The organism is Streptosporangium sp. NPDC087985, assembly GCF_044741965.1.
Classification (GTDB): Bacteria; Actinomycetota; Actinomycetes; order Streptosporangiales; family Streptosporangiaceae; genus Streptosporangium.
Genome location: NZ_JBIUTQ010000006.1, coordinates 150,469 through 262,389, shown reverse-complemented (window position 1 = coordinate 262,389; position 111,921 = coordinate 150,469). Strand labels below are relative to the sequence as shown.

109 protein-coding genes, 2 tRNA genes and 3 pseudogenes (1 of these 114 only partly in view) are annotated in these 111,921 nt (G+C 69.5%); 57 read left to right on the top strand and 57 right to left on the bottom strand.

Features of this window, described 5'->3' with window-relative positions:
• Positions 1–108: 108 nt before the first annotated feature.
• The gene (locus ACIN94_RS15970) at positions 109–399 is read right to left on the bottom strand and encodes a phosphodiester glycosidase family protein (RefSeq protein WP_400705752.1); all 291 of its coding nucleotides are present in this window, start codon (positions 397–399) and stop codon (positions 109–111) included.
• On the opposite strand from ACIN94_RS15970, the gene ACIN94_RS15965 reads away from it, so the two are divergent.
• Entirely contained in the window at positions 343–561 is a 219-nt protein-coding gene (locus ACIN94_RS15965) for a hypothetical protein (RefSeq protein WP_400705883.1), read from the top strand. The two genes, ACIN94_RS15970 and ACIN94_RS15965, sit on opposite strands and share 57 nt — an antisense overlap.
• A gap of 141 nt (positions 562–702) precedes the next feature.
• Here the strand turns inward: ACIN94_RS15965 and ACIN94_RS15960 are convergent.
• Positions 703–776, bottom strand: a tRNA-Ile gene (locus ACIN94_RS15960).
• 158 nt (positions 777–934) lie between these two features.
• Here ACIN94_RS15960 and galK point away from each other — a divergent pair.
• A complete protein-coding gene (galK, locus tag ACIN94_RS15955; protein ID WP_400705749.1) occupies positions 935–2,053 on the top strand; it encodes a galactokinase in 1,119 nt (372 codons plus the stop codon).
• A 43-nt stretch (positions 2,054–2,096) separates the two neighbouring features.
• Here galK and ACIN94_RS15950 read toward each other — a convergent pair whose 3' ends face one another.
• Complete coding sequence (locus ACIN94_RS15950; protein ID WP_400705746.1) at positions 2,097–2,651, bottom strand: MarR family winged helix-turn-helix transcriptional regulator; 555 nt, start codon at positions 2,649–2,651, stop codon at positions 2,097–2,099.
• A 66-nt stretch (positions 2,652–2,717) separates the two neighbouring features.
• On the opposite strand from ACIN94_RS15950, the gene ACIN94_RS15945 reads away from it, so the two are divergent.
• Together ACIN94_RS15945 and ACIN94_RS15940 are read left to right on the top strand one after the other, a co-directional pair.
• Positions 2,718–3,941 carry an MFS transporter gene (locus ACIN94_RS15945; protein WP_400705743.1) on the top strand — a complete coding sequence of 408 codons (1,224 nt, stop codon included), beginning with the start codon at positions 2,718–2,720 and terminating at the stop codon, positions 3,939–3,941.
• A gap of 34 nt (positions 3,942–3,975) precedes the next feature.
• Positions 3,976–4,476 carry a DUF402 domain-containing protein gene (locus ACIN94_RS15940; RefSeq protein ID WP_400705740.1) on the top strand — a complete coding sequence of 167 codons (501 nt, stop codon included), beginning with the start codon at positions 3,976–3,978 and terminating at the stop codon, positions 4,474–4,476.
• Between the two features lie 87 nt (positions 4,477–4,563).
• Here the strand turns inward: ACIN94_RS15940 and ACIN94_RS15935 are convergent, their stop codons facing one another.
• Together ACIN94_RS15935 and ACIN94_RS15930 are read right to left on the bottom strand one after the other, a co-directional pair.
• Positions 4,564–5,652, bottom strand: a complete 1,089-nt coding sequence (locus ACIN94_RS15935; protein WP_400705737.1) for a nitric oxide synthase oxygenase — start codon at positions 5,650–5,652, stop codon at positions 4,564–4,566.
• Between the two features lie 374 nt (positions 5,653–6,026).
• Positions 6,027–6,099: transfer RNA gene (locus tag ACIN94_RS15930), tRNA-Asn, on the bottom strand.
• A 166-nt stretch (positions 6,100–6,265) separates the two neighbouring features.
• Between ACIN94_RS15930 and ACIN94_RS15925 the strand changes: the two genes are divergently transcribed.
• On the top strand, positions 6,266–6,580 hold the full coding sequence (locus tag ACIN94_RS15925; RefSeq protein WP_400705734.1) for a YtxH domain-containing protein: 315 nt from the start codon (positions 6,266–6,268) through the stop codon (positions 6,578–6,580).
• 48 nt (positions 6,581–6,628) lie between these two features.
• Here the strand turns inward: ACIN94_RS15925 and ACIN94_RS15920 are convergent, their stop codons facing one another.
• Both ACIN94_RS15920 and ACIN94_RS15915 read right to left on the bottom strand, forming a co-directional pair.
• Positions 6,629–7,090 carry a hypothetical protein gene (locus ACIN94_RS15920; protein ID WP_400705731.1) on the bottom strand — a complete coding sequence of 154 codons (462 nt, stop codon included), beginning with the start codon at positions 7,088–7,090 and terminating at the stop codon, positions 6,629–6,631.
• On the bottom strand, positions 7,087–8,385 hold the full coding sequence (locus ACIN94_RS15915) for an MGH1-like glycoside hydrolase domain-containing protein (RefSeq protein ID WP_400705728.1): 1,299 nt from the start codon (positions 8,383–8,385) through the stop codon (positions 7,087–7,089). The genes ACIN94_RS15920 and ACIN94_RS15915 overlap by 4 nt, the downstream gene beginning before the upstream one ends.
• A 175-nt stretch (positions 8,386–8,560) precedes the next feature.
• Here ACIN94_RS15915 and ACIN94_RS15910 point away from each other — a divergent pair, with 175 nt between their 5' ends.
• Positions 8,561–8,950 carry a hypothetical protein gene (locus tag ACIN94_RS15910; RefSeq protein WP_400705725.1) on the top strand — a complete coding sequence of 130 codons (390 nt, stop codon included), beginning with the start codon at positions 8,561–8,563 and terminating at the stop codon, positions 8,948–8,950.
• 117 nt (positions 8,951–9,067) lie between these two features.
• Here the strand turns inward: ACIN94_RS15910 and ACIN94_RS15905 are convergent, their stop codons facing one another.
• The 5 genes from ACIN94_RS15905 to dnaG all read right to left on the bottom strand — a co-directional run bounded on the left by ACIN94_RS15905 (position 9,068) and on the right by dnaG (position 15,846).
• Positions 9,068–10,360, bottom strand: a complete 1,293-nt coding sequence (locus ACIN94_RS15905) for a sensor histidine kinase (RefSeq protein ID WP_400705722.1) — start codon at positions 10,358–10,360, stop codon at positions 9,068–9,070.
• Between the two features lie 50 nt (positions 10,361–10,410).
• Positions 10,411–11,091, bottom strand: a complete 681-nt coding sequence (locus ACIN94_RS15900) for a response regulator transcription factor (RefSeq protein ID WP_400705719.1) — start codon at positions 11,089–11,091, stop codon at positions 10,411–10,413.
• An 86-nt stretch (positions 11,092–11,177) separates the two neighbouring features.
• Positions 11,178–12,386, bottom strand: coding sequence for an iron uptake transporter deferrochelatase/peroxidase subunit (gene efeB, locus ACIN94_RS15895; protein ID WP_400705716.1), 1,209 nt, complete (start codon positions 12,384–12,386; stop codon positions 11,178–11,180).
• Between the two features lie 320 nt (positions 12,387–12,706).
• Entirely contained in the window at positions 12,707–13,810 is a 1,104-nt protein-coding gene (rpoD, locus tag ACIN94_RS15890; protein ID WP_400705713.1) for an RNA polymerase sigma factor RpoD, read from the bottom strand.
• Positions 13,811–13,995: 185 nt separating this feature from the next.
• Complete coding sequence (gene dnaG, locus ACIN94_RS15885) at positions 13,996–15,846, bottom strand: DNA primase (protein ID WP_400705710.1); 1,851 nt, start codon at positions 15,844–15,846, stop codon at positions 13,996–13,998.
• A 171-nt stretch (positions 15,847–16,017) separates the two neighbouring features.
• Between dnaG and ACIN94_RS15880 the strand changes: the two genes are divergently transcribed.
• Complete coding sequence (locus tag ACIN94_RS15880; protein ID WP_400705707.1) at positions 16,018–16,872, top strand: M23 family metallopeptidase; 855 nt, start codon at positions 16,018–16,020, stop codon at positions 16,870–16,872.
• A 38-nt stretch (positions 16,873–16,910) separates the two neighbouring features.
• Here ACIN94_RS15880 and ACIN94_RS15875 read toward each other — a convergent pair whose 3' ends face one another.
• The 4 genes from ACIN94_RS15875 to ACIN94_RS15860 all read right to left on the bottom strand — a co-directional run bounded on the left by ACIN94_RS15875 (position 16,911) and on the right by ACIN94_RS15860 (position 23,049).
• Positions 16,911–18,143 (bottom strand): deoxyguanosinetriphosphate triphosphohydrolase, encoded by a 1,233-nt coding sequence (locus ACIN94_RS15875; protein WP_400705874.1) that lies wholly within the window; start codon positions 18,141–18,143, stop codon positions 16,911–16,913.
• Between the two features lie 159 nt (positions 18,144–18,302).
• Entirely contained in the window at positions 18,303–20,936 is a 2,634-nt protein-coding gene (gene ppdK / locus ACIN94_RS15870) for a pyruvate, phosphate dikinase (RefSeq protein WP_400705704.1), read from the bottom strand.
• Between the two features lie 327 nt (positions 20,937–21,263).
• Complete coding sequence (locus ACIN94_RS15865) at positions 21,264–22,649, bottom strand: glycine--tRNA ligase (protein ID WP_400705701.1); 1,386 nt, start codon at positions 22,647–22,649, stop codon at positions 21,264–21,266.
• Between the two features lie 121 nt (positions 22,650–22,770).
• A complete protein-coding gene (locus ACIN94_RS15860; RefSeq protein WP_400705698.1) occupies positions 22,771–23,049 on the bottom strand; it encodes an antibiotic biosynthesis monooxygenase family protein in 279 nt (92 codons plus the stop codon).
• A 68-nt stretch (positions 23,050–23,117) separates the two neighbouring features.
• Here ACIN94_RS15860 and ACIN94_RS15855 point away from each other — a divergent pair, with 68 nt between their 5' ends.
• The 6 genes from ACIN94_RS15855 (at position 23,118) to ACIN94_RS15830 (ending at position 27,337) form a co-directional block, all read left to right on the top strand.
• The gene (locus ACIN94_RS15855) at positions 23,118–23,507 is read left to right on the top strand and encodes a DUF6703 family protein (protein ID WP_400705696.1); all 390 of its coding nucleotides are present in this window, start codon (positions 23,118–23,120) and stop codon (positions 23,505–23,507) included.
• A 144-nt stretch (positions 23,508–23,651) separates the two neighbouring features.
• Entirely contained in the window at positions 23,652–24,569 is a 918-nt protein-coding gene (locus ACIN94_RS15850; protein WP_400705694.1) for a metal ABC transporter substrate-binding protein, read from the top strand.
• 36 nt (positions 24,570–24,605) lie between these two features.
• Positions 24,606–25,358, top strand: coding sequence for a metal ABC transporter ATP-binding protein (locus ACIN94_RS15845; RefSeq protein ID WP_400705871.1), 753 nt, complete (start codon positions 24,606–24,608; stop codon positions 25,356–25,358).
• Positions 25,355–26,188, top strand: coding sequence for a metal ABC transporter permease (locus tag ACIN94_RS15840; protein WP_400705691.1), 834 nt, complete (start codon positions 25,355–25,357; stop codon positions 26,186–26,188). Before ACIN94_RS15845 ends, ACIN94_RS15840 begins: the two co-directional genes overlap by 4 nt.
• Entirely contained in the window at positions 26,185–26,592 is a 408-nt protein-coding gene (locus ACIN94_RS15835; protein WP_400705688.1) for a Fur family transcriptional regulator, read from the top strand. The genes ACIN94_RS15840 and ACIN94_RS15835 overlap by 4 nt, the downstream gene beginning before the upstream one ends.
• Before the next feature lie 196 nt (positions 26,593–26,788).
• The gene (locus ACIN94_RS15830) at positions 26,789–27,337 is read left to right on the top strand and encodes a CGNR zinc finger domain-containing protein (RefSeq protein WP_400705685.1); all 549 of its coding nucleotides are present in this window, start codon (positions 26,789–26,791) and stop codon (positions 27,335–27,337) included.
• 54 nt (positions 27,338–27,391) lie between these two features.
• Here ACIN94_RS15830 and ACIN94_RS15825 read toward each other — a convergent pair whose 3' ends face one another.
• Entirely contained in the window at positions 27,392–28,171 is a 780-nt protein-coding gene (locus ACIN94_RS15825) for an isoprenyl transferase (protein ID WP_400705682.1), read from the bottom strand.
• The gene (gene recO, locus ACIN94_RS15820) at positions 28,168–28,905 is read right to left on the bottom strand and encodes a DNA repair protein RecO (protein WP_400705679.1); all 738 of its coding nucleotides are present in this window, start codon (positions 28,903–28,905) and stop codon (positions 28,168–28,170) included. The genes ACIN94_RS15825 and recO overlap by 4 nt, the downstream gene beginning before the upstream one ends.
• Positions 28,906–29,067: 162 nt before the next feature.
• On the opposite strand from recO, the gene ACIN94_RS15815 reads away from it, so the two are divergent.
• The 6 genes from ACIN94_RS15815 (at position 29,068) to ACIN94_RS15790 (ending at position 36,058) form a co-directional block, all read left to right on the top strand.
• The gene (locus ACIN94_RS15815; protein WP_400705676.1) at positions 29,068–30,645 is read left to right on the top strand and encodes a CDP-alcohol phosphatidyltransferase family protein; all 1,578 of its coding nucleotides are present in this window, start codon (positions 29,068–29,070) and stop codon (positions 30,643–30,645) included.
• Positions 30,642–31,349, top strand: coding sequence for a DUF5941 domain-containing protein (locus ACIN94_RS15810; RefSeq protein WP_400705673.1), 708 nt, complete (start codon positions 30,642–30,644; stop codon positions 31,347–31,349). The genes ACIN94_RS15815 and ACIN94_RS15810 overlap by 4 nt, the downstream gene beginning before the upstream one ends.
• 212 nt (positions 31,350–31,561) lie before the next feature.
• Positions 31,562–32,035, top strand: a complete 474-nt coding sequence (locus ACIN94_RS15805; RefSeq protein ID WP_400705670.1) for an Lrp/AsnC family transcriptional regulator — start codon at positions 31,562–31,564, stop codon at positions 32,033–32,035.
• A gap of 109 nt (positions 32,036–32,144) precedes the next feature.
• Positions 32,145–32,939 (top strand): dimethylargininase, encoded by a 795-nt coding sequence (gene ddaH / locus ACIN94_RS15800; RefSeq protein WP_400705667.1) that lies wholly within the window; start codon positions 32,145–32,147, stop codon positions 32,937–32,939.
• A 43-nt stretch (positions 32,940–32,982) separates the two neighbouring features.
• The gene (gene rocD / locus ACIN94_RS15795) at positions 32,983–34,194 is read left to right on the top strand and encodes an ornithine--oxo-acid transaminase (protein ID WP_400705664.1); all 1,212 of its coding nucleotides are present in this window, start codon (positions 32,983–32,985) and stop codon (positions 34,192–34,194) included.
• Between the two features lie 577 nt (positions 34,195–34,771).
• The gene (locus ACIN94_RS15790; RefSeq protein WP_400705661.1) at positions 34,772–36,058 is read left to right on the top strand and encodes a Glu/Leu/Phe/Val dehydrogenase; all 1,287 of its coding nucleotides are present in this window, start codon (positions 34,772–34,774) and stop codon (positions 36,056–36,058) included.
• A gap of 43 nt (positions 36,059–36,101) precedes the next feature.
• Here the strand turns inward: ACIN94_RS15790 and ACIN94_RS15785 are convergent, their stop codons facing one another.
• Positions 36,102–36,578 (bottom strand): MarR family winged helix-turn-helix transcriptional regulator, encoded by a 477-nt coding sequence (locus tag ACIN94_RS15785; RefSeq protein WP_400705659.1) that lies wholly within the window; start codon positions 36,576–36,578, stop codon positions 36,102–36,104.
• 72 nt (positions 36,579–36,650) lie between these two features.
• On the opposite strand from ACIN94_RS15785, the gene ACIN94_RS15780 reads away from it, so the two are divergent.
• From ACIN94_RS15780 to ACIN94_RS15770, 3 genes and pseudogenes are all read left to right on the top strand, one after another.
• Positions 36,651–37,739 (top strand): substrate-binding domain-containing protein, encoded by a 1,089-nt coding sequence (locus ACIN94_RS15780; RefSeq protein WP_400705657.1) that lies wholly within the window; start codon positions 36,651–36,653, stop codon positions 37,737–37,739.
• A gap of 104 nt (positions 37,740–37,843) precedes the next feature.
• Positions 37,844–39,244: pseudogene (locus tag ACIN94_RS15775) on the top strand (APC family permease).
• A 133-nt stretch (positions 39,245–39,377) separates the two neighbouring features.
• A complete protein-coding gene (locus ACIN94_RS15770) occupies positions 39,378–40,388 on the top strand; it encodes an acetamidase/formamidase family protein (RefSeq protein WP_400705655.1) in 1,011 nt (336 codons plus the stop codon).
• A gap of 70 nt (positions 40,389–40,458) precedes the next feature.
• Here the strand turns inward: ACIN94_RS15770 and ACIN94_RS15765 are convergent, their stop codons facing one another.
• From ACIN94_RS15765 to ACIN94_RS15755, 3 genes are read right to left on the bottom strand one after another with little or no spacing between them, the layout of a single operon-like run.
• Positions 40,459–41,346, bottom strand: coding sequence for a Gfo/Idh/MocA family protein (locus ACIN94_RS15765; protein ID WP_400705653.1), 888 nt, complete (start codon positions 41,344–41,346; stop codon positions 40,459–40,461).
• Positions 41,347–41,362: 16 nt separating this feature from the next.
• The gene (locus ACIN94_RS15760; protein ID WP_400705651.1) at positions 41,363–42,307 is read right to left on the bottom strand and encodes an NAD-dependent epimerase/dehydratase family protein; all 945 of its coding nucleotides are present in this window, start codon (positions 42,305–42,307) and stop codon (positions 41,363–41,365) included.
• Between the two features lie 50 nt (positions 42,308–42,357).
• Positions 42,358–42,702: a YrdB family protein gene (locus ACIN94_RS15755; protein ID WP_400705649.1), complete on the bottom strand. Its 345-nt coding sequence runs from the start codon at positions 42,700–42,702 to the stop codon at positions 42,358–42,360.
• A 115-nt stretch (positions 42,703–42,817) separates the two neighbouring features.
• On the opposite strand from ACIN94_RS15755, the gene ACIN94_RS15750 reads away from it, so the two are divergent.
• The 3 genes from ACIN94_RS15750 to ACIN94_RS15740 all read left to right on the top strand — a co-directional run bounded on the left by ACIN94_RS15750 (position 42,818) and on the right by ACIN94_RS15740 (position 46,494).
• The gene (locus ACIN94_RS15750) at positions 42,818–43,516 is read left to right on the top strand and encodes a TetR/AcrR family transcriptional regulator (RefSeq protein WP_400705647.1); all 699 of its coding nucleotides are present in this window, start codon (positions 42,818–42,820) and stop codon (positions 43,514–43,516) included.
• A gap of 161 nt (positions 43,517–43,677) precedes the next feature.
• On the top strand, positions 43,678–45,879 hold the full coding sequence (locus tag ACIN94_RS15745; RefSeq protein WP_400705645.1) for a DUF262 domain-containing protein: 2,202 nt from the start codon (positions 43,678–43,680) through the stop codon (positions 45,877–45,879).
• A 165-nt stretch (positions 45,880–46,044) separates the two neighbouring features.
• Positions 46,045–46,494 (top strand): hypothetical protein, encoded by a 450-nt coding sequence (locus tag ACIN94_RS15740; protein ID WP_400705880.1) that lies wholly within the window; start codon positions 46,045–46,047, stop codon positions 46,492–46,494.
• 228 nt (positions 46,495–46,722) lie between these two features.
• Here ACIN94_RS15740 and ACIN94_RS15735 read toward each other — a convergent pair.
• Positions 46,723–46,995 (bottom strand): annotated as a pseudogene (locus ACIN94_RS15735) (transposase); the annotation flags it as partial.
• A 237-nt stretch (positions 46,996–47,232) separates the two neighbouring features.
• Here ACIN94_RS15735 and ACIN94_RS15730 point away from each other — a divergent pair.
• Together ACIN94_RS15730 and ACIN94_RS15725 are read left to right on the top strand one after the other, a co-directional pair.
• Positions 47,233–47,538, top strand: a pseudogene (locus tag ACIN94_RS15730) (hypothetical protein); the annotation flags it as partial.
• 97 nt (positions 47,539–47,635) lie between these two features.
• Entirely contained in the window at positions 47,636–48,535 is a 900-nt protein-coding gene (locus ACIN94_RS15725) for a hypothetical protein (RefSeq protein WP_400705642.1), read from the top strand.
• 192 nt (positions 48,536–48,727) lie between these two features.
• Here ACIN94_RS15725 and ACIN94_RS15720 read toward each other — a convergent pair whose 3' ends face one another.
• On the bottom strand, positions 48,728–50,359 hold the full coding sequence (locus ACIN94_RS15720) for a serine/threonine-protein kinase (RefSeq protein WP_400705639.1): 1,632 nt from the start codon (positions 50,357–50,359) through the stop codon (positions 48,728–48,730).
• A 144-nt stretch (positions 50,360–50,503) separates the two neighbouring features.
• On the opposite strand from ACIN94_RS15720, the gene ACIN94_RS15715 reads away from it, so the two are divergent.
• Positions 50,504–50,785, top strand: coding sequence for a hypothetical protein (locus tag ACIN94_RS15715; protein ID WP_400705636.1), 282 nt, complete (start codon positions 50,504–50,506; stop codon positions 50,783–50,785).
• Between the two features lie 41 nt (positions 50,786–50,826).
• Here the strand turns inward: ACIN94_RS15715 and ACIN94_RS15710 are convergent, their stop codons facing one another.
• A complete protein-coding gene (locus ACIN94_RS15710; protein WP_400705634.1) occupies positions 50,827–51,153 on the bottom strand; it encodes a hypothetical protein in 327 nt (108 codons plus the stop codon).
• Between ACIN94_RS15710 and ACIN94_RS15705 the strand changes: the two genes are divergently transcribed.
• Both ACIN94_RS15705 and ACIN94_RS15700 read left to right on the top strand, forming a co-directional pair.
• Positions 51,152–51,754 (top strand): tol-pal system YbgF family protein, encoded by a 603-nt coding sequence (locus ACIN94_RS15705; RefSeq protein ID WP_400705631.1) that lies wholly within the window; start codon positions 51,152–51,154, stop codon positions 51,752–51,754. The genes ACIN94_RS15710 and ACIN94_RS15705 overlap by 2 nt on opposite strands.
• On the top strand, positions 51,751–52,098 hold the full coding sequence (locus ACIN94_RS15700) for a hypothetical protein (protein ID WP_400705628.1): 348 nt from the start codon (positions 51,751–51,753) through the stop codon (positions 52,096–52,098). Before ACIN94_RS15705 ends, ACIN94_RS15700 begins: the two co-directional genes overlap by 4 nt.
• 149 nt (positions 52,099–52,247) lie before the next feature.
• On the opposite strand, the gene ACIN94_RS15695 is transcribed toward ACIN94_RS15700, so the two are convergent.
• From ACIN94_RS15695 to ACIN94_RS15680, 4 genes are all read right to left on the bottom strand, one after another.
• The gene (locus tag ACIN94_RS15695; RefSeq protein WP_400705625.1) at positions 52,248–52,388 is read right to left on the bottom strand and encodes a hypothetical protein; all 141 of its coding nucleotides are present in this window, start codon (positions 52,386–52,388) and stop codon (positions 52,248–52,250) included.
• A 91-nt stretch (positions 52,389–52,479) separates the two neighbouring features.
• On the bottom strand, positions 52,480–53,388 hold the full coding sequence (locus ACIN94_RS15690) for a type II CAAX prenyl endopeptidase Rce1 family protein (RefSeq protein ID WP_400705622.1): 909 nt from the start codon (positions 53,386–53,388) through the stop codon (positions 52,480–52,482).
• Between the two features lie 98 nt (positions 53,389–53,486).
• The gene (locus ACIN94_RS15685) at positions 53,487–53,684 is read right to left on the bottom strand and encodes a hypothetical protein (protein WP_400705619.1); all 198 of its coding nucleotides are present in this window, start codon (positions 53,682–53,684) and stop codon (positions 53,487–53,489) included.
• Positions 53,685–53,795: 111 nt separating this feature from the next.
• Positions 53,796–54,185 carry a TraR/DksA family transcriptional regulator gene (locus ACIN94_RS15680; RefSeq protein WP_400705616.1) on the bottom strand — a complete coding sequence of 130 codons (390 nt, stop codon included), beginning with the start codon at positions 54,183–54,185 and terminating at the stop codon, positions 53,796–53,798.
• A gap of 261 nt (positions 54,186–54,446) precedes the next feature.
• Between ACIN94_RS15680 and ACIN94_RS15675 the strand changes: the two genes are divergently transcribed.
• The 3 genes from ACIN94_RS15675 to ACIN94_RS15665 all read left to right on the top strand — a co-directional run bounded on the left by ACIN94_RS15675 (position 54,447) and on the right by ACIN94_RS15665 (position 57,995).
• Positions 54,447–54,755, top strand: coding sequence for a MiAMP1 family antimicrobial peptide (locus ACIN94_RS15675; RefSeq protein WP_343970830.1), 309 nt, complete (start codon positions 54,447–54,449; stop codon positions 54,753–54,755).
• Positions 54,756–55,467: 712 nt separating this feature from the next.
• Entirely contained in the window at positions 55,468–55,932 is a 465-nt protein-coding gene (locus ACIN94_RS15670) for a DUF6220 domain-containing protein (RefSeq protein WP_400705613.1), read from the top strand.
• Positions 55,929–57,995 carry a multicopper oxidase family protein gene (locus ACIN94_RS15665; RefSeq protein ID WP_400705610.1) on the top strand — a complete coding sequence of 689 codons (2,067 nt, stop codon included), beginning with the start codon at positions 55,929–55,931 and terminating at the stop codon, positions 57,993–57,995. The genes ACIN94_RS15670 and ACIN94_RS15665 overlap by 4 nt, the downstream gene beginning before the upstream one ends.
• Positions 57,996–58,055: 60 nt before the next feature.
• On the opposite strand, the gene ACIN94_RS15660 is transcribed toward ACIN94_RS15665, so the two are convergent.
• From ACIN94_RS15660 to leuA, 4 genes are all read right to left on the bottom strand, one after another.
• A complete protein-coding gene (locus ACIN94_RS15660; protein WP_400705607.1) occupies positions 58,056–59,336 on the bottom strand; it encodes an FAD-binding protein in 1,281 nt (426 codons plus the stop codon).
• Between the two features lie 80 nt (positions 59,337–59,416).
• Entirely contained in the window at positions 59,417–59,920 is a 504-nt protein-coding gene (locus ACIN94_RS15655; protein WP_400705604.1) for a MarR family winged helix-turn-helix transcriptional regulator, read from the bottom strand.
• A 13-nt stretch (positions 59,921–59,933) separates the two neighbouring features.
• A complete protein-coding gene (locus ACIN94_RS15650) occupies positions 59,934–61,589 on the bottom strand; it encodes an FUSC family protein (RefSeq protein ID WP_400705601.1) in 1,656 nt (551 codons plus the stop codon).
• A 216-nt stretch (positions 61,590–61,805) separates the two neighbouring features.
• Positions 61,806–63,515, bottom strand: a complete 1,710-nt coding sequence (leuA, locus tag ACIN94_RS15645; RefSeq protein WP_400705598.1) for a 2-isopropylmalate synthase — start codon at positions 63,513–63,515, stop codon at positions 61,806–61,808.
• Positions 63,516–63,849: 334 nt separating this feature from the next.
• On the opposite strand from leuA, the gene ACIN94_RS15640 reads away from it, so the two are divergent.
• The gene (locus ACIN94_RS15640; protein ID WP_400705595.1) at positions 63,850–64,095 is read left to right on the top strand and encodes a DUF2630 family protein; all 246 of its coding nucleotides are present in this window, start codon (positions 63,850–63,852) and stop codon (positions 64,093–64,095) included.
• Between the two features lie 9 nt (positions 64,096–64,104).
• Here the strand turns inward: ACIN94_RS15640 and ACIN94_RS15635 are convergent, their stop codons facing one another.
• Both ACIN94_RS15635 and ACIN94_RS15630 read right to left on the bottom strand, forming a co-directional pair.
• Positions 64,105–65,196 carry a hypothetical protein gene (locus ACIN94_RS15635; protein WP_400705592.1) on the bottom strand — a complete coding sequence of 364 codons (1,092 nt, stop codon included), beginning with the start codon at positions 65,194–65,196 and terminating at the stop codon, positions 64,105–64,107.
• Entirely contained in the window at positions 65,181–66,275 is a 1,095-nt protein-coding gene (locus ACIN94_RS15630) for a transporter substrate-binding domain-containing protein (RefSeq protein ID WP_400705589.1), read from the bottom strand. Before ACIN94_RS15630 ends, ACIN94_RS15635 begins: the two co-directional genes overlap by 16 nt.
• Before the next feature lie 324 nt (positions 66,276–66,599).
• Here ACIN94_RS15630 and ACIN94_RS15625 point away from each other — a divergent pair, with 324 nt between their 5' ends.
• The 6 genes from ACIN94_RS15625 (at position 66,600) to ACIN94_RS15600 (ending at position 71,260) form a co-directional block, all read left to right on the top strand.
• Positions 66,600–66,902, top strand: coding sequence for an urease subunit gamma (locus tag ACIN94_RS15625; RefSeq protein ID WP_400705586.1), 303 nt, complete (start codon positions 66,600–66,602; stop codon positions 66,900–66,902).
• A gap of 135 nt (positions 66,903–67,037) precedes the next feature.
• A complete protein-coding gene (locus tag ACIN94_RS15620; protein ID WP_400705583.1) occupies positions 67,038–67,367 on the top strand; it encodes an urease subunit beta in 330 nt (109 codons plus the stop codon).
• Positions 67,357–69,072: an urease subunit alpha gene (locus tag ACIN94_RS15615; protein WP_400705580.1), complete on the top strand. Its 1,716-nt coding sequence runs from the start codon at positions 67,357–67,359 to the stop codon at positions 69,070–69,072. The genes ACIN94_RS15620 and ACIN94_RS15615 overlap by 11 nt, the downstream gene beginning before the upstream one ends.
• A complete protein-coding gene (locus ACIN94_RS15610; protein ID WP_400705577.1) occupies positions 69,072–69,758 on the top strand; it encodes an urease accessory protein UreF in 687 nt (228 codons plus the stop codon). The genes ACIN94_RS15615 and ACIN94_RS15610 overlap by 1 nt, the downstream gene beginning before the upstream one ends.
• 61 nt (positions 69,759–69,819) lie before the next feature.
• Positions 69,820–70,488 (top strand): urease accessory protein UreG, encoded by a 669-nt coding sequence (ureG, locus tag ACIN94_RS15605; RefSeq protein ID WP_400705574.1) that lies wholly within the window; start codon positions 69,820–69,822, stop codon positions 70,486–70,488.
• Between the two features lie 4 nt (positions 70,489–70,492).
• Positions 70,493–71,260, top strand: a complete 768-nt coding sequence (locus ACIN94_RS15600) for an urease accessory protein UreD (RefSeq protein WP_400705571.1) — start codon at positions 70,493–70,495, stop codon at positions 71,258–71,260.
• Between the two features lie 109 nt (positions 71,261–71,369).
• Here ACIN94_RS15600 and era read toward each other — a convergent pair whose 3' ends face one another.
• The 7 genes from era to ACIN94_RS15565 all read right to left on the bottom strand — a co-directional run bounded on the left by era (position 71,370) and on the right by ACIN94_RS15565 (position 77,156).
• Complete coding sequence (gene era / locus ACIN94_RS15595; protein ID WP_400705568.1) at positions 71,370–72,290, bottom strand: GTPase Era; 921 nt, start codon at positions 72,288–72,290, stop codon at positions 71,370–71,372.
• Between the two features lie 17 nt (positions 72,291–72,307).
• Entirely contained in the window at positions 72,308–72,640 is a 333-nt protein-coding gene (locus tag ACIN94_RS15590) for a cytidine deaminase (RefSeq protein ID WP_400705565.1), read from the bottom strand.
• A 128-nt stretch (positions 72,641–72,768) separates the two neighbouring features.
• The gene (locus tag ACIN94_RS15585; protein ID WP_400705562.1) at positions 72,769–73,200 is read right to left on the bottom strand and encodes a hypothetical protein; all 432 of its coding nucleotides are present in this window, start codon (positions 73,198–73,200) and stop codon (positions 72,769–72,771) included.
• A 607-nt stretch (positions 73,201–73,807) separates the two neighbouring features.
• On the bottom strand, positions 73,808–75,124 hold the full coding sequence (locus tag ACIN94_RS15580; protein WP_400705559.1) for a hemolysin family protein: 1,317 nt from the start codon (positions 75,122–75,124) through the stop codon (positions 73,808–73,810).
• The gene (gene ybeY, locus ACIN94_RS15575; protein WP_400705556.1) at positions 75,121–75,603 is read right to left on the bottom strand and encodes an rRNA maturation RNase YbeY; all 483 of its coding nucleotides are present in this window, start codon (positions 75,601–75,603) and stop codon (positions 75,121–75,123) included. Before ybeY ends, ACIN94_RS15580 begins: the two co-directional genes overlap by 4 nt.
• Before the next feature lie 43 nt (positions 75,604–75,646).
• Positions 75,647–76,705 (bottom strand): PhoH family protein, encoded by a 1,059-nt coding sequence (locus ACIN94_RS15570; protein WP_400705553.1) that lies wholly within the window; start codon positions 76,703–76,705, stop codon positions 75,647–75,649.
• A 100-nt stretch (positions 76,706–76,805) separates the two neighbouring features.
• Entirely contained in the window at positions 76,806–77,156 is a 351-nt protein-coding gene (locus ACIN94_RS15565) for a histidine triad nucleotide-binding protein (RefSeq protein ID WP_400705868.1), read from the bottom strand.
• Positions 77,157–77,440: 284 nt separating this feature from the next.
• On the opposite strand from ACIN94_RS15565, the gene ACIN94_RS15560 reads away from it, so the two are divergent.
• Together ACIN94_RS15560 and ACIN94_RS15555 are read left to right on the top strand one after the other, a co-directional pair.
• On the top strand, positions 77,441–77,920 hold the full coding sequence (locus tag ACIN94_RS15560) for a SigE family RNA polymerase sigma factor (protein WP_043655278.1): 480 nt from the start codon (positions 77,441–77,443) through the stop codon (positions 77,918–77,920).
• Entirely contained in the window at positions 77,917–78,564 is a 648-nt protein-coding gene (locus ACIN94_RS15555) for a hypothetical protein (RefSeq protein ID WP_400705550.1), read from the top strand. Before ACIN94_RS15560 ends, ACIN94_RS15555 begins: the two co-directional genes overlap by 4 nt.
• Before the next feature lie 4 nt (positions 78,565–78,568).
• On the opposite strand, the gene ACIN94_RS15550 is transcribed toward ACIN94_RS15555, so the two are convergent.
• The 3 genes from ACIN94_RS15550 to hrcA are packed head-to-tail and all read right to left on the bottom strand — an operon-like array spanning position 78,569 to position 81,511.
• Complete coding sequence (locus ACIN94_RS15550; protein ID WP_400705547.1) at positions 78,569–79,300, bottom strand: 16S rRNA (uracil(1498)-N(3))-methyltransferase; 732 nt, start codon at positions 79,298–79,300, stop codon at positions 78,569–78,571.
• A 42-nt stretch (positions 79,301–79,342) separates the two neighbouring features.
• Positions 79,343–80,485, bottom strand: coding sequence for a molecular chaperone DnaJ (dnaJ, locus tag ACIN94_RS15545; RefSeq protein ID WP_400705544.1), 1,143 nt, complete (start codon positions 80,483–80,485; stop codon positions 79,343–79,345).
• A gap of 12 nt (positions 80,486–80,497) precedes the next feature.
• A complete protein-coding gene (gene hrcA, locus ACIN94_RS15540; protein ID WP_400705541.1) occupies positions 80,498–81,511 on the bottom strand; it encodes a heat-inducible transcriptional repressor HrcA in 1,014 nt (337 codons plus the stop codon).
• 242 nt (positions 81,512–81,753) lie between these two features.
• On the opposite strand from hrcA, the gene ACIN94_RS15535 reads away from it, so the two are divergent.
• Together ACIN94_RS15535 and ACIN94_RS15530 are read left to right on the top strand one after the other, a co-directional pair.
• The gene (locus ACIN94_RS15535; protein WP_400705538.1) at positions 81,754–82,599 is read left to right on the top strand and encodes a DUF3097 domain-containing protein; all 846 of its coding nucleotides are present in this window, start codon (positions 81,754–81,756) and stop codon (positions 82,597–82,599) included.
• Positions 82,596–83,150, top strand: a complete 555-nt coding sequence (locus tag ACIN94_RS15530; protein ID WP_400705535.1) for a DUF4870 domain-containing protein — start codon at positions 82,596–82,598, stop codon at positions 83,148–83,150. The genes ACIN94_RS15535 and ACIN94_RS15530 overlap by 4 nt, the downstream gene beginning before the upstream one ends.
• A 12-nt stretch (positions 83,151–83,162) precedes the next feature.
• Here ACIN94_RS15530 and hemW read toward each other — a convergent pair whose 3' ends face one another.
• Entirely contained in the window at positions 83,163–84,374 is a 1,212-nt protein-coding gene (gene hemW / locus ACIN94_RS15525; protein WP_400705531.1) for a radical SAM family heme chaperone HemW, read from the bottom strand.
• A gap of 192 nt (positions 84,375–84,566) precedes the next feature.
• Between hemW and ACIN94_RS15520 the strand changes: the two genes are divergently transcribed.
• Entirely contained in the window at positions 84,567–85,844 is a 1,278-nt protein-coding gene (locus ACIN94_RS15520; RefSeq protein ID WP_400705528.1) for a glycoside hydrolase family 18 protein, read from the top strand.
• A 58-nt stretch (positions 85,845–85,902) separates the two neighbouring features.
• On the opposite strand, the gene lepA is transcribed toward ACIN94_RS15520, so the two are convergent.
• A complete protein-coding gene (gene lepA / locus ACIN94_RS15515; RefSeq protein WP_400705525.1) occupies positions 85,903–87,741 on the bottom strand; it encodes a translation elongation factor 4 in 1,839 nt (612 codons plus the stop codon).
• Positions 87,742–87,815: 74 nt separating this feature from the next.
• Here lepA and ACIN94_RS15510 point away from each other — a divergent pair, with 74 nt between their 5' ends.
• Entirely contained in the window at positions 87,816–88,820 is a 1,005-nt protein-coding gene (locus tag ACIN94_RS15510; RefSeq protein WP_400705522.1) for a hypothetical protein, read from the top strand.
• A gap of 148 nt (positions 88,821–88,968) precedes the next feature.
• Positions 88,969–89,241 carry a 30S ribosomal protein S20 gene (gene rpsT / locus ACIN94_RS15505; RefSeq protein ID WP_400705519.1) on the top strand — a complete coding sequence of 91 codons (273 nt, stop codon included), beginning with the start codon at positions 88,969–88,971 and terminating at the stop codon, positions 89,239–89,241.
• A 148-nt stretch (positions 89,242–89,389) separates the two neighbouring features.
• On the opposite strand, the gene ACIN94_RS15500 is transcribed toward rpsT, so the two are convergent.
• Positions 89,390–89,878 carry a MarR family winged helix-turn-helix transcriptional regulator gene (locus tag ACIN94_RS15500; RefSeq protein WP_400705516.1) on the bottom strand — a complete coding sequence of 163 codons (489 nt, stop codon included), beginning with the start codon at positions 89,876–89,878 and terminating at the stop codon, positions 89,390–89,392.
• Between the two features lie 74 nt (positions 89,879–89,952).
• Between ACIN94_RS15500 and ACIN94_RS15495 the strand changes: the two genes are divergently transcribed.
• On the top strand, positions 89,953–90,840 hold the full coding sequence (locus ACIN94_RS15495) for an EamA family transporter (RefSeq protein WP_400705513.1): 888 nt from the start codon (positions 89,953–89,955) through the stop codon (positions 90,838–90,840).
• On the opposite strand, the gene holA is transcribed toward ACIN94_RS15495, so the two are convergent.
• From holA to ACIN94_RS15465, 6 genes are all read right to left on the bottom strand, one after another.
• The gene (gene holA, locus ACIN94_RS15490; protein ID WP_400705510.1) at positions 90,837–91,808 is read right to left on the bottom strand and encodes a DNA polymerase III subunit delta; all 972 of its coding nucleotides are present in this window, start codon (positions 91,806–91,808) and stop codon (positions 90,837–90,839) included. The two genes, ACIN94_RS15495 and holA, sit on opposite strands and share 4 nt — an antisense overlap.
• 99 nt (positions 91,809–91,907) lie before the next feature.
• Entirely contained in the window at positions 91,908–94,415 is a 2,508-nt protein-coding gene (locus ACIN94_RS15485) for a ComEC/Rec2 family competence protein (protein ID WP_400705507.1), read from the bottom strand.
• Positions 94,412–95,371, bottom strand: a complete 960-nt coding sequence (locus ACIN94_RS15480; protein WP_400705504.1) for a helix-hairpin-helix domain-containing protein — start codon at positions 95,369–95,371, stop codon at positions 94,412–94,414. The genes ACIN94_RS15485 and ACIN94_RS15480 overlap by 4 nt, the downstream gene beginning before the upstream one ends.
• A 128-nt stretch (positions 95,372–95,499) precedes the next feature.
• Complete coding sequence (gene hutI / locus ACIN94_RS15475; RefSeq protein WP_400705501.1) at positions 95,500–96,708, bottom strand: imidazolonepropionase; 1,209 nt, start codon at positions 96,706–96,708, stop codon at positions 95,500–95,502.
• 647 nt (positions 96,709–97,355) lie between these two features.
• On the bottom strand, positions 97,356–98,813 hold the full coding sequence (gene hflX / locus ACIN94_RS15470) for a GTPase HflX (RefSeq protein WP_400705498.1): 1,458 nt from the start codon (positions 98,811–98,813) through the stop codon (positions 97,356–97,358).
• Between the two features lie 186 nt (positions 98,814–98,999).
• Positions 99,000–99,689, bottom strand: coding sequence for a DUF4097 family beta strand repeat-containing protein (locus tag ACIN94_RS15465; protein ID WP_400705495.1), 690 nt, complete (start codon positions 99,687–99,689; stop codon positions 99,000–99,002).
• Positions 99,690–99,985: 296 nt separating this feature from the next.
• On the opposite strand from ACIN94_RS15465, the gene aceB reads away from it, so the two are divergent.
• From aceB to ACIN94_RS15440, 5 genes are all read left to right on the top strand, one after another.
• Positions 99,986–101,572 carry a malate synthase A gene (aceB, locus tag ACIN94_RS15460; protein ID WP_400705492.1) on the top strand — a complete coding sequence of 529 codons (1,587 nt, stop codon included), beginning with the start codon at positions 99,986–99,988 and terminating at the stop codon, positions 101,570–101,572.
• Positions 101,573–101,613: 41 nt separating this feature from the next.
• Positions 101,614–103,071: an FAD-binding oxidoreductase gene (locus ACIN94_RS15455; RefSeq protein ID WP_400705489.1), complete on the top strand. Its 1,458-nt coding sequence runs from the start codon at positions 101,614–101,616 to the stop codon at positions 103,069–103,071.
• A complete protein-coding gene (locus tag ACIN94_RS15450; protein ID WP_400705486.1) occupies positions 103,071–104,396 on the top strand; it encodes an FAD-binding oxidoreductase in 1,326 nt (441 codons plus the stop codon). The genes ACIN94_RS15455 and ACIN94_RS15450 overlap by 1 nt, the downstream gene beginning before the upstream one ends.
• A complete protein-coding gene (locus ACIN94_RS15445) occupies positions 104,397–105,683 on the top strand; it encodes a (Fe-S)-binding protein (RefSeq protein WP_400705483.1) in 1,287 nt (428 codons plus the stop codon).
• Between the two features lie 76 nt (positions 105,684–105,759).
• Positions 105,760–106,608, top strand: coding sequence for an IclR family transcriptional regulator (locus ACIN94_RS15440; protein ID WP_400705480.1), 849 nt, complete (start codon positions 105,760–105,762; stop codon positions 106,606–106,608).
• Between the two features lie 14 nt (positions 106,609–106,622).
• Here the strand turns inward: ACIN94_RS15440 and ACIN94_RS15435 are convergent, their stop codons facing one another.
• Positions 106,623–107,546: an SPFH domain-containing protein gene (locus ACIN94_RS15435; RefSeq protein WP_400705477.1), complete on the bottom strand. Its 924-nt coding sequence runs from the start codon at positions 107,544–107,546 to the stop codon at positions 106,623–106,625.
• Positions 107,547–107,708: 162 nt separating this feature from the next.
• On the opposite strand from ACIN94_RS15435, the gene ACIN94_RS15430 reads away from it, so the two are divergent.
• Positions 107,709–108,641 carry a pirin family protein gene (locus ACIN94_RS15430; RefSeq protein WP_400705474.1) on the top strand — a complete coding sequence of 311 codons (933 nt, stop codon included), beginning with the start codon at positions 107,709–107,711 and terminating at the stop codon, positions 108,639–108,641.
• Between the two features lie 90 nt (positions 108,642–108,731).
• On the opposite strand, the gene ACIN94_RS15425 is transcribed toward ACIN94_RS15430, so the two are convergent.
• On the bottom strand, positions 108,732–109,220 hold the full coding sequence (locus ACIN94_RS15425; RefSeq protein ID WP_400705471.1) for a hypothetical protein: 489 nt from the start codon (positions 109,218–109,220) through the stop codon (positions 108,732–108,734).
• Positions 109,221–109,313: 93 nt separating this feature from the next.
• Here ACIN94_RS15425 and ACIN94_RS15420 point away from each other — a divergent pair, with 93 nt between their 5' ends.
• Genes ACIN94_RS15420 through ACIN94_RS15410 form a run of 3 tightly spaced genes read left to right on the top strand, consistent with a single transcriptional unit; the run spans position 109,314 to position 111,627 of the window.
• A complete protein-coding gene (locus tag ACIN94_RS15420) occupies positions 109,314–109,994 on the top strand; it encodes a response regulator transcription factor (protein WP_400705468.1) in 681 nt (226 codons plus the stop codon).
• The gene (locus tag ACIN94_RS15415; protein WP_400705465.1) at positions 109,991–111,244 is read left to right on the top strand and encodes an ATP-binding protein; all 1,254 of its coding nucleotides are present in this window, start codon (positions 109,991–109,993) and stop codon (positions 111,242–111,244) included. Before ACIN94_RS15420 ends, ACIN94_RS15415 begins: the two co-directional genes overlap by 4 nt.
• Positions 111,245–111,279: 35 nt before the next feature.
• Entirely contained in the window at positions 111,280–111,627 is a 348-nt protein-coding gene (locus ACIN94_RS15410) for a PepSY domain-containing protein (protein WP_400705462.1), read from the top strand.
• Here the strand turns inward: ACIN94_RS15410 and ACIN94_RS15405 are convergent, their stop codons facing one another.
• Positions 111,628–111,921, bottom strand: the final stretch of a protein-coding gene (locus tag ACIN94_RS15405; RefSeq protein WP_400705459.1) for an HNH endonuclease family protein. Its footprint extends 396 nt past the window's final position; only the last 294 of its 690 coding nucleotides appear in the window; the start codon falls outside the window, past its right edge; it ends in the stop codon at positions 111,628–111,630.

Below are 111,921 nucleotides of genomic sequence, written 5' to 3'. Positions count from 1 at the left end.
AGCCATCTGGCGACAGCGGGCTGGATGCCTGCCGCTCTCCCGCCGTTCACAAGGGCGGGGTCATCGAACGGCCCGGACGTCCACCATGGTTCGTCCTCTTTATGAAGATCAGCGCGTACCCCGCAGGACCTGAATCGTGTCGCCGACGGCACGCTCACCGGCCGCGTCCGACGGGCGATTGACCAGCTCGCCGTTCACGGCCATCGCCGTGGAGCCGCCGCCGTCTACGCGCTCGCGCCGCAGGTTCCGGTCATCGACGGCATCTTCGGCACCGGAGTCAACGGCGGAAGCCTCCCGGCCATCACCTACCGGCGGGCGTGGGACAAGGCCCGCGCCGAGGTAATGACCAGGGCCGAGTACGCCTCCCCGCTCGGTAAGCGCATCTATGACCTCCGGCACGCCTGCCTGTCCACCTGGCTCAACGCCGGGGTACCTCCTACCCAGGTGGCCGCGTGGGCGGGGCACAGCGTGGACGTGCTGTTGAAGATCTACGCGAAGTGCATCGTCGGCCAGGACGAGACCGCCAAGCGCCGGATCTCTGAAGCCTTCGGCGAGGGCTGACGATCTCCCTGAAACCTCGGCACGTATTCGGCACAGTCAGCCACAAACGATCAGTGACAGCCGTGGACAGCCGGACATGACGAAAGCGCCCGTGACCGCAGACACGCAGGTCAGGAGCGCTTTCTTCATGGTCGACGAGGGTAGGGCGGGCGGGACTCGAACCCGCGACCCAGGGATTATGAGTCCCCTGCTCTAACCGGCTGAGCTACCGCCCCTCGCGCGTATGCCGTACTGCGGCATTCAACCAAAGGTCCGCCCCGTTCGCACATCCGCCGGGCGGTACGCGTTCAAGATGTGACCTTGGACGGCGGGACCGGGGAGTTCCGGGTACTCGCTAATCTACCGGGAGAACGCTGTTGAGGGGTGTTGGATCATGCGCGTTGTTGAAGCTTTCCGTGAGTCGTTCGGTGAGGAGCCGCGGGGGGTGTGGCACGCTCCGGGGCGGGTCAACCTGATCGGAGAGCACACCGACTACAACGACGGGTTCGTGCTCCCGTTCGCGGTGCCGTGGGGGATCACCGCGGCGGTCACGCCGCGCGAGGACGACGTCGTCCGGCTGCGGTCACTCCAGGCGGGCGGGCCGCTGACCATCGAGACCCCTGATCGGGCCGAGGGCTGGGCGCGCTATGTCGCCGGCGTGTTCTGGGTGCTGCGCGAGGCCGGGCACCCGGTCAGGGGCGCGGATCTGGTGATCGACGGGGACGTGCCGCAGGGGGCGGGGCTGTCGTCGAGCGCGGCGCTGGAGGTGGTCGTCGCAACGGCCCTCAACGAGCTGTACGGCCTGGGCCTGACCAGGATGGAGATCGCCCTCGCGGCGCAGAGGGCCGAGAACGACTTCGTCGGCATGCCGTGCGGGATCATGGATCAGGCCGCCTCGGCCCTCGGGGAGCAGGGCAAGGCCCTGTTCATGGACTGCCGGAGCCTCGGCACCAGGAACATCCCGTTCGACTTGGCCCAGCACGGCCTCCAACTGCTGATCATCAACACCGGGGTCCACCACGAGCTCGCCGACGGGCAGTACGCCCGGCGCCGCCAGGACTGTGAGAACGCCGCCAAGCGTCTGGGGGTGGACGCGCTGCGTGACGTCACCGACCTGGCGGGCGCCCTGGGCAGGCTCAGCGGCGACGAGCGCAGGCGCACCCAGCACGTGGTGACCGAGAACCACCGGGTCGAGGCGCTGATCGGGCTGCTCCGGGCCGGGGCCGTGCGGGAGATCGGGGCCCTGCTGAACGCCTCCCACCTGTCGCTGCGCGACCAGTTCGAGGTGTCCTGCCCCGAGCTGGACGTGGCTGTGGAGTCGGCGGTCCGGGGCGGGGCCAGGGGCGCGCGGATGACCGGCGGCGGGTTCGGCGGATCGGCGATCGCACTGGTCGAGGACGGCCGGGTGGGATCCGTACGGGAGTCGGTGACCCGTGCCTACGCCGAACGGGGCTGGGCCGCCCCGGAGATCTACCCCGCCACCCCGGCCGCCGGAGCCCGCCGGCTGGCCTGACCGGAAACAGGCCGGGGTCCCTGGTAGGCCACAGCGGCCCGTCTCATGAAACGGCGGGCGGTTTCGGGTCGCCGGACGGCCATTCCGGCATCAGCGGCGACCCGTCCTCCTCCACGCCCCGGACCAGCCGGCGCAACAGGCCGTCGAGCAGTTCGCGCTCACCGTCGTCGAGGAAGCCGAGCAATACCCTTTCCGACCGGTCGCCTTCCTCCATCCGCTCCTCCCACACCGCGCGCCCCTCGGGGGTCAGCGCGACGAGCAGGCGGCGGCGGTCGCCGGCGTCGTGCACGCGGGTGATGTATCCGGTCTGCTCCAGCCGGTCGAGCCGGTTGGTCAGCGTGGCCGGATGGGTGTCCAGCCACTCGGCCAGCAGCGACGGCGGCACCCGGTAGGGCGGCCCGGCCGCGACCAGGTGGTGGAGCACCTCGAACTCCCAGGACTTGAACCCGGATGAGGCCAGCCACGACTCCTTGTTGCGCCTGAGCAGCCGTACGAGCATCTGCATGCGCGTCACGATCCCCTCGACCTGCGGGTCGAGGTCGGACAGCTCGCGTGACCAGTGCGCGATGTGCCGATCGACGGAGTCCGGCTCTGCCATGCCCACAGGGTAACGGTCACCGCTTATACGAAAACATATATTTTGATTTCATAGTAAATTTCTCCCATGACCCCCTTGCGAGATCCGCGCTTCCGCCTGCTCTGGACCGGCCGGACCCTGTCGCACATCGGCGACGCCGTCACCCCCATCGCCCTCGCCCTGGCGATCGTCACCACGACGGGCTCGGCCATCGATCTCGGCCTGGTCCTGGCCGCCCAGTCGACGGCCACGGTGGCGCTGATGCTGCCCGGCGGCGTCTGGGCCGACCGGCTTCCCCGCCAGCGCGTGATGCTGATCGCCGACCTGGTCCGCGGGTTCGCCCACGCCGTCATGGGCGCCGAGCTGATCACCGGCACGGTCGACACCGTCCACCTGGCGGCGCTCGCCGCGCTCTCCGGCGCCGCGTCGGCGTTCTTCCTGCCCGCCGCCACCGGCCTGGTGCCCGCCACCGTGGACGCCGAGCATCTCCCCCGGGCCAACGCGCTCATGGCGATCGCCGGCCGTGGGGCCATGCTGCTGGGCCCCGGGATCGCCACCGCGCTCGCGCTGACCGCCGGGCCGGGCTGGGCGCTGGTCCTCGACGCCGTGACGTTCGGGGTCAGCGCGGTACTGCTGGGCCGGCTGCGGCTCGCACCGATCCCGCCCGCGCCGCGCGAGCGGTTCGGCAGGCAGCTCGCCGAGGGCTGGACCGAGCTGCGCCGCCACCGGTGGTACTGGACGAACCTCGTCGGACACTCCCTGTGGAATCTGGGCCGCTGCGCCCTGATCACGATCGGCCCGCTGATCGCTGTCACCGGTCTCGGCGGCGAGCTCGCCTGGGGGACGATCGTGCAGGGCGGCACGGTCGGCGCCCTCTGCGGGGCCCTGCTGGCGCTGCGGGCGAGGCCGCGCAGGCCTCTCGTGGCGGCCAACCTCGCGCTGGCGCTCGGCGCGCTGCCCTTCGTCGCGCTCGCCGCCGGGGCGTCCGCCCTGGCCGTGGCGGCGGCCTACGGGCTGATGACCGGCGGCCTGGCGTTCATGGCGCCCTTCTGGGAGACCGCCGTGCAGGAGCACATCCCGGCCGAGGCGATCTCCCGGGTGTCCGCCTACGACTGGATGCTCTCCCTCGGCCTGATGCCGCTCGGCATGGCCTTGGCCGGACCGCTGGCCGCCGCCGCGGGGACGGCCCCCACCCTGTACAGCGCGGCGGCCCTGATCGCGATCTCCTGCCTCGGAGTCCTGGCCCTGCCCGACGTCCGCCGGCTCGGCGTGGAAGACGTTGGACAGGTAGACGCTCTGGACCTTCGGTAATACATGAATCCGTGTCAAGCTTTATCGTCGAGGGATGTCACACGCGACCGTGAATGTGGTCTACCGCAAGTACGACGGCTCGCTGCACTGGAACCACCGGGCCATGCTCCTCGGCGAGGACGAGCACGGCGTCTGGACGGGCTGTGTCGCCGGCTCCAGCGGCAGTAAGGGTGACGGGCCCCTGGTCACCTGGCCCCACCCGTTCGTGATCCTCTTCCCCCGCGACGCCTGGTGGACGGCGACCTTCAACGCCGCACCGCACAAGGCCGAGATCTACTGCGACATCTCCACGGTGCCCCAGTGGGGTGACGGCCAGGTGACCATGGTCGATCTCGACCTCGACGTGATCCGCATGCGCGACGGCCGGATCATCCTCGACGACGAGGACGAGTTCGCGGAGCACCAGCTCCGCTACGCCTATCCCCCCGACGTCATCGAGAACGCCCGCGCCACGGCCGACCGGCTCATGGAGGCCGTCACCACCGGCGCCGCCCCCTTCGGGACCGTTCCCCGCTGGCTGTCCCGGGTGACCTGACCCAGGGTCTCTCCGAGTAGGCCGCCCGGTACCCGTACCGAGCGGCCTCCGCCGGCTGTCCCGGATGACTGACCTACGGGGGCCGCCTCACGTCACCGTCCCCTGGCCGAGTCCCCGCTCCAGGGAGTCGGGGTGGTGGGCGAAGTTCGGTGAGAGCTCGGCCTCGTCGTAGTAGCGGTGGAAGACCGGCGTGGTGGAGCCCGACATCGGCGGCACGATCCAGCTCCAGTCGGCAGGGCAGACCCGGCCCGCCTTCTCCTCGCGCTTCAGATGGGCCAGGAACCGCCCGGACTCGGTGTGGTGGTCGGTCATCGTCACCCCCGCCTGTTCGAAGGAGTGCAGGACCGCCACGTTGATCTCCAGCAGGGCCTGGTCGCGCCAGAGCGAGCGGTCGCTGCGGGTGTCCAGGCCCAGGTGGTGGGCGACGACCGGCATCAGGTCGTAGCGGTCGGTGTCGGCGAAGTTGCGCGCGCCGATCTCGGTGCCCATGTACCAGCCGTTGAACGGCGCCGCCCGGTAGTGGATCCCGCCGATCTCCAGGCACATGTTGGAGATCGCCGGTACGGCGTGCCAGCGGAGCCCGAGCTCCTCGAACCACGGGTGGGTCGGATGGGAGAGCGGTACCTCCAGCACGGCGTCGCCGGGCATCGTGAACATCTGCGGCTGCCCGTCCCCCGCCGAGACGAGCAGCGGCAGCACGTCGAAGGGTGTGCCCGGGCCTCCGAGCCAGCCGAGCTTGCGCACCATCGTGGTGAAGTTCACATACCGGGGGTCGCCGACGACGGATCCGTCGTCCATCGCGTATCCGGCATACCGGATCAGCTGCTCGTTCCAGATCCTCGGCCCCGGCAGGCCCGGCCGGTCCGGGGCGAACACCGTGATCGTCGGCCGGATCCTCCGCCTGGGCGCCGCCTCCCTGAGGTGGTTCACGCACTCCGCAGCCACGCCCTCGGCCGTGTTCACCCACCGCCGGTCACGCACCCGCAGCGAGTGCCAGTACAGCCGCCCGATGCAGCGGGAGCTGTTGCGCCAGGCCACCTGGGCGCCGAAGGCGAGTTCCCCGGGGGTGTGCGTGTAGGTCCCCGTCCGGTGGATCTCGTCCCGCACCTCGTGCACGCGGGGTTCCACCGGCCCGGCGATCGGGTTCTCGGCATGGAACAATCTCACAAAGTCCATGGCCGCCGCGATGTCGATCTCTTGCGCGACCGGGACCGCTTCCTCCGTCTTCGGGAACCTGTAGACCGATCGTTGGACACCGTGGACCGGACCCGGTGTAGGGCGCCGGAACTTCCGCCAGGTCAGCACAGAACAACCACCAATGCGTGGCTCACGGGCACGGACGGCCGTTCCGGGCGGCGCGGTGCCCTTGTGCAGTGACCCTTACCCCACTGCGATCGCTGTGTTCCGCGGCAACCGCGTCATCCTCGCCGACCGGCGTTACATGACGCGGCGCCTGTCATCTTCTAGTACCGAAGATGATTTGTCTTCCAAATCAGGACACAAAACGCGGAAGGCCCCGGGAGTTTGACTCCCGGGGCCTTCCGATGTTGCTCCCGCGATAGGACTCGAACCTATAACCTGCCGGTTAACAGCCGGCTGCTCTGCCGATTGAGCTACACGGGATCGTGCTTTGCGCTGCTCGGCCGGGAAGTTTTTCCCCGCTCCTTGCGGCGCAGGAATAGATTAGCGCACTCTGCGCGTGTGTGTCGCATCGATGCACCGGGGTAGGTCCGAAACGACACGCGATCCGTGGGTAGGGGCCTGGCGGAGCACGGCTGTGGAGGTGGAGATGCGTTATCGAATGATGTTCGGGGTGGGTGTCGCGGTGGGCTACATCCTGGGGAGCCGCGCAGGCCGGGAGCGTTACGAGGAGATCAAACGGCTCGCCCAGCGGGTCGCCGACAATCCCTCGGTGCAGGAGGCCGCCGGGCTGGTGGGCGCACGGATCTCGAAGGTCACCGAGATGGCCAGGACGAAGGTGACCCACGTGGCCAGGGACCGGCTGCCGTTCCTTCAGTCGGAGGACGACTGGCAGACCCAGAAGCACGACGAGACGGGAGTCGGCTGGCCGCGAGACGAGAGAGCCCCCGCCCCTCACCCCTGAGCGACCAGCGGCGGAAGGCTCCCCCGGGGGTCTTCCGCGTGTCCGAGATCAGATGCCGAAGCTGCGGCGTGTCTCCTCGAGCGCCTGCTCGGCGAGGGCCCGCAGGCCGGGGTCTGCGGGGTCCAGCTCCGCGTCGAAGACGAACTCCCAGATCATCCGGTCGTCGTCGGTCTTCCTGGCCACCAGCCGGACTCCCCCGCGCACGTCCAGCGGGACATACTGGTTCACCACGATCGAGGCGGTCACCCGCTCCCGCACGGCCTCGGGGATCCGTCCCGGCTCGGGCAGCAGCGCGTGGTACGACTCCCCCGCCGTGGTGACGACCGTCAGCCCCTTCTCGTCCCACACCCCGCGATCCACCTGGAACCAGGGCAGCCGGGTGCCGCCCAGGTAGAGCGCCCGGTCCGTGGCGATCACGTAGCCGTCCGGCCCTTCGGCGTAGGTGAGCACCCGGTCGGTCGGCGCGACGACGGTGCGGACCTTGGCGGGCACGCGGTTGAAGAGCTTCATGGACCTACGTTATCCGTGAGCAGGTCGAGGGTGAGCGCGGCCGACCAGGAGAAGTCCCGGCCGCCTCGCCCGCTGCCGTCGAAGGGATCGAAGCACTCCCGGAACCCGGCCTGCCGGACCATGCGCAGGGTGGCCGCGCCGAGCAGTCGCACCGTCTCCGTCAGACCGTGTACGGCCAGCGCCTGCCGTAGCAGCCAGTTGGTGCTCACCCAGGAAGGCCCCCGCCAGTAGCGGGACCGGTCGAACTGCACCGCGCGGATCTCGCAGCTCGGCACCGGATACCCGGCGGCCCCCATGAACCGGGGGGACTCCAGCACGCCCACCAGTTTCTCCACCCGGTCGGCGGGCAGGCCGGGATCGAGCATCGGCCCGAAGGACCCCACCGTGCACACGGGGCTGAACCGCCCACTGCGCAGGTCTCGGGCGCGGAAGGCGCCGTCGGCCCAGAGCCGCTCCAGCAGCCCCGCACGGATCCGCTCGGCCGCCTCCCGGTACGGGCCGGGGTCGGCGCCCGCCAGCGGGGCCATCTCGGCGAGCATCTGGCAGGAGGCCAGCCAGATCCCGTTGAACATCGGATCCTCAACCGCGAACGGATGGTCGTCGCGCAGGTAGCCGCCGTCGTAGCCGGAGTCACGGTAGCGCGTGGCCAGCCAGATGTAGCGGTCCTGGTAGGTGTCGAGAAGGTGGTCGGGGGGCTCGCCACGCCGGTACGCGTGGCGGACCGGGGGCAGTGCGCCCATCGGGGCGTCCCACGCCGGGCTGTCGTCCATCCCCGACTCCCACGGGTGCACGATCGCGGCCAGCCCTCCCCCGCCCAGGTCTCTGGTCCGGGCGAGATAGTCGTGCTGGGCCACCAGCATCGGGTAGAGCCGGCGGACGAGGGCGGCGGCCTCGTCGCGGTCAGCCGCGTACCGCCACACCCGCCAGACGGCCAGGGCGTGCAGCGGCGGCTGGGTCAGGCCGGAGGTGGCCACCCGGTTGGGAGACGCCGGATGGTCCTGCGAGCGCCAGACGGAGGGGCCGGGGAAGTAGCTCTCGGTGCGGGTCGGCTGGAAGACGATGTGCGGCACCATGCCGGTGCGCCACTGCCCCGCCATCAGGCTGAGCAGTTCGGTCCCCGCCCTCCGAGGGGCGCAGCGGGCCAGGCCGACCGCGACCAAGGTCGCGTCCCAGTTCCACTGGTGGGGGTAGAGGCTGGGGGCGGGGACGGTGGCGGACCCCGTCCAGTTCGCGTCGAGCACGGACCACGCCTCGCGTCCGAGAGCGGCGTCGTCTACCGCCGACCGCACCTCCATTGGTCCAGTCTGCGCCTGTATTAACCCAGATAACAGGGTTTATCCGCTCAGTGTTCCTGAAGCTTCACAAATGGCTTAAAGCCTCCTGAGAGGCGTTGTCACTCCGTCCAGCTCCGCATGCAACCTGAGGGCTCCGGTGACGGCCACCGGAGAAGACGTCCAGCAAGAGGTACTCGTGAACATCAAGAAGAAGATCGCGGTCGGCGTGCTCTCCCTCGTCACCCTGGCGGGGGCGGCGGCCACCATGTCCGCAGCCAACGCCGACACCCCTCCGGCCCCGAGCACCGGCACCACCACCCCGGTGAATCCCGACCAGCACAACCAGCAGAGCCAGAGCGAGAACGAGCAGAGCGAGACCTCCGAGCAGAACGGACAGGACCAGCAGAGCGAAGCCTCCGAGCAGAACGGACAGAACGAGGAGAGCGAGACCTCCGAGCAGAACGACCACAACGAGAAGAGCGAAGCCTCCGAGCAGAACGACCACAACGAGAAGAGCGAAGCCTCCGAGCAGAACGAGAAGAGCGGACAGAGCGGTCAGGACCAGCAGGGCGGTCAGGACCAGTAGCCGCCCGTCCGCAGCGGAGCGGAACCGACGGCGCCGCCTGGCCCTCCATGGCGGAACCAGGCGGTTCCGGCGCCCGTCCTCCGGTGGTCGTCTCGGACGGTCCTCGGAGGACGGGCGTCACCCGGCACGTCGGGGGAGCCTGACGCGGAACAGCGCACCGCCGCCCGGCGAGTCCGCCACCTCCACCTCTGCGCGGTGCCTGCGAGCGATCTCCGCCACGATGGCGAGGCCGAGTCCCGCCCCTCCCGCCTCGCGGTCCCTGGCCATGTCCACCCGGACGAACCGATCGAAGATGCGCTCCCGATCCGCCTCCGGCACGCCGGGGCCGTCATCGGCCACCTCCACGACCGCCGTGTCCCCGTCGGGCCGCACGACCAGCGTGACCATGGTGCGAGTGTGCCGGACGGCGTTGTCCACCAGGTTGCGGACCATCCGGACGAGCGCCTTACGGTCTCCGGTGACCTTGACCGGTTCCAGGCGGGCCCGCACCAGGAGCGTGCTCGTACGGCGGAGCCTCGCCCGCTCCTCGGCGACGACGTCGTCCAGATCGACCTCCTCGTGTGGCGTCCCGGGCCTCCGCTCGTCCGCGCGGGCGAGCAGCAGCAGGTCGTCCACCAGCTCGCGCAGCCGTACCGCCTCGATCTGCATCATCCGGAGGGTCTCCGGTTCGATGTGCCAGCCGTCCTGCTCAGCGATTTCGAGGCCGCCCAGAACGCTGGTCAAGGGGCTGCGCAGCTCGTGGCTGGCGTCGGCGACGAACCGCCGCTGAACGGCCTGGGCCGATTCCAGCCTGGCCAGCATCTGATTCATCGTGATGGCCAGGCCGGCGACCTCGTCCCGTGTCCCGGGGACCGGTACCCGGGCGGACAGATCTCCGTCCCCGATCGAGGCAACCTGCCGCCGGATTCCCTCGACGGGTGCCAGCGCCCGGCCCGACAGCCGGTAGGTGAGCCCACCGACGAACAGCAGTGACACCGGCACGGCCAGGGCCAGCAGGCCGACGGCGGTCCAGGTGCTGAGGTCGACGGGCCGGAGCGAATCGGCGACGATCACCGTGTAGGAGGTGCCGGCGACGTCGACGCGCTCGACCGCCACGAGCATGTCTCCGGTCTGCTCGACGACGGTCCGTCCCTCGGCTGCGGGGCGCAGCCGGGTGAAGGGCACCTTGTCGGGGAATCCCCAGATGACCTTGCCTTGCGCGTCGACGATCTGCGCGACGCCCGCGCTCCGGCGCAGCGTCCACGTCGCCTCTCTGAGATCCCCCTCGTCGGACTGGCGCGTCCTGCCCGCGAGATCCCTCACCCCAGTGGTCAGGGTGTCGGCCGTCGAATCCACCAGCATCCGCCGTAGGACGAACACCCCGCCGATCGCCTCCAGCACCAGGACCACGGCGGTGACCAGCACAGCCACCCGCGTCGTCCGTCGGCGCACCCCTGCGCCGCCCCCGATCCAGGACACGGTCACCCGCCGGCCGGGTCGAGCGCGTATCCCACCGTACGGACGGTCCGGATGGCACACCTGCCGAAAGGTTCGTCGAGCTTCCTGCGCAGGTAGCGCACGTAGACCTCGACCACGTTGTCACCGCCCTCATAGTCGGCGTCCCAGACTCCGGCCAGGATGTCGCTCTTGGCGACGGCCTCCCCCTTGCGCCGCATGAGGAACTCCAGCACCTCGTACTCCCTCGGGGTGAGACCGATCTCCACGCCTCCTCGGGCGACTCGACGCAGGGCGGGATCGACCGTCAGATCCCCCGCGGTCATGACGACGGGCCGTTCGTGGCCGCCGCGCCGTGCCAGCGCTCGTAGCCGGGCCACCAGCACCACGAAGGAGAAGGGCTTGGTCAGGTAGTCGTCGGCGCCGAGATCGAAGGCGTCGGCCTCGTCGTACTCCCCGTCCTTCGCGGTGAGCATCAGCACCGGTGTCCAGACTCTCCGTTCCCGCATACCCCGGACCACGTTGTAACCGCTGAGCCCCGGCAGCATGATGTCAAGGATGATCACGTCGTAGTAGTCGTTCTCGACCGCCGCACGCAGTCCCTGAATTCCGTCAGCCCGTACGTCCACGGCGACGTGGTGAGCGGCGAGCCCCCTGCTTACGATGTCGACGATCCTGGGTTCGTCCTCGACCAGCAGAACCCGCATCCCATTTCCCCCCTAATATCCTTTTTAGGATGCTAGGGGGGATGTAAGGGCTCGCTAAGGCCGTCCTGGCCGCCGACTACCGCAGGTCAGGCCAGGAGAGCCTCGCCCCAGAACGAGCCCGGCCGTACGCCGCCCGGGCAGGCGAAGATGCCGGACCCCACATGCTGGATGTACTCGTTGAGCATGTCCTTGGCCGCCAGAGCGCGCTGGATGGGGATGAAGCCCTTCTCGGGGTCGCGCTGGTAGGCCAGGAAGAACAGACCGGCGTCCAGCCTCCCCAGGCCGTCGCTGCCGTCGGCGAAGGAGTAGCCCCGGCGCAGGATCGTCACCCCGTTCAGGGCGGTCGGGTGGGCCAGCCGCACGTGGGAGCCGGCCGGCAGCCTGTCCAGGACCACCGGATCGTGCTCGCGCGCGCCTCCGTACGGAGCGCCCTCGCGCTTGGTCCGACCGAAGATGTCCTCCTGCTCCTTCAACGAGGTACGGTCCCAGGTCTCGATGTGCATCCGGATCCGCCTGGCCACCAGGTAGGAACCTCCGCGCATCCACTCGGGCCCCTCGTCGCCCACCCAGACGTGCTCGTCCAGCTTCCTGCCGTCGGTGCCGGCGATGTTGTTGGTGCCGTCCTTGAAGCCCATCAGGTTGCGTGGAGTCTGCGTGTCCGGCGTGGTCGAGGACGTCTTGCCGAAGCCCAGCTGGGACCAGCGGATGGACACCGTTCCGAAGCCGATGCGCGCCAGGTTCCGTACGGCGTGCACCGCCACCTGGGGGTCGTCGGCGCACACCTGCACGCAGAGGTCACCGCCGCTGCGGGCCGGGTCGAGCTTGTCGGCGGGAAAGTGCGGCAGTTCCTTGAGCCGGTCCGGCCCGGGCAGCTTGAGCCTGTCGAAGAAGGACGGGCCGAAGCCCACCGTCAGCGTGAGCCGCGAGGCGGGCAGGCCGATGGCCTCGCCGGTGTCGTCCGGCGGGGCGAGCTCCGCACCCGTGGCCCCGCCGCCGATCTCCTGCGCCCCGGTCATCTGGACGGCCGCCGCGGTCCAGGCCTTCAACATCGCCGCCACCTCCTCGCGTGAGCCGGTGCCCAGGTCGAAGGCGGCGAAGTGCAGCCGGTCCTGGACCGGGGTGGCGATCCCGGCCTGGTGGGTGCCGTGAAAAGGGATCACACCACCGGCGGGGTCGGGCCGGACCGGCTCCGGCTGCGCCGGCCGTATCAGACCGGCTCCCGCGACCGCGACGGCACCGGCACCCACGGCGAGACCCGCTCCGGTAAGGAGGCTGCGTCGGCTGAGATCAGGCATGTCTCCCCCTTCGGAAAGGATCAGCTCGCGGCGACGGCGGCAGGACCGTCACCGGCCGGACCGCAGGCGGTGAGTACGGGGGTGAGAAGGCCACGGACGGCGGCAGAACGGCAGACGGGGGGCATAAAGGCTCCTGGTAGTCAGTTAGGCGTCCCTAACTTAGCTTCCCCTTACCAGGATCTGCCAATCCAAATACCTGCAGCTCAGTGTGACAAGCGCCACCACCGGCCGCCGGAGGGCCGGAAATTCGGGAGACCGGAAACCCGGAAACGGCGAAGGCCCCCGGGAAACGGACCTGGGGGCCTTCGCCGTACGGACTCTCAGTCGAGATAGTCGCGGAGCATCTGCGCTCGGGTCGGATGGCGGAGTTTGGCCAGGGTCTTGGACTCGATCTGCCGGATGCGCTCCCGCGTCACGCCGAACTCCCGGCCAACCTCCTCCAGCGTCCGGGGGTGGCCGTCGGCGAGGCCGAAGCGGAGCTGGATGATCCGCTGCTCCCGCTCGGACAGCGTCGCGAGGATGTCGTCGAGCTGGTCCTGCAGCATGATGAAGGCCGCGGCCTCCATCGGCACGACCGCGTCCGCGTCTTCGATGAAGTCGCCGAGGTCGGAGTCCTCCTCCCCGATCGGCGACTGCAGCGAGACGGGCTCCTGGGCGATGCGCTGAATCTCGATCACCCGGTCGATCGGGAGATCCATCTCCAGTGCGATCTCCTCGGGCGCCGGCTCACGGCCGAGATCCTGGTGGAGCTGGCGCTGCACCCGGACCAGCTTATTGATCGTCTCAACCATGTGCACCGGAATGCGAATGGTGCGCGCCTGGTCGGCGATGGCCCGCGTGATCGCCTGACGGATCCACCACGTGGCATATGTGGAGAACTTGTATCCCTTGGTGTAGTCGAATTTCTCAACCGCCCGGATGAGCCCGAGGTTGCCCTCCTGGATCAGATCCAGGAACAGCATCCCGCGTCCCACATATCTTTTGGCGATCGATACGACGAGCCGCAGATTGGCCTCGATCAGCCGCTGCTTGGCCCGCGTGCCCTGCCAGACCAGCTCCTTGAACTCCGGAAAGGCCAGCCGGGAAACGACGCTTGTCAGCTTGTCCTCGGCGAACAGGCCCGCCTCGATGGACTTGGCGAGCTCCACCTCCTCCTCGGCCGTGAGCAGGGGCACCCGTCCGATCTCCCGCAGGTAGATGCGGACCAGATCGCTCGTCGGGGCCCTTTTACCGACATCCTCCTCATCGGAGCGGGTGGTCTCCTCATCGCCCTGGGGCTCGAGAACCTCCACTCCGTGCTCGGCGAGCATGCGGACGACGCGTTCGAGCGCGTCGGACGGCAGCTCGGATCTGTCGAGAGCGGCGGCCACGTCATCTACCGTGACGCTTCCGCGCTCCCTTCCCTTCGCAACGAGGTCGGCCACCTGGTCTACCGATGGCGGCCCACTTGGCAGCACCGATGCACCCACGGGACACAGTCTGCTGTATTAGGCACTCAAAATGGCAGACCTATTTTTGTCACCGAAGGTAAGGCTCCAATCATTATCGAAACGAGACCTTATTAGGGTTTGGTGGAATCGCCGTATGGAAATTAACGTCAATTACGCGATCAACTTCCGGCGGTGCGTTCCTTCAGCACGCGGCGCTGCTGCTCCAGCGCGACCAGCTCGCCGAACAGCCGGTTGTACTCCTGCTGCTCGTCGACCGGGTTGGTCCGCTGCATGCGCGACTTCAGCTGTTCGATCGCCCGGGTCACCGAGACGAGTTCCAGCGCGGCCAGCATGGCCGAGGCATAGCGCTCCTCGCTCGCCACGTCCGCGCGCAGCTCCTCCACCGCGAACCGGGTGACCACCCCGCGCAACGCGTCGGTCACCCCGCCCAGCAGCCGGTCGACCCACTCGCGGCCGCCGGGCCCGGCCGCCGAGGTGCCCCCGGCCTCCATGACCAGCTGGTAGAGCGCGACGTGCTCGGGCAGTGTGAACGCCTCGGAGCCGATGGCGTCGAAGCCGGGTCCGATCAGCGCGGGACGCTGCACGGCCAGCTTCAGCACCTCGGCCTCGATCCGCACGCTGGGATCGGTGAGGTCGGCGACCTTCCGCGGCCCTGCGGGGCGCCGCGGGCTCGGCTGGGCCGTGGCGGAGATCTCAGCGATCCGGTCCATGACGAACCGCTCGTTGTTGAAGCCCAGCCACCGGTCGAGGTCCACGCCGTACAGCTGGCGGAGGGCCCGGTCCTTGATCGCGGCCACGATCGGCGCGGCGGCGTCCAGCGCGGACAGCCGGCCCTCGTTGGTGCTCACGTCATAGCGGGAGATCACGCTGCGGATCGCGAAGGCGAACAGCGGCTCCCGGCTGGCGATCAGGTCCCGCACGGCGGCTTCGCCCTGCTTCATGCGCAGGTCGCACGGGTCGAGCCCGTCGGGCTGGACGGCCACGAAGGTCTGGGTGACGAACTTCTGCTCGTCGGCGAAGGCCCGCAGCGCCGCCTTCTGCCCCGCCGCGTCGCCGTCGAAGGTGAAGATCACCTCGCCGTGGGACCCCGACTGGTCCAGCAGCAGCCGCCGCAGCACCTTGATGTGCTCCTCGCCGAACGCGGTGCCGCAGGTGGCCACCGCCGTCGGCAGACCCGACAGGTGGCAGGCCATCACGTCGGTGTAACCCTCGACGATCACCGCCTGGGCGCGCTTGGAGATCTCCCGCTTGGCCAGGTCGATGCCGTAGAGGACCTCGCTCTTCTTGTAGAGCGGGCTCTCGGGGGTGTTGAGGTATTTGGGACCGTCTTCGGCGTCGTTCAGCTTCCGCGCGCCGAACCCGATCACGTCACCGGTGATGTCACGGATCGGCCAGACCAGCCGTCCCCGGAACCGGTCGATCGGGCCCCGCCGTCCCTCCTTGGCCAGGCCGCCCTTGATCAGCTCCGCGCTGGTGAACCCCCGGGCCATCAGGTGCCGCGAGAGCGCCTCCCACTCGGCGGGAGCGTAACCCACCCCGAAGTGCTCGGCGTCGACCCGCTCGAACCCGCGCTCCGACAGGAACCTGCGCCCGGGCGCGGCGTCCGGCCCGGTCAGCTTCGAGGCGTAGAACTCCGCCGCCGCCCGGTGCGCCTCGATCAGCCGGCTCCGCTCGCCCTGCTCGCGGCCGGGGACGTAACCGCCCTGCTCGTAACGGAGCTGGATGCCGGCCCGGTTCGCCAGGCGTTCCACGGCCTCGCCGAACGACAGGTGCTCCAGCCGCCGGACGAAGGTGATGACGTCGCCGCCCTCGGCACAGCCGAAGCAGTACCAGTATCCGCGGGTGGGGGTGACGTTGAAGGACGGGCTCTTCTCGTCATGGAAGGGACACAACCCCTTCAGGTTTCCGCCACCCGCGTTGCGGAGCTGGATGTGCTCACCCACGATGTCGGCGATCGGTGAGCGCTCCCGCACGAGCGCGATGTCCTCGTCACTGATCCGGCCTGCCACGCCGCGAGTCTAGTGGGGCCCCCTGACAGCTCGGAGCCGGATAGGAGCCTGACGACGGAGATGACTTTCCCGAACGGGTCATGACCAATCGGAAGGTCCGTTACAAAGGTAAAGGCTGATTCTCGATAAGTTACACGGGTGGAGATCATGCGATCGGGGCACATAGCGCGATTGACCGCCGTTACCGGCGCGGTGCTCGTCACGGGGGCCTGCGCGTCGCCGGGCGGCGTGGCGGGCATCAGCACCCTGCCTCCGGCCCCTGCGGCCGGAGCGGTCGCCGCGACGCCTGACGCGGTGACCGCGATGCTTCCGTCGCCGACGGCGACGTACGTCCCCAAGGTCAGGCCCCCGGTGAAATGGCCCGAGGCCGATGAACCGGTGCAGGTACCGCCGCCGAAGGTGTCCGACTACACCTACGCCTTCCCCGTGAAGGACTGCAGGACGACCTACGAGAGCAGGCTGCTCGTCCTGCCCAAGACGACGATCTGGTCGGCCAGGGGATGCTCGTTCGTCTCGCCGGTGAACGGCGTGGTCGACGAGGTCAACATCAAGAACCGGTGGAAGCGCTCCACCGACCGGGGGGCCGACCGTGAGGGCCGGTTCGTCACCGTCATCGGGGACGACGGCGTGCGCTACCTCGGCGGGCACCTGGACCGGGTCGCCCCGGGGATCACGCCGGGCACCCGGGTCAGCGTGGGCCAGGTCCTCGGCCAGGTCGGCAACTCGGGCAACGCCCGCTACACCGCCAGCAACCTCTATTTCGCGATCTCCTGGAAGACCGATCCCTCGCTCTGGTGGGTACGGCGGGGCATGGTCAATCCGTGGGACTACCTGGACGCCTGGATGAACGGCAACCCCACGCTGTCACCCAGGGACGAGATGCGGGCCGTGATGAACCAGACCGGGGCGGCGCCCAGGTGCGTGACCCTGTGCGCGTCCAAGCCGGTGGTCAAGCCCACGCCCAAGCCCAAGTCCACCCAGAAGCCTCCGAAGCCGGAGGACGAGAACATCACGGTGGGCGGTTAGCGCTCACCCCGGGGGCGGCGAGGTAGGCGTCCCCGGGGTCAGCGTCCGGACAGGCGCCTCTGCCAGGTGACCGCGGAGGTGTCGGTGAGCGAGGCGATCTGGTCGACGACCACGCGCAGCCGGCCACCGTCGCTCCCGGCCTTGACGAAGGCGGGCCGGAGGGCGGGCTCCAGCGTGCCGGGCGCGCCCAGCATGATCAGATGGGCCAGGTCGTGGATGAGCTCGCGCTGCCTGGCCTGGTTGGCACTGTGCGCGTCCCGGCTCATCACGTAGTGGGCGGTGAGCCCCTTCAGCAGGGCGCACTCCAGCCGTGTGGCCCTGGGCACGATCAGGTCGGCGCTGTAGCGGTCGGCCGCCTGGCCGTAGGCCTCCTGGGTGGCCAGCTGCGCGGACCGGCAGAGATCGCCGATGAGCGAGCTGGTGAGGCCCTTGAGCGCGGCGAGGTCGGTGAGCGAGCCGTCGAAGTGGCGGGGCCAGAGCGGCTGGGCGACCAGGCGGCCGAAGATGTCCTCCAGCTCGGCGGGGTCGGCCTCCGGGGCGTACCAGGCTCGGGTGGTCGCGCAGACCTCCCGGCGTTCGGCGGGGTCGCGCAGGGCCTCCGGCAGGACGGCGCCCGAGTGGACGGCGTCTTCCAGGTCGTGCACCGAGTAGGCGACGTCGTCGGCCCAGTCCATGATCTGGGCCTCGAAGCTGACCCGCCCCTCCGGGGCGCCCTGCCTGATCCACGCGAAGACGGCCAGATCCTCGTCGTAGGCGCAGTACTTGGGGCTCGTCTCGCGGGTCCACGGATATTTGACCGCGGCGTCCAGGGAGGCGCGGGTGAGGTTGAGCCCGGCACTGCGGCCGTCCTCGGTGAGGACCTTGGCCTCCAGCCGGGTCAGCAGACGCAGGCTCTGCGCGTTGCCCTCGAACCCGCCGCATCCGGCGGCGAGCTCGTTGAGTGCGGTCTCCCCGTTGTGCCCGAACGGCGGATGCCCGAGGTCGTGGGCCAGACAGGCGGTCTCCATCAGATCGGGGTTCCGGCCGAGCGACTGGCCCATCTCCCTGCCGATCTGGGCGCACTCCAGCGAATGGGTCAACCGGGTGCGCGGCATGTGCTGCCCGCTGCCGAGGGTCTCCCCCGGCCCGACCACCTGGGTCTTGGCGGCGAGCCGCCGCAGCCCCGTGCTGTGCAGCACCCGCGCCCGGTCGCGCTCGAACGGCCCTCTCTCCGGATTACCGGGGGGTTCCGGTACCCATCTCGCCTGGTCGTGCTCGCCATAACCGTGCATAAGTGCAGTGATTTTATCCATGAAAGTGGCACCCCATGCCTAACGGCAAGGAAACACCTGATGACCTCTGACCTGCGGCCATCGGTCACGTCCGGCTCCGTGACACCTGCGGGTGCTCTCCGTTCCCGGACGGAGAGCACCCGCGTGCGGGGGGATGGGTCAACGGGTGCCGGCCGCCAGTGCCGCGCGTCCGGCCTCCAGCCGGGCGACGGGGACGCGGAACGGCGAGCAGGACACGTAGTCCAGACCGACCTGGTGGCAGAAGTGGATGGAGTCGGGGTCGCCGCCGTGCTCGCCGCAGATGCCGAGCTTGAGGCCGGGGCGGGTCCGGCGCCCCTCCTCGGCGGCGATCCGCACGAGCCGGCCGACGCCGTCGCGGTCCAGCGACTCGAACGGGGAGACCCCGAAGACGCCCAGCTCCAGGTATCGGGAGAAGAACGCGGCCTCGACGTCGTCCCGGGAGAATCCCCAGGTCATCTGGGTCAGGTCGTTGGTGCCGAAGGAGAAGAACTCGGCGGCCTCGGCGATCTGCCCGGCGGTCAGTGCCGCGCGTGGCACCTCGATCATGGTGCCGACCAGCGCCTCGACGCCGGCCTCGGCCAGGATCGCCCGCGCCTCGTCCCTGACGATCTCCAGCTCCTGGACGGCGGCGACGAGCGGGATCATGATCTCCGCGCGGGCCCCCGGGACGGCTCTGGCCGCCTCGGCGATCGCCCGGACCTGCATGGCGAACAGGCCGGGGATGACCAGGCCGAGCCGTACCCCGCGGAGGCCCAGCATCGGGTTCTGCTCGTGCAGGCGCTTGACCGCGGCGAGCAGCCTGCGGTCCTTGTCGTCCGCCTGCTCACCGGCGAGGGCGACCTTCACCGACAGCTCGGTGTAGTCGGGCAGGAACTCGTGCAGCGGCGGGTCGATCAGGCGGATGGTGACGGGCAGTCCCTCCATCGCCTGGAAGATCTCGGTGAAGTCCGCCTTCTGCAGCGGCTCCAGCGCGGCCAGCGCCCGCTCCCGCTCCTCGGGTGAGGTGGCCAGGACGAGGTCCTCGACGAGCCGGCGGCGGTCTCCGAGGAACATGTGCTCGGTACGGCAGAGCCCGATCCCCTGGGCGCCGAACCGGCGGGCGCGGGCGGCGTCCTCGGCATTGTCGGCGTTGGCCCGCACGTCCAGCCGCCGGGACGCGTCGGCGTGGCCCATGATGCGGTGCACCGCCTGGACGAGCTCGTCACCGGTGTCGCCCGCGCCCTCGAAGTACTCCACGACCGGGGAGGCGACCACTGGCACCTCGCCGAGGTAGACGGCGCCGCTGGAGCCGTCGATGGAGATGACGTCTCCCTCGGAGACCACGACGCCCCCGGGGGCGGTGAACGTGCGCTTCTCGGCGGAGACCACCAGCTCCTCGGCGCCGCAGACGCAGGTCTTGCCCATGCCGCGGGCGACCACGGCCGCGTGCGAGGTCTTGCCGCCGCGGCTCGTCAGGACGCCCCGGGCGGCGATCATGCCGGCCAGGTCGTCCGGGTTGGTCTCGTGCCGGACCAGGATGACGGCCTCCCCCCGCCCCGCGAGCTCGACGGCCCGTTCGGAGGAGAAGACGGCCTTGCCGACGGCCGCGCCCGGGGAGGCGTTCATCCCCGTGGTGATCCGCGTACGCTCGGCGTCGTTGGCGAACCGCGGGAACATGAGCTGGGCGAGCTGGGCTCCGGTGACCCGGCTCACGGCCTCGTCGAGGTCGATCAGGCCCTGGTCGGCGAGCTGTACGGCGATGCGGAACGCGGCACCCGCGGTCCGCTTGCCCACGCGGGTCTGAAGCATCCAGAGTCTGCCGTGCTCGACGGTGAACTCGATGTCACACAGGTCGCGGTAGTGGTTCTCCAGCTTCTCCATGATCTGCATCAGCTCGTCGTAGACGGGCTTGTCGATGCCTTCCAGCTCCTGCAGCGCCATGGTGTTGCGGATGCCCGCGACCACGTCCTCCCCCTGGGCGTTCTGCAGGTAGTCGCCGTAGACGCCCTGCTGACCGGTACCGGGGTCGCGGGTGAAGGCGACGCCGGTGCCGGAGTCCATGCCGCAGTTGCCGAAGACCATCGAGCAGATGTTGACCGCCGTGCCGAGATCGGCCGGAATGCGCTCCTGACGGCGGTAGAGGACGGCACGCGGAGCGTTCCAGGAGTCGAAGACCGCCTTGACCGCCATGCTCATCTGCCGGTGTGGGTCGGCGGGGAAGTCCTGTCCGGTCTGGGTCCGGACGATGTCCTTGTAGGTCTCGACGAGCCGCTGGAAGTCGTCCGCCTCCAGATCCAGGTCGTCGCGGCCGTTCTTGAGCTCCTCAAGGGCGTTGTCGAACAGCGCTCCGTCGATGTGCTGGACGGTCTTGCCGAACATCTGGATGAGACGCCGGTAGGAGTCCCAGGCGAAGCGCTCGTTGCCGCCGGCCTGCTTGGCCAGGCCGTGCACCGACTCGTCGTTCAGCCCGATGTTGAGAACGGTCTCCATCATGCCGGGCATGGAGAACTTCGATCCGGAGCGCACGCTGACCAGCAGCGGGTCGTCGGCCTGGCCGAGGCGACGTCCCATCCGCCCCTCCAGCGCGGCCAGGTGGCCGGAGATCTCCTCCTCCAGGCCTTCGGGGAGCGCGCCGTCCTCCAGAAACCGGCGGCACGCATCGGTGGTGATGGTGAAGCCGGGGGGCACCGGCAGCCCGAGATTGGTCATCTCCGCCAAGTTGGCACCCTTACCGCCGAGCAGATCTTTGAGATCTTTGTTGCCCTCGGTGAAGTCGTAAACGTACTTGGGCACGGTTGCTCCTTCTGCGACTTCAAACGACGCGTGGTTCCGCCTCCCCTCGGACTCTACCGATGAAAAACACAATGAAACGTCACCTACCGGGCGACAAGGTGTTTCCCAAGGTCAACACCTATAGAGCGGTCTAATCCAATTGAAATACGATCAAATTTAACGAGGGTCTGATCCGTCCCAAGAATTGGTATAAACCAATTGGTATAAACCAATTGTCTCAGTATTCAAACGCGTTCACACACGTTCCAGGCCTCACCGTCCGGGCGGTCCGGAAAACAGATACGGCTCCCGCCTGCCTGGCGGGAGCCGTATCCGATGGGGTGAAGGTCAGTCGTTGAGGTGCTGCAGGAAGTAGGACTCGACCTGGTCGAGGGCCACGCGCTGCTGGGCCATCGAGTCGCGCTCGCGGATGGTCACCGCGTGGTCGTCGAGGGTGTCGAAGTCGACGGTGACGCAGAACGGCGTGCCGATCTCGTCCTGGCGGCGGTACCGGCGGCCGATCGCGCCCGCGTCGTCGAACTCGACGTTCCACCGGCGGCGGAGCTGGGCGGCCAGATCCTTGGCCTTCGGCGACAGGTCGGCGTTGCGCGACAGCGGGAGCACCGCGACCTTGACCGGCGCGAGGCGGTGGTCAAGGCGCATGACCGTGCGCTTCTCCAGGACGCCCTTGGCGTTGGGCGCCTCGTCCTCGGTGTAGGCGTCGATCAGGAAGGTGAGCGTGGCGCGGTCGACACCGGCGGCGGGCTCGATCACGTACGGGACGTAGCGCTCGCCGGTGTCCTGCTCGAAGAAGCTGAGGTCGGTGCCGGAGGCCTTGCCGTGCGCGGTCAGGTCGAAGTCGGTGCGGTTGGCGACACCCTCAAGCTCGCCCCACTCGCTGCCGGTGAAGTTGAAGCGGTACTCGATGTCGACGGTCCGCTTGGAGTAGTGGGACAGCTTCTCCTGCGGGTGCTCGTAGATACGGAGGTTGTCGGGGTTGATGCCCAGCTCGGTGTACCAGCGGAAGCGCTCGTCGATCCAGTACTGGTGCCACTCCTCGTCGGTGCCCGGCTTGACGAAGAACTCCATCTCCATCTGCTCGAACTCGCGGGTGCGGAAGATGAAGTTACCCGGGGTGATCTCGTTGCGGAACGACTTGCCGATCTGGCCGATGCCGAACGGGATCTTCTTGCGCGCGGACTGCTGCACGTTGAGGTAGTTGATGAAGATGCCCTGGGCGGTCTCCGGCCGCAGGTAGGCCAGGCCGGACTCGTCCTCGACCGCGCCGAGATAGGTCTTCAGCAGACCGCTGAACTGCCTGGGCGGGGTGAACGCGCCCTTGTTGCCGCAGTTGGGGCAGGTGATGTCGGCCAGGCCGTGCTCCGGCGCCTTGCCGTGCTTCTCCTCGTAGGCCTCTTCGAGGTGGTCGGCGCGGTAGCGCTTGTGACACGACTGGCACTCGGTCAGCGGATCGGTGAAGGTGTCGACGTGGCCACTGGCCTGCCAGACCTCGGGGGCCAGGATCACGGAGGAGTCGAGGCCGACCACATCGTCACGGCCCTGCACCACGCTCTTCCACCACTGCCGCTTCACATTGCTCTTGAGCTCCACGCCCAGCGGACCGTAGTCCCAGGAGGCGCGCAGGCCTCCGTAGATCTCGCTGGAGGGGTAGACAAGGCCACGTCGCTTGGAGAGGCTGACGATGGTGTCCATGATGTCCGTACGGCGTGCCATAAGGGAAAATCTCCATCCGGCTGGAGGTCGGCGAGGAATGATTGAGTTCCCAGCTTAGGGGAGTCGGACGAGCGGCAGGCGCCGATGAATCATCACGCCCGCCTTGTCCGCGGAAAGCCGTTCAGGGACGGTCCACGTCCTCGAACGCACTCGGCTCGTTGAGCATCAGGGTCATCAGTGGATACATCACCATGCGCGCCGCCCCCAGCGCCCTCCGGTAGAAGCCGGCCCCCTCCCACTCGCTGACCAGCGCCCACAGCTCCGGCTCGTCCACCGACCGGACCACCCGGCCGCGTACGTATCCGGGCTGCGCGGCGAGAATGCCGATGATCTCGTGCGCCTGTTTCAGGAACTCCTCGGCCTGCCCCGACGGCACCGAGTAACGGATGAGAGCGAGCATCCGCCCAGCATGCCAGGTCGCGGCCGATGGGCATGCCGTGACGGGTGGACCGGGGTTAGGCTCAAGCCGTGGCCGACAAGCGCAACGAACGCCCCGCACACCCGCTGGCACAGCACCGCCCCCGGCAGGGAAAACGCCCGCTCCCCCCGGGAGAGCAGTTCGTCACGCCGGGCGCCACCGGGCTGCGGCGGGAGGTCGAGCGGCGCAGCGCGGCCCCGCTCGTCTTCCTGTTCCAGCTTCCCCGGTGGATCGCCCCGGTGGCGCTGGTGATCCTCCTGCTGGTCGGCTTCGCCGTGCCGTCCTTCTGGGGCGGCATCGCCGTGCTCCTGGTGATCGGGTTCGTCGGCTGGCTCGCCTACATGTCATGGCCGTCGCTGGGCCACGGGGGCCGTCTCATGCGGGTCGCGGTGCTCACCTTCCTGATCCTGCTCGCCGCCGACCGCTTCGGCGCCTTCTGACTCCCGTCCGCGGCCCGCACCGGCGGCTCGCCGGGTAACGACGGGGTGCCGGCCGGCGGGCTGCTCCTGGACCGGTTTTGACAACCGTTTTCATTTACACCCATACTGGTCGACATGATGTCCGACTTCTCACGACGTATACACATGCGTGCTGTGGGTGTGCTTGCTCTCTCGACCGTTCTCGCCACCACCGCCGCCTGCGGTTCCGGCTCAGCCGACTCCGCCAGGTCAGAGGGCAGGACCGGCGTCACCGCGGCCATGTATCCGCTGCAGTGGCTGGCCGGGCAGGTGGGCGGTCCCGACGTCACCGTCACGGGCCTGACCAAGCCGGGCGTCGAGCCACACGATCTGGAACTCACCCCGATCCAGGTGGCCGGACTGGAGGACACCTCTCTGGTCGTCTACATCAAGGGTGTCCAGCCCGCCGTGGACGAGGCGGTCGAGCAGCACGCCGCCGACCGGGGCTTCGACGCCGCGACCATGGTCAAGACCCTTCCCGCGGTCGCCGACGAGGAACACGGAGACGGGGAGGAGCACGGTCACGACGTCGGCTACGACCCGCACCTCTGGCTGGATCCGTCCCGCTTCGCGACGGTCGCGACCCGGCTCGGCGAGAAGCTCGCCGCCGCCGATCCCGCACACGCGCAGGGCTACCGGGAGCGTGCCGCCGCGACCGCGGCCGGTCTCAACGCCCTGGACGGCGAGCTGGCGCGGGGTCTGAGCAGCTGTGGTTCGAGGGCGATCGTCACCAGCCACAGCGCGTTCGGCTACCTCGCCGACCGCTACAAGCTCCGCCAGATCGGGGTCAGCGGCCTCGACCCGGACGCCGAGCCCTCTCCCGCCCGACTGGCCGAGGTGGCGAAGGTGTCCAGACAGGAGAAGGTGACTACGATCTTCACCGAGACCCTCGTCAGCCCCAAGGTCGCCGAGGTTCTCGCCCAGGAGGTCGGCGCCAGGACCGCGGTTCTCGACCCGGTCGAAAGTCAGCCGGCGACGGGTGACTACCTGTCCGCCATGCGCCAGAACCTCACCGCACTTCAGACAGCCCTCGGCTGCTCGTAAAGGCGACCCGTGACATCGAACCAGACGGTTTTCACCATGCGCGACGGCCAGGTCAGCCTGGACCGCCGGCTGGTGCTCCGCGGCATCGACCTGACCGTCGAGGCCGGCGAGGTCGTGGCCGTGCTCGGCGCGAACGGGTCGGGCAAGTCCACCCTCATCCGGACTCTGCTCGGCCTGACACCGCTGTCCGGCGGCTCGACCCTCCTGTACGGCACGCCGCCCGCGCGGTTCCGCGAGTGGTGGCGGATCGGCTACGTGCCCCAGCGGCTCTCGGTGGGCGGAGGCGTGCCGACCACCATCCGCGAGGTCGTCGCCTCCGGCAGGATCGCCCGGCAGCGGCGGCTCCGGCCGACCAGCGCCGCCGACCGCGAGGCCACCACCGCGGCGCTGGAGGCCGTCGGCATGGCCCACCGCGCCGGAGACCCGGTCCAGACCCTGTCCGGCGGGCAGCAGCAGCGGGTGCTGATCGCCCGCGCCCTCGCCGGGGAGCCCGACACCTTCGTCATGGACGAGCCCACGGCGGGCGTGGACTCCGAGAGCCAGCAGCTCCTGGCCGACACCCTGTCCGCACTCGTCAGCCGGGGCAAGACGGTCCTGCTGGTGGCCCACGAGCTCGGCCCCCTGGAGCCGCTCATCACCCGTGCGGTGGTGCTCAGGGACGGCTGCGTCTGCCATGACGGACCACCGCCCCACGCCGTCGGCGCGCACGCGCTGCCCGGCCACGATCACGTGCATCCGCACGCCGAGGAGAAGCCCGCAAGCCCGCTCGACTGGAGACCGGTGTCGTGATCGACCTTCTGCGATTCGACTTCATGCAGCGGGCGCTGCTCGCCGCCCTCCTGGTCGGCCTGGTCGCCCCGGCGATCGGAACGTTCATCGTGCAGCGCCGCCTCGCCCTGCTGGGCGACGGCATCGGGCACGTCGCGCTGACCGGCGTGGCGCTCGGCTTCCTGACCGGCACCGCCCCCGTGCTGACCGCCGTGGGTGTCTCGGTACTCGGCGCCGTGGCGATCGAGCTGGTCCGCGAACGCGGCAGGACCAGCGGCGATGTGGCGCTCGCCCTGCTTTTCTACGGCGGCATCGCCGGAGGCGTGCTGCTCATCTCGCTGGCGCCGGGCGGCAGCAACGCCACCCTGATGTCCTACCTGTTCGGCTCGATCAGCAGCGTCAACGCCCAGGACGTGTGGGTGATCGGCCTGCTGGCGGCCGCCGTACTGTGCATGGTCGCCGTCTTCGGCCGCGAACTCTACGTACTCTGCCAGGACGAGGAGGTCGCCAGGGCCAGCGGTCTGCCGGTGCGTTTCCTCAGCCTGCTGATCGCCGTCACCGCCGCGCTGACCGTGGTCATCGCCATGCGCGTGGTAGGACTGCTGCTCGTCAGCGCGTTGATGGTGGTCCCGGTGGCGACCAGCCAGCAACTCACCCGGGGGTTCAGGAGCACGATGGGGCTTTCCATGGTTTTCGGGGTGATCGCCACGGTCGGTGGCCTGACCTCCTCGTTCTATGTCGAGGTTCCGCCGGGCGCCGTGATCGTGATCGTGGCCCTGGCGGGGTTCGCCCTGGCTCTCGGGCTCGGTAGATTCGTACGCCGAAGCCGATCACAGGAGTCCATCCCATGAGCAACAGACGTGATGCCGTCCATGACGTCCTCCGCCGGAGCGAGGGCTTCCGCAGCGCGCAGGACGTCTACGCCGAGATGCGCGCGGAGGGGGCGAAGATCGGACTGACCACGGTCTACCGAGCACTTCAGGCGCTGACCGACAGCGGTCACGTCGACATGCTCAGGACCGACGACGGCGAGTCGGTCTACCGCGCGTGCACCAGCGGTGATCATCACCACCACCTGGTCTGCCGCCACTGCGGACGGACCGTGGAGGTGGCCGGGCCCGCGGTGGAGCGCTGGGCTGAGGCGATCGGCTCCGAGCACGGTTTCACCGAGATCACTCACACGGTCGAGGTCTTCGGCACCTGCGGCTCCTGCTCGGCCGCCGTCAAGAGCGCCGGAGCGGCGAGCCGGGTCTGAGGACGCGGCCACCGGGGCGAGACCTCCGGGCGTGGCGGACAGGGCCCAGAACCGCCGCCGGGCGTGGCTGACGGGGCCCGGACCCGCCGCCGCGCCGTCACGGGAGCCCCCTAACGCGCGCCGGAGAGATACGCTTCCGAGACGGCGAGTCGCCGTACGCGCTCTCACGTTAAAACCGCATATAACAGGAGTCAACATGCCATTCGGACATGACATGGTGCACTCACTCGCCACTATGGTCGACCTGATCAACACCTCTCCCTCCACGGGGGGTCAGGAGGGGTTGCCCGATCTGAAGAAGCTCGGCGAATTCGTGAAACGCCGGCAGGTGAGCGGCATAGGCAGACTCGACGCCACCGACCTGAGCCAGGTGCGCGCCCTGCGCGAGGCCTTCCACAAGGTTCTCACCGCCCCGGACCAGGCCACCGCGGTCATCCGGCTGAACACACTGCTGAGCGGCAACCGGATCACCCCCCGCCTGACCGAGCACGACGGCCACCCCGTGCACGTCCACTACTTCGCGCCGGACGCCTCGCTCGCCGAGCACCTGTCGGCCGACCTCGGCGTCGCCCTGGCCCACCTGATCGTCGAGGGCGAGTGGGAACGGCTGCGCACCTGCTCGGCCCCCGACTGCGACCACATCTTCATTGACGAGTCCCGCAACCGGTCCCGGGTCTACTGCGACAGCCGTACGTGCGGAAACCGCATGCACGTCGCCGCCTACCGCGCCCGCCGCCGCGCCTGAGAGGCCGGCCCCGGCGCACCCGTCGGCGGGGCCGGCGTCACCGGGAGCGTGCCGTCACTCGGCGACCGCGTTCGGCAGGGCTCCGCCGTACCGCCTGTCGCGCTTGGCGTAGGTCTCGCAGGCCTCCCACAGGTCCCGGCGGTCGAAGTCGGGCCACAGGCGGTTGAGGAAGACCATCTCCGCGTAGGCCGACTGCCAGATCAGGAAGTTGGAGGTGCGCTGCTCACCCGAGGAGCGCAGGAAGAGGTCGACGTCGGGGATCTCGGGCTCGTCGAGATAGCGGGCGAAGGTCTCCTCACGCACCCGGCCCGGCCTGACCCGCCCGGCGGCGATGTCCTCGGCCAGGCGCAACGCCGCGTCCACGATCTCGGCGCGCCCGCCGTAGTTGACGCAGAACTGCAGCGTCATCGTGGAGTTGCCCTCGGTCATTCTCTCGGCGTCCTGCAGTTCGGAGATGACGCTCTTCCACAGCCGCCCGGGACGGCCGGCCCAGCGGACCCGCACGCCCATGGCGTGCAGGTCGTCCCTGCGGCGGCGGATGACGTCACGGTTGAAGCCCATCAGGAAGCGCACCTCGTCGGGGGAGCGCTTCCAGTTCTCGGTGGAGAAGGCGTATGCCGACAGGTAGGGGATGCCGAGCTCGATCGCCCCCTCGATCACGTCGAAGAGCGACGCCTCGCCGGCTTTGTGGCCCTCGGTCCGCGGCAGGCCACGCTGTTTGGCCCAGCGGCCGTTGCCGTCCATCACGATCGCCACGTGCCGTGGCACGAGGTCGCGCGGGATGGGGGGCGGGGTCGCACCGGAAGGGTGAGAGGCCGGAGGACGGACGTTCACTTTGCGAGCTCCCTTTCTACGTGTCGGAGAGAGCGTATGCCGTGTTCCAGGTGCCATTGGAGATACGCGGCGACCAGCCCGCTGCACTCGGCGCGGTGCCGGCTCTCGGAGGCGTCGGCGGTGAGCCAGTCGCCTCTCAGCAGCGCCACCATCAGCGCGAGGGTCTCCCCTGCGGGCACGGCGGCGCCCGCGGGACGGCACCCCCCGCACACCGTTCCCCCCGCCACGATGGCGAACGCCCGCACCGCGGGGGCCCTGCAGCGGGCACACGACTCCAGAGCGGGGGCGTAACCGGCCACGGCCAGCGAGCGCAGGAAGTAGGCGTCGAGGACCAGCCGGGGCTCGTGCTCGGCCGAGCCGAGCGTGCGCAGGCCGCCGACGAGCAACAGGAACTGCCGGAGCGCCGGCTCCTTCTCACCCATGATCAGCCGGTCGGCGGTCTCCAGCATCGCGCTGCCCGCGGTGTAGCGCGGGTAGTCGGTGACGAGCGCCTCGCCGTAGGGACGGACCGTCTCGGCCTGGGTGATCACATCGAGCGTGCGGCCGGTGTGGAGCTGGAGATCCACGTGGGTGAACGGCTCCAGCCGGGCGCCGAACCGCGAGGTGGTCCGCCTGACCCCCTTGGCGACTCCCCTGATCTTTCCGGTGCGCCTCGTCAGCACGGTGACGATGCGGTCGGCCTCGCCCAGCTTGTGGGTGCGCAGCACGATGCCGTCGTCACGGTAGAGACTCACCTGGTCAGTCTAGGGGGATGCCCCGCGCGACAGGGCTTCAATCATGATCAAATGGCACGGATGGATCACGAGTGCATGTTGTTCGCCTAAAACTCACTAAACTTTGCCCTCTGGCGAGCTCCCCGCGCCACGTTTCACCCCGCCCCCGCACGAAAGGGTGCCATGCCCCGCGTGGTCCTGCTGGGCTCATCGCCCAGCCCCGATGCCGTTCACGGCCAGTCGACGCCGCCCTCCGCGCTGACTCTGCCCGCGCTCCCCGGCTGCCCCACGGTGATCGGCAAGCTGCACGGCCAGCTCTCCTCGCTCGACTCCGCGCCGGTGACGATCGCCCGCTCGGGCGACGCGCCGGCCTACCGGGGCTTCCCCGGCACGATCGTCGAGACCTCGGACATGGCGGGCGACCTGCGTGCCGTGGCCGACGCGGTCGAGCACGCCACGGAGGACCTGCTCATCCTCCCGGCCAACTCGCTGATCCACGACGAGCTGATCTACCAGATCACCAAGTCGAAGCGCGGAGCGCTCGCGCTGATCGTCAAGGAGCCCCGCGAGGAGGACGAGAACGGCGACGCCATCGTCCCCGACGTCCCGATCGAGGAGGCGCAGCCGGAGATCGGCGACCGGACGCTGGAGGGTTTCCCGGTCCGGGTACGCGCCAGCAGGTCCCGGGTGATCTCGGTCGGCTCGGCCTACCACGCGGTGACGCGGCCCAACGCCGTCCTGCTCGGCCCGCTGTACCTGCACCAGAAGCACGCGGCCACGCTGGCCGAGGTCGCCCGCGAGCTCGCCGAGATCACCCACCTGTTCGGCCCCGAGGACGACCTGGTCCAGGTCCTGGTCCTGGGGTTGGTACGGCGGGGCGTCTCGGTCGGCATCCGAGGCCGCCGCGACCTGTTCTACCGCCGGGTCGAGACCCGGGAGCAGGCCGACGAGGCAGTGGCCGAGATGTCCACGTTCAACGAGGACCGGGCCCGGCTGAACAACGCGGTCAAGGGCGCCGACGGCTTCTTCACCACCTACTTCGTCAGCACCTACTCGCGCTTCATCGCCCGCTGGGCGGCCCGGCGCGGACTCACGCCCAACCAGGTCACGCTGATCTCGATCGCCCTGGGTGTGGCGGCGGCGGCGTGCTTCGCCACCGGCGCGCGGACCGGGATGGTCGCCGGCGGCATCCTGATCTACTTCGCGTTCGTGTTCGACTGCGTGGACGGGCAGGTCGCGCGCTACGCCCGCAAGTTCGGCGTGCTGGGGGCATGGCTGGACGCCACCTTCGACCGGTTCAAGGAATACGTGGTCTTCGCCGGCCTGGCGGTCGGTGCGGCCGTCTCCGGCGTGGGCGACGTGTGGACGCTGGCGCTGATCGCGCTCGGCCTTCAGTCCATCAAGCATCTCCTGGACTTCTCCTTCGGCGCGGCCAACCGGCGCAAGCCGCCGGCAGTGCTGCCCTCGATGTCCCTGACGGCCAGCGCCGACACCGACCTGCGCGTGGCGCTGGAGCAGCGCAAGATCGCGCGCAGCGGCGGGGTCAGCGGTCTGCTGAAGATGTGGAGCAACGCAGGCAGATACCGGGCGGTGCACTGGGCCCGCAAGATGATCGTCTTCCCCATCGGTGAGCGCTTCGCCGCCATCGCCATCGTCGGCGCCTTCTTCGACGCCCGGGTCACCTTCCTCACCCTGATCATCTGGGGCGGCATCGGCGCCACCTACTCGCTCACCGGACGTCTGATGAGGTCGCTCGTATGATCACTCAGCCCCAGACCACTCCCGCTCCGGACCCTCACGAGGAACGGCTGCGCGTCCAGACGGCGCGTCTGCTCGCCTACCGCGACGACGGTCCGCTGGTCACATCGCTCCGCGGCAGGATGGGCCGGGGGCTGCCCCCGGTGCCGGCCGCACTCGTCGCACTGCTCGCGATCATCGCGATGGCGGTGGCCGGGATGCTGGAGGACGGCCCGATCCTGCTCGTCCCGGTTCTGATCCTGGTGGCCCTGGTGCTGCCGACCGCGGCCCGTGACCACCTGGGCAGGTTCGACTGGCTGATGCCGCCGCTGATCCGGGCGTCCGAGTTCCTCACGATCATCCTGATCGGCCTGGCGGCCGAGGAGCCCAAGTGGCTGCTGTTCGTGCTGATCTACGTGATCGGCTACCACACCTACGACACGGTGTACCGGACGCGGCAGAGCATCTGGCCGCCCGACTGGGTGTTCAAGGCGGGGCTGGGCTGGGAGCTCCGGCTGCTGCTGATCGGCGCCGGCGCGGCGCTGGGCGTGCTGATCTGGGTGCTGGCCGCGCTCACGCTCTACCTCGGTGTGCTGTTCGCCGTCGAGAGCGTGACGAGCTGGGTCCGCCTCGACAAGGAGTCGGCGCTCGCCCAGGCGGGCGACGACCTGGAGGCCTCCCCCGAGGAGGCCATGGAGCAGGCGACGGGCGAGGCCGAGCCCGCCTGAGGTCGGCCGAGGCGCGCCGGTGTCCGGCTGAGGCGCGCCGTACCCACATGGCCGTGCCCCGGAGAGGGCCACGATAGAGGGCCGCGACATTCCGTCGCGGCCCTCTACCGTGTCGCGGCCCTACCGTGTCGCGGAACAACCCTCTGCCCTGTCGCGACCTGCGCGGGCCGCCACATCGCGGAACAGCGAGGACTGTTGTGTTACAAAGCAACGTGGAACTGGATCGGCTGGATCGTGACATCATCGGGGCGCTCGTCGAGGACGCCCGCAGCACCTATGCGGAGATCGGGCAGAGGGTGGGCCTGTCGGCGTCGGCGGTGAAACGGCGGGTGGACCGGCTGCGGGAGACGGGGGCCATCACCGGGTTCACCGCGCGGGTGGAGCCCTCGGCGCTCGGCTGGACCACCGAGGCCTATGTGGAGCTCTTCTGCGCGGGCAAGACCTCTCCGTCGGAGATCGGAATGGCCGTCGCCCGCCTTCCCGAGGTGGTCTCGGCCTGCACCATCACCGGAGAGGCCGACGCGTTGCTGCACATCAGGGCCACCGACGTACGCCACGTGGAACAGGTGATCGAGCGCATCGCCGCGGAGCCGTTCGTGGTGCGGACCAAGAGTTCCATCGTGCTCTCCCGGCTGATCGACACCCCGCTGACCGCCGCACGCAACGGATCGTCGTCCATCGTCTGAAACACGCAAGGGACCTGTGCGGATGCGCATGGTCGGGCTCTTGGCCTGCATGAACATCCGTTCCTAGGCTGTTGCCGTCCCCACTACGACGTCTTTTGCGGAGTTTCTTATGACCAAGCACTACCTCATGTGCCGGCCCGACTACTTCGCGGTCGAGTATGCGATCAACCCGTGGATGGACCCCGAGGCCGGTGCGGACCGGGAGACGGCGATCCGGCAGTGGGAGGCCCTCAAGAGCGCCTACGAGGAGCTCGGGCACCAGGTCAGCCTGATCGACCCGGTGGAGGGTCTGCCGGACATGGTCTTCGCCGCCAACGGCGCCCTGGTCGTCGACGGCCGGGTGTACGGTGCGCGGTTCGCCCACCCGGAGCGTGCCGCCGAGGGGCCGGCGTATCTGCAGTGGTTCGTCGACAACGGCTACGACCGGGTGCACGAGGCGGCCTTCACCAACGAGGGCGAGGGGGACTTCCTCACGCTCGACCACCTGGTGCTGGCCGGGACGGGGTTCCGGACGGACATCACCGCGCACAAGGAGGCCCAGGAGTTCCTCGGCCGCCCGGTGGTGACGCTGCAGCTGGTTGACCCGCGCTTCTACCACCTGGACACCGCCCTGTTCCCGCTAAACGGATATAACGTGGCATACTTCCCGGGTGCCTTCTCGGCGGGGAGCCAGGAGGTGCTGCGGAACCTTTTCCCCGACGCCATCATCGCGGACGAGAACGACGCGACCGTGCTGGGTCTCAACGCGGTCAGCGACGGCACCCGCGTGGTGGTCAACGCCGAGGCCGCCAACCTCCAGCTGGAGCTCAAGCGCAACGGCTTCGAGGTCATCCCGGTCGACCTGTCGGAGCTGCGCAAGGCGGGTGGCGGACCCAAGTGCTGCACGCTCGAGATTCGGGGATGAAAGCAGACATAACGACCGGAATCAAAGAAACGGCGAATATCGGATGACCACCACAGACGAGTTCATCGAGCTCAGTGAGCGTCGCAGCGCGCACAACTACCACCCGCTCCCCATCGTGATCCACGAGGCGCAGGGCGCCTGGGTCACCGATGTGGAGGGCAAGCGGTTCCTGGACTGCCTGTCCGGTTACTCCTCCCTGAACTTCGGTCACGGTAACCCGAAGATCGTCGAGGCGGCGCAGCAGCAGCTGACCAAGCTGACCCTGACCAGCCGCGCCTTCTTCCACGACCAGTTCGCCACCTTCGCCGCCGGGCTGGGCGACCTCACCGGCAAGGACATGGTCCTGCCGATGAACACCGGTGCCGAGGCCGTGGAGACCGCGATCAAGGTGGCCCGCAAGTGGGGTTACGAGGTCAAGGGTGTCGCCCCGGAGCAGGCCAACATCATCGTGATGGAGGACAACTTCCACGGCCGCACCACCACGATCATCAGTTTCTCCACCGACCCCGACGCCCACGACGGTTTCGGCCCCTACACCCCGGGCTTCAAGATCGTGAAGTACGGCTCGGTCGAGGCGATCCGCGAGGCCGTCGACGCCAACACCGTCGCGGTGCTGCTGGAGCCCATCCAGGGCGAGGCGGGCGTGCTGGTACCGCCGGACGGCTACCTCACCCAGGTCCGCGAGCTCTGCACCGCCGAGAACATCCTGATGATCGCCGACGAGATCCAGTCCGGCCTCGGCCGCACCGGCGACACCTTCGCCTGCGATCACGAGGGGGTCGTGCCCGACATCTACGTGCTGGGCAAGGCTCTGGGCGGCGGCGTCGTCCCGGTCTCGGCGATCACCGCCAACAAGGACGTGCTCGGCGTGATCAAGCCGGGCCAGCACGGCTCCACCTTCGGCGGCAACCCGCTCGCCTGCGCGGTGGCCAACGCCGTCATCGAGATCCTCAACACCGGCGAGTACCAGGCACGGGCCAGGGAGCTCGGAGTGGTGCTGCACGAGAAGCTGCGCGGCCTCATCGGGCAGGGCGTGGTGACGGTGCGCGGCCGCGGCCTGTGGGCGGGCGTCGACATCGACCCCTCGCTGGCCACCGGGCGCGAGATCTCCCAGGCCCTGATGCGCCGCGGCGTGCTCGCCAAGGACACCCACGGCTCCACCATCCGTCTCGCCCCGCCGATCGTCATCTCCGAGGAGGACCTCCTCTGGGCCGTCGATCAGCTCGCCGACGCCCTCGGAGAGTTCACCAGGTGATCCCTCCGGTACGGCTCGCACCCGACGGCGCGAGCCGTACCGGCCCCGGCCGGTACCCGGTCACCCCTGATCGGTGAGCTCCACCGTGACGACCTCCGTGATCGCGGTGGTGGTCACGGTGTCCCAGCGGATCTCCGGGCCGGTCCATGCGCGCCGGCTCATGCGCGCCGGTACAGCTCGGTGTACTCCTCGAAGCCGGCGATCTCGCCCTCCCCGCGGCTCTTGATGAACTCCAGCGTCTCCGCCGACCTCGGCCGTTATCTCGCACGGCTCGCTGGTCTCATTCACATAACGCGGCAGTGGCCCGACCGCGAGTTCCGGCACGTCGATCCCTTCGGCACTACAGAACGGCAGGCATGCCACCGGCAGCCTGCCATATTGGCGCGTTGCCCCCGCTGTGCCCAACCGCTCTGATCGGTAACAGCAGAGCAGTTGGGAAGCGAGGAAAGACACCAAAAACAGCCGTAGGTATACAAAGCTCCACACGGTCCGGCAAAGGCGCCGTCAACCGTGTGGTCGTTATAAACAGTTCCGAGCAGAGCAATGGCGCTCCGCTCCCGTATGGAGGCTCTCCTTCATGAACTTCATGGTGCCGTCAACGACGCCGGCAGCCACCGCCCTCCTCAGCCCGGGCCGTCAGGCTCTTGACTCCGCGCTGTTCCAGCTCGACCAGGCAGCCGACCGGCTCCACCTGGACGACGGCATGCGTACGATGCTGGCCACCCCCCGTCGCTCGCTCACCGTCGCGGTGCCCGTCCGCCGCGAGGACGGCCGGATGGACGTCGTGCAGGGCTTCCGGGTCCAGCACAACACCACCCGTGGCCCCGCCAAGGGCGGGATCCGTTTCCACCCCTCCACCGACATCCACGAGGTCACCGCGCTGGCCATGTGGATGACCTGGAAGTGCGCGCTGGTCGGCATCCCGTACGGCGGCGCCAAGGGCGGCGTCTCCGTGGACCCGGCCACGATGACCCCGGGCGAGCTGGAGCGGGTCACCCGCCGCTACGTCAACGAGATCCTGCCCATCATCGGCCCGGACAAGGACATCCCGGCTCCGGACGTCGGCACCAACGAGCAGACCATGGCCTGGATCATGGACACCTACTCGGTGAACGCGGGCTACTCCGTGCCCGGCGTGGTGACCGGCAAGCCGCTGGCCCTCGGCGGCTCTCTGGGCCGGGCCGGGGCCACCTCCCGCGGCGTGCAGATCTCCGCGCTCAAGGCCCTGCCGGGCTCGCCCGAAGGCCGCACCGTCGCGGTCCAGGGCTTCGGGAAGGTCGGCGCGCTGGCCGCCCGCTACCTCGCCGACGCCGGCTGCCGCGTGGTGGCGGTCTCCGATGTCACCGGCGCGGTGATCAACCACTCCGGCCTGGACATCGAGGACCTGCAGACGTGGGTGAAGGAGACGGGCGGCGTGTACGGCTACCGCCACGCCGACGCCCTGTCCCACGAGGACCTGCTGGAGCTCGACGTGGACGTGCTCGTCCCGGCCGCGCTGGAAGGCGTGATCACGGCGGAGAACGCGCCGAAGGTCAGAGCCCGCCTGATCGTGGAGGGCGCCAACGGCCCCACCACCCCGGAGGCGGACCAGATCCTGACCGACGCCGGGACCACGGTGGTGCCGGACATCCTGGCCAACGCGGGCGGTGTGATCGTCTCCTACCTTGAGTGGGTGCAGAACCTGCAGGCCTTCTCCTGGAGCGAGAACGAGATCAACACCAAGCTCCGCGAGCTCATGGAGAACTCCTTCGACGCGGTCACGGCGATGTCCGCCGAGCACGGGGTCACCCTGCGCCAGGCCGCCCACCTCATCGGCGTGGGCAGGGTCGCCGAGGTCCACCGGCTGCGTGGTCTCCACCCCTGATGGAACGGCCCGGTCTCCCTCGGGAGACCGGGCCCGCCCGTCGCTAACGGGGAGGACCACCCGGGTTCGGTGCCGCAGCGGGTTGGGAGGGCTGATCCAGGGCTGTGACCAGCCCTTCCAGGTCACGCATGAGCCGCTCGGTGCGCTCGGTGCCGTAGGCGGCCTCGATCAGCCGGTGATGGCCGGCCACCCCGCCATCCACCCGGGCGAGCAGCTCGCCCCCCCGGTCGGCGAGAAAGACCGCGACCTTGCGCCGGTCGGCCGGATCATGCCCTCGGTAGACGAGCGAGCGGTCGATGAGCCGGTCGATCGCCTTGGTCAGCGTCGGATGCGGTATCAGCACGGCCTCGGCCAGATCACCCATCGAGTGGCCTCGTCCGTCGGCCAGGGCACGCAGGATGCGCCACTGCTCGACCGTGACGCCCTCCGCGGTCACCGCGGCGGCGAGACCCCGGTTGACGCTGCGCTCTGCCCGGCTGAGCAGGTAAGCAAGCGAGGATCCCAGTCCGGTCGTCACCACGTGAAGCTCCCGTCCGCATCCCGATTATGTAAAAGGTCTAACAAGGCTCCTTTTGGGAGGATACTCGTCTGCGTGGCAGAAGCCATCACACCGGTTATTGACCCTCTGGAAGCCCAGCTCATCCAGAGCGACGCCCTGCGCGTCGGCCTTGTGGTGCCGGTGTCCGGGGTCCTCGGCCTGATCGGACCGTGTGCGATCAACTGCGCGATCCTCGCCGCCGACGAGGTCAACCTCGCGGGCGGGGTGCTCGGCAGACCGGTCGAGCTGGTCCTGATCGACGGTGGCCGCCCCGCGAGGAGGGTGGCGGCCGAGGTCAGGATGCTCACGGACGGCCGCGCGATCGACGCGGTGGTCGGCACCCACGGCAGCGACGTGCGGCTCGCGGTGGTCCGGGCACTGGCCGGGCGGGCGCCGTTCGTCTACGCCCCGCCGTACGAGGGGGGTGGTCACGCGCCCGGGGTCTACTTCCTGGGCGAGACGCCTGACCGCCAGCTCCGGCCGGGCATCGACTGGCTGATCGAGCGGCGCCACGCCCGCAGGTGGTTCCTGCTCGGCAACGACTACATCTGGCCGCGCCTGGCGCACGAGGCGGCCCGCCGCCATCTCGCCGCCCGCAACGTCACGGTCGTCGGCGAGCGGTTCGTGCCGTACGGCATGCGCGACCTCCCTCTGCTCCTGGAACAGCTGGCCACCAGCCGGGCCGACGCCGTGCTGCTCAGCCTGGTCGGCCGCGATCTCGTCACCTTCAACCGGGCCTTCACCGCGGCCGGGCTGTCGTGCCCGAGGCTCTGCGGAGCGCTGGAGGAGCACGGCCTGCTCGGCATCGGCGGAGACGCCACCGGCGAGCTCTACGGGGCGATGGGCTACTTCGCGAGCATGGTCACCGACCACAGCCTGAGCCTCGGTGAGCGCTACATCCGCCGCTTCGGCAGCAGCGCACCCCTGCTCAACGGGCATGGCCAGGGCTGCTACGAAGCGGTGCTGATGCTCGCCGCGCTCAGCGCCCGTGCCGGGACGCTCGCCGTACCCGTGGTGGACGCGATCGCCGACGGCACCTCCATCGTCACCGCGCGGGGACGGCTGACTCTCCAGGACCGGGGAGTGCGGCGGCGCGCGTACATCGGGCGGGCGGACGGGCTGGACTTCGACATCGTCCGGTAGAAGCTTCGGGTTGGAAATATTTCTTTTTCAAGAAAATTGCCCTATTCTGACCGTCGTATCCCCTTCTCTGCTGTTACGGCTGCACCCACATAGAGGAGCCGTCCATGACCACTGAGCCCTCCCTGGAGCAATTCGGCTACCAGCAGGAACTCCGCAGGTCTCTGACCTTCACCGATCTGCTCGTCTACGGCCTGATCTTCATGGTCCCGATCGCGCCGTTCGGCATCTTCGGCAGCGTCTACCAGGGCTCCGGCGGCATGGTGGCGCTCACCTACGTCATCGGCATGGTCGCGATGGCCTTCACCGCGCTGTCCTACGCGCAGATGGCCCGGGCCTTCCCGATGGCCGGGTCGGTCTACACCTACGCGGGCCGCGGCATCGCCGCGCCGGTCGGCTTCCTGTCGGGGTGGGTGATCCTGCTCGACTACGTGCTGGTACCCGCCCTGCTCTACCTCATCGCGAGTGCGGCGATGGCCTCGTTCATCCCCGCCATCCCGATCTGGGGCTGGCTGATCGTGTTCGTGGTGCTCAACACGGTCGTGAACTACACGGGCATCCAGATGACCGCGCGGATCACGAAGATCATGCTGGTCGGCGAGCTCATCGTGCTGGCGATCTTCATCATCATCGGCCTGATCGCGCTGGCCCAGGGCAAGGCCCAGGTGGGCGGGCTCAGCCCGCTGTTCGACTCCTCCACGTTCTCCTGACCGCTGGTCTTCGGCGCCGTCTCGATCGCGGTGCTGTCCTTCCTCGGCTTCGACGGCATCTCAATGCTGGCCGAGGAGAGCAAGGTGGACAGCCGCAAGCTGGGCAAGTCCATGGTCGCCGCGCTCGGCCTGGCAGGTGCGCTGTTCATCACGCAGACCTGGCTGGCCGCACTGCTCACCCCCAACCGAGCCGAACTGCTGACCAACGGCGACCCCGCGGGCACCGCGTTCTACGACGTGGCCGAGTTCGCCGGAGGCCACTGGCTCAGCATGCTGACCGCCGTCGCCACCGCCATCGCCTGGGGCTTCGCCAACTCCCTGGTCGCCCAGGCCGCCACCTCGCGCCTGCTGTTCGCGATGGCCCGCGACCGACAGCTCCCCTCCTTCCTGGCCAAGGTCCACCCCAAACACAAGGTGCCGGTCAACGCCACCCTGCTCGTGGCCGCGGTCTCCCTGATCGTCGGGCTCTACCTGACCACCCGCGAGGACGGCATCCCGCTGATCAGCGCGCTGGTCAACTTCGGCGCCATGACCGCCTTCCTCGCGCTACACATCTCGGTGGTCGTCCACTACGTCGTGCGGAAGGGCAGCCGCGACTGGTGGAGGCACCTGATCGCCCCGGCGATCGGCTTCGCGATCCTGGTCTACGTCGTGATCAACGCCAGCATCGCGGCCCAGACGCTGGGGCTTATCTGGCTCGGCATCGGCGTGGTGCTGCTCGGTATCTCCTACGCCCGCGGCCGGCGTCCCACGCTGGCGGGTATGCAGGACACGCCGGAGCCGGCCGCGAAGCGGTAGCGGCGGCACTTCCCCCGCACTGTTCCGATCACACAAGGACGGATCCCATGTTCGATATTCTCATCGGGACCGGGGAGGGTTTCACCTCCTCACGGCCCACTCCGGTGACGGACCACAGCCGGGCGGGGGCACGATGAACGTCGTCTCCTACCGGCCCGCTCCCGAAGATCTGAGCTACACCTTCGGCGGGCGCCCCGCCGTCGGCAGGATCCAGCCGGGCACGATCGTCGAGATGTACACCGAGGACTGCTTCGGCGGCCGGGTGCGCTCGGTCGACGACCTGCCGACGAGCGTCTGCGAGTTCCCCTACCTGAACCCGGTCACCGGCCCCTTCCACGTCGAGGGTGCCGAGCCCGGTGACACGCTCGCGCTGCACTTCGTCTCCATCGAACCCGCAAGGGACTGGGCGGTGTCCGCCACGTTCCCGCACTTCGGAGCGCTGACCGGCACGCACACCACCGCCATGCTCACCCCGCCGCTGGAGGAGGTCGTCTGGCGCTACGACATCGACGTGGAGAAGGGCGTGGCCCGCTACCACGCCCGCCGGGGCGACTTCACGGTCGAGCTCCCGCTGGACCCGATGCACGGCACGGTCGGGGTCGCGCCTGGCGCGTCCGAGGCCCGGATGACGATCACCCCGGACGCCCACGGCGGCAACATGGACACCCCCGAACTACGCGCCGGGGTGACCGTCTACCTCGGTGTCAACGTCGAGGGCGCCCTGTTCGCGGTGGGCGACGGGCACGCCCGCCAGGGACACGGTGAGGTGTGCGGCACCGCCGTCGAGGCGGCGATGAACACCGTGGTCGCGGTGGAACTGATCAAGGGTGTGAGCACCCCGTGGCCACGTCTGGAGGACGACGACCACCTGATGTCGACCGGTTCGGCGCGCCCGCTGGAGGACGCCTTCCGGATCAGCCAGCACGACCTGGTCACCTGGGCCGCCGACCTCACCGGCCTGGACACTCTGGACGCCTACCAGCTGGTCAGTCAGATCGGCGAGGCACCGGTCGGCAACGTCTGCGACACCAACTACACGATGCTCGCCAAGGTCCCCAAGCGCTACCTCGGCAGCCCCGACGTCTACGAGTCGGCCCACGGGCGACTGCGCGACCTCGGGCGGCGTTACCTCGCCGAGCGCTGACAGCGGACCCCTGATCGCCGCCACAGGTCGTGGAACCGCCACCGGCACACGCTCCGGCGGCGGTTGGGATTCACCCCGCGGCGGTGACGATGTCCTCGCAGATCCGGTGGGTGGCCAGGGCGTCGTCGGCGCTGACGACGACGCCGGAGCGGACCGCGTCGAGAAACTCCAGGCAGACCTGCTCGATACCGCGCTGGCGGGCAACCGGGGTCCAGTCGCCACGCCGGGTCAGCGTCTCCGTCCCGGCGTAGTCGACCACGTCGGCCATGTTGACCACCCGGCGCTTGACGTCGTCCCCCATGACCTCCACGGTCTCCTCGACCGCGCCGCTCACCCTGTTCATGATCCCGAAGGCGGTGAAGCCGTCCCCGGACAGCTCCAGCGTCACGTGCTCCAGCAGCCCGTCCCTGACCCGGGTCCGGATACCGGTGTGCTCGACCTCCCCGGGCACCAGGAACCTGAGCGTGTCGACGACGTGGACGAAGTCGTCGAAGATCGCGGTCCGCGGGTCCTCCGCGAGACCCCTGCGGTTCTTCTCCATCACCACCAGGTGCCGGGGCAGATCCAGCAGAGCCGCGTAAGAGGGCGCCCGGCGGCGGTTGAAACCGACGAGCAGCGACCGCCCCATCTCCTGTGCCAGCCGTACCAGACGCTCGGATTCGGCGAAGGTGTAGGCGATCGGCTTGTCCAGGTAGACGTGGACACCCGCCCGGAGCAGTGGTTCGACGATCTTTACGTGGGCGCTCGTGGCCGCGTGCACGAACGCCACCTCCACCCCGGCCCCGAGCAGCTCGTCCACCGAGGTGAAGCGGTGCTTGATCCGGTAGGCGTCGCCCAGACGGTCGAGAGTGGCGAGGTTACGGGTGCACAGGTGAAGGTCGAGGCCGGGCTGCGCGGAGAGGACGGGCAGGTACGCCTTCTCCGCGATGTCCCCAAGGCCGATCATGACGGTCTTCATGCTCAGAGCGTACGGCTCACGCCGCCGCGGCCAGGCGGTTACGCCACCAACCGACGGTCGCGGACAGCGCCTCGTCCACCGGGGTCGGGGCCATGCCGAAGGTGGCCTGGAAGTCGGCGGAGTCGAGCACGAAGGGCCGGACGAACTGGTAGCGCAACTCCTCCAGCTCGCCGAGCATGGGTGAGAAGGCTCCCGCGGCCCGGACGAGCCAGTGCGGCATGGCCTTGACCCCCGGGTTCGGGACACCGGCGAGCGCGCACATGCGGTCGGCGACCTCGTGGACCGTCATCGCCCCGGCCGTCGGGACGTGCCAGGCGCGCCCCCAGGCCCGGTCGTCCGCCGCGGCGGTCACCAGGGCGCGGGCCACGTCGGGCACGTAGGTCCAGCTGTGCGGCTGGGCGGGGTCGCCGACATAGCGGACGGTCTTGCCGGCCAGCAGCCGGGGCACGAACCTCTCCCCCAGGTGCGCCTGGTCGAGGCAGCCGGGACCGTAGTAGTCGGACCCGCGTATCTCGGTCACCCGGACCCGTCCCGCCTCGTGCGCGGCCAGCGCGTCCTGCCACATGCGGGCGCGGATGGCACCCTTGGCGCTGGGCGGCGCGAGCGGGTCGCTCTCCCTCATCGGCCGGTCAGGCGCGGCGTAGCCGTAGAGGTTCCCGAGGATGACGTATCCCGCGCCGGTGGACTCGGCGGCTCCCAGCAGCGACCCCGCCAGCGGCGGCCAGTCCTGGGCCCAGCGGTGGTAGGGCGGGTTGACGCAGTTGTAGAGGACCTCGGCCCCCTGCGCCAGACCGGTCAGCCGCTCCCGGTCTGCCGCGTCGGCGGCCGTCCTGCGGATCCCCGGCAGGTCGGGACCGGAGCCCGAACGGCTGACGAGGACGACCTCGTGTCCCTGACCCGACAGCTCCCGGGCGACCTGCGAGCCGACCTGTCCGGCTCCGACGACGACGTGCTTCCCCATGGTCATTCTTCCCTTCACTTGATTCCGTCCGTTTCACCGCTGCGCGGAGCTCACTGGTTCCAGACGAGCCGGAGGACGGCGTTGACGACGTAGACGGCGGCGAAGACGATCCCCGAGGTGAGGCGGCCGGCCATGACCAACGCCAGCGCACCGCCGCCGAACCAGACGACCTCCAAGACGACCCGGGCGAACCCGGTGAGCGGGATCGTGGCGCCGTTGGCCGCCCCGAAGAGCGCCCAGATCGCGATGAACAGCGCGGGGCCGCCCAGTCCAAGAAGCAGCTTCACCGGCCAATTCTGGCCCGTGACGAATCCCCAGTAGCCGACTGAGGCAAGAACGCCCAGCTCCAGCAGGAACATGACGAGGAGATTGGTGTTCTTGGCCAGGCTCAGCATCAGGGGCTCCTTGGAGAGGGTCGTTCCGTTCTGAGAGCAATGCTCTCGCAAAGGAGCATTGCCCGTCAAGAGCGGTGCTCTCTTTTGTTTTTAGTGCTCTGGTAAGGTGCCTGGCATGAGTTCAAGCCGCACAGCACGGGAACGGGTCCGCGCCGAACTGACCCGCGAGATCACCGACATCGCCCGCAGGCACCTGGCCACCGAGGGCGCGGGCGGGCTCTCCCTGCGCGCGGTCGCCCGCGAGATGGGCATGGTCTCCTCGGCGATCTACCGCTACTTCCCCTCCCGGGACGAGCTGCTCACCGCTCTGATCATCGACGGCTACAACGCCATCGGCGAGGCCGTGGAGAACGCCGACGCGGCCTGCCCGCGCGAGGACCACACCGGCCGCTGGCTGGCGGTGTGCCATGCCGTACGTGACTGGGCGCTGGCCCATCCGCACGAGTACGCCCTGCTGTACGGCTCACCCGTGCCCGGCTACAAGGCGCCGCAGGACACCATCGCCGCCGCGGCCCGCGGCACCATCGTCTACGGCCGGATCGTCTCCGACGCCCACCAGGCCGGAGCCCTGAACTCCCCGGGCATCTGCCCGCCCGCCCCGGCCGCGTTCAGCGAGGACGCCGCCCGCGTCCGGACGATCGTCCCCGACGTCTCCGACGACGTGATCGCCCGCGCCCTGATCGCCTGGACGGGCCTGTTCGGCTGGCTCAGCTTCGAGCTGTTCGGCCAGTTCAACAACGTGATCTTCGACCGCACCACGGCCTTCGACCACTCCATGCGCTGCCACGCCGCCATGCTCGGCCTCCCCGTCTGAGCCTGCCGTACGGCGGGCAGCCCCGAACAACCCGAGCAGGAGAGGTCTCTTTCAGGGTCACGACTTCAGCAATATTCGTAACGTTTCCCCACCTGACGTGATAGATGGGAAGGAATCGGCTTTCGACGAGCCGTCCCCCGGCGAGAGGGATCCCGGAGTTCATGGCGGACAGTCCCATTCACGGTGAAGGTGTATCGGTCCACAACCTTTTCAAGAGGAACTCCTTCGCGCTGGACTACTACCAGCGGGAGTACACCTGGACCCGTGACGAGGTCCGCACGCTGATCGACGATCTCAGCCACCGGTTCCTGAGCCAGTGGGACCCCCAGCACGAACGCGACGAGGTCAACGGCTACGCCCCCTACTTCCTCGGCCCCTACGTCTACCACGAGAGCGACGGCCGCACCTTCCTCGTCGACGGCCAGCAGCGCGTCACCACGCTCCACCTCCTGCTGATCTATCTCCGGCAGCTGCTGCTCGACCAGGAGAAGTGGATCTACGCCGACGAGCTGGAGGCGCTCACCTACACGGCGCGGCACGGCAAGCGGAGCTTCAAGGTCGGCAGCTCCGAGGAACTGGCCCGCGCGCAGCTGCTCAACAGCCTGGTCACCGACTGGAACGGTCTCAAGGGGTTCGTCCTGCCCGACGACGCCCACGTCTCCGTTCGCAACCTCCACGACCGGAGCAGGGAGATCGACGGGGACTTCCCCGACATACTGCGCGGCGAGGCCCTGGTGCCCTTCGTCCGGTGGCTGCTCGACCGCGTCTGCCTGGTCGGCATCCAGGCTCTCGACCAGGAGAACGGACGCGAGATCTTCGTGTCCATGAACGACCGGGGACTCCGGCTGAGCCACGTCGACCTGCTGAAAGGCCACCTCTTCCGGCGGGTCAACCCGCAGATGCGTGAGGAGCTGGGCCGGTCATGGGCCGACATGCTGGCCCGGCTCACCACCGCCGAAGCCGACTCCCCCGAGGCCAACGTGCCCAGCGCGTACGTCCGGGCCTTCCTGCTGGCGCAGTGCGCCCACCTCGACGGGCCGTCCACCGACGCCGCCGAGATCAGCCGGGCCGTCCACGAGTGGATCCTGCGCAACGACGTCCAGCTCGGTCTCGACCGCCAGCCCGGCGCGCGGGATTTCATCACGCGGCTCACGAAGATGTCCGAACGCTACCGCGTCCTGCTCCGCGCCTCCCGGGACTTCCGGCCCGACCTCGCCGCCGTCTTCTTCAACGGCTGCAACGGCCTCGACAACCAGTTCACGCTCCTGCTCTCGGTCACCTCCACCGAGGACTCCGAGCAGGTGTTCACCGAGAAGTGCTCGATGGTCGCGGCGTTCCTCGACCTCGTCTACGTACGGCGATGCGTCAACAACCTTCCCGTGCAGCGCCACGACCTCGACGAGATCATTCACCGGCTGATCCCCCTGCTGCGCATCTGCCGGACGCCCGACGACGTCGCCACGGTCCTCGGCCGGGAGGCCTCCCTGCTGGAGTACGGCTTCCGCGAGCTGATGTCCTTCGGACTCCGGGCGAACAACCGCCGCCTGGCCCGCTACCTGCTCGCCCGGATGACCGCCCACGTCCAGCACGCGTGCGAGGGGGGCGAGCACGAGCACGAATTTCTCCGAGGAGAGCGCAGCTACGAGATCGAGCACATCTGGGCCAACCACTTCGAGCGGCACCGGAGCCTCGCCGCGAGGACTCCCGCGGAGTTCGCCATGTGGCGCAACCGCCTCGGCGCCCTGCTACTCCTGCCCAAGTCCGTCAACGCGAGCTTCCGGGACGACCCCTACGAGCGGAAGCTGGAGCACTACTACGCGGAGAACCGGCTCGCGGCCTCCCTGCACCCCAAGAGCCGCCTGCGCAACACCCCGTTCACCCACTACCTCAAGGCCTCTGGTCTGGACCGGGCGTTCAAGCCCTGCCAGGAGTTCGGCGTCCGGGAGATCGAGCAACGACAGCATCTCTACTGGCTGCTCTGCGAGGAGATCTGGCGTCCGGCCAGGCTCGGCTTCCGGCTGCCGGCCGTCGCCCCGCCCCCGCCGCCACCTCCGTCGCGCAAACGCCACTACGGCGTCGAAGTCATCGATCTGATCGACCTCGGCCTGCTGTCACCGAACGCGAAGATCTTCCGGACCGTCAAGGGCGAGATGCACTACGCCACCATCGAGTCGGACGGGAAGATCCGGCTGGAGACGGACGAGGCCTTCCCCTCTCTGTCCGCCGCCGGGGCCGCGGTCGCCGGGACCAGGGCCTGTTCGGGCTGGGACGTCTGGCGGATCGACCAGAACGGCGTCGCGGTCCCGCTGAAACGCCTACGCGAGGAAGCCCTCAACCGCAGACCCGCCGACGCCACCCCCTGAGACCCGACCCAGACGGAGGCACGCAACGACTATGGGGGGCCGGCCGCCCTTGCGGCCCTGGGCGGTGGCGGCGGCCAGGCCGTCGAGGGTGCGCTCGGTCGAGGTGACGCAGGGGCGATAGTCTTACGATCAAGAAAGTATTTCCCCCCGCCCCTAAGGATCGTCTTGTCCCTGCGAACCAAAATCCAAGCGGGTCTCACCTGCGCAATCGTCACCGCCGCCACGGTCATGACGGCAGCCAACCCCGCCGCGGCCACCGGCGGAACGTGCGGCTCCGGATACAACCTCCTGAAGTCGTATCCGCTGAAAAGCGTCTTCAGCAGCACCATCCCCGGAGATCTCAGCATCTACTACAGTCCTTCCACAGGAAATAATTGCGCCATCACCCGAGTGAGAGCGGCATGGGATGGCAAGGCACAGAATGTGTATGTCTCACTGGGCGACGGCGGGGCCTCGTACGTAACGGACCCGCCGAGCGGCAGTAGCAAGAATTACCACTATTACGCGGGACCGGTTTACAAATACCTGAAGGGGAAATGCGTTTATACCGTTGGGTATTTGGAGTATGGCGGAATCGAATACTACGTGCACGCCGACGGGGTTCACTGCGGATAATCCCGGGTCCGTCGGCGTAAAGCAGTCATATTCCGTCGACTGAATCGGAAAATCTACGCACGGTCGTAGTTCTGGGGCTTGAGGAACACCGGAACGGAAAGGGGCCATCGCCTCGACCCGTCCGGCATCGGCGGATGCTCGCCCCGAGGCGGGGTCGTTGCGGAAAGCCCGTTCCAGGTCACGGCGTTTGCCGGTGGCGATCAACCGGCCGGCCAGGCCGAAAGAACGGCGAAACCGGCTGATCGTGCTGTGATCGGGCACGGTGTTCGCGCACACCAGCCGAAACGACACATCCACCCGGCAGCGGGCCTCGATCGCCCGTGACGAGCGCAGCCCGCACGCATACGCGTAGATCAGCAACGTTAGGAGCATCCGGGGGTCGTAGGCGCGCCGCCCGTTGGCCGATCGTCCCTTACGTGCCGACAGGGCGGTGATGTCCAGCTGCTCAACCACCCCGATTACAAACCACACGAAATGCGACTGAGGCACCCAGTCATACATATTCAGGGGCAGAAACGCGGGCTGATCACGATCAACGGAGAGGAATCGTGGGGAGGAATCGTCTGGCCACGGAACGTTATCGTGCCAGCAGGAACACCCCACCGAACGGTTTTGCAACAGGCCCAAAAGAGTATTCATTTAATTCGTCAAGAGCCTGTTTTCGCCGCCTTGGACGCGGCGATCGTACGCCTGTCGTACAGGTAGCGGCCACGCACGCCCGGGGGCGACACCGGTCTCAGCGAGGAGGACAAGGTGGGTGTCGTGATGGGCCTGCTGACCTTCGTGCACGGCGATCTCCGGCTGAGCATCGACCTGTCCAGGGGGTACGCGGAGAACCCTCAGGCTTTCAGCCGCCAGTACGGCGTGGCACTCACGCGCGTAGTGGACGCGCAGCGGTTGCCCGCACTGAGCGAGGTGATCGCCGCCGACGTCTTCGAGGGTGAGGTCCCCTACGACGAGGAGATCGAGGGAGAGTTCGGACTGGGTCTGTACCTGGACGGCGTGGCCGCGTTCATCGAGCGCAGGACCGCGGGGCAGGGGTGATCCCGAAGCCGTTCGGACCCGCCGGCGCCCCCGGTTTCGAAGACCGGGCATCCAGGACGGCAAGCTGGCTGCAAGCGGGTCTCGCACAATGGCCGACATGAAAGCCTCCCCCACCGGACGCCTCGGCGGGCCCCTGCGACTTGCCGCCGGCGCGACCCTCGTACTCCTGACCGTCACCGGATGCGGTGCCGGCGTTGACACGCTCCGGGACGCTCAGCCCGTTCCGGAACGCGTGACCAGCACGGCGACCACCGAGACCGCCCCGACCACCGAGACCACCCAACCCACGGAGAACAGCGAGCCGGCCGAGACCGAGACGGCCGACCCGGTCCAGGCCCAGGTGGCCGTACAGCCGGGTGGGGTCCTCGTCGACGGCGGCACCGTCGAGGCCGAGCTCACCCGCGCCGGGCAGCGGGACAAATTCACCCTGGACCTGGGCGACGCCAGGGAGTTCTACGTCACCGACATGGCCGGTGACGACATCCAGCTCCAGGTGGTCTCCGAGGTCGACGGCCGGCCGGTCAGCCCGTCCAGCACCGCTCTCAGCTGGGGCACGTCGGTCGTCAAGCTGACCAAGGTGGGCAAGCACCGGCTGGAGGTCTTCGGGAACACGAACGTCATCGGGCCGTACAGTCTCAGGATCGCGACGGTGAAGGTCCGCACGTTCCCGGCGACGATCGGCCTGCAGATCGGCGAGGGCAGCCCGGACGGCGCGGGGCGGCTGGACGTCCCAGGACGCATCGACCGCTTCGAGTTCGGCGCGGACGGCGCGTCGGCCATCAAGATCCTCGGCGGGGCCGGGGCGTGCACGGCCATCGAGCTGGAGCTCACAGATGCCGCGGAGAAGAACATCGCCAGCCCACGGCAGCCCTTCCCGCTCTGCGGATACGAGTTCGACATCCCGCTCTCCGATGCGAACGGCCGGTACGCGCTCGTGGTCAGATCGGGTACGGCGAAGACCGGGGCCTACTCGTTCCAGATCGCGCGGGCGGGTTGAGCGTCGACCGGGCGTCCGGCCGTGGTCACCAGGTAACCGGAGAATGCCCCGGCCTTCAGGACTCCGTCCCCCAATTCGTTTTCGATCTCCGCGACCCGCGTGTCCGGCACACGCTGGACGTCGACCGGAGATAGGCAAGCAACGGAGTCCTTCAGGCCGGGGAGGATGTCACGTGCCTGTGCCGGTCCCGTGTCAGGACCGGCTCAGGCTCCCGCGATACTCCAGCGCGCCGGCGCCCTCCTGGCCCACGAAGTCCAGCGTCGCCGGGTCTCTCAGGGTGAGGGTCATGTCTCCTCCCACACACTGATTCCGCTGCATGCGGGTCAGGTCGAGCACGTTCCCGGTCCTGACCCCGGTCAGCATGACCTGCTGCTCGCACGCATCGGTCCGCCACGTCCCGGCCGGCTGGTCACTCAGCAGGGTGAGCGTGACGTCGACGGTCTTCTTCCTGTCGTCCTGTGAGACGACCTGGCCCGCCCACGTCCCGGCGAACGCCTCCGGTACTCCGCCTCCCGGCTGGGCCGAGGGCGGCGTCGACGGTGATGTCGACGGTGGTGGTGTCGACTGCGGCGTCGACAGTGGCGGGGAAGCCGGTTGCCCGTCTGCGACCGTGCGTGATCCGGAGTCCCTGCCGCTACCGGTAACGGCCTCCGGCTTCGCAGCGCCGTCGCCGTCACCGGAGGAGCCACCGAGCGTCCCCGTCGCGTACAGCGTCACCGCCGTCGCGAGCGCCGCGGCGATGCCGGTGATCGCGATCAGTACGGCAGGCCTCCGTCCCCGTCGGGGCACCGGCGCACCATGCTGCGGCACCGTTTCCCGCACCGCCGTATCGGAACGGCCGAGCTGGCGGGTGGGGGCCGGGCCGTACGCGGGTCCGGCCGGACTCTGCGCTCCGGACGAATCGGTTGGAAGCAGTCTGGTCGGCCCGGGACCGGCCGCGACCGGAACCTGATCCCCCTGGTCGCTCCAGTCAGCGGGAAGGTAGGCGGTGGGCACCGGACCGACGTCGGGGACCGTGACGGTCGCGGTTCCGGGGTCGACCAGGCGGATCATGAGCGCCCGGGCGGAGGGGCGTACCCCGGGATCCTTGGCCAGGCAGACGGCCAGCGTCTCCCGCAGGGGCGACGGAATGTCCGTGAGGTCGGGCTCGGCATTGAGGATCCGGTTGAAGACCGCGGCAACGGTGTCGCTGCCGAACGGCGCCCGGCCGGTAGCGGCGTAGACCATGGTTGCGGCCCAGGAGAACACGTCGGCCGCGGGCGATCCGTGCACGCCTTTGAGCTGCTCGGGAGCCATATACGGCGGGGTGCCGGACAGCGCCGAGGGCATCGTGCTCGCGTCGAGCAACTGGGCGATGCCGAAGTCGACCACCCGTGGGCCGTCCGGACCGAGCAGCACGTTGGCCGGTTTGAAATCCCGATGGATGACTCCCGCACTGTGGATGGCGGCGAGCGCGGTAGCCGTGGCGACCGCCAGGCGATCGAGGTCGCCCCCACGAAGGGGCCCCTCGCCACGCACCCGATCCTGCAGTGCGGGACCCGCGATGAACTCGCTCACGACGTAAGGGTCCGGCCGGTCGGTCTCTGCCGCCAGCACCCGGGCCGTGCAGAAGGGAGCCACCCGCAGTGCCGACTGCAACTCCCTGGCCAACCGGCGGCGCGTGGCGGGATCCGAGCCACTGCGAAGTACTTTGATCGCCACCCGCTCGCCGGACCGGCTCCACCCTTCGTAGACGATCCCCTGCCCGCCCTCGCCCAGACGCCCGACGACCTCGAACTCCCCCAGCACGCGCGGATCTCCCGGCTCCAACGGGCCAGCGGGCATCGGCTCCTCCATACGCGGCGATCTCTTCACCCTAGCGATGCGAGACCCGACCCACCATGGTCCTTTATCAGGGCGACGGCCGAGGAAGCAACGGACCACCGTGGCGAGGCCGGTTACGGCGACTTCACAGACATCGATCCGTTCGTGTTCGAGAGAGTCCGGTACGAGGCGGTGCTCGCGACGGTTCCCGCCCGCGCGCTCAGGAGCAGCGTGAAGCCCCGCCTCAGCCGATGCCTGGACCTCCTCAACGCCGACTCCGGCTTCCGGTGCTCGGCCCGCACCGGCATGGTCGCGGTCGGGCGGGACTCCGCCGTACCGGGCGACGAGCCCCCCGAGGCGCCGACGGCGATGTCACCGAGGCATCCCGCTCGGAGGGCCAGGACGGCGATCAGCGCGACCGCCAGACCGGAGAACTCGCGATGGTGACGCGGCGGGTGAGATGGACACGTCATGGGGATTCTTGGATGTCAGGCGGCCAGGGCCAGCGCCGGAGGAAGGTAGGTGATGTCGCTGGTGGCGGTGTAAAGGCGCCAGTTCAGCGAGGCGGGGCGGCTGACCACGGTCACGTGCAGTCCCGCTGCCGCCAGCCAGGCGGCCAGGTCGGCGAAGTACCCGTCTCCCGAACCAATGACGACTCGCTCGAACCGCAGGTCGATCCTGCCGTTCACGGCCGCTTCGGCGAGGGCGCTGTCGGCTCCGTCTGCGCCCGGGCGGATCAGCAGCTGCACTCCACGGATCGCGATTCCCACACTCACCATGGAGCGGGGGTTCACCGCGACGATGAACTGATCCATGGGGCCGATCGGAACGTGCTCCCGGTACTCGTTCATCGTCTGCCCCACCTCAGCCGTCGTCGGGCGTGCCCGCAGGCAGGCGGTGTCACTGGTCAGGGAGTCGCGTTACGGCGATGCGGCAGGCGTGCTCGCGAGGGTCGCCGTGGCGGCGAGCCGGAAGCTCGGCGCCGCCGACACGGAAGTGATCGATCTGCGCGGGCAGCTCGCGGACGTCCTGCTCACGGGTCAGGACTACCGTCGCGCGGCCCAGGAGTTCCGGCGGATCGCCGATGACCTGCTCCTGCGACCGGAGCCCGACCACGAACGGGTGTCCCAGTGCAGGCTGCAAGAAGCCATCTGCCACGTCCACGCCGGTGATCCCGAGCTCGCGCTGCACATCATGCGTGAGCTGCTGGCGGATGAGGGAAGCCGCTTCCCCGAGGACGACGCGCGACTCCTGGAGTTGCGCCGCCAGATCGGTGAACTGGAAATCGGCGTCGGCGCCGTGGACAGAGCCCGAGCGACGCTCACGAGTCTGTTCGAGGACCTCACCAGGATCTATGGCCCGGAGCACGGCGCCACCATCCGCGTTGTCGACCTCCTGACCGGCCTGGGCGGTTGAATTTCCGTGAACAGCGGGCGCGGGTGCCGCAGCCGTGTGCGATCCGGCCGTTCTGTGGCCCGCGCGGCAGAAGGCATTCGCCCTGGGTCACCCTGTACCGGTACTTCGCCGCCTGGCGCGACGAGTTCGGCTCCTTCACGAACAGCCCGACCAGGCTGCCGGTGGACACGACGATCAAGCTGCCTTTCCTGCCCGCACACGGCGCCCTGAGCTGGGGGCCGCGTGCGCTGTGGCCTCTGACCGTCATCGCACTGCCCGCGGTCGCGGAAGCCGCCGGATGCGCCCTGCCCCCGGACATCGTCGCCGAGTACTACACCAGCAGCGTCCTGGGCCTGCTGAACTGAGCCATCGAGAACGCCTTCCCGAACACCCCCATCTGGCTCTCCCAGGCCCACCAGACCCTGGCCCTTCCCGGCCTCCTCACCATCCTCGGCCGGCCGTTCACTGAGGTGCCCGCCGTCTGACGCGGAGGGCGTTCTCGGCGGCGCGCGCGTCAAGGGCGGGCCTTCCTCCCACGGAGCAGTGCCGCGCCGGCACCGAAGGGGATGAACGCCGCTTCGGAGACGCCGCCGTGGTCGGGTAGGTCGACGGTCAGGTTGTGCGGGAAGCGCAGAGCAAGGGTACGTACGGTCACGCTAGGACTTGCTCGTCAGAGCGAGACGGACGGCTAGGCCGATCAGCAGCGTCCCTGACATTCTGGTACGGTCAACACCACATCAAGATCATTAGAGGGCTGAAGACCTCCTCAGATGATGACGGGGCTGCGGCGCTCGATTGTCGTCGGGCTCGTCACCCGGAGCGAGGATCGCGGTCACCGCCGTGCCGCGATCGAGCAGGGCCTTGCGGTTCACCACGGCCACCACGACTGCCGTCGCGACGAACAGGTACATGTCCCACGGTTGGGCATCGGGCCAGACCGGGTTGTTCATCTGCGCGTGGAACAGGAACGACACCAGCAGGCTTCCCCGCGCGGCGTTGAACATCGGCGTGAGGATGACGCTGATCGCCACGACGCCGAAGAAGAACGGCCAGAACGCCCATGCGGACTGCTTCGTCCCGCTCAGCAGGAACGACGGCGTGTGCCAGACCGCCACCAGCAGGCCGAGCAGAAGCCCGGCCCACAGCGGTGAGAACCGCCGCTGGAGCAGCGGCAGCGCCACACCCCGCCAGCCGAGCTCCTCAATGGGGCCGATGAAGAGCATCGGAAGCAGGGCCGGCAGCAGGGCGTACCACGGTGAGAAGGGGAACGGGTCGGTGAGGTTGCCGTTGATCGCGGCTCCGGCGTAGAACACCGCGGGCATGCCGACGAGCAGCACGAGCCACCACGACAGCGACATCCGCCACGACGCGAAGCGACGGAAGAAGCCGCCCAGGCCCGATATCCCGTAGTGACGCCACACCATGAACACGCCCACGATCCCGGGTGTGTAGACGATGAGGACGAATAGCGGGTTGGTATAGCCCATGGGCCCGAAGACAGCGTCGAGCTTCTCCTGGAACAGCACGTACAGCACGCCCGCACCCCAGGACAGGCCGAAAGTGGCGAGGAAGAAAGCGCGGACCGACCGGAAGGTCAGGCCTGCCGTCCTCGGCTCTGGTGTGCTGCGACTGTGCTTGGGTGGTCGGGCGGTCATGGAGGCCTCTCTGGAGCGATCGGACGCGGCCGGTCTGCGAGCCGTCTGCGTCCACCGTTTCAGCGGGGGCGGCGCGGGGGTATCGGGACCTACCCTGGTCAGCCCCTGGTCAGCCCCTGATCCGGGGCGGGGTCGGACCTGGCCGTCAACCCTGCGCCGCCGGCGAGTCTCATGCTCCGTCTGTTCCAGCCGGAGGTGGCGGCCGACGCGCTGCGCATCTGGCGTGCCCAGCCGATCCGCCGGAGCAGGTCATCCTCGACCCGGTATGGCAGTCGCTCGTCAACTCGGGGCAGCACACTTTCCGGGCCTCACCAATCAGGTGCTCGCGCAGACGCGGCACAGTGACCGGCCTCCCGTGCCGCCGCGCCCCAACCCCCGAGGGCTGCGGTGCATGACGGCGGCGTGGATCAGTGTTGGCTGGAGGCGCAGGTGACGCAGGTCCTGGTGGCCGGCAGGACCATCAGGCGCTCGATCGCGATGCGTTGCCCGCAGCTCGCGCAGATCCCGTAGGTGCCATCGCGTAACCGCTCGTCGGCGAGGTCCAGATCGGCGAGGCGTTCCTGTGCCTGGCCGAGGAGGGCCTGGACGTGGGCCCGCTCGAAGGCGGTGGACGTTCCCTCGGGGTCGTGCTCGTCGTCGGAGGCCGTCAGCGCCGACGATTCGATGATCTCGTCCCGGTCACGGCCCAGCATGGCGATCCGGGCCGTGGTCTTCCGACGGTCGTCGTCGAGCAGTTCTTGCATGGCCACCCGCTCCACGGGGGAAAGCGCGGCGTCCCGATGGTGTTCGGTCATCATGGTCCCTCACCTTCCTGACCAGGCTACTCGCCGCCTTTCGGCCGGTTCGGGCGACTGGTGGCGGAGCACTGGTCCAAGGGAAAAAGCATGACCTCACTTTTGCGATCCCGGGGGCTAATGACTGGTCGCGTCCACGACCGCAGCGCCACGGTCTTCTCCACTTTCGGCGAGCGGTCAAGACCATGTGCGGCATGTTTCACTCACTCAGAGTAGTCATATTTATACTCTCGGTAGATCATTGAGATCATAGGGAGGATCATCGTGAAGCGAATCGCCCTCGTCCCCGTCATCTCCGCCGCCATGGTCGCGGTCATGGGCAGTGCCGCCTACGCCTCACAGTACGTGGCCTACGAAGGGCCGGGCTTCACCGGCCGGTCGGTGGTCATCGACCGGTGCGGCCCGTCCAACATCCCCTTCCACGGGTCGTACAAGTGGTACGGCGACGGCCAGAGCGGCCGGATGTACAACCAGCCCGACACGCAGGGTGTGATGCACTTCGAGCTGCCATCCAACCGCAACGCGGAGCAGAGGACGCCCGTCGGCTGGAAGAGCATCTTCATCGTGTGCTGAAGCTCGGAAGGCGGACGGGCCCGGGGCCCGTCCGCCTTCCTGCCAGCGCTCACCGAGTCCGACAGGTTCTGCACCGGCCCCTCTCTGTCGGACTTCAGTGAGAGAGCGAAGGTTGCACCGTCGTCACGCCGGTTTCATCGGCCGGCTCCCTCGATCTCACCGGCGCTGTCCGCTCGGGCCGGTAGGAGCAGGGCGGTGACGACCACGACCACGGACAGCACCCGGAGTTGTCGGACATGACGGGGTCATGGCTGGCATCCCAGCCCTGGGTCTCACAAGAAGTTGTGGTCATGCAAAGACTGACCGGCACCACCGACAAAACTCATCGCCCGTCCCCAGCATTCCGGCAAGTTGGGAATGACGCGCCCCGCGTGCGGCCTCTCGTTCACTTCTACGGCGACAGGGAAGCCGCACTACTCCCGGTGATGTAGATCCGTGCCGCCCTGCTCCCCCGGTGGTAGCCGTAGAAGCCCTCCCCCGTATGACGACCGTGGGCCGGTCCAGCGGGGAACATCGGGACGTGCATCCATCTGCCGGGGAAGAGCGCCGGGACGGCGGCCGGCGACCACTCCGGGCGGTCGTGCCCCCGCCGGGGCGTACTCCCCGGAGGGTAGGCGACTCACCTCCGGCAGGCGGACGACGGGACAGGGCACATCGGAGACCATCGCCACTGTCCATCCGATGGAAGAAAAAAGAAGGAAGGGAGTACACCGTGCGCAAGGTCTACGTCGCGCTGTCCGGCCTGCTGCTGCTCGCCATAGTGGCGCAGTTCTACTTCGCGGCGGTCGGCGCGTTCGACAAGCCGCAGGAGGATGGCTCGTTCGCGCTGCACAGCATGACCGGGACGATGGTCATCCCGGTCCTGTCGCTGCTGGCCATCGTGGCCGCCGCGGTGGCGCGGGCACCCGGGCGGCTGATCGGGCTCACCGCCCTGCCGTTGGGCCTGCTGGTCGTCCAGGTGCTGATCATCGTGCTGGGCAGGGCGCTGAACGACAGCACCGGCAACACCACCCCCGCGAGCCTGGCCATCCTCGGCCTGCACGCGGTCAACGGCATGGCCATGATGGGCACCGCCGGGCTGGTCCTCCGGCGGGCCCGGGCGCTGATGACGGCTCCGGACGGAGCCGCCGCAGCCGGTGAAGCGCCGCTGAGGGACTCCGCGGCACGGACGCCATGACGGTCAACCAGCTCATTGTCCTCGACCTGCTCGCGGCGGTCCTGACCGCGGCGAGCTGGCTGGGTGCCGGCGTGGCGGGGGCCGCCCGGCGTCCCCGGACGGCGCTGGCCCTGCTCGCCGCGGCGCTGCCGCTGTCGCTCGCCCGGGCCGGAGTCGCGTTCGCGCTCGCCGGCTCGGGCTGGTGGTTCGCCCAGGAGAAGATCACCCTTGCGCTGCCCCTGCTCGCCGTCACGGGGGTCGCCGCGACCGTGTCGGCCGGGCCGCGGTTGGTCGCGGCGGCGCGGCGCGGTGGTCAGGCGGACCTCGCGGGGCGGCCCGCCGTCGTCGTGCCGCTGCTGGGTGCGGGCTACGCGGCCGCGGCGGGGCTGGTGGTCACGCTCCTGTTCGGGTACCCGGCGACCTGGAGCACCGGCCTGGTCACGGTGGCCCTGGTCGGTGCGGCCATGCTCGTCACCTGGCGGATCGTCTCCGCGCCCGCGCCCGTACCGGGGGCGAGGGCCGTCACCGCGGCGACCCTCGTGGTGGGCCTGGCCGGCGTGGGTCTGGCTTTCGTGCCCGTGGCGGAGTTCGATGCGGGCGGGGGCCCGGCGATCGGCCAGCCGGCGGAAGACGGGCATGTCACAGGCGACCATCAGGCAGGTGGGCACGCGGCCGGCGGAGCGGGCGGACACGGGGTGGCCGAGCAGGTCGCCACCGGACACCCGGCAGGCGAGCACGCGGCCGACGGACATCCAGGAGTGGACGGCCGTCCCGTGACCGCGCTGCGCGGGCCCTCGGCGCCGGCGCCGGGCGGCACGGTACGCCGGTTCACACTGACCGCCCGCACCGCCACCGTCACCCTGTCCTCGGGACGCCGGGTCGCAGCGTGGACCTTCGACGGCCAGGTGCCGGGTCCGGCGATCACCGCGACCGAGGGTGACCTGATCGAGGTACGGCTGCGCAACGCCGACATCGAGCCGGGTGTGACGATCCACTGGCACGGCTACGACGTGCCCGCCGGGGAGGACGGGGTCCCCGGCATGACCCAGGACGTCGTGCGGCCCGGGCAGGAGTTCACCTACCGGTTCCTGGCCGACCAGGCGGGCACCTACTGGTACCACACGCACGAGGTCTCCGACCGCGGCGTCAGGATGGGCCTCTACGGCACCCTGGTGGTCGCCCCGCGGCCGGCTCCCGCGCAGGGGGTGGACCGCGCCACGGACGGGGTGGACCTCACCCTCCCGGTGCACACCTTCGCGGGCGCGACCGTGCTCGGCGACCAGGACCGGACCATCGAGCAGGCGGCGACCCCCGGCACGCCCGTACGGCTACGCCTGATCAACACCGACAACACGCCGCACCGGTTCACCCTCGCCGGCACGCCGTACCGGCTGGTGGCCGTCGACGGCCAGGACCTGAACGGCCCCGGCGAGCTGGACCGGGCCGGGCTGCGCCTGCCCGCGGGCGGCCGCTACGACCTGGCGTTCACCATGCCTCAGGACCGGGCGGTCCTGCTGAACGTGGACGACCGGGTGAGCGGCCTGCGGCTGACACCGGGAGGAGCCGCCGGGACGGTGGCCGCCGAGGACACCTCCGGCTGGCCGGAGCTCGACCTGACCCGGTACGGCACGCCGGCCGCCACGCCGTTCGGGGCCGGCAGCCGCTTCGACCGGCGGTTCACCCTCGTGCTCGACCGCGGCCTGGCGCTCGCCGGCGGCCGGCCGATGTACGCGTACACCGTCAACGGCCACGCGTTCCCTTCCATCCCCACCCAGGTCGTCGGCGACGGAGATCTCGTCCGTTTCACCGTCGTCAACCGCGGCCGCGACACCCATCCCTGGCACCTGCACGGGCATCGTGTGCTGGTGCTCTCCCGCGACGGGCACGCGCCGACCGGCAGCCCGCTCTGGCTGGACACCTTCGACGTGCGTCCCGGCGAGGTCTGGGAGGTCGCCTTCCGCGCCGCCAACCCCGGCCTGTGGATGAACCACTGCCACGACCTCAGCCATGCCGACCAGGGGATGGTCCTCCATCTCGCCTACCAGGGCGTCACCACCCCCTTCCACGGCGCTCACGGCGGCTGATCGGAAACCCTGGGTGTCGGCCCCGCGGCCGGGGCCGGGGTCCGCGCCCAGGATTTCCGATCACCGGTGATCCTCGCCGAGGAGGTGGTCGTTGACGAACGCGTTGCGGAACTTGCCCGCGGGATCGTAGGCGCCGAGCAGCCGCTGGAAGTCCGGTAGCCGCTCGTAGAGGGATCGCAGGCGCTCGGGGTCCATGACGAAGAGCTTGCCCCAGTGGGGGCGCGCTTCGAAGGGTTCCAGTTGCTCCTCGACCAGGGCGAGCACCTGGCGGACCGCCGGCCAGTCCTTCTCCCAGGTGAAGTGGATCGCGACCGCCCCCTGCCCGTAGCAGGGACTCATCCACAGATCGTCCGCCGCGACGGTCCGGATCTCCGACACCTGCAGGACCGAGGCCACGCTGTCCCTGATGCGGTCCAGTGCGCGGAGCGCGCCGAGCGCGTCCTGGCGCGGCACCAGGTATTCGGACTGGAGTTCCTCCCCGCTGCTGGGCGTGAAGTCCAGGCGGAAGTGTGGCAACCGCTCGTACCACGGGCCGGGCACGCCCAGCTGCTCGGTGCAGTTGACGGCCGGCATGCCCGGCAGCGGATGCAGCGCGGTCGTCGCCAGGGTGGCGCCCAGCCACTCCGGTTCCGCCTCCCGGGGATCGGCTCCCCCGACGCGCCGCTTCAGCCACACCTGGTCGATCCGCGGGCCCCGCCAGCCGGTGAACAGGCTCACGCTGTACGCGGCGGAGAAGATCTCCTCGAAGTGGTCTTCCAGGCGGCCCCACGGGAGGTTCTCGTACACGTGCTGCCGCACGTCGAACGCGGGGACGACGTCGAGGGTGATCCGGGTGACGATCCCCAGCGCGCCGAGCCCGACCACCGCCCCGCGGAAGCGGTCGCCGTCCCGGTCGCGGCGGAGTACGGCGATCTCACCGTCGGCGGTGACCATCTCGATGGCCGCCACCGCGGTCGCCAGGTTCCCGTTGGCGTCGCCCGAGCCGTGCGTGGCCGTGGCGCAGGCACCGGCGACCGAGATGTGCGGCAACGAGCCGAGGTTACGCAGGGCGTACCCCTCGCGGTGCAGCCGCCTGCTCAGCTCGCCGTACCGAACACCGGCCCCGACCGTGACCGTGCGCGCCTCGGCGTCCACGTCGATCGAGTCCGGAAGGTTCTCCAGCGAGACCAGGTCACCGCCGGGGCAGTCCGCGATGGCGTTGAAGGAGTGACGCGTGCCGAGCGCCCGCAGACCGCTGCTGCCGGCGACCACCTCCTGCAGCCGTTCCACGCTTCCGGGGCGGTGGAGTCGCGCCGCGCCGTACGTGATGTTGCCTGCCCAGTTCTTCTGCCGTCCGCTCATTGGGGGGTCCTTTCCGCGCCTTGCGGCAGGTCGTACGCGGAGCGATGGCGACAGCCGCCACCGGGTCCGGAGGACAACGGTCAGAGCTGGCGGGTGCCCAGCCGTCCTTCCAGCAGGAGGAGCAGCTCACCGAGGAGTCCCGCCAGCTCCCGCTGCCGCTCCGCGTCCAGGCCCGCCAGTAGCGACGCTTCGTAGCCGACCTGCTCGGGGAGCATCTGATCGATGATCGTACGGCCCTGCTCGGTGAGTGAGAGGTGGGAGACCCGCCCGTCCCGGTCGTCGGGGCGGCGGGTCACCAGTCCGCGCTCCTCCAGGAACCGCAGCCGCTTGGTGACGGCGGCCCCGGAGGCGAAGGTCTCCCTGGCGATCTGGCTGGGGGTGAGTTCCTGGTCCAGCCGTCGCAGCGTGCCGAGGATGTCGAACTCGGGCCGGGTCAGGCCGTGCCCGCGCAGCGGGGCGTCGGCGGCCTGCTGGATCAGCAGGCCGCAGCGGTTGAGACGGCCGATCACGGCCATCGGCGCGGTGTCCAGCTCCGGGTGGATGCGCTGCCACTGGCGTATCACCTGCGCGACGATGTCCTCCACGCCCCCGCTTCCCTCACCCGTCGGTTGATCCGCAGCAAACCCTATCCCGGACGGGATCGGCCAGCCGTGCGAGCGTCCGGTGGCCCTGTTGCTCGGCCCGGGCGATCTGTTCCTCCGGCAGCGCGCGCTGCCACCACTCGCCGGCGGCGACCTCGATGGCCTCGCGGAGCTCCACCAGTGCGGCGACGAGCAGCCCGCGGACCCGGGAGACGTCGACGGGACCGGGAGAGCCCAGCTCCAGCAGGTGCTCCGCCTCGGCCCGGGTGACGGCCACCCGGCGGAGGGCGGCGTCGATCCGGCCGGCGGTACGGCGGTTGGTCACCAGCAGGCAGCCGAGCAGTCCCGCCGCGATTCCCACGCAGGTGTCCAGCCAGCGGTCGGCGATCAACTGCCCGGCGGGCTGGTAGCCGGGGAACTCGGTCAGCAGGAGGGCCATGGGGGTCACGCACACGGTGCCGAGCCAGTAGTTACGGGTGATCAGCGCCTCGGTGCAGAACTGGAGGAGCAGCACGAGGAGCACCAGCGCGAGCTGCCCGGCGCGACTGATCGGCAGCAGCGCCGTGAAGACGAGGAGTCCGACGATGCTGCCGAGCGCGCGTTGCAGCGCCCGCTGCCAGGACAGCGTGGCGTTGGCCTGGAAGACGGAGGCGGCCATCACGACCGCCCAGTAGGGGTGGCCGACTCCGAGTGCCATCGAGGTCAACCCGGCGAGAGCGGAGCCGACGGCGACGCGGATCCCGATCGGGAACAGCGGGGAGGCCGGGTGAAACGCCCGGAGGACGCTCGGCTCCCCGGTCCGGGTGGCCCGTTCGATCGCGATGCCCGTCAGCTCGGCGGCTTCGGCCTCGGTGAGACAGGTCTCGGGCACCGGCCGGTTGCGGCGCAGGTCCCGGGCCCAGGAGGCGAGCCGGTCGGCTTCCACGGTGGACCCGGTCGCGAGGGTCTCCTCCGCGTGCACCAGAAGGCGCTCCAGAGCGCTCCGGTCCGGGCTCGCGGACACCAGGAGGAGGGTGCGCCAGGCGGCGTTCACCGCCGCGGCGGCGCCATGGCGGGTGCGGGGCGCGGTGGCGGCGTCCGCGTGCGGGAGCCGCGCGACCGCCTCCAGGGCGCGGGCGACGGCGATGCGCTGGGGACCTTCGGGCCGGATGATCGCCGGGGCCATGCAGACCAGCCACGCGAGGGCCCCGCCCGCTACCGCGAGTGCCAGGTGGAAGGGCACCTCGCCGAGCCGCTGAGGCATGAAGGCACACGTCGCGGCCATGAAGGTGAAGATCAGGTTTCCGGGCGGGCCGATCCGGGTGGCGTCGCAGACTACCTTGTGCAGGGCGGCCAGCACCGCGGACACGATGATCAGGATCGCTGTGGAACGGGTGAGGCCGGCCGCGGTGAGCGCCACTCCCACCCCGGCGATCATGCCGAGCACCACCCGGAGCAGGGTGCGCGCTCGCGCCGCGTACGGCAGGCCGTGCGCGTACAGGGCGCACATCGCCCCGGCGGAGGTGTAGACCGCCAGGTCCAGGCGGTCCAGCGCGAGGAGGATCAGATCGGGGATCGCCAGGGCGATGACCGCGCTGAGCGCGTGCTTGTGCCAGATGTCGCCGAACCGGCCGAGCCTGAACACTCCCTCCAGCGGAAGCCGCCGCACGCGCATGCCTGATCGCCCGCCCATGGCCCCCGCTCATATGGTTAGCAAGTATTTTACCTATAAAGTATATAAGGTCGCGGCCCCTGCCTCGTACACCGGCTCCCGCCGGGCGGGAAATGGTTCGACCGCGCGTCCGCGGGTCACGCGGAGGGCGCGGTCGAATGGACGACATGTGGCCTTATGGGCTGTTGTCGGGCGCGGTGTCCCGGCAGGTCGTGCCGGCGGCTGCGCGGGCCGTACTCAGCGGGTGGCGCGGTTGACGGCGGAGATGATGGCCTTCAGGGAGGCGGTAGTGGTGTTGGCGTCGACGCCGACGCCCCAGAGTGCCTCGCCGGCGATCTCGCACTCGATGTAGGAGGCGGCCTTGGCATCGGTGCCCGCACTCATCGCGTGCTCGGCGTAGTCAAGGACGCGGACCTGGATGCCGATCCCGGCCAGCGCGTCGCAGAAGGCGGAGATGGGACCGTTGCCGACGCCCTCGACCTCGCGGATCTCACCGTCGACGCGCAGGTCGGCGCTGATGGCGTCCTTCTCGTCGCCCCTGGAGACCGTACGGTGGGCCAGCAGACCCAGGCGTCCCCACGGATTGGCCGGGTTCGGCAGATACTCGTCGGTGAAGACCTCGAACATCTGGGCCGGGCTCACCTCGCCGCCGAGGGCGTCGGTGCGGGCCTGGACGACGCGGGAGAACTCGATCTGCAGGCGGCGCGGCAGGTCAAGCTGGTGGTCGGCCTTCATGATGTAGGCGACCCCACCCTTGCCGGACTGGCTGTTGACCCGGATGACCGCCTCGTAGGTGCGGCCGATGTCCTTGGGGTCGATCGGCAGGTACGGCACGGCCCAGGTGAACTCGTCCACCGGAACGCCCGCGGCGGCCGCGTCACGGTCCAGGTGCTCGAAGCCCTTCTTGATCGCGTCCTGGTGGGAGCCGGAGAAGGCGGTGTAGACCAGCTCGCCGCCCCACGGGTGGCGCGGGTGGACGGGCAGCTGGGTGCAGTACTCGGTGACGCGGCGGACCTCGTCGATGTCGGACAGGTCGATCTCCGGGTCGATGCCCTGCGAGAACAGGTTCATGCCCAGCGTGACCAGGCACACGTTGCCGGTGCGCTCGCCGTTGCCGAACAGGCAGCCCTCGATGCGGTCGGCCCCGGCCATGTAGCCCAGCTCGGCGGCGGCCACGGCGGTGCCCCGGTCGTTGTGCGGGTGCAGGGAGAGCACGATCGAGTCGCGGTAGGCCAGGTTGCGGTGCATCCACTCGATCTGGTCGGCGTAGATGTTCGGGGTGGCCATCTCGACGGTGGCGGGCAGGTTGACGATGACCTTGCGGTCCGGGGTGGGCTGCCAGACGTCGTTGACGGCGTCGCAGACCTCCACGGCGTACTCCAGCTCGGTCCCGGTGAAGGACTCCGGCGAGTACTGGAAGTAGACGTCCACGTCGGAGGCCTCGGCCAGCTTCCTGCAGAGCTTGGCGCCCTCGACGGCGATGGCGGTGATGCCCTCACGGTCCTGACCGAAGACGACCCGGCGCTGCAGCGTGGAGGTGGAGTTGTACAGATGGACGATGGCCGTCTTCGCGCCCTGGATCGACTCGAAGGTCCGCTCGATCAGCTCGGGCCGGGCCTGGGTCAGGACCTGGATCACCACGTCGTCGGGGATCAGGTCCTCTTCGATGATCTGCCGGACGAAGTCGAAGTCGGTCTGCGACGCGGCCGGGAAACCTACCTCGATCTCCTTGTAGCCCATCGCCACCAGCAGCTGGAACATCTTGAGCTTGCGGTGGGAGTCCATCGGGTCGATCAGCGCCTGGTTGCCGTCACGCAGGTCCACCGCGCACCACCGGGGAGCCCGGTCGATGACCTTGCCGGGCCAGGTGCGGTCGTCGAGCCGGACCGGAGCGTAGGGCTGGTAGCGCTTGAACGGCATGGGGCTGGGCTGCTGCTGCGGATACATGCAAGGGCTCCTCGACTGGAAAGACAATCGTGGCCGACGCGCATGGCTCGCTCCGCGACGAGGGAGCCGGCCTTCTACAGGCCCTCGTCGCGGCAGCTAAGAAGCACGCTGCGCAGCATGGATAGCACGCTACCAGACGGTTACAAATACCTGAGACGCAAGCCCATATTGTGAGACCTCGCACTTCATGATCGCCGAAATCGCGTTCGATCTGCGGAACCGCGCCGCCGTCCCGCGTGAGCCGGCCGCGGAGGGGAGTCGGTACGGCCTCCGACGGGGCGGTCACCTGCCGATCGGATACAGTCCCGAGAGGAGGGGCATACAGGGGGCGGAAATGAAGGACAACGACATTCTCACCCATATCCACGAGCTCATCACCGAGGAACACGGCCTCCGGCAGCGGCTGGCCTCCGGCGGGATCTCCTCCCACGAGGAGAACAACCGGATCAGCCAACTGGAGGAGGCCCTCGACCAGGCCTGGGACCTGCTCAGGCAGCGCCGGGCGCGCCGGGAGTTCGGGGAGGACCCCGAATCGGCCGGACCACGCCCGATCGAAGAGGTCGAGGACTACAGCCAGTAGGAGGCGGACTCAGTCCTCGGGACGGCCCTGGCAGCGCAGATCGACCGGGACCAACGACGGGGCCGGGGCGAGCCAGGAGAGCATGCTCTGCTCGACGTACCAGCCATGCAGGTTCGCCCAGGTCCTGGGCACCTCGCCGGGGTCGGGGCAGAGCACCCTGGATTCGACCCGGTCGTTCGGGACGAAGCTCACGCGCCCCTCACGGCTCAGGACGGTGGACATCTGGTCGTCGACAGCGACCAGATAGCCCACGAGCACCCGCAGTTCTTCCCCGTCGGCTTCCTCATCCGTTTCCTTCCCCGCTCCACCCGCCTCCTTCACCGATCCCTTCCCCTCTTTCTCCGTCGTTTCCCCGTCCGTTTCCTTGGCCGTCATCTGCAGCGCCATCAGCGGGAGGATGGGAGCCTTCATCACCACCGCGCCCACGAGAAGCGGCGTGAGCACCGCCATCGCGACCGCGATCCCGTGGGTGAGCACCCGGGCGGACCTCTGGGGAACCGGGCCGGTCAACAGGACCGTGATCCCCGGCGGAAGCGTGAGGAGGATCACGGTCGGAATGTCACGCGCGGCGAGCGCGGACCCGATGGCCGGCCACAGCACCATGTAGGACAGCACCGCGACCGTCACGGGCAGCGCGTAACAGACGATGCCCCGCAGCCCCTTGTCGCGGGGGTAGCGGTCGCGCACCACCAGCCCCGCCACGGCCAGCGACAGCATCACCAGCGTCGGCAGGAACCGCAGCTGCCAGACGGACAGGCCCACCGCGACGGCCAGGGCCACCACCCAGCCGGGCAGCCGTTCGGCGGCGCGCACCAGCCAGGAGGAGCGGCCCGTGCTGATCCAGTACAGGGTGCCGAGCAGCTGGCCGCCCAGGATGAGTGCGGGCAGGACCCACACGGTCGTCAGCAGGACGGCGGTGAGCATGCCCAGCGGGCTGATGTTCTGCACCAGCAGGAGCAGTGTCTGGGTGTCCTGACGGCTGGCATACCACAGCCGCATCACCAGCAGGACGAGGGGGAACGCCGGGAGCAGCGAGAGCAGCCACCCCTGGTTCCTCGGCGTGTCCTTGACGCGCCCGGCACCTTTCAACGGGCCGAGCACTCCTGGAAGGGGAGCGCGCGCTCCCACGGCCACCTGCGCACCGGCGGGGGCGGCGCGCAGGGCTGCTCCGCCTGGGCCACGTTCACCCCACCCGCCTTGCCGTTGTCATCACTCAGCAGCGGCTTGATGTATCTAGCGTAAGCCTGCTCCCACCTCCGGTCCTGAGGGTCGGCGTAGGAACGGTAGAGCGCGAGGTCGACCAGGGTGCGCAGCGCGGTGTTGGAACCGGCGTTGACCGCCCACATCTCGGTCTTCTCCAGCGCGATGTCGTGATGGATCAGCGCTCCGTTGGAGTCCTTGACGAACCCGGCCAGGATGGCCGCGTCGGTGGTCACCGCGTCAAACGTGTGTTTCTTCAGGCCGGTCACGCAGTCGCTGATCAGGTTCTTGACCGTGGGCCTCCTGGCTTCGGGGCTGGGGTCGATCGCCTTCCGCAACTCGCCCTCAGAGGTGGAGGTGCCGAGCGTGCAGACCTCCTCACCCTTGAGATCCCCCAGCGAGGTGACCTCTCTGTGGTCCTTTCTGGTGATCACGGACTGCTCGGTGAAGAGATAGGGCGTGGAGAAGCCGACGCCGAGCTCCTCCTCCCGCTCGCGCGTCACGCTGAAGGTGGCGACCACGAGGTCCACCTTGACGTACCCGCCCCTGTCATCCGTGGCCTGCATCCGCGCCCTGTCCTCGGTCTTGATCTCCAGGAAATCGACCTTGTCCGGCGGGTAGCCCAGGTCGGCGGCGATCAGATAGGCGATCTCGATGTCGAACCCCTCGAACCCACCCCCGGCTTTCCGGATGGAGATGTACGGCGTGTCGGGCTTCACGCCGATCCGGAGCCTCTCCTTTCTGAACAGCCCGGCCTGCTCCCGCAGCTCCGCCTCGGTCGGCGGCCCGTTCACCCAGATGATGGACGCGCCGACCACGACCGTGGCCAGGACCAGAGCGATCCATGCGGCGAGCCGGAACCGCCTCACCCGCCGCGGCTGGACGGGCTCAGGCGGCGGGCTGGGTGGCAGTTCATAATCCTCGGGAGCAGCCTGCGGCTCCTCCGCTCGCGTTCCCCCGTCCACAGGCTCTTCGGTCATGACATCCCCAGACTCCCCGTTTGATCGGCAGGCTATGTCGCGACCTCAAGGGCGGGTAGCCTCTTCATCAAGAAGAGATCAAACGACTCGCCCTGTGGGTGACCGAAATCCCATCTCCGATCAAATATCGGATCTCAGGAGCGGGTGCCGGATCTCGGCGTTGGGCCGCACCGCACGGTCAGCGGGCTCGGGACAGGGCGGCACGGGCGAGGTCTTTCCCACCCCCGGCCCCCGGCCCCCGGCAGACGCCGGTCGATCTGCCGGGAAATCGCCCCGACATCACCATGTAACAATTTGGAAACATTTGATTTCTAGGGTTTGGTGATGCGGCTCAGACCACACGAGCAAGAACGCCTGCTCATCCACGTCGCCGCCGGCGTCGCCCGTGACCGCAGGTCCCGGGGCCTCCGGTTGAACCATCCCGAGGCCATCGCGGTCATCGCGTCCTTCGTGATGGAGGGCGCCAGGGACGGGCGGACCGTCGCGGAGCTGATGGAGTCGGGACGTAGCGTGCTGTCCCGGCAGGACGTCATGGACGGCGTGCCCGAAATGCTGGAATCGGTGCAGATCGAGGCCACCTTCCCCGACGGCACCAAGCTTGTCACCGTCCACCAGCCGATCCCGTGATCGCGGACGGGGACGGGACGGTGCCCACCGTACTTTCCGTGCGTGTCTCCGGCGTGGTGACCGGCCGGGGGCGGGCCGTCCGCACCATGCTGGTCGTGCGCGCCTTCGGCACGACGGACGAGAAACGGTGAGCGAATGATCAGACCCGGCGAGATCCAGTACGGCGAGGCGCCCATCCCGCTCAACCCGGGGCGGGAGCGCGTCACCGTCCGCGTCGTCAACACCGCCGACCGGCCGATCCAGGTCGGGTCGCACTACCACTTCTCCGCCGCCAATCCCGGTCTGGAGTTCGACCGCCGTGCGGCCTGGGGCACACGCCTGGACGTCCCGGCCGGTACGGCGGTGCGCTTCGAGCCCGGCGTCGAGCGCGACGTGACCCTCGTGCCGATCGGCGGACACCGGATCGTCCCCGGGCTCCGCCCCGAGTGGGCCGGACCTCTCGACGGGAGCCCCCATGTCCGTTGAGCGGTCCCGCTACGCCGAGCTCTACGGCCCCACCACCGGCGACCGGATCAGGCTTGCCGACACCGACCTGTTCATCGAGGTCACCGAGGACCTGTCGATGGGCCCGGCGGGGGCGGGCGACGAGGTCGTGTTCGGCGGCGGCAAGGTCATCCGGGAGTCGATGGGCCAGGCCAGGACCACCAGGGCCGAGGGCGCGCCCGACCTGGTGATCACCGGCGCGGTGATCCTCGACCACGGGGGCGTGATCAAGGCCGACATCGGGATCAGGGACGGCCGGATCGTCGCGATCGGCAAGGCCGGCAACCCAGACACCATGGACGGCGTCCATCCCGACCTGGTGATCGGCCCGTCTACCGAGATCATCTCGGGCAACACGAAGATCGTGACCGCGGGGGCGATCGACGTCCACGTCCACCTGGTCTGCCCGCAGATCCTGACCGAGGCCCTGACCGCGGGGGTGACCACGATCATCGGTGGCGGCATCGGGGCGGCCGACAGCACCAAGGCCACCAACGTGACCGGCACCTGGTACATCGCCCGGATGCTGGAGTCCCTCGACTCCTATCCGGTCAACGTCGCACTGCTCGGCAAGGGCAACACGGTCAACCCCGAGGGCCTGCTCGAACAGCTCCGTGCCGGGGCCTCCGGCTTCAAACTGCACGAGGACTGGGGCGCCACGCCCGCCGCCATCGACACCTGCCTGTCGGTCGCCGACGCCACCGGCACCCAGGTGACGATCCACACCGACACCCTGAACGAGGCCGGGTTCCTGGAGTCCACGCTGGCCGCGATCGGCAACCGGGTGATCCACTCCTACCACACCGAAGGGGCGGGCGGCGGCCACGCGCCGGACATCATCCGGATCGCCTCCTACAGCAATATCCTGCCCTCCTCGACCAACCCGACCCGCCCGTACACCGTCAACACGCTGGACGAGCACCTCGACATGCTGATGGTCTGCCATCACCTCAAGTCCTCGATCCCCGAGGACCTGGCGTTCGCCGAGTCCCGGATCCGGCCGTCCACGATGGCCGCCGAGGACGTGCTGCACGACATGGGCGCGATCTCGATGATCGGCTCGGACTCCCAGGCGATGGGCCGGGTGGGTGAGACGATCATCCGGACCTGGCAGACCGCACACGTGATGAAGCGCCGCCGGGGCACGCTGCCGGGCGACGGCCGCGCGGACAACATCCGAGCCCGGCGCTACGTCGCCAAATACACGATCTGCCCGGCGGTGGCCCATGGCCTGGACAGCGAGATCGGCTCGGTCGAGGTCGGCAAGCTGGCCGACCTGGTCCTGTGGGACCCGGCCTTCTTCGCGCTCAAGCCGGACCTGGTGGTCAAGGGCGGGGTCATCGCCTACGCCCAGGTAGGCGACGCCAACGCGTCCATCTCCACCCCGCAGCCCGTGCTGTCCCGCCCGATGTTCGGCGCCACCCCCGTCACCGCCGCCGCCACCTCGGTCCATTTCGTCGCCCCGATGGCGCTTGAGGAAGGTCTGGCCGACCGCCTGGCCGTACGGCGGCGCCTGCTGCCGGTGGCCAGCGTCCGCCACCTGGACAAGAACAACATGCCGCTCAACGACGCCATGCCCAGGATCGAGGTGGATTCCGACACCTTCGCCGTCCACGTGGACGGCGAACTGATCGAGCCCGTCCCGGCCGACTCCCTGCCCATGGCACAGCGCTACTTCCTGTTCTGATGAACGCCGCGCTGCTGCTGCTGGCCGACTCCCGGCTGCCCGCCGGGGGGCACGGGCACTCGGGGGGCGCCGAGGAGGCGGTCAGGACCGGGGTGGTCCACGACCTGCCCAGCCTCGCCGCGTTCCTGCGAGGGCGGCTGGCCACCGCCGGCCTGGTGGCGGCAGGTCTCGCCGCGGCCGCCTGCGAGTTCGGCACGGCCGATCTCCGGAACACCCCGGCGGGCCGTACCGGCGGTTGGACCCGGCTGGACACGGAGGCCGACGCCCGGACCTCCTCCCCCGCCCAGCGCGAGGCGAGCCGCACTCAGGGCAGGCTGCTGCTGCGGAGCGCACGGCGGATCTGGCCTTCACCGGCGCTCGACGCCCTGGCGAGAGCCGTACCGCAGGGCACCCATCACCCGATCACGCTCGGCGCGGTGGCGGCGGCGGCGGGATGTGTCCCGGGAGAGGCGGCACTCGCGGCGGCCTACATGGCCGTCACCGGACCCGCCACGGCGGCGGTCCGGCTCCTGGGCCTCGACCCGGTCTCGGTCCACCGGCTCCTCGCCGATCTCACCCCGGCCCTGGAGCTGATCTCCGCGGAAGTCCCGGGGAGCTGGGAGGAGCTGCCCGCGCATGCCGCACCCGCACTCGACCTGCTCGCCGAACGGCACATCCGCGCCGAGCTCAGGCTCTTCGTCTCCTGAGGGCCCTGAGGGTCCTCTGGGCCCGAAACAACCGAAGCATCCGGAAAGGACGGTGACGCACATGGGCGCCAACCACGACGACCACCACCGGGTGGCCGACCCGCATGGCAGGGCGTTGCGCCTGGGCATCGGCGGCCCCGTCGGCAGCGGCAAGACCGCCCTGACCGCGGCACTGTGCCGGACGCTCGGCCCGACACTCCGCCTCGCCGTGGTGACCAACGACATCTACACCACCGAGGACGCCGACTTCCTGCGCAGAGCGGGCGTGCTCGACCCGGAGCGGATCGCCGCCGTGCAGACCGGCTGTTGCCCGCACACCGCTATCCGCGACGACATCGCGGCCAACCTCGATGCCGTGGAGACCCTGGAGAGGCGCTTCGGCCCGCTCGACCTGGTGATCGTGGAGAGCGGTGGCGACAACCTCACCGCCACCTTCAGCAGGGGCCTGGCCGACAGGCAGATCTTCGTGCTGGACGTGGCGGGCGGGGACAAGGTCCCCCGCAAGGGCGGCCCTGGCGTGACGACAGCGGACCTGCTCGTGATCAACAAGACCGACCTGGCCCCGATGGTCGACGCGGATCTCACGGTCATGTCCCGCGACGCGACGGCCGTACGGGACGGCAGGCCCGTGCTGTTCACCTCGGTCAGGGAGGAGCCGGGCGCGCACGCGGTCGCCGAGTGGGTGACCGGGCTCCTCCGGTCCTGGACTCACGACCACGTCCACGCGTGATCCCATGACCGTGACCCGGCTGCCGGAGGATCGCCCCTCCTCCGGACCTGCCCCTCGGCGCTCCATGAGGGCAAGGGCGGCGATCGTCACCGAACGCGGCCCGGACGGCCGGACCGTCCTCGTCACGATGCGGTCCGACCCGCCGCTCACGTTGCGCCGGACCGCGCCGGGCCAGGTGCGTCTGGTCTCCACCGCGGCCGGGCCCCTCGGCGGAGACGACCTCGCGCTCGACATCGAGGTGGGACCGGGCAGCGAGCTGGACGTGCGGTCGATCGCGAGCACGCTGGTACTGCCCGGCTCCGGCGAGTCGCTGATGACGGTCACCGCCCGGGTCGGTGCGGGAGCGTCACTGCGGTTCGCCCCCGAGCCCACCGTGCTGGCGGCGGGCTGCCGGCACCGCATGGCCGTGCGGCTGGCACTCGCCGGAGACGCCCGGGTGTTCTGGCGTGAGGAGATCGTCTTCGGCCGGTACGGCGAGCAGCCCGGCCGCTGCCACTGCCGCTTCGACGCCGTGGCCGACGGCGGCCCGCTGCTCCGGCAGGAGTTCGTCGTGGGCGACCCCGCGATCGACACCAGCCCCGCCGTGTACGGCGACGCCCGCTGCGTCGGCAGTCTCCTGGTCACAGGGCGGGCGCCGGAGTCGGTGATCGGGGACGGCTGGGCGGTGCTCCCCCTGGCCGGTCCCGGCACGCTGGTCTCCGCTCTCGCCCGCGACACCGTCGAGCTGCGGCAACGTCTGGAATGTGGTGAGTCACACCTGGCTGCACCATGATCCGGGAGGCGGTGGATCGTGCGGGGCCGTCCGGGTCCCACGCACGGATTCACCCTCGGTCACCGAGACCGCGCGGATCCCCGCCCGCCGGCCGGGCCCGGACTCACCCTCAGTCGTAGAAGCCCAGGCGGCGGAGCTGCTTGGGGTCGCGCTGCCAGTCCTTGGCGACGCTGATCCGCAGGTCCAGATAGACCCGGGTGCCGAGCAGCGCCTCGATCTGCTGCCGGGCCCGGCTGCCGACGTCCTTGAGCCGGCTGCCCTTGTGCCCGATCACGATGGCCTTCTGCGACGGCCGCTCGACGAACATGTGCGCGTAGATGTCGAGCAGGTCGTCGCGGCCCTCCCGGGGCAGCATCTCGTCGACGACGACCGCGATCGAGTGCGGCAGCTCGTCCCGGACGCCCTCCAGAGCCGCCTCACGGATCAGCTCGCCCACCAGCACCTGCTCGGGCTCGTCGGTGAGCTGGCCGCCCTCGTACAGCGGCGGGCTCTCGGGGAGCCGGTCGATCAGCACGTCGCCCAGCACGTCCAGCTGCTCCCCCGACTGCGCCGAGACCGGGACGATCTCATCGAACTCCGCGAGCTGGGAGAGCGCCAGCAGCTGGGCGGCGATCTGCTCGCGCGACGCCAGGTCGCACTTTGTCACGACAGCGACGACCGGGGTCTTCTTGACCGCGGCGAGCTTCTCGGCGATGAACCGGTCGCCCTTGCCGATGGGCTCGTTGGCCGGCACGCAGAACCCGATCACGTCGACCTCGGTGAGCGTGGACAGCACCAGGCTGTCCAGCCGCTCGCCCAGCAGAGTGCGGGGCCGGTGCAGCCCGGGAGTGTCCACGATGATGATCTGGGCGTCCGGGCGGTGCACGATGCCGCGGATGACCCGTCGAGTGGTCTGGGGCTTGGAGGAGGTGATCGCCACCTTCGTGCCGACCAACGCGTTCATCAGCGTGGATTTTCCGACATTGGGCCGGCCGACGAAGCAGGCGAAACCGGCATGGAAATCAGCAGCTGAGGAACTCACGTCATCCATTGTCGCCGATGTCGGCCTCAGCTCTGACGCACGGTCCCGTCCGGGTCGGCCACGAGCAGCGTCGTAGCGCCCATCTCACGGACCGCCTGCGCGTCCGCGTCGGCCGGACCGGCCCCCGCGGTGACCAGCGCGGCAGCCTCCAGGGACTCGGCGCCACTGGAGACGGCCATCGCCACCGCGACCTGCAGCGCCGAGAGCCTCAGCGACGGCAGCGCCACGTTGGTCGCCGAGTAGGTCCGGCCGGTCTCGTCACGCACGGCGGCGCCCTCGGCGGCGCCGTTACGGGCGCGGGCGGAACGGGCCAGCACGATGATCTTGTTGTCCTCGGGATCGAGGGTCGCATCACTCACAGCGCAAGGGTAGTCAGCGCGCGGCCCCGGGCCCGCTCACGGGGGGGAAGTTTGCCTCATCCTGCAGATCAACGTCGACTGCCACAGAAACAAGATGCCGGAGCGGTGAACCCGGTGGCCATGGCCGGTCAGGGGGCTGCCCGGGCGACGAGGAACTGGGCGAGCTGCTGGGTCCGCCTGACGTCGACATCCGCGAGGCCGGTGTGCACCAGCGAGACCAGCGTGCTCCCGACGCGGGCGAAGACCACGTGCATCTCGTAGGGATAGCCGTCCAACCTGCCGCGCAGCCGCTTGGCCTGCACATCGTCGCCAATGGCGTCCAGCTTCAGGCTGGACAGCCTCAGCACGGCGCCTCTGCCCGGCCGGGAACTCCGGGCGACCGGGCAGCCGTCCAGGGCCTCGGTCAGCTCGTCAAAGCGACGCTCGGCGTCGTCGCCGACATAGGATGCCAGACCCACACCGGCCAGCTCACCCAGCTCGTCACCCGTGTAGGTCGCGTCCACCCGCACCCCCGGCGCCCGCACCCCCGGCGCCCGCTGCCGCGGGCTGCCTCCCACCATGGCGAAGACGAGCCGGCAATCACGGCCGGCCGGGCGGAAAGGGGACTTCCACGCCTCACCCGGCCGGGCGGAGAATCCGTCCGGTAATTCCTGCGCCTTCGGTAATAATCCCCGCAGCCGCGCCAGTTCCGCACCGGCGTCCTTTCCGGTATTTCCGGTGTGGTCCGTCCCGGCGCCGCACGCCATCAAAGCCCAGGTCAGGGCCCCACAGACGCCCACCGCAACGGCAATTCGAATCCCTCGCTTCATGGCTGTTCCCCCGATGTCACGTGCGAGGAATCATGTCCTCACCGCTCCACTTTCTTCCCCCTCAGCAAAAGCGGCAATCATCGAGAAACGCTTAAGGGCGCCCTCAACCGCATTACGCAGCCGAGAACACCCTTAAGTGAGCGACGCGGAGAACGGGCGACGGACGCCGTTTATCAACGGGCGCCGTTTACCGCCCTTCAGAGCCGGTCTCCGCGCGGGGTCCGGAGCCGTCCTGTCAGTGCAGGGTCCACCCCGGACGCCCGGCTCCACCTCTGCGAGGTACACCCGTTGACAGAGGGGCTCCGGCATGCACTACGTGTGTCCGCCCAGGTGAATCTGACATCTGACCAGGCACGGATCAGGCTCTGCTCTGGTCCTGCTCCGGGGAGGAGGTGTCCGGATCGGACCTGTCCAGGGCGATCCGCCTGACGAGGACCGTGCCGATCCGGTTGCGGCGTCCGGCGAGACTCTCCGCCGTCAGGGTGAGCCCCTCCACCACGGCCTCGGAACCGGCGATCGGCACCCGGCCCAGCGCGTGCGCCAGCAGACCGCCGACGGTCTCCACGTCGTCCACCTCGAGCTCGATGTCGAACAGGTCCTCCAGGTCACCCACCGGAAGCCGGGCGGTCACCCGGACCGAGCCGTCGTCCAGCGGCTCCACAGGGGGAGTCTCCTGGTCGTATTCGTCGGTGATCTCACCCACGATCTCTTCGAGGACGTCCTCGATCGTGACCAGACCCGCCGTCCCGCCGTACTCGTCGATGACGATGGCCTGGTGGATCTGGCGGGCCTGCATCTCGCGCAGGAGCTGGTCGATGGGCTTGCTCTCCGGCACGTAGGTGGCCGGACGCATGATCGTCTCGACCTGCTCGGCGCGGCCGTCGTCGCCGGTCTCCTGCACCCGGCGCACGATGTCCTTGAGGTAGGCGATGCCGATGACGTCGTCCTCGTTCTCGCCGACCACGGGGATCCGGGAGAATCCGCTGCGCAGGGCGAGCGACAGGGACTGGTTCAACGTCTTGCCGCGCTCGATGAACACCATGTCGGTGCGGGGCACCATGACCTCGCGGACCAGGGTGTCCCCGAGCTCGAAGACCGAGTGGATCATCTCCCGCTCGTCCGGCTCGATGACCCTGCGCTCCTCGGCCAGGTCGACCAGGTCGCGCAACTCGGCCTCGGAGGTGAACGGCCCCTCTCTGAAACCCTTACCGGGGGTCACGGCGTTGCCGAGCAGAATGAGCAGTTTGGGAAGCGGCCCGAAGATCCGGGTCAGGTTGTACACGAGAGGGGCGCCGGCGAGCGCGATCAGCTCGGCGTGCTGGCGACCCAGCGTGCGCGGGGAGACACCGACGATCACGTAGCTGACCACGATCATGACCGCCGCGGCGGCGGCGTAGGCCCGGCCCTGATCGCCGAGCCAGTCGACGAAGAGCAGCGTGGCGATCACCGTGGCGATCAGCTCGCAGCTCAGCCTGAGCAGGAGCAGCAGGTTGAGATAGCGCGGCGGATCGGCGACGATCGCCTGCAGACGCCCCGCACCCCGGCGTCGGTCACGGACGAACTCCTCGGCGCGCACGCGTGAGATGCGGGTCAGAGCCGTCTCCGCGCTGGCTATCAGGCCGCCGATCACGACAAGGAGGATGGCCGAGAACAACCACCCGTTGGCGGAATTCACCGTTGGGTGCGCACCTCCCGCCACGATTCCAGAAGCTCACCCTGCAGGCCGAACATCTCCTTGTGCTCCTCGGGCTCCGCGTGGTCGTAACCGAGCAGATGGAGGATGCCGTGCGTGCACAGCAGTTCCAGCTCCGCCTCGGTGCTGTGCCCGGCCTCGGACGCCTGCTTGGCGGCCACCTGCGGGCAGAGCACCACGTCGCCGAGGAGTGCCGGGTCGGTGGGGGCGTCGCCTTCCTGCCGGGCACCGGAGCCCGTGCCGGGGCGCAGCTCGTCCATCGGGAAGGAGAGCACGTCCGTCGGGCCGGGCTCCCCCATCCACTGCTCGTGCAGCGCCGACATGGCCTCTTCGTCCACGATCAGGATGGACAGCTCGGCGAGTGGGTTGATACCCATCCGCTCCAGCACGTATCCGGCCAGCGAGACGACGAGCCCTTCGTCGACCTCGACACCGGATTCGTTGTTGACCTCGATACTCATCGGTCGCTCACCGCTTCTCGCTCACCATGTGGCCCGCCCACCCTCATCTTCTCTCCCGGGGGTGCTTGACCACGCTCTTGATCGCCTGTGGTGCGTTGTTCTGCCGCTGTGTCTCGTCATAGCGCCCGTAGGCGTCCACGATGTCGCCCACGAGCTTGTGCCGCACCACGTCGGCACTGGTCAGACGGATGAAGTGGATGTCAGCGATGCCCTCAAGGATCTCCTGCACCACCCGTAGGCCGCTCTGTGTGCTACCCGGCAGGTCGACCTGGGTGACGTCACCGGTGACAACGATCTTCGAGTTGAAGCCCAGCCGCGTCAGGAACATCTTCATCTGCTCAGCCGAGGTGTTCTGCGCCTCATCCAAGATGATGTAGGCGTCGTTGAGCGTGCGACCCCGCATGTAGGCGAGGGGGGCGACCTCGATCGTGCCCGCGGCCATCAGCCGGGGGATCGACTCGGGATCGAGCATGTCGTGCAGCGCGTCGTACAGAGGGCGCAGGTAGGGATCGATCTTCTCGTAGAGCGTGCCGGGAAGGAAGCCCAGCCGCTCGCCCGCCTCGACCGCGGGACGGGTGAGGATGATCCGGTTGACCTTCTTCTCCTGAAGGGCCCTCACGGCCTTGGCCATCGCGAGATAGGTCTTGCCGGTGCCGGCGGGACCGATGCCGAAGACGATGGTGTGCTTGTCGATCGCGTCGACGTAGCGCTTCTGGTTCACGGTCTTCGGGCGGATGGTCCGGCCCCGTGAGGAGATGATGTCGAGGGAGAGCACCTCGGCCGGGCGGTCGGAGGTCATCCGCAGCATCGCGATGCTGCGCTCCACCGCGTCCGTCGTGAGCTCCGCCCCTCCCCGGACAAGCTCCGACAGCTCTTCGAAGAGGCGCACCACGGTGCTGCTCTCCTCCGGGCTGCCGGTGATGGTGATCTCGTTGCCCCGGACATGGATGTCGGCGCGGAAGGCACCCTCGACGACCCGCAGCAGCTCGTCACGTGAGCCCAGCAGGCTGACCATCGAGTGATCGTCCGGAATCACCACCTTTGCCTGGGTCCGGCTGGGACCCTTCGATCGCGGTGGGGATGTTCTGCTGGAATCATTCATCTCGGACATAGGCGGGCCTTTCGGCCTGTTCGCCTCCAGATATCGGCGTTGAACTTCTCCGCCATCGTATCCGTGATCGACGCTGTCGCGCTTACCGGTTTCAGCCGGGCGGCCAGGTCAGGCCGCGCCCGCCCAGCACGTGTACGTGCACGTGGAAGACGGTCTGGCCCGCCCCTGCGCCGGTGTTGAAGACCAGGCGGTATCCCGAATCGGCGACACCCTCCTGCTCGGCCACCGCGTGCGCCGCCTTGAGCACGTCGTCGGCGAGTCCGTGGTCGACCGCGGCCAGCGCGGCCGCGTCAGGGTAATGGTCCTTGGGGACCACGAGCACGTGCGTGGGCGCCTGCGGGTTGACGTCGCGGAAGGCCAGCGTGCGATCGGTCTCATGGACGATCTTCGCGGGAATCTCCCCGGCCACGATCTTGCAGAACAGGCAGTCGGCCTCGCTCACCATGCAGGCACCCTATCTCCCCGGGACGTTGCCAATCGGTGATGGTGCATCGCCAGCAAAGGAAGATCCACCCGGATATGGTGGGTGTGCAAACTTCAACAACTGCAGACCATTGTGATTCGCACGATATGGCCGCCTGGCGAGGACACGACTGGGTCATGCCCCCTAATGAACCGGAAGAGCGTAAACCCTCTGGGAAGGCCGAGCGTCCCACTGATGTGACCACCGAGACTCTCGTGGCCGACAGGTCGCTGGGGGCGGTGCCCGTCGGATGGGATGCCGACATGGCCGTTACCGCGCTGTACAGCGCGCATTACCGGTCGCTTGTGCGTCTCGCTGTGTTACTCGTCCGCGATATGGCAACCGCGGAGGAAGTCGTGCAGGATGCGTTCGTCGCCATTCATGGCGCCTGGCGTCGCCTGCGTGACACCGACAAGGCACTCGCCTATCTGCGCCAGTCGGTCGTCAACCGATCACGCTCGGTGCTCCGGCACCGGGCGGTCGTGGAGAAGTACGCCCCCAAGGGCATGCCGGACGCGCCGAGCGCCGAGAACGGCGCGATCGGGGAGTTCGAGCGGTCCGCCGTCATCGAGGCCCTTCGAGGTCTGCCCGCACGTCAGCGGGAGGCGCTGGTCCTGCGCTACTACGGAGACCTGTCGGAAGCGCAGATCGCCCACGCCATGGGCATCAGCAAGGGCGCGGTCAAGAGTCACACGGCTCGCGGTATGGCCGCCCTACGAACCTCACTGGAGCAACTGTCATGACCGACTCCCCCGACGAGTACGGCGAGCTGCTCCGCCGTGTCCTCAGCGCGGAGGCGGACTCGGTCGTTCCCTCCCCGGACGGACTGGAGATCATCCGCGCCCGCGTGGAGCGACGCGGGCTCCGCGGGCTGATGTGGTGGCGCGCCGGCGCCTCCGTTGCGGGAGCCGTCCTGGTCGCGGCCACCGTCGTCATGGTGGTCCCGGAATTCCGCGAGCAGGTGAGTCAGACGGTGAACAGCGGGGAGGTCAACTTCACCCAGTCGACCACGCCCGACATGTCCGCCACCTCGCGGGCCCCCTCGAACAACGACCAGCCCCCGGCCGTCACCAGGCAGGGGTCGAGCACCACGGCACCCGCGCCGGCCCCCAGGAGTACCGAGCCCAGTCCCCCGCCCACCCCGAGAGCCACCCAGAAACCGGCCCCGAAGCCCACGCCGTCCGCCACGTGCCCCACGACGCTCCCCGAGAACACGCCGGACGGACCCGAGAAGCTCCCTGAGGAGTGCGAGACACCGGCGGTGAACCCCTCGGAGTCCGCCGTCCCCTCGGAGAGACCGTGCCCGGTCGAGGAGTGCCCGCCGTCCGACGAATCGGCGCCTCCGATGCCGACGGAGGCACCGGCCTCCATCTCCTCCAACCGCTAGGAGGTCACCAGCGGCCGGTGCGCGCCAGAAGCACCGCCGCCGCGGCGACCCCGGCCGTCGAGGTGCGCAGCACCGTCGGTCCGAGCAGCGCCGGTACGGCTCCCGCCGCGCGGAACGCGGCGAGCTCCTCCTCGGCGACCCCGCCCTCGGGGCCGACCACCACGACGATGTCACCGGCGCCGGGGAGCTCCAGCGTGGAGAGCGGGGAGGCCGCCTCCTCGTGCAGCACGATGCCCAGGGCCGCCTCCAACAGCAGCGCGGCGACCCCGGCGGTGGTGACGGGTTCGGTCACCTCGGGCAGATGGAAGCGGCGAGCCTGCTTACCCGCCTCACGCGCTGTGGAACGCCAGCGATTGAGCGACTTGACCGCACGCTCGCCCTTCCACTGGGTGACGGACCGGGTCGCGGCCCAGGGGACGATCACGTCGACCCCCGCCTCGGTCATCATCTCCACGGCCAGTTCGCCCCGGTCGCCCTTGGGCAGCCCCTGCACCACGACCAGGCGGGGTCGCGGGGCCGGCACGTCGTAGCGGCGCAGCACCTCGACGCGGAGGGAGTCCTTGCCCGCGTCTCGGACCACGCACTCGGCCACAGTGCCCGCGCCGTCGGTCAGGTCAAGCCGCTCTCCGGCCCGCAGCCGCCGTACGGCCGCCGCGTGGCGTCCCTCCGGGCCACCCAACATGAACTCCGTCCGGACCAGATCCGCCGGATCGGCCAGGAAGACCGGAGCCGTCATCGGCCGGTGGAGACGTGCCGGCGCGGCCGGCGGACGCCCCTGTCAGCGGCCATTGAAAGCGTCCCGTAGCCGGGAGAAGAACCCCTGCTGGCCGGGGGCGAACTTGCCGGGCGGGCGCTCCTCGCCACGGAGCTTGGCGAGCTCGCGCATGAGCTCCTCCTGAGCCGGGTCGAGGCGGGCGGGTGTCTCCACGTTGACGTGGATCAGCAGGTCGCCGCGGCCGGTCTCGTTGAGGTGCTGGACGCCGCGGCCGTAGAGCGGGATGGTCTGCCCGGACTGGGTACCCGGCCGGATGTCGAGCTCCTCCGCGCCGTCGAGCGTCTCCATGGTCAGGATGGTGCCGAGCGAGGCCGCGGTCATCGGGATCTGCACGGTGCAGTGCAGGTCGTCACCCCGGCGTTCGAAGATCTCGTGCGAGCGCTCGACGATCTCCAGGAACAGGTCGCCGGGCGGCCCGCCACCCGGGCCGATCTCGCCCTCACCGGCGAGCTGGATGTGGGTGCCGTCCTCCACACCGGCCGGGATGCGGACCTTGATGGTCCGCCGCGTGCGGACCCGGCCGTCGCCGGAGCACTCCTGGCAGGGGTTGCGGATGATCGAGCCGAACCCGCCGCACTGGGGACAGGGCCGGGAGGTCATGACCTGGCCCAGGAAGGACCGGGTGACCTGGGAGACCTCACCCCGGCCATGGCACATGTCACAGGTGCTGGGGTGAGTGCCGGCCGCGGCGCCGGAGCCCGTGCAGACCTCACAGAGCACGGCGGTGTCGACCACCAGCTCGCGGGTGGTGCCGAAGGCCGACTCGCTCAGGTCGAGCTCCACCCGGATGGTGGCGTTGCGGCCCCGGCGGGCACGTGACCGGGGTCCACGGCCCCCGCCGCCACCGGCCGCGCCGAAGAAGGCGTCCATGATGTCGCTGAACGGGAAACCCGCGCCGAAACCTCCCGCGCCCGCACCGGCGCCCGAGGCGAACGGGTCGGCGCCCATGTCGTACATCTGGCGCTTGTTGGCGTCGGAAAGCACCTCGTATGCCTGCGTGATGTCCTTGAACCTCTCCTGGGTCTCAGGATCGGGATTCACATCAGGATGCAGCTCTCGCGCCAGACGACGGTACGCCTTCTTGATCTCTTCCGCACTGGCGTCACGGCGCACCCCGAGGGTGCCGTAGTAGTCGCTCTTAGCCACTTAGTTGACCTCTTAGGATGCAGCCAGGATCTGGCTGACGTAGCGTGCCACCGCGCGCACCGCGCCCATCGTGACCGGGTAGTTCATTCGCGTCGGACCCAGCACACCGAGCCGGGCCAGTTGCTTGTCCCCCGAACCGTATCCGGCGGCGACGATCGATGTGCCCTGGAGACCCGTATAGGGGTTCTCTGAGCCGATCCGCACCGTCAGGGCCGACAGGTCGGAGGTCTCACCGAGCAGGCGCATGAGCACGACCTGCTCCTCCAGAGCCTCCAGCACGTCGCGGAGTCCGACGGTGAAGTCGGCTCCCGCGAGGTTGGCGGCCCCGGCGAAAACAATCTTCTCATCATGCCGCTCCACCAGGGACTCCAGCAGCACCGACAGAACCGTGGCCGCGAGCGGCCGGTCCTCCGCCGGAAGCCGCTCGGGCAGGTCGGCGACCATGTCCGGAACGCGGGCCAGCCCGCATCCGTCCAGGCAGGCGTTGAGAGTCGCGCGCAGATGGGCGACGCGGGTCTCGTCGACCACGTCGGGCAGCTCGACCACGCGCTGCTCGACCCGTCCCGTGTTGGTGATGAGCACGAACATCAGCCGGCGCTCGCTCAGCGGGACCAGCTCGACGTGGCGGACCGTGGAGTTGGTCAGCGTGGGGTACTGCACGACGGCGACCTGACGGGTAAGCTGCGCCAGCAGCCGTACCGTGCGCATCACGACGTCGTCGATGTCGACGGCGCCGGCGAGGAAGGTCTCGATGGCCTTCCTCTCCGCACTCGACAGCGGCTTCACCTGCGACAGCCGGTCGACGAACAGCCGGTAGCCCTTGTCCGTGGGGACCCGGCCGGCGCTGGTGTGGGGCTGGGCGATGTAGCCCTGGTCCTCCAGAACCGCCATGTCGTTACGGACGGTCGCGGACGACACACCCAGGTTGCGCCGTTCGACGAGGGCTTTGGAGCCCACCGGCTCGTTGGTGGACACGTAGTCCTCGACGATGGCGCGGAGCACCGCCAGCTTACGGTCGTCGACCACCGCGCTCACCTCCCTGTCCGCACCCGAACGTGAAACGCCAGGACTGGCACTCTGTGTTCCCGAGTGCCAAGTGTACGGCTCCCGCCCGCGGGGTGCGATAACGCGACGACTTGACTTCCTCCCCACGGCTGAAGGCGGGGGATTCCAACCACCGCGACGGGGACATTCCTGACCACACGGCGGGTGATCGCGGCATTTGCTACCGTCCCTTTGATCCCCGGGGAGAGAGTGGGCGGTGGCTGATGTACGGACGCGACGTGCTGGCGGAGAACTGGCGGCGCCCTCTCAAGGGGAAGATCCCCCAGGTTCCCGCCGAGCTCGACCTGGTCGTGGAGGACGCCGACGGCGGCTTCTGCGGCGCCGTGGTGGCCTGCGACAAGGAGGCCGTCACCCTGGAGGACCGGTTCGGGCGACGGCGGCTGTTCCCGCTGGAGCCGGCCGCGTTCCTCCTGGAGGGCAGGGTGGTGACGCTGGTACGGCCCGCCTCCGCGCCGCAGACCCCCCGGCGCAGCGCCTCGGGCTCCATCGCGGTGGAGGGCCTGCGCGCCCAGGTGGCCAAGGAGAGCCGGATCTACGTGGAAGGCGTGCACGACGCCGCGCTCGTGGAGAAGGTCTGGGGCCATGACCTCCGGGTCGAGGGCGTGGTCGTGGAGTATCTCGAAGGGGTCGACCACCTGCCCTCGATCGTGGCGGAGTTCGGACCGGGCCCCGGTCGCCGCCTGGGCGTGCTCGTCGACCACCTGGTCCCCGGCTCGAAGGAGAGCCGGATCGCCGCGCAGATCTCCTCACCGCACGTGCTGATCGCCGGGCACCCGTTTGTGGACGTCTGGCAGGCGGTCAAGCCCTCGGTGCTGAAAATCGCCTCCTGGCCGCCGGTGCCGCGCGGCGTACCCTGGAAGGACGGGGTCATCGCCGCCCTGGGCTGGGATCTGGAGCCCGGAGACGCCTGGCGCCGCATTCTCGGATCGGTCTCCACCTACGCCGATCTGGAACCAGAGCTCCTCGGCCCGGTCGAGGAGTTGATCGACTTTGTGACGTTTCCCGGCGAGGACACGCCCGACCCCTCACCCCCTCAGGAAGGGCCATGAGCGACAATCCCGAGACTCCGTGGCGCGAGCCCGCGGACGACGAGCACACCAGACACGTCGGCCAACCGCCCCAGCCCGGCTCCCCCCAGCCCGGCCAGGGTTACCCACCACCCATCCCGCCGTACGGACCGGGCGGCCACGGCTACCAGGGCGGCTACCCGCCACCTGGTCCGTACGGACCGCCGCCCGGTTACGGACACCCGGCACCGCCGGGGATGTACGGCCCCCGGCCCGGCGGCGATGACACCACCATGGCCATGCTCGCCCATCTGCTGGGCCTGCTGACCTGGTTCGTCGGCCCTCTGGTGCTGTACCTGGTGAAGAAGGACGAGTCCCCCTACGTGCGGACCCAGGCGGCGGAGGCGCTCAACTTCCAGCTCACCCTGTTGATCGCCTACACCGTCTCCTGGGTCCTGGCGTTCGTCCTGATCGGCTTCGTCCTGATGTTCGTGGTCTGGATCGGGTCGATCATCTGGATGATCCTCGCCGCCGTAGCGGCCAACCGAGGCGAGAACTACCGCTATCCGATGAACATCCGCTTCGTCAGCTGATCACGGACGGTCTCAGGTCAGATCGCGCACCAGCGCGTCGGCCAGAAGACGGCCGCGCAGCGTCAGCACCGCACGGCCCGCCTTGAACGGCTCCACCTCCAGCAGGCCGTCGGCCAGCGCCCGGGCGACCACCGGCGGCCGTTCGATCTCTCTGAGCGGGAAGCCCTGGGCGAGCCTGAGCTCCAGCATCAGCCGCTCCACCGCCCTGTCCTCCGGAGCCAGCACCTCGCGCGCGTGCGCGGGCGAGACGCCGGAGGCCAGGCGCTGGGCATAGGCCGCCGGATGCTTGACGTTCCACCACCGGGTGCCACCGACGTGGCTGTGCGCGCCGGGGCCGACGCCCCACCAGTCGCCACCGGTCCAGTAGAGCAGGTTGTGACGGCAGCGCCCGGCCTCCGAGGTCGCCCAGTTAGACACCTCGTACCACTCGAACCCGGCCTCGGCAAGCATGGTGTCGGCGATGAGATAACGGTCGGCGGCCACGTCGTCGTCGGGCATCGGCAGCTCACCGCGCCGGATCCTGGCCGCCAGCCTGGTGCCGTCCTCCACGATCAACGAGTAGGCCGACACGTGGTCGGGACCGGCCTCGATCGCCGCTGCCAGCGAGGCGCGCCAGTCGTCGTCGCTCTCCCCCGGCGTGCTGTAGATCAGGTCGAGGTTGACGTGGTCGAACCCGGCCTCCCTGGCCTCCCGCACGGCGCGCGCCGGGCGGCCGGGGGTGTGCCGGCGGTCCAGCACCTCGAGCACGTGCTCGCGGGCGCTCTGCATGCCGAAGCTCATCCGGGTGAACCCGCCACCGCGCAGCTCGGCCAGGTAGGCCCGGTCCACGGACTCGGGGTTGGCCTCGGTGGTCACCTCGGCTCCGGGAGTGAGCCCGAACTCATCCTCGATCGCACCCAGGATCCGGACCAGATCCCCCGCGGGCAGCAGGGTCGGGGTGCCTCCGCCGAAGAACACGGTCTCGACCGGCAGGTCCACGTCGCCGAGGTTGGCGCGCGCCCGCCGTACTTCGTCGATGGCGGTGTCGGCGTAGTCCCGGTGCGAGGCGCCGGGACCGAGCTCGGACGCCGTGTAGGTGTTGAAGTCGCAGTAGCCGCAGCGGGTCACGCAGAAGGGCACGTGGACGTAGAAACCGAAGGGCCGGCCGCCGAGCCCGCGGAGCGCGCTGTCGGGGAGCCGGCCAGAGGCCGGTACGGGATCGCCGTCGGGAAGAGTGGATGGCACGACACCAAGTCTGCCGCTCCCGCCCCGATGCCCGGTACGGCGGAGCGGGCGGCCGGGCACGTCGCGGGGGTCGCCGGCCGGGTGGCGAATCTCCGGCGGACCGTTGACGCGTAGATCACCCAGGTCTACGATCCGTGAAAACTTAAAGGAAAGTTTCCTATAAGTTACCACTCCAAGTAGGTGGAGAAGCCCGTGCAGAGACTCCTCCGGCACATGCTCGCGGCGGCCCTCGCCGCCGGCCTCGCGGCGACAGCCGTACAGGCCCCTGCTCAGGCCCAGACCGGGCCGGACCACGGCGACCGCTTCAAGCGGGTCGCGTACTTCATCCAGTGGGGTGTCTACGGCCGCGACTACCACGTCAGGGACCTGGACATCAGCGGCGCCGCCGCCAAACTGACGCACATCAACTACGCCTTCGGATTCGTCGGCCCCGAGGGCGACTGCGTCTCCGCCGACGCGTGGGCGGACTGGCAGCGCCCGGTGGCCGCCGAGCAGAGCGTGGACGGCGTCGCCGACGCCGAGGGCCAGGCACTGAACGGCAACCTGAACCAGTTGAAGAAACTCAAGGCCAAGCACCCCGGCCTCAAGACGCTGATCTCCCTCGGTGGCTGGACCGGCTCGAAATACTTCTCCGACGCGGTGCTGACCCCCGAGGGACGCGCCAGGCTGGCCTCCTCCTGCATCGACCTGTGGCTCAAGGGCAACCTGCCGGGCACCGCCCCCGGCACCGGAGCAGGCGTGTTCGACGGCATCGACCTCGACTGGGAGTGGCCCGGCTCCTCCGGCGACGAGGGCAACGTCATCCGTCCCGAGGACAGGCGGAACTTCACGCTGTTCGTCACCGAACTGCGCCGCCAGATGAACGGGTTCGACCGGCGCACCGAGCTGACCGCCTTCCTGCCCGCGGCGGCGGCGAAGATCGACTCGGGCTTCGAGGTCCGCGACGTCTTCACGCAGCTCACCTTCGCCACCGTCCAGGGTTATGACCTGCACGGCTCATGGGAGACCCGTACCGGTCACAACGGCAACCTGCTCACCGACCGGCGCGACCCCAACCCGGTGAAGTACAGCGTGGACCAGACCGTCCGCGACTACCTGTCGCGCGGCGCCCCGGCCAAGAAGATCGTGGTCGGCGTCCCGGCGTACGGCCAGGGCTGGACCGGCGTCACCGGCGGCAGAAACGGCCTGTACGGCACCGCCGCCGGCCCAGCCCCCGGCACCTGGGCGGCGGGCAGCGACGACTACAAGAACCTGGTGGGCAAGCCCGGCAAGCGCTACCGCGACCTGCTGACCGGCAGCGTCTGGCTCTACGACGGCAACGAGTTCTGGTCCTACGACGACCCGGCCACGCTGCTCCAGAAGGCGGCCTACATCCGTCTCAAGGGTCTCGGCGGCTCCATGATGTGGTCCGTCGACCAGGACGACGCCAAGGCCTCGCTGACCTCGGCGCTCTACAGCCTCCTGCGCTGAGGCGGCCCTCTCCGGGCTCACCCTGTCCGGCTCGGGCCGTTCCCGAGCCGGACGGAGGTTACTTCTTGGCCTTGTCGACGGACGACTCGGTGGACAGCGCGGCGACGAAGGCCTCCTGGGGGACCTCGACGCGGCCGACCATCTTCATCCGCTTCTTGCCCTCCTTCTGCTTCTCCAGCAGCTTGCGCTTACGGGAGATGTCGCCGCCGTAGCACTTGGCGAGGACGTCCTTGCGGATGGCGCGGATGTTCTCACGGGCGATGACGCGGGCGCCGATGGCGGCCTGGATCGGGACCTCGAACTGCTGCCTGGGGATGAGCTCGCGGAGCTTCTTGGCCATCTCGACGCCGTAGGCGTAGGCCTTGTCCTTGTGGACGATGGCGCTGAAGGCGTCCACGGCCTCTCCCTGGAGCAGGATGTCGACCTTGACCAGGTCGGACTCCTGCTCGCCCGAGGGCTCGTAGTCCAGCGAGGCGTAGCCGCGCGTGCGGGACTTGAGCTGGTCGAAGAAGTCGAAGATGATCTCACCGAGCGGCATGGTGTAGCGGATCTCGACGCGGTCCTCGGACAGGTAGTCCATGCCCTGCAGGTTGCCCCGGCGGTTCTGGCAGAGCTCCATGATGGCCCCGATGAACTCCGAGGGGACCAGCACCGTGGACTTCACCATCGGCTCGAAGACCTTGTCGACCTTGCCCGTGGGGAACTCCGACGGGTTGGTGACGGTGACCTCCGTGCCGTCCTCCATGATCACCTGGTAGACCACGTTGGGCGCGGTGGAGATGAGCGAGAGGTTGAACTCGCGCTCCAGTCGCTCACGGACGATCTCCATGTGGAGCAGGCCGAGGAAGCCGCAGCGGAAGCCGAAGCCGAGGGCCGCGGAGGTCTCCGGCTCGTAGACCAGGGCGGCGTCGTTGAGCTGGAGCTTGTCCAGTGCCTCGCGGAGCTCGGGGTAGTCGTCGCCGTCGATCGGGTAGAGGCCCGAGAACACCATGGGCTTGGGGTGCTCATAGCCGCTGAGCGCCTCGGCGGCCGGCCGCGCGACGGAGGTGACCGTGTCACCGACCCGCGACTGGCGGACGTCCTTCACACCGGTGATCAGGTAGCCCACCTCGCCGACGCCGAGCCCCTTGTCGGCGATCTTCGGCTCCGGCGAGATGACCCCGATCTCCAGGGTCTCGTGGGCCGCGGTGGTGGACATCATCAGGATGCGCTCGCGCTTGCCCAGATGACCGTCCATGACCCGGACATAGGTGATCACGCCGCGGTAGGTGTCGTAGACGGAGTCGAAGATCAGCGCACGGGCGGGCGCGTCGGCGTCGCCGACCGGCGCCGGGACGTGCTGGACGACATGGTCGAGCAGCTCCCGGACACCCACGCCGGTCTTGCCGGAGACCTTGAGCACGTCCTCCGGGTCACAGCCGATGAGGTGGGCGATCTCCGCGGCGTACTTCTCGGGCTGCGCGGCCGGCAGGTCGATCTTGTTGAGCACCGGAATGATCGTCATGTCGTTGTTCATGGCCAGATAGAGGTTGGCCAGGGTCTGCGCCTCGATCCCCTGCGCGGCGTCGACCAGCAGGATCGCGCCCTCACACGCCTGGAGCGAGCGGGAGACCTCGTAGGTGAAGTCGACGTGCCCGGGAGTGTCGATCATGTTGAGGACGTAGTCGACACCGTCCGCCTGCCACGGCAGCCGGACCGCCTGCGACTTGATGGTGATGCCGCGCTCGCGCTCGATGTCCATCCGGTCGAGGTACTGGGCGCGCATGGAGCGGTCGTCGACCACGCCGGTGATCTGCAACATGCGGTCGGCAAGCGTCGACTTGCCGTGGTCGATATGCGCGATGATGCAGAAGTTGCGGATCACCGCGGGATCGGTCTGGCCAGGCTGAATGCGCACCGGTGTCCGTTTCGACGGGATTGATGACGATCGACGGCTGGCATACCAGCCATCTTCCATGGTGACATGTCCGGGTGATTGCCCGGACCAGAGCACGGCGCGGCCTGCGGTTTCTCGCGGTGGTGGCTGCCGTCCTCCTTCTGCTGCCAGGAGTGGCCGCGGCCACCCTTACCATCCAGTTTACCGGGACACCGGCTCCGTGGGCCAAAACCACCGGCCACGACGCCCTGTGGCTCGGCCACGCGTGGGTCGACGGCCGCAAGAGCGCCGCCGATGTGAAGGCCCTGGCCACCCGGCTGCGCAAAACGGGGATCAAGGACGTGTACGTCCATTCGGGCCCGTTCGACTACGACGGGGCGCTCCCGGCGGCGAAATACCCCAAAGCCCGCGATTTCCTGAAGTGGTGGCGTGCGGAGCTACCCAAGGTCCGGGTCTCGGCCTGGCTCGGGCAGAAGGTCGACGGCCACCGCCTCGATCTCGACGACCCGGCCGCCAAGCAGCGCGTGCTGGACGGCGCGAGCCACATCATGGCGGCCGGATTCGACGGCGTGCACTACAACTTCGAACCGGTCGGCAGCGGCGACACCGATTTTCTGGACCTGCTGACCCGGACGCGCGCGATCGTCGGCGACGGCCTGCTCTCCACCGCGACCCCGCAGATCGAGCCGTTCCCGATGACACGCCCGGCCGCCCGCGCCGTCACCGGCCACGACAAGTACTGGGCGCCCGACTACTTCAAAGAGGTCGCGGCCCGCACCGACCAGGTGGCGATCATGACCTACGACTCCTACCTCCCCTCCGAACTGCTCTACGGCGGCCACGTCACGCGGCAGGGCACCATCGCGCTGGAGCTCGTGCCGCCGGAGAAGACCCTGCTGATCGGCGCCCCCGCCTATCACGACCACGGCGCGTCCTGGCTCGACGCGGCGGAGAGCGTCGCGGCCGCGGCCGAGGGCGCGCGGCTGGCGCTGACCGCCCACGGCAGGCCCCGCGAGCGGTTCGGGCTGGCGCTGTACGTCGACTTCGCGGCCACGGCGGAAGACTGGGCGGAATACGAGCGTTTCTGGTCCCACCCGTGAGAACCGCACGGTAAGCTAATCCCGCATCCCTCTGTCCAGGCAGTCGATTTGAGCGACCGTCCGGGCAGACGGTAGCCTGTTCAACTGCGTGTGGCGCGCCCTCTCTGCCCGCGCGCCCCACTCCGACGACATTCACCGAGGCTTCTTCGTGGCGAACATCAAGTCCCAGATCAAGCGCAACCGGCAGAACGAGAAGGCCCGGCTGCGTAACAAGGCTGTCAAGTCGTCCCTGAAGACGGCGGTCCGCAAGTTCCGCGAGGCTGCCGACCAGGGCAACGTGGACGAGGCCGTCGCGCTCCAGCGCGCCGCCGCCCGTCAGCTGGACAAGGCCGCCAGCAAGGGCGTGATTCACAAGAACCAGGCCGCCAACCGCAAGTCGGCGATCGCCCAGCGCATCGTCGAGCTGTCGGCCGCCAAGTAATCCAGGTTCTTCCGGACGCCGCATCCTCCCCAAGGGGATGCGGCGTTCTGGCGTTCCCGGAAGCTTTTCTGGGACGTGGCCACGATGACTGCCGGGCCGGTCGCGGCGCTCCGGCGTTCCCGGGGTCATGCCCCTCCACGTCGCCGAACTACTCCAGGCCACCCAGCAGAGTCTTGAGCAGGTCGCCGAGACGCTCGCGGTCCTCCCGTGACAGCACGGCCAGCGCCTCGTGCTGAGGCTCCAGTCCCGCGGCCACGGCCTCATCGATCAGCGCGAGCCCCCGGGCGGTCAGACTGACGCGTAGAGCCCGGCGATCATCGGGGTCGGGGGCGCGGACGACCAGACCCGCCCGCTCCAGCCTGTCCAGCCGCCCTGTCATGCCGCCGGAGGTCAGCATGAGGGTGGCGGTCATGGCCTTGGGTGACAGGGCGTACGGCTCGCCGGCCCGACGGAGGGTGGCGAGCACGTCAAACTCCCCCCGGCCGATGCCGTAGGCCCCGTACACCGCCTCCACGCGATCGCCCATGAGCCGGGCGATCCGGTAGATCCGCCCAAAAACCGCCATCGGCGATGGTTCCAGCTCGGGCCGCTCCCGCCGCCACTGCGCCACGATCCGGTCAACCGGGTCATCTTTCATGGCATCATCATAGCTTGACGCTAAATAACTTGCTGCTAAGTTACTTAGCATCGAGTCGTACTGGAGGAGTTCCTGTGCCCGCCCCCCGTCTGGCCCTCGTCGCCACCACCGCCTTCGCCCCCACGGTCTGGGGCTCCACCTACATCGTGACCACCGAGTTCCTGCCTCCGGACCGCCCGCTGCTGACCGCTCTGCTCCGCGCGCTCCCCGCCGGGCTGCTCCTGATCGCCGTAACCCGGGTCCTCCCCAGAGGCGGCTGGTGGTGGCGGGCGCCGGTGCTGGGCGCACTGAACATCGGCATGTTCTTCCCCCTGCTCTTCCTCTCCGCCTACCGGCTTCCCGGCGGCGTCGCGGCAGTTCTCGGCGCCATCCAGCCGCTCCTCGTCGCCGGGCTCACCCGGGCCGTGCTGCGCGAGACCGTCCCGGTCCACCGCGTCCTCGCCGGGATCGCGGCCACGGTGGGTGTCTCCCTCGTCGTGCTCCGGGCCGGCGCCGCCCTCGACGCCGTCGGTGTCGCCGCGGGCATCGTCGCCGCGGCGGGCATGGCCACCGGACTCGTCCTGACCCGCTCCTGGGGAAAGCCCGCGGGCGTGGGCGACCTGGCCCTGACCGGCTGGCAGCTCACCGCGGGCGGACTGATGATCGCCCCCGTGGCCCTCGCCGTCGAGGGCATGCCTCCCGCGCTGGACGGAGCCGCCGTCAGCGGCTATCTCTGGCTGGGTCTCGTCGGGACGGCCGCCGCCTACACGCTGTGGTTCCGGGGCATCGCCCGGCTGCCCGCCCCCCAGGTCTCCCTGCTCGGCACCCTTAGCCCGCTCACCGCGGCGCTACTCGGCTGGGTCGTCCTCGGGCAGTCCCTGAGCCCGGTTCAGCTCACCGGCTTCGCCCTGGCCCTCACCGCGACCGTCCTCGGCCAGCTTCCCGCGCCCCGGCGCGCCGAGGCCGGCCCGCAGCCCGCCTAACGGCCCGTACGGCTGGCGACAACGGTCTGGATCATGTGCTCCAGCGCATAGGCGGGGTCCGCCCCGCCTCCCTTGACCTGTTCGTCAGCAATGGCGGCGGCCTGGATCGCCCGGGCGATGCCATCGGGACCCCAGCCGTTCAACTGCCGCTGGACCCGGTCGATCTTCCAGGGCGGCATGCCGAGGTGGCTGGCGAGCTGCCCGCCACGCAGGTTGCGCGGGGCACCACCCACCTTGGCCAGCGATCGCAGTCCTCCGGCGAGCGCGCTCACCAGCAGGACAGGCGCCGTTCCGGTGGCGAGCGCCCAGCGGAGCTGCTCAAGAGCGTCGCCCAGGCGGCCTTCGACGGCGGAGTCGGCCACGGTGAACCCGCTGACCTCGGCCCGGCCCCGGTGGTAGCGGGCGACGGCCGCCTCGTCGATGGTCTTGCCCGGGGTGTCGAAGGCGAGCTGGCTGCAGGCGGCGGCGAGTTCACGGAGATCGTTGCCCACCGCGTCGAGCAGGGCGCCGGCCGCGTCGGCCCCGATGCTGCGCCCCGCCCGTTTCAGCTCGGCCTTGACGAACGCGAGCCGTTCGGCCGGTTTGGTCAGCTTGGTAACGGTGACCACCTGGGCACCGGCCTTCTTGACCCCGTCGACCAGGGCCTTCCCCTTGACCCCGCCGGGATGGACGAGCACCATCACGGTCTCCTCCGCCGGATGCGCGGCGTAGGAGACGATCTCGGCGATGACCTCCTTGGGCAGATCCTGGGCCGAGCGGATCACCACCACCGACCTGTCACCGAACAGCGAGGGTGAGGTCAGCCGGGTGAGCTCCCCCGGCTCCACCTTCCCGCCGGTCAGATCGTGCACCTCGGTGCCGGGGTCCGCCACCCGGGCCGCCGCGACCACCTCGCCCACGGCGCGGTCGGCCAGCAACTCCTCGTCGCCGAGTATCAGAATCGCGGGTGCTGGATCGGTTGCCACCATGCCAGCAGCATTCCACGTGCCGGTGACTCACGCGTCCACTGGGCCACCGCTCCTCGGCCGCCGGAGCGGATCAGCCGGCCGCTCCCGATCACCACGTCGTCATCGGCCTGACCGATCTCGCCCGCCGTCACGGTCGTCGGGGAACGGTACTGGGGTGGCGTCTGCCTCAACGGGGGATGCATCCCCTCGATGGCGTTGAAGGCCCCTCCCCCGGTCGGAAGGCCCTCGGGCGATGACGGCCAGGCCTCCTTCTCGGGCCACCACGGCGAGGTCTCCCGACAGGTCTGTCCGGTGAACTCGCACGCCGAGCATGTTCAGCCGGGCCAGGGTCAACGGGGCGGGATGGCCGTAGTCATTGCCGGCCCCGACACTGATCAGCGCGGCGCGGGCCCCGGCCGCCGCGAAGAAGGCCGGATCGTGCCCTGCTGATCCGTGATGCGGGACTTTAAGGATGTCGACCGGCGGGAAACCCCGCCGCAGTAGTTCCGCCTGGGCCTCGGTCTCGATGTCTCCGCTGAGCAGCGCCGTCCCCACCGCCCAGCGCACGTGCAGCACGACGCTGGCGTTGTTGACGACCGCCCCTTCACCTCCTCTCCCCGCCGGGGGCGTCTCGGCCGACGGACCGATGATCGTGAGCTCGGAAGGGCCGAACCGCCAGCTCGCACCTGGCCGCGCCACCCACTCGACGATCCGGCGACGGGCGAGCTCGCCGCTCAGCCTGTCGCTCTCCCGCTCCGCGACCCTGTGCGGGGTGACCACCACCGCTCCCACCTCGCGCTCCCGGAAGACCCCGTCCAGTCCGCCGACATGGTCGAGGTGCGGATGGGTGAGGACGACCAGTGGCACCTCCCGGATCCCCATGGACCGCAGGCACCGGTCCATCAGCACCGGGTCGGGCCCTGCGTCCACCACCACGGCTCGGCCCGGCCCTGCCGCGACCAGCAGCGCGTCTCCCTGGCCGACGTCACACGCGACCAGCAGCCAGCCCCGGGGCGGCCAGCGAGTCACGATCGGCCCGGCCACGGCGACGGCGACGATCACACCGGCCGCCACCGCCAGGACGAGCCGCCGCGTCCACCGGCGGCGCAGTGCCAGGATCACGGCCGGGGCTGCGACGGCCAACGCGATCAGCCCGATGACGCCGCCCGGCCATGGAATCACCCCCAGGGGGAGCCCGGCGGCGTGTTCGGCCACCGTGATGATCCATCCAGCGGCGAGGCCCGCCGGGCGCACCAGTAACCGGGCGAGCCCCATATGCAGGGGCGCGACCAGCGCCACGACGGAGCCGATCAGGGTGGCGGGTGCCACAGCGGGACCCGCCAGCAGGTTGGCCGGGATCGCCACCGGTGCGAGCTGGCCGGACATCAGGACCAGCACCGGGGTGACGGCTGCCTGGGCCGCCGCGGGCACGGCGATCGCCTCGGCGGCCCAGCGGGGCATCCGCGTCCCGAGCCGGTCCCGCCAGCGGGGTGCGAGGACCAGGATGCCGCCGGTCGCGCAGACCGACAGGGCGAAGCCGTAGGACCTGGCGAGGACGGGTTCGAAGAGGATCAGCCCCAGGACGGTCGCCGACAGGGCCGCGACACCGTCACGCGAGCGGCCCGTGCCGAGCGCCACGGCTGCGACGGTGCCCATGAGAAGAGCGCGGAGCACGCTGGGCGACGGACGGGCGACGATCGTGAAGGCGAGCATCGCGAACACCGCCAGCACCGCCCGGCCCGCGAGAGGCAGCCCCGCGGTCCGGGCCAACGCGACCGCCGCTCCCGCCATGATCGCCAGGTTGGCCCCGGAGACCGCGGTGAGATGGCTGAGCCCGGCCTCCTTGAAGTCGTCTTGTACCTGCCTGTCCATCCGGGAGACATCGCCGACCACGAGGCCCGGCAGCAGACCGCGCTGGGGCGGTGGCAACACTCCAGCGGCCTCCCGCAGCCCCGACCGGAGCGTCTCGGCCGCGCTCTGCACCCACGAAGGCCCGCTCAGGACTCGCGGTGGCCCCCGTACCAGCATCACCGCCGCGAGCAGCTCGCCGGAGTCGGCCGGGCCGAACCGCCCCTGGACGGCGATCCGCTGGCTGGGGAGCAGCGACCGCCACTCCTCACCCGAGGCGAGCAACACCACCGGGACCCGCACCATCACCCTGCCCTGTCCCGCCTCGACCGACTCGACCCGTGCGGGCACCACGAACCCCTCCCTCCGGTGCTGCCCTCCGCGCTGCGCCAGCTCCCGGGGATCATCCGTCACCACCGCCTCCACCACCGCGGAAGCGTGTTTCTCCACCAGCTCGGCCACCGGCCCCGTACTGACCGCGTGCACCTGGAAGGCCACCGTCGCTGCGACGGCCGCCACGCATCCCAGCACCGCGATCACCACGTTCCGCCATCCGGCGATCCCTTCGGGGGGGACCGTCACGGCCACGAGAAGCGCACCCGATGCCGCGGCCCCGGCCGCCGTGGCGCCCGCCGAGACCGGACAGCCCAGCAGAAGGAGGGCCGTCGCCCAGGAGGCGAGGGCCGGCAGGACGAGGTGGAGGGTGTGCGCGCGCAGGGCCGAGAGACCGTACGGTCCCTGCCGTTCCGGTGGTCCCGGGCCCTGGGGGTGCCGTATCACACGCGGACCCTGTCCTTCATGTCGGCGTACTTCCGATCGCCGATGCCACTGACCTCGCGGAGTTGCTCGACGGTGCGGAAGCCACCGTGACTGTCGCGGTATTCCACGATGCGGCGGGCGAGCACCTGGCCGACGCCCGGCAGCTGTTCGAGCTGCTGCGGGGTGGCGGTGTTGAGGTCGAGGACGACCCCTGTGGGGTCGGCCGCGACAGGATCGGCCGCGACGGGTGCCGCGGCGGCGGGCCCGGTGGCGCCCACGACGATCTGCTCGCCGTCGACGAGCTTGCGGGCGAGGTTGAGGGTGCCGGCGGCGCCCCCTTTACGGAGGCCCCCGGCGGCTCGGACCGCGTCGGTGACCCGGGAACCGGCGGGCAGAGTGATCACCCCGGGACGGCGGACCTTGCCAGTGACGTGGACGGTGACCTCGATGACGGCGTCGGACCGCGGGGAACCGGGCTGCGGGGGACCGGCCCGTTCGGGAAGGGGAGAGCCGGAGACGGGCCGGGGTGGGGCGAGGGGTTCGGGCTCCGGCTGGGATCGCCAGGCATAGACGCCACCGGCGACGGCCGCGATCAAGGCGATGAGGAGGAGCAGGCGCAGCCCTGGGCGGCCGGGAGCGAGCACGGCGCCCTGGGCGGCGACGACCCTGCGGAGGGCTTCGAAGGAGGGCGGAACGGGCGCGGAGCGCATCTCGGCGGCGGGACCGTCGGAGCGCGCCGAGCCGTCCGGACGGGTGGAGCCGCCAGAACAGGCCGCGTCATCCGGGCCGGCCCAGCCATCGGACCCGGCGAGGCCATCGGAGGGGATGGAGCCGTCCGAGTGGACGGAACGGACTCGGTGGGCCGGGCGTCGTGGGAGCGGCGGCAGAGGCGCGCGCTCGGAAGCGTCGAACGCCGTCAGTACCCGCAGCCGGGACTCGGCTCGGAATCGCTCGGTGGCCTGGTCTGTGGTCCGCACGCCCAGGACGCTACGGCGACCTCACCGAGCGGTCCTTGGCCGAATCCGGCTCTGTGGACAACCTGCCGAGCGTGCGGCGGAGCTGTGGACACCGCACGCCGGAAGATCGGCGTCTCAGGACGGGAGGTTTACTGGACGGGAGTGCCGCCACGCCAGACCCGGCGGGGCTTGAGACCGAAGGACCAGGCGAAGGCGCCCTCGTGGTCGGCGTCCCACTGGACGATGTCGGCCAGTCGGCCAGGTGCGAGGACGCCGCGGTCGGGAACCCCGAGGACGGTGGCTCCGCCGAGGGTGGCGGCACGGAGCGCGTCACCGACGCTCATGCCGAAGGCGGCCACGGCAAGGCTGATGACCAGGGACATCGAGGTGATCCCGCAGTGACCGGGGTTGTGGTCGCTGCCGAGGGCCATCGTGACGCCCTGGGCCATCATGCGGCGGACCGGGGGCAGGCTGCCACGCTGGAGGGCGGTTCCCGGGCAGACCACGGCGGGGACGCCGTAGCGGGCCAGGGTCGCGATGTCCTCGTCGGAGGTGTGGTGGAGCAGGTCAGCGGAGGCACAGCCGAGCTCGGCGGCGAGCTGCACGGCACCGCGGCGGCTGTAGGCGCCGGCGTGCACGCGTGGCAGCAGCCCGACGTTGCGACCGGAGGCGAGCACCCAGCGGGCCTCGTCGGTGGTGAAGTGGCCCTCGTCGCAGTAGACGTCGACACTGTCCGCTCCGGCCGCGGCCGCGTCGGCGCACCAGGCACCCACGGCTTCGACGTAGTCGCGCTGGCGGCCGAAGTATTCCGGCGGGACGACGTGCGCGGCCATGAAGGTGACGTGCACGCGCGGCATCATCGGCTCTTTTTCGAGCTCCCGCAGGAGCCGCACGTCGGCCAGTTCGCCGTCGCGGGTGAGGTGGTAGCCGGTCTTGGCCTCCACGGTGGTGGTGCCGTTGAGCAGCCAGTCCCGCAGGCGCTCGCGGACGCCGTTGCACAGGGTCCACGGGTCGGTACCCCGGGTCACCGTGACCGTGGAGCCGATGCCACCGCCGGCCGCGGTGATCGCCGACGGGGTGGAACCACTGGAGCGCATCGCCATCTCGGCGTAGCGGTTACCCGCGTAGACCGGGTGGGTGTGGGCGTCGATCAGACCAGGTGTGACCAGCGCGCCGCCCAGGTTCTCGACGTGGTCGACATCGACGATGTCGTCCACCACGCCGGGCACGCTCTGCGGCAGGTCGGCGGCACGGCCGACCCAGGCGATCCGGTCGTTGTGAACCAGGATCGCAGCGTTGCTGCACACGTCATTGCCGGTCCAGAGCCGGCCGATGTTGGTCAGAAGGCGGACTGTCATCGCATCACCGCCTTGTGCGCAGGGGAAGACATCGGGAGGGAGACCACTTCCGGGCACGAGGGACGAGCCCAGCCGTTGCCGGGCTCCATGCCCACCGGGTCCGCTGTGAGTCCGGACGACATTGGGGGGTCTCCTGCTCTCATCCGCATGTTCGTGGTGCGGCGACAGTATCGCCGGGATCATGATCAGGCGATTTCAGTTCAGTTACGTTATTTCACAAGTGAGCTCGCTGTACAGGCTAATTGGGAAGAACGCCGCTTCGCCTTAACCACATCCGGCGCACCGGCTTGACGGTCACATCTGGCCCTGAACATGTTTACGCAGCTCAAAGCGCTTCTTTCCCGCCCGCGACAGCGGTCTCCGAGACAACTTGCACCCTAACATCTCGGCAGATTTGCCTTATGGTAGCAATCCAAACTCTGGCCGACCACTGTCACTTTTGAGGCTTTTGTACTATTTCCTCCTATCATCAGTGCAGCCCATTAACTCCTCCCACAGCAAGCCATCTCATTGAAACGAGACGCGCAACCTATCTAGCCTGAAATCAGGGCGACCCGTCCGGCCCGAGGCCGGAAAGGCCACGCCCCGCCGTACCGTCCTCTGGACGAGGAGCGTGGTACGGCGGGGCGTGGCCGCGCTGACCGCTGTCAGACGGTCTCGACCGGCTTGGCGGTCTTCTCCAGTTCGGCGAAGAGGCTGGGCAGGACTCTGGCGTGCAGGATCGTGCCCTCCTCGGTGTGCTCGACCCCGAGGACCTCGCCCTCCTTGTGCGCCCGGGAGATCAGGTCACCGCGCTGGTACGGCACGAGCAATCTGACCTCCTGGTCGAAGCGGGGCAGTTCGCGCTCGATGACGGCCATCAGCTCGTCCATCCCGGCACCGGTGCGGGCCGAGACCACGACGGTGTACTTCTCTCGCGCGATCAGCTGGGCCAGCACCACCGGGTCGGCGACGTCGGCCTTGTTGATGACCACGATCTCCGGAATGTTGCGGGCGCCCTCGATGTCGGAGACCACCTCTCGCACGGCGGCGAGCTGTGACTCCGGGTCGGGGTGCGAGCCGTCGACCACGTGCAGGATCAGGTCGGCGTCGCCGACCTCCTCCAGCGTGGAGCGGAAGGCCTCGACGAGCTGGTGCGGCAGGTGCCGGACGAATCCGACGGTGTCGGCCAGGGTGAACAGCCGGCCGTCCGGCGTGTGCGCCCTGCGGACGGTCGGGTCCAGCGTGGCGAACAAGGCGTCCTCGACCAGCACGCCGGCCCCGGTCAGCCTGTTCAGCAGCGAGGACTTGCCGGCGTTGGTGTAACCGGCGATGGCCACGGCCGGAACCTCGCGCTCCAGCCGCCGCGACCGCTTGGTCTCGCGAGAGATGGTCATCCCGGCGATCTGACGGCGCAGCTTGGCCATCCGCTCGCGGATCCGGCGGCGGTCCAGCTCGATCTTGGTCTCACCGGGACCGCGGCCGCCGATACCGACGCCGGCCGCGGCACGCCCGCCGACCTGCCGGGACAGGTTGCCGCCCCAGCCACGCAGGCGCGGCAGCAGGTAGTTGAGCTGAGCGAGCTCCACCTGCGCCTTTCCCTCCCGGCTCTTCGCATGCTGGGCGAAGATGTCGAGGATCAGCATGGTCCGGTCGATGACCTTCACCTTGACGACCTCTTCGAGCTGACGGAGCTGGCCGGGGCTCAGCTCACCGTCGCACACGACGGTGTCGGCGCCGGTGGCGGAGACGATGTCGGCGAGCTCCTGGGCCTTGCCCGAACCGATGTAGGTGGCCGTGTCGGGTTTCTGGCGGCGCTGGATCACGCCTTCCAGCACCTCCGAACCGGCGGTCTCGGCGAGGAGCTTCAGCTCCAGGAGTGAGTTCTCGGCGTCGATCGCCGTGCCCGAGGTCCAGACGCCCACCAGAACGACCCGCTCAAGTCGCAGCTGGCGGTATTCGACCTCGGTGACGTCCTCGAGCTCCGTGGAGAGCCCCGCGACGCGGCGCAGTGCCTGGCGCTCGGCCAGATCCATCTCACCGATCTCGGGCAGATCGTCGAACCGGTCAATGTCCAGCGGCTCACGAGTGTCTATGTCGTTGCTCCATTCAGGTGCGTGATTCATGTGCGTCCTCTCTGAAGAGTCAAACGCCTGAACCCCTCGGGTCTCTTCCCTCCGATGGTGCCACGGGAACGCCCGCGTCTCATCTGGTTATCGACCGTTTCGACCTGGCAGGAGGCATCGGCTCTCCGGGCCGGGGCGGTGCGGCTCCCCGACCGGCGTGCCACCGGACCGTTCTCCCGCGGCGACTCAGGAGGGCAGGACCTTGGCGTTACCCGAGCCGGTCCGCACCGAGACAGTGCTGGAGGAGGACGGGTCGTTGGTGACCCTGACGGTCCTGTCGCCCGATCCGGTCTCGGCCGTCACGTTGTAGCCGGCCTTCGGCAGCCGTACCGTGGCGTCGCCCGAGCCGGTCTCGACCTCGACGTGGTCCGGTACGACCGCGAACGTCAATTTGACGTCGCCGGAGCCGGTGCCGGCGACAAGCCGCTTGGCGCCCAGGCCACTGGCTGCGATGTCGCCGGAGCCTGCTGTGGCGTTCACCTCCCCGGTCAGCGTGCGCAGCGTGATGTTGCCCGAGTCGGTCTCCAGCGTGGCCTTGAGGCCCTTGGGGATCTCAACCCGGTAGTCGACCGCGCAGTTGGAGCAGTCCTGACGCAGCGTTAGCGTGCCGCCGTCCACGGGATGCTCGGTTCTGGGCCTGTCGTTCTTGTCCCCGCTCCAGTGGAGCGTCTCGGTCACCCGGACTCCGGACCTGTCCGACTCGTTGACCACCACGTCGCCGGAGCCGGTGTGAACGTCCAGGGCCGTCAGCTCGCCGGGGACGTCATAGGAGGCGACGGCCTGCTGCCGGTGGCCGAAGTCGACGTCGATCCGGCAACCGGAGAGCACGAGGGCCGCGCCGAGGAGCGCCCCCGCGACGATCACGTTCTTCTTCATCTCGATCCTTCCGGTGAGGGAACCCCGGATTCTGGTCCGGGGGGAGGGACACGGCGCGGTGTGCGCGATCCGGTGGCGTGCTCGGCGGTGGCCGGGAAGCTCCCCGCTCCCGGCCGGTTCCCGGCTCCCCCGCAGCGGGAGTCGATCCCACTGTGACCGAGCAGAGCGTCCGATTCATCGGGGAACTCCCCGACTCCGCCCTGAGGGGTACCCCGGTCTTTGACCGGCCGGTGACCGTCCAGTAGCGTCAATTCCACAATTCAGAATTAGTTTTCCATGATGTGGAAAGGAAGCACATGGACGGCGTTGAGATCACCGGCCCCTCGCATGATCGGTTCGACGAGATCCTCACGCCGGAGGCGCTGGCCTTCGTGGCCACCCTCCAGCGCGAGTTCGGCGCCCGGCGCCTTGAGCTGCTGAAGGCCCGCCAGACACGTCAGGCGGAGCTGTCGGCCGGCGGCACCCTCGACTTCCTGCCCGAAACCAGGCATGTGCGCGAGTCCGAGTGGCGGGTCGCCTCGCCCGCGCCCGCCCTGACGGACCGCCGGGTGGAGATCACCGGCCCGGTCGACCGGAAGATGACGATCAACGCGCTGAACTCCGGCGCCAAGGTCTGGCTGGCCGACTTCGAAGACGCCAACGCCCCTACCTGGGAAAACACCATCAACGGTCAGCTCAACCTACGGAACGCGCTGGACCGGACCATCGACTTCTCGGCCGGAGAGAAGCGCTACGCGCTCAAGCACGACGACGAGCTCGCCACCATCGTGGTCCGCCCGCGCGGCTGGCACCTGGAGGAGAAGCACCTCACCCTCGACGGTGCCCCGTTCTCCGCCTCGCTCGTCGACTTCGGCCTTTACTTCTTCCACTGCGCGGCCCGGCAGATCGCCAAGGGCAAGGGCCCCTACTTCTATCTGCCGAAGATGGAGTCCCACCTGGAGGCCCGCCTCTGGAACGACGTCTTCGTCATGGCCCAGGACCTGCTCGGCATCTCACGGGGCACGATCCGCGCGACCGTCCTGATCGAGACCTACCCGGCCGCATTCGAGATGGAGGAGATCCTCTACGAACTCCGCGAGCACTCCGCCGGTCTCAACGCCGGCCGCTGGGACTACCTGTTCAGCGTGATCAAGAAGTTCCGCACCCGGGGCCGGGAGTTCCTGCTGCCCGAGCGTAACGCGGTGACCATGACCGCCCCGTTCATGCGCGCCTACACCGAGCTCCTGGTCCGCACCTGTCACAAGCGCGGCGCCCACGCCATCGGCGGCATGGCCGCGTTCATCCCCTCCCGTCGCGACCCCGAGATCAACAAGTTCGCTCTGGAGAAGGTCACCGCCGACAAGACCCGCGAGTCCGGCGACGGCTTCGACGGTTCCTGGGTGGCCCACCCCGACCTGGTCCCGATCTGCCGCGAGGTCTTCGACGGCGTCCTGGGGACGCGGCCGAACCAGCTCGACCGCCTGCGCGAGGACGTATCCGTCTCCGCCGCCGACCTGCTGGCGGTCTCCAAGACGCCAGGCGACATCACCGAGGCGGGCCTGCGCAACAACGTGGACGTGGCGCTGCGCTACCTCGCCGCCTGGATGGGCGGCCTGGGCGCGGTGGCGATCCACAACCTGATGGAGGACGCCGCCACCGCCGAGATCTCCCGCTCCCAGATCTGGCAGTGGATCCACAACGACATCGAGCTCGCCGACACCGGAACCGTCGTCACGAAGGAGCTCGTCGAGCGGATCATCGACGAGGAACTCGCCAAGATCAAGACCGAGCCGGGATACGACGAGGACCTCTACGCCCAGGCGACCGCCCTGTTCAAGGAGGTCGCCCTCGACGACGACTTCGCGGAGTTCCTGACCCTTCCCGCCTACGCGCGCATGCCCTAGTAAGGAAGCCACCGAGCCCCGCGCGGATGGAAGGAGGGACGATGGGGGCGAGCACACTCGACGGACCGGCCCGGCGCTTCCAGGAGATGCTCGGCGACGGGGCGGTGATCACCGATCCGGTACGGCTCCGCACCTACGAGTGCGACGGGCTGACCCATCATCGGGCCACCCCCGGCGTCGTCGTGCTGCCGGAGACCGCCGAGCAGATCGCGGCCGTGGTAAAGATCTGCAACGAGTACGGCGTGCCGTTCGTGGCCAGGGGCGCGGGGACGGGGCTGTCCGGCGGGGCGCTGCCCCGGACCGACGGGGTGCTGATCGTCACCTCCAGGATGCGGCGGATTCTCTCCGTCGACGTGGCGGACCGGCGCGCCGTGGTGGAACCGGGGGTCACCAACCTGGCGATCACCGAGGCGGTGCGCGACCTGGGTTACTACTACGCGCCCGACCCGTCCAGCCAGCAGGTCTGCACGATCGGCGGCAACGTGGCGGAGAACTCGGGTGGCGCACACTGCCTGAAGTACGGGTTCACGGTGAACCACGTGCTCGCCCTGGAGATCGTCACCCCCGACGGCGACATTGTCGAACTGTCGGACACCGACCCCGGATACGACCTGCTGGGCGCGTTCATCGGCTCGGAGGGCACGCTCGGCATCACCACCAAGGTCACCGTACGGCTGACGCGGGCACCGGAGACCGTGACGACCCTGCTCGCGGCGTTCGACGGCATCGAGCAGGGTGGCCAGGCGGTGTCGGCGATCATCGGCGGCGGCATCGTGCCCGCCGCGATCGAGATGATGGACGCCCTGGCGATCGAGGCGGCCGAGGCGGCCGTGGCCTGCGCCTACCCCGAGGGGGCCGGAGCGGTGCTCATCGTGGAACTGGACGGCCCGGAGGCGGAGGTCACCCACCAGTTCGACGTGGTGACCCGGATCTGCCGGGAGAACGGCGCGTTCGAGCTGCGGATCGCCGCCGACCCGGCGGAACGCGCCGCGATCTGGAAGGGCCGCAAGTCCGCCTTCGCCGCGGTGGGCCGGATCAGCCCCGCCTACATCGTGCAGGACGGGGTCGTCCCCAGGACCGCGCTGCCCGAGGTGCTGGCGAGGATCGACCTGCTGTCGAAGGAGTACGGCATCCGGGTGGCCAACGTCTTCCACGCCGGAGACGGCAACCTGCATCCGCTGGTGCTGTTCGACGACGCGGAGACCGGCGCGGGCGAGCGGGCGGAGCTGGTCTCGGGGAGGATTCTCGACCTCTGCATCGAGCACGGCGGGTCCATCACCGGCGAGCACGGCGTAGGTGTTGATAAGTCCAGGTATATGCCGAAAATGTTCTCGGATGAGGATCTCGACACCATGCAACTGGTGCGCTGTGCCTTCGACCCCCGCGGTCTCTCGAACCCGGGCAAGATCTTCCCCACGCCGCGCCTGTGCGGCGAGGTACCGGGAGTGCGCAAGGGTGTGCACCCCCTGGTCGAGTCAGGACAGGCGGAACAGTTCTGATGGACGCGCCGCACGAGACGGGTGGAGAACCCCTGGCGGACGCGCTGCGCGAGACGGGAGTGACGATCCGGGAGGCGACCCCCGACGACACCGTGGCCGGAGTCCCGCCCCGCTGGGTGGCACTGCCCGAGACGACCGATGAGGTCGCCGCGCTGCTGCGGGTCTCAGCCGGAAACGATCTCGCCGTGACCTCGGTCGGCGGCGCCACGAAACTGCACTGGGGCAACCCGCCCGAGCGCTGCGACCTGCTGATCGACACCTGCTGTCTGAACCAGGTGCTGGAGCACGCCTCCGGCGACCTGGTCGTCCGCGTTCAGGCGGGCGTGACCATGGAGGCGCTCGCCGAGACCCTGGCCGCCGAGGGCCAGGAGCTCTCCCTCGACGCCCCTCTCGACGGCGCCACCGTCGGCGGCACGCTCGCCACCGCGCTCGCCGGCCCCCGCAGGTTCCGGTACGGCACGGCCCGCGACCTGCTGATCGGCATCACGGTCGTGCTGGCGGACGGCACGGTCGCCAGGTCCGGCGGCAAGGTCGTCAAGAACGTCGCGGGCTACGACCTCGGCAAGCTGTTCACCGGCTCCTACGGCACGCTCGGCGTCATCACCGAGGCCACCTTCCGCCTCCACCCCATCCCGGCCGACCGCCGCTGGATCACCACCGAACTACCGCCCCCCGAGTCCGTAGCCGCCGGACGTCCGGACGTCCGGCCGGACCCCGGCACTCTCACCACCGGACCATCGGACGTCCCACCGGGCCTGGGGGCGCTCGTCGCCGCGCTCGCGGCGTCCCAGGCCGAGCCGAGCGCGATCGAAGTGGACTGGCCGGACATCCGGGGCGGGCCCGCCATCTCCGTCCTGGTCGAGGGGACGGCGGCCGATGCCCGGGCGCGGGCCGTACGCACCCTGGTGGACGGGCACGGGACACCGCGGATCACCACCGGACCGCCCGGCTGGTGGGGGGCGCCTCCCGGCCAGGACGTACTGTTGGAGCTACACGTCCCGCCGTCCCGCATGGACGGCGCGCTGCGGGCGGTAGCGGCCCGGGGACTACCCGCGCACGTGCGCGGATCGGTGGCGGTCGCGGTCCTGCAGATCGCCCTGCCCTCCGACGTGGGCGGAGCGGTCCTCGCCGAGACCGTCTCCCGTCTCCGTGCCGACCTCGGCCATCTCGACGGCAGGCTGACCGTGCTCGCCGCTCCGCAGGAGTTCACGGGCCGGGTCGACCGCTGGGGGCCGACCGGCGCGCTGCCGCTGATGCGGCGGATCAAGGAGCGGTTCGACCCCGGCCGGAGGATGTCCCCCGGCCGGTCCGTGGGAGGGATCTGAATGGACCCCGAGCTGATCAATGACTGCGTGCACTGCGGCTTCTGCCTGCCCACGTGCCCGACGTACGTCCTGTGGGGCGAGGAGATGGACTCCCCCCGCGGCCGGATCCACCTGATGAAACAGCATGTCGAAGGCACACCCCTGACCCCCGAGATGGCCGGCCACTTCGACGCGTGCCTGGGATGCATGGCGTGCGTGACGGCCTGTCCCTCCGGGGTCCGCTACGACCGGCTGATCGAGCAGACGCGGGCCGAGGTGGAGCGGACGCACGTGAGGGAGCCGGCTGACCGGGCGTTGCGGGCCATGGTCTTCCAGCTCTTCCCCTATCCCCGGCGCCTGCGGGCGATGCGGCTGCCGCTGCGGCTCAGTGCCGGACTGCGGCGGAGGATCGCACCGAGGCTGGAGCGGGTCAACCCGTCGATGGCGGCGATGGCCGACCTCGCTCCCCCGGTCCCGGCGAGGGTGCGGCTGCCGCGCAGGGTCGAGGCCAGGGGCAGGCGCAGGGCCACCGTCGGGATGCTCACCGGGTGCGTGCAGGGCGAGTTCTTCCCGCAGGTCAACACGGCCACGGCCCGGGTGCTCGCGATGGAGGGGTGCGAGGTGGTGATCCCGCCCTCGCAGGGCTGCTGCGGGGCGTTGTCGCTGCACTCCGGGCAGCAGGGGCAGGCCGAACGGTTCGCCAGGCGGACGATCGCCACCTTCGAACGGGCGGGCGTGGACACGGTGGTGGTCAACGCGGCGGGGTGCGGATCGACCATGAAGGAGTACGCCGAGATCCTCCAGGGCGAGTGGGCGGACAGGGCACGGGCGATCCGGACTGTCGACCTGGCGGAGTATCTCGTCGAACTCGGCCCGGCGGCCGAGCGGTATCCGCTACCGCTCACGGTGGCCTACCATGACGCCTGCCACCTGGCCCACGCGCAGGGGATCCGATCCCAGCCTCGTCACCTGCTCGCCGCCATCCCCGATCTGGAGGTAAGGGAGATCTCCGAGTCAGCCATCTGCTGCGGTTCCGCGGGAACCTACAACCTGTTCCAGCCCGAGGCCGCCCGCGACCTCGGAGACCGCAAGGCGGAACGGGTGCTGGCCACCGGCGCCGACCTGCTGGTCTCGGCCAATCCCGGCTGCACCATGCAGATCACCTCGGCCATCCGCCGCCGGGGCGCCAAGGCGCTCCCCGTCGCGCACATCGCCCAGGTCCTGGACGCCTCCCTACGTGGCCTCCCGGGAGTGTCCGGAGCGTCCGCGAATGCGGACTCCGAGCCGCCAGGCGAGGAGATCGCATGAACGAGCGCAGCGAGCGAATCAGTAAGCACAGAGTGTCCGCGAATGCGGACTCCGAGCCGCCAGGCGAGGAGATCGTATGAGTGGTGTGCAGTCGGTCGACCGGGCACTGGACGTGCTGGAGGCGCTGGCCGAACGGGGTGGGGAGGCCGGGCTCTCGGAGATCGCGGCCAGGACCGGCCTGCCGTACGGAACGATCCATCGGCTGCTGCGCACGCTGCTCGACCGGGGCTACGTGCGGCAGGAGTCCGACCGCCGTTACGCGCTGGGCGGCGCGCTGGTACGGCTCGGCGGGGCGGCCGAGCGCATGGTCGGCGTACGGGCGCAGCCGTACCTGACACGGATGGTGGAGCTGTCCGGTGAGACGGCCAACCTGGCGGTGCTGGAGGGCGACTTCGTCGTCTACGTCGCCCAGGTGCCCTCGCCCCGGCGGTTGCGGATGTTCGCCGAGGTCGGCAGGCGGGTGCTGCCGCACAGCACCGCGGTGGGGAAGGTGCTGATGGCCGGCAGGGCGGACGCGGAGGTGGCCTCGCTGGTCGAGCGGACCGGCATGCCCCGGCGGACCGCGAACACGATCATCGACCTGCCCGGCATGCTCATCGAGCTGGAGCGGGTGCGGGACCAGGGGTACGCGATGGATCTGGGTGAGGAGGAGCTCGGCGTGCACTGCCTGGCCGTGGCGGTGCACGACGGAGCGCGGATGGTCGCCGCGATGTCGGTGTCCGGCCCGGCCGAGCGGATCGACGCGCTCGACCGGGAGGATCTCGCCGACGGCATGCGGAGGATCGCGCGCGACTTCGGCTCCGAGCTGGGCCCCGGCCCTGCCGGGCCGGCTGACGGGAGCGTGCGGGGCAGACGGCCGGCGGCACTCGTCCGGTCGCGGGACGAGCCGGACGGGGACCCCGTACGGCTCTCCTCGGATGAGTGACGCCGGCCGTACGGCTAGTGATTCGGCGGGGTGATGTTGATGTTGCTGCCCTGGGGTACCGGCACGACCGAGACCTGGCCCTTCTGGATGGCCTGCCAGAGCACGGCGCCCTGCGGACCGAGGACCTTGACGAGGTCCTTGATGGACTCGATCTCGGTGCGGACCTTGGCGTTGCGCTGGGCCTGAGCGATGTTCTCGGCCTTGGCGGCCTGCTCGGAGGCGAGAGCGTTCACCAGTTCCTTCGGCGGCTGGGGCTTCTGGATGGTCAGGGAGATGTCGCCGCACTCGCCGTTGCCGACGTAGTTCTGGTTACAGAAGTAGTCGGCTCCGGCCGTCTCCTCGATGAACTGCCGGGCGAGCACCCCGACCCGTGCCTCCCAGTCCTGCCTCACCTTGGGGTCGTTGAACAGTCCCCGCCACTCAAACTCCTGCGACGCGGCGTCCAGGGCCCGGTCCAGCGGCAACCGCAGGTAGATGTTGAGCATCCGCCGCCACCCCGCGGACTCGCCGCCCTTGTAGTAGGCACCGAACTTCAGCCCGATCTTCTCGTGGAATTGCTGTAGCGTCTTGCAGTTGGTGTTCAGCGTGAACGTCGCCACCCCGGACACGGTCATCTCGACGTTGTCCTTCGATACGACCGACAACGGCTTGGAATCGGCGTCCTTGACTCCGGAGAAGTCGAAGGTCCGCTGGCCGAACGGGTAGGAGTAGGCCGTGTCGCCGGGCCCGAGGATCGTGGCCCCGCTGGAGGGGTTGATGCATCTCTCGAACTTGATGGCCTCGAAGACGCCTCCCGCGTAGTGCAGGACCACCTCATCGGGCCGGGTGCTGACCTTTGAGCACCCGCTGAGCACGGAACCGAGCACCACCACCGCGGCGACCGCCAACAGGAACCACTTCAACAACGGCCGTCTCACGCCGGCCCTCTGCGCGTTCATCGTCTCTCCTTTACCTCCGCTTTACCAATGGCGGCTCTCCGTAACCTATGGCCGCCAGACGCTTGGTAAGCGGGACACGTTCACATCTGACGGCGAGATCGATCGGCTCTCATCCGAAAGGACGAGGGGGAGGCAGCGGCACGCGCGCCGTACAGTCGGGGGGTGAGCAACCTTGAGACAGCCCCGGAGGAGATCCTGGGTACCGCGGCCACCACGGCCGGGCCGGTCGTCGAGCAGCTGACCGGCCACGAGGTGGCACTGGGCGGGCCGCGGGCGATGACGGTCACGCGCACGCTGCCCAACCGGGGGCGGCGGATGGTCGGCGCGTGGTGTTTCATCGACGACTACGGCCCCGAGGTGGCCACCATGCGGGTGCCTCCGCACCCGCACTCCGGGCTGCAGACGGTCACCTGGCTGGTCTCGGGTGAGGTGCTGCACCGCGACAGCGTCGGAAGCCTGCAGCAGGTACGGCCGGGCCGGCTCAACCTGATGACGGCCGGGCGCGGCATCTCCCACTCGGAGGAGTCGGCCGAGGCGTTGCTGCACGGTGTGCAGCTCTGGGTGGCTCTGCCTGACGGTGACAGGCACGTGGCCCCGCACTTCGAGCACCACGACGACCTGCCGGTTCTGACCGAGGGAGACGCGCAGATCATCGTGATCATGGGGTCGCTGGGCGGCGCGACCTCGCCGGCCCGCACCTACACACCACTGCTCGGCGCCGAGGTCACGATCTCCGGCAGCGCCGTCCTGCCGCTGGAGCCCGGCTTCGAGCACGCCGCTTTACTGCTGTCCGGCGACGTCGAGGCGGCCGGCACGCGGCTGGACCGCGGGACGCTGCTGTATCTCGGCTCCGGTCGGCCGGATCTCAGACTGGGCGGGCAGGGCCGCCTGCTGCTGCTCGGCGGTGAGCCGTTCGAGGAGGAGATCGTGATGTGGTGGAACTTCATCGGCCGCAGTCACGACGAGATCGCCGCCTTCCGGCAGGAGTGGGCGGAGGGCGAGGCCTTCGGCACCGTCCGCGGATTCGACGGCGCCCCGCTCCCCGCCCCCGCTCTCCCAACAACCCGGCTGAAGCCCCGGGGACGCGTCCGCTAGCCGTACCGCCCGGGCGTGACCGGCTCTCCCGTCACGCACGGTCCCGCACGGCCGCCTCCGGCAGAGCCGGAGTGGAGCCGGAGACGCCGCTCAGTCGTCGACCGTGTGGACCGGGGAGCCGGAGGACGAGCAGCGTACCTCGACCTTGACCTTGGTCTCGTCCGACTCGAACTCGACGCGGGCCCGGTCATCCGGTCCCCGGTCCACGCTCTTGATCTGGAAGCCCTCCGCGGGGCTCCAGGACCGCAGGGTCACCAGCCCCTTCTCGCACCGGGCGATCACCGTCCCGCCCTCGGTGCTGATCAGCCGGCTCCGGTCCTTCGGGATCGGGGGAACAGCGGGCGTGGACGTCGGGTGGGACGTCACCACTGTCGGGTGGGACGTGACCGCTGTCGGGTGGGCCTCTGGCGCCGGGGTGCCGGCGGCAAGCGCCTCGCCGATCTCGGCGGAGGAGAGCGGACGGTGCGCGGAGGACGTGAGCGACTCGCCCAGGAGGTTGATCACCGCGACCCCCGCCGTGGTCGCGAGAGATCCGGTGATCAGCCATCCGGCCACGGCGAGAGGGAAGGGTCGGCGCACGCGTCCACTTTCGCACCCCGGACGCTAAGACACAGTTAAGGACCCGATAACGGACGTATGCCATAGGTCGTGATCGGGCTAACGTAGCGGCAAATGTCCAACGTGCTGCTCATCGAAGACGACGCCGCGATCCGCACCTCGCTGACCCGAGGGCTGCGCGACCGCGGCCACGCCGTGTCGTCCGCCCCCGCCGCCCTCGACGGTCTCCGGCTGGCCGTCGAGGAACGTCCCGACCTCATCGTGCTCGACCTGGGGCTGCCCGACCTTGACGGCTTGGACCTGCTGCGCATGCTCCGCGCGGTGAGCCGGATCCCGGTGATCGTGGCCACCGCGAGGGACGGTGACACGGAGATGGTCAGGCTGCTGGACGCCGGAGCCGACGACTACGTGGTCAAGCCGTTCAGCGCCGCCCAGCTCGACGCCCGGATCCGGGCGGTGCTCCGGCGGACCGGCGAGAGCCGTACCGACAGCTCGGTGACCGTCGGTGGCCTGCGGGTGGACCCGCGCACCCGGGAGGCGACCCTGGACGGCGCTCCGCTGGACCTCAGCCCGAAGGAGTTCGACCTGCTCCACTACCTGGCCGCGCGGCCGGGCGAGGTGATCACCAAGCGCGAGCTGCTCACCCACGTCTGGCAGATCCCGTACGGCGGGGCCGACAAGACGGTGGACGTCCATCTCTCCTGGCTCCGCCGCAAGCTGGGCGAGACCTCCTCCGAACCTCGCTATCTGCAGACCATACGCGGTGTCGGCGTACGGCTGGCCGCCCCGGCATGAGGCGCTGGCTGGCCCTGCTGGTCGCGGCGACCACCTCCCTGGTGCTGATCGCCCTGCTGGTCCCGCTCGCGCTGCTGGTCCGCACGGTGGCCGAGAGCGGAGCGGTGAGCCGGGCCGGGAGTGAGGCCGACTCGGTGGCGGTGGCGGTGGGCACGGTGGACACCGAGACGCTGCGGCTCACCACCGAGCGGGCCACGCACCCGGTGACGGTCTTCCTCCCGGACGGTCAGGTGATCGGCGCGCCCGCCCCTCGGTCCGCCGCCGTCGAGCTGGCCTCCCGGGGCCGCAGCGTCACCGCCGCGGTGCCGGGGGGACGGGAGATCCTGGTCGCGGTCCAGGGCGCGCCGGGGGGCACCGCCGTGGTCCGGGTCTACCTGGATGACAGCGACCTGGCCGAGGGCGTTCCACAGGTGTGGGCCGGGCTTGCGGCTCTCGGCCTCGCCCTGATCGGGCTGGGCATCGGTGTCGCCGACCGGCTCGCCCGCGCGGTGATCCGGCCGATCTCGGCGCTGGCCCGGGTGTCGCACCGGCTCGCCGGCGGTGACCTGTCCGCCAGGACCGTGCCCGACGGCCCGCCGGAGGTCCACGCGGTCGGCCTCGCACTGAACCACCTCGCCGAGCGCATCACCGGTCTGCTCGCCGAGGAGCGGGAGAACGTGGCCGACCTGTCCCACCGGCTCCGCACCCCGCTGACCGGGTTGCGGCTGGAGGCCGAGTCCCTGGGCGATCCCGGGGAGGCCGCCCGGATCGAGGCCCGGGTGGACGCGCTGGAACGGGCCGTCACCTCGGTGATCATCGAGGCCAGGCGGCGGTCGCAGGATCAGAACCGGTGTGACGCGGCGGCGGTGGCCGAGGCCCGGGTCGCCTTCTGGTCGGTGCTGGCCGAGGACCAGTCGCGTCACTTCACGCTCCGGCTGGCCCCCGGCCCACTGCCCGTCGCGGTCGCCGCCGACGATCTCGCCGCCTCCGTGGACGCGCTGCTGGGGAACGTCTTCGCGCACACCCCCGAGGGAGTCTCCTTCACCGTACGGCTGGAGCCCGCCCGCGGCGGTGCGCTGCTGACCGTCGCCGATGCCGGACCCGGCTTCACCACGCCCGCCCTCCTGGAACGCGGCGAGAGCGGCGCCGGATCGACCGGGCTCGGTCTCGACATCGCCCGCCGTATGGCGGAGTCGTCCGGCGGCTCCCTCTCCCTGGGGACCTCCGAGTCGGGCGGCGCAAGCGTGACGCTCTTCTTAGCGGAGGCTTAGCGCGGCCCTATCTTGATCGCGGCGAAGCTGGATCCATGAGACAGATCACCAGAATCACCATCGCGACCATCGGAACCGCCGTCCTCCTGACCGGTGGGGGCGGCATCGCCCTCGCCGCGAACCAGGCGGCCACTTCCACCACCACGGCCGTGTCCACCACGACTGCCGCCGCGCCAGCCGCCGTGACGGGCATCTCCTACCGCAGAGCCATCCAGATCGCCAAGGAGCGCGTCCCGGGCGCACGTGTGACCGAGGTCGAGCGCGAGTGGGAGCACGGCCACTCCGTCTGGAAGATCGAGCTGCGCAAGGGCGGCCGGGAGTACAAGGTCTACGTCTCGGCCACGACCGGCAGGATCATCAAGTTCAGGCGCGACGACAGGTGATCAGCAGGAGTCGAGCACTCTCTGCATGGCGTCCCTCTCGGCGGACGTCACCCACAGGTTGTACTTGACCTTCACCTCGATCTGGCGTGAGACGTAGGGGCACCGGTAGGCGTGGCTCGGCGGAAGCCAGGTCGCCGCGTCACCGGCGCCCTTCTGGCTGTTCAGCCGGCCGTCCACGGCCAGCAGGTTCAGCGGGTCGTTGGCCAGTTCCTTGCGCCTGGTCTCCGACAGCTGCTGGGCGCCCTTCTGCCAGGCGTCGGCGAGGGCGACCACGTGGTCGATCTGCACCGCCGA

Excerpts from the sequence above, each read along its gene's own strand:
- ybeY (WP_400705556.1), bottom strand. The coding sequence starts at position 75,603 with ATGAGTATCGAGGTCAACAACGAATCCGGTGTCGAGGTCGACGAAGGG.
- ACIN94_RS15770 (WP_400705655.1), top strand. The coding sequence starts at position 39,378 with ATGAACGTCGTCTCCTACCGGCCCGCTCCCGAAGATCTGAGCTACACC.
- ACIN94_RS15440 (WP_400705480.1), top strand. The coding sequence starts at position 105,760 with ATGAGTGGTGTGCAGTCGGTCGACCGGGCACTGGACGTGCTGGAGGCG.
- ACIN94_RS15915 (WP_400705728.1), bottom strand. The coding sequence starts at position 8,385 with ATGGAGGTGCGGTCGGCGGTAGACGACGCCGCTCTCGGACGCGAGGCG.
- hutI (WP_400705501.1), bottom strand. The coding sequence starts at position 96,708 with ATGACAGTCCGCCTTCTGACCAACATCGGCCGGCTCTGGACCGGCAAT.
- ACIN94_RS15625 (WP_400705586.1), top strand. The coding sequence starts at position 66,600 with ATGCGGCTCAGACCACACGAGCAAGAACGCCTGCTCATCCACGTCGCC.
- ACIN94_RS15845 (WP_400705871.1), top strand. The coding sequence starts at position 24,606 with ATGCGCGACGGCCAGGTCAGCCTGGACCGCCGGCTGGTGCTCCGCGGC.
- ACIN94_RS15465 (WP_400705495.1), bottom strand. The coding sequence starts at position 99,689 with ATGAAGAAGAACGTGATCGTCGCGGGGGCGCTCCTCGGCGCGGCCCTC.
- ACIN94_RS15445 (WP_400705483.1), top strand. The coding sequence starts at position 104,397 with ATGGACCCCGAGCTGATCAATGACTGCGTGCACTGCGGCTTCTGCCTG.
- ACIN94_RS15750 (WP_400705647.1), top strand. The coding sequence starts at position 42,818 with ATGAGTTCAAGCCGCACAGCACGGGAACGGGTCCGCGCCGAACTGACC.
- ACIN94_RS15835 (WP_400705688.1), top strand. The coding sequence starts at position 26,185 with ATGAGCAACAGACGTGATGCCGTCCATGACGTCCTCCGCCGGAGCGAG.
- ACIN94_RS15660 (WP_400705607.1), bottom strand. The coding sequence starts at position 59,336 with ATGAGCGGACGGCAGAAGAACTGGGCAGGCAACATCACGTACGGCGCG.
- ureG (WP_400705574.1), top strand. The coding sequence starts at position 69,820 with ATGGGCGCCAACCACGACGACCACCACCGGGTGGCCGACCCGCATGGC.
- ACIN94_RS15500 (WP_400705516.1), bottom strand. The coding sequence starts at position 89,878 with ATGAAAGATGACCCGGTTGACCGGATCGTGGCGCAGTGGCGGCGGGAG.
- ACIN94_RS15815 (WP_400705676.1), top strand. The coding sequence starts at position 29,068 with ATGCCCCGCGTGGTCCTGCTGGGCTCATCGCCCAGCCCCGATGCCGTT.
- ACIN94_RS15555 (WP_400705550.1), top strand. The coding sequence starts at position 77,917 with ATGACCGACTCCCCCGACGAGTACGGCGAGCTGCTCCGCCGTGTCCTC.
- ACIN94_RS15830 (WP_400705685.1), top strand. The coding sequence starts at position 26,789 with ATGCCATTCGGACATGACATGGTGCACTCACTCGCCACTATGGTCGAC.
- ACIN94_RS15665 (WP_400705610.1), top strand. The coding sequence starts at position 55,929 with ATGACGGTCAACCAGCTCATTGTCCTCGACCTGCTCGCGGCGGTCCTG.
- ACIN94_RS15630 (WP_400705589.1), bottom strand. The coding sequence starts at position 66,275 with ATGACCGAAGAGCCTGTGGACGGGGGAACGCGAGCGGAGGAGCCGCAG.
- ACIN94_RS15875 (WP_400705874.1), bottom strand. The coding sequence starts at position 18,143 with ATGCACGGTTATGGCGAGCACGACCAGGCGAGATGGGTACCGGAACCC.
- ACIN94_RS15940 (WP_400705740.1), top strand. The coding sequence starts at position 3,976 with ATGTCACACGCGACCGTGAATGTGGTCTACCGCAAGTACGACGGCTCG.
- ACIN94_RS15760 (WP_400705651.1), bottom strand. The coding sequence starts at position 42,307 with ATGGGGAAGCACGTCGTCGTCGGAGCCGGACAGGTCGGCTCGCAGGTC.
- ACIN94_RS15935 (WP_400705737.1), bottom strand. The coding sequence starts at position 5,652 with ATGGACTTTGTGAGATTGTTCCATGCCGAGAACCCGATCGCCGGGCCG.
- aceB (WP_400705492.1), top strand. The coding sequence starts at position 99,986 with ATGGACGGCGTTGAGATCACCGGCCCCTCGCATGATCGGTTCGACGAG.
- ACIN94_RS15640 (WP_400705595.1), top strand. The coding sequence starts at position 63,850 with ATGAAGGACAACGACATTCTCACCCATATCCACGAGCTCATCACCGAG.
- ACIN94_RS15650 (WP_400705601.1), bottom strand. The coding sequence starts at position 61,589 with ATGGGCGGGCGATCAGGCATGCGCGTGCGGCGGCTTCCGCTGGAGGGA.
- ACIN94_RS15415 (WP_400705465.1), top strand. The coding sequence starts at position 109,991 with ATGAGGCGCTGGCTGGCCCTGCTGGTCGCGGCGACCACCTCCCTGGTG.
- ACIN94_RS15450 (WP_400705486.1), top strand. The coding sequence starts at position 103,071 with ATGGACGCGCCGCACGAGACGGGTGGAGAACCCCTGGCGGACGCGCTG.
- era (WP_400705568.1), bottom strand. The coding sequence starts at position 72,290 with ATGGATGACGTGAGTTCCTCAGCTGCTGATTTCCATGCCGGTTTCGCC.
- ACIN94_RS15535 (WP_400705538.1), top strand. The coding sequence starts at position 81,754 with ATGTACGGACGCGACGTGCTGGCGGAGAACTGGCGGCGCCCTCTCAAG.
- ACIN94_RS15725 (WP_400705642.1), top strand. The coding sequence starts at position 47,636 with ATGAAAGCCTCCCCCACCGGACGCCTCGGCGGGCCCCTGCGACTTGCC.
- ACIN94_RS15710 (WP_400705634.1), bottom strand. The coding sequence starts at position 51,153 with ATGGATCAGTTCATCGTCGCGGTGAACCCCCGCTCCATGGTGAGTGTG.
- ACIN94_RS15920 (WP_400705731.1), bottom strand. The coding sequence starts at position 7,090 with ATGAAGCTCTTCAACCGCGTGCCCGCCAAGGTCCGCACCGTCGTCGCG.
- ACIN94_RS15945 (WP_400705743.1), top strand. The coding sequence starts at position 2,718 with ATGACCCCCTTGCGAGATCCGCGCTTCCGCCTGCTCTGGACCGGCCGG.
- ACIN94_RS15900 (WP_400705719.1), bottom strand. The coding sequence starts at position 11,091 with ATGCGGGTTCTGCTGGTCGAGGACGAACCCAGGATCGTCGACATCGTA.
- ACIN94_RS15610 (WP_400705577.1), top strand. The coding sequence starts at position 69,072 with ATGAACGCCGCGCTGCTGCTGCTGGCCGACTCCCGGCTGCCCGCCGGG.
- ACIN94_RS15600 (WP_400705571.1), top strand. The coding sequence starts at position 70,493 with ATGACCGTGACCCGGCTGCCGGAGGATCGCCCCTCCTCCGGACCTGCC.
- galK (WP_400705749.1), top strand. The coding sequence starts at position 935 with ATGCGCGTTGTTGAAGCTTTCCGTGAGTCGTTCGGTGAGGAGCCGCGG.
- ddaH (WP_400705667.1), top strand. The coding sequence starts at position 32,145 with ATGACCAAGCACTACCTCATGTGCCGGCCCGACTACTTCGCGGTCGAG.
- ACIN94_RS15585 (WP_400705562.1), bottom strand. The coding sequence starts at position 73,200 with ATGGTGGGAGGCAGCCCGCGGCAGCGGGCGCCGGGGGTGCGGGCGCCG.
- hflX (WP_400705498.1), bottom strand. The coding sequence starts at position 98,813 with ATGAATCACGCACCTGAATGGAGCAACGACATAGACACTCGTGAGCCG.
- ACIN94_RS15810 (WP_400705673.1), top strand. The coding sequence starts at position 30,642 with ATGATCACTCAGCCCCAGACCACTCCCGCTCCGGACCCTCACGAGGAA.
- rocD (WP_400705664.1), top strand. The coding sequence starts at position 32,983 with ATGACCACCACAGACGAGTTCATCGAGCTCAGTGAGCGTCGCAGCGCG.
- ACIN94_RS15860 (WP_400705698.1), bottom strand. The coding sequence starts at position 23,049 with ATGCTCGCTCTCATCCGTTACTCGGTGCCGTCGGGGCAGGCCGAGGAG.
- ACIN94_RS15965 (WP_400705883.1), top strand. The coding sequence starts at position 343 with ATGACCAGGGCCGAGTACGCCTCCCCGCTCGGTAAGCGCATCTATGAC.
- ACIN94_RS15690 (WP_400705622.1), bottom strand. The coding sequence starts at position 53,388 with ATGACCGCCCGACCACCCAAGCACAGTCGCAGCACACCAGAGCCGAGG.
- ACIN94_RS15720 (WP_400705639.1), bottom strand. The coding sequence starts at position 50,359 with ATGCCCGCTGGCCCGTTGGAGCCGGGAGATCCGCGCGTGCTGGGGGAG.
- ACIN94_RS15865 (WP_400705701.1), bottom strand. The coding sequence starts at position 22,649 with ATGGCACGCCGTACGGACATCATGGACACCATCGTCAGCCTCTCCAAG.
- ACIN94_RS15455 (WP_400705489.1), top strand. The coding sequence starts at position 101,614 with ATGGGGGCGAGCACACTCGACGGACCGGCCCGGCGCTTCCAGGAGATG.
- ACIN94_RS15620 (WP_400705583.1), top strand. The coding sequence starts at position 67,038 with ATGATCAGACCCGGCGAGATCCAGTACGGCGAGGCGCCCATCCCGCTC.
- ACIN94_RS15615 (WP_400705580.1), top strand. The coding sequence starts at position 67,357 with ATGTCCGTTGAGCGGTCCCGCTACGCCGAGCTCTACGGCCCCACCACC.
- ACIN94_RS15420 (WP_400705468.1), top strand. The coding sequence starts at position 109,314 with ATGTCCAACGTGCTGCTCATCGAAGACGACGCCGCGATCCGCACCTCG.
- ACIN94_RS15950 (WP_400705746.1), bottom strand. The coding sequence starts at position 2,651 with ATGGCAGAGCCGGACTCCGTCGATCGGCACATCGCGCACTGGTCACGC.
- ACIN94_RS15790 (WP_400705661.1), top strand. The coding sequence starts at position 34,772 with ATGAACTTCATGGTGCCGTCAACGACGCCGGCAGCCACCGCCCTCCTC.
- ACIN94_RS15550 (WP_400705547.1), bottom strand. The coding sequence starts at position 79,300 with ATGACGGCTCCGGTCTTCCTGGCCGATCCGGCGGATCTGGTCCGGACG.
- ACIN94_RS15765 (WP_400705653.1), bottom strand. The coding sequence starts at position 41,346 with ATGAAGACCGTCATGATCGGCCTTGGGGACATCGCGGAGAAGGCGTAC.
- ACIN94_RS15745 (WP_400705645.1), top strand. The coding sequence starts at position 43,678 with ATGGCGGACAGTCCCATTCACGGTGAAGGTGTATCGGTCCACAACCTT.
- ACIN94_RS15530 (WP_400705535.1), top strand. The coding sequence starts at position 82,596 with ATGAGCGACAATCCCGAGACTCCGTGGCGCGAGCCCGCGGACGACGAG.
- leuA (WP_400705598.1), bottom strand. The coding sequence starts at position 63,515 with ATGTATCCGCAGCAGCAGCCCAGCCCCATGCCGTTCAAGCGCTACCAG.
- ACIN94_RS15705 (WP_400705631.1), top strand. The coding sequence starts at position 51,152 with ATGGGGCCGATCGGAACGTGCTCCCGGTACTCGTTCATCGTCTGCCCC.
- ACIN94_RS15570 (WP_400705553.1), bottom strand. The coding sequence starts at position 76,705 with ATGAATGATTCCAGCAGAACATCCCCACCGCGATCGAAGGGTCCCAGC.
- ACIN94_RS15560 (WP_043655278.1), top strand. The coding sequence starts at position 77,441 with ATGGCCGTTACCGCGCTGTACAGCGCGCATTACCGGTCGCTTGTGCGT.
- holA (WP_400705510.1), bottom strand. The coding sequence starts at position 91,808 with ATGGTGGCAACCGATCCAGCACCCGCGATTCTGATACTCGGCGACGAG.
- ACIN94_RS15680 (WP_400705616.1), bottom strand. The coding sequence starts at position 54,185 with ATGATGACCGAACACCATCGGGACGCCGCGCTTTCCCCCGTGGAGCGG.
- ACIN94_RS15755 (WP_400705649.1), bottom strand. The coding sequence starts at position 42,702 with ATGCTGAGCCTGGCCAAGAACACCAATCTCCTCGTCATGTTCCTGCTG.
- ACIN94_RS15850 (WP_400705694.1), top strand. The coding sequence starts at position 23,652 with ATGCGTGCTGTGGGTGTGCTTGCTCTCTCGACCGTTCTCGCCACCACC.
- ACIN94_RS15925 (WP_400705734.1), top strand. The coding sequence starts at position 6,266 with ATGCGTTATCGAATGATGTTCGGGGTGGGTGTCGCGGTGGGCTACATC.
- ACIN94_RS15410 (WP_400705462.1), top strand. The coding sequence starts at position 111,280 with ATGAGACAGATCACCAGAATCACCATCGCGACCATCGGAACCGCCGTC.
- efeB (WP_400705716.1), bottom strand. The coding sequence starts at position 12,386 with ATGCCTGATCTCAGCCGACGCAGCCTCCTTACCGGAGCGGGTCTCGCC.
- ACIN94_RS15435 (WP_400705477.1), bottom strand. The coding sequence starts at position 107,546 with ATGAACGCGCAGAGGGCCGGCGTGAGACGGCCGTTGTTGAAGTGGTTC.